We start from the raw sequence: 88,892 nt of genomic DNA, 5'->3' as shown, positions 1-88,892 counted from the left end.
GCGGGATGGACTTGTTCATGGAGCAGGTGAACTTGAACGGAGTGTGCACGCGCTGACCAGCTGGCTGGCCGGACTGGATATCACGAGGAATGATGACAGTGTGATCAATGGCCTGCACCATGATCTCGTCTTCATGGCCTTCCTGCCACACGTTACCGACGGAATCTTCAGTAAACGCGCCTTGAGTGATTGGACCCTGAGTTGACCCTTCAATGGTGATATAAGCGGGTGTTGGCATAGTATGCTCCTGGTGAGCGCCCTCCGTATGCGGATAGACGCAGCAAAACAAATAAATGAACCCCATTTGATGAGAATGGGCCACAGCCCCAGACCCCAGTCTGCGACAGCGTGCCAACACAAATGCAACTTGCATGCCAACTTGACGAAACCAGCATCCAAGAATGAACGGAAACATATTTAACCCTTGAAATATCAATAGAAATTAATTTCAAATCATGTGTAAAATCACTCACGGCGCGGTGCTGTAAATTAAATACCGCTGCGTAAAGTTGGGCCAAAAATGGCCCCGAAAGTTACCGAGATCTAAGCAAATCAGCTATATTATTGATAAACCTGAGAAGTCGGTGAGCCGTTTTAGGCCCAGCTTGGGCCGTTTTTGGCCCGTCATTGAAATGTAAGGGATATTTGGAACAATCCTTCAATGGGGGTGTTCATGATACGTGTAATTTTTTCCAAGCGTGCCTTAGGCTCGCTCTAACGTTCAAAGAAACGTTGAATTTCTTGAACTCATCACCTTCGATCACTAGTTTACAAAGCCCTGAAGATTTCGGTTCAGATAACTGGTCTCCTTAATCAAAGTTCAGAATTCAGGTGTCTCGATGAGTTTACTGAACGATTTGGAAGGACGGAGGCTTGATTTCGAGCAGGTGGAATTTTTTACATATATCCTGAACATACCCCGTTTAGTGCAATATCCGTCTCGTCTCATGCGTTCGGCATCCTTCCCCTGAAAACCAGACCACCGATGGGGGAGAAAAAAATCAAATCATCAATAGATTTCAATGCCTTGACTGAAATCCTATATCGCATTCAGTACCTTTGCGGGGACGGACCCCTCATAGAAAAATACGGGAGAATGGGCTAGCAGAAGCGATACGGGCGGCGCTCACGAGGGGAGACACTCATGGGGTGCTACAAACAAGCCATCGGGGCCACACTGCAGGCCCGTAGCCTTAAAAAACAGAAGACGGAGGCAAAGATCGATGTCGCCGTCCTCAACAAAATGCACGCCCTCGGACATCCTGTCTTCGAGCGTACCAGTGTGCCCTGAGTTCAACGGGTAAGGGCGTGCAGTAAGTTGACTTGTATTTACGCAACACGGCCTGCATACACGGCAAAGGCAGGTTTATGCAACAACGCCAAGCCGCTATGCTCGACGCCTAAAATCCATCCGCAAAAAACAAGTGCCGCCAAATTCAGGTTAAATTGATAGCGCCGTCTATGATGCGTGCTCGGTCAAACCAAGCACCTGGCGCAGCGCGACGATATAATTCGAAGTGTGTGCGGGTCTTTTCGGACAAGCGGCAAATACGGTGTAAATCATTTGGATGAGATGCTGCTGCTCGGCAGCAGACAACCGATCCCTCAACATCTCTCCCAGAACCTGAACAACATCCAAGGTGCGCGATGTCTTGCGTTGCAGACGCTTACCTTCTGCAACAGCTGCACTGGCTTCATCCGGGTTGGTGATTTCACAGAGCACTTGATGCAACTTTATCTCCACGTTCCGGGGGACCTCCTTCCCTTCGGATATAATCGAAAGGATCAATGTTGACGCAGCTGTGACAGGGTCGCTTATATGCAGCATTGGCGCTACCGAACTGCGATGTGTCTGCTGATCAGCGCGCAGACGTCTGGCTGTCTTCGACACAGCTTCAGAGACTTCCCGCCCCGCTTTACTCATCTGTTTAATTCGGTACCACCAAAGGCAAGCGGCGCTCAAAACACCGACAATCAAAATAAGGATATGCATGAAATTCTCTGTTTCAAATTGTATGTCCGTCGTCAAAGATAGCTGGACAAAATTAGCTTTCGAATATCGGAGTGTTTGACCCTGTTATGTATTAATATAATGCGGCTTGTGCGTGGTAGCGCAAGCGGCGGCTTTAAAGAGTTTTACGTTTAATCGTCTGTCGTTTTTCCTGGATCTGTTTGTCCGGCGTTGTTGGGGTTGTAAGCCGGAACCGCCGAAACTTCTGTAACCTATTTTAAATTGGCGACCGGTCCCAGATTTTACCTGTCCGTAAGAGGGTCGATCAGCGGACGACTTGCCAGTAAATTAACATCAGCACCAGCCCCTGCGAGAATGCGAACTTTCCTACCTGTCCTTGCTGTGTGAAGAGGTGTCTTACCATAGTCATCGCGTGCATTCGGATTCGCGCCATATGCAAGCAGAACTTCAGCCGTCTTTTCATCTCCCCATGCCAGCATGGTTATGCCATTATCCCAGGGAGCATCGGGATCAGCGCCAGCAGCCAGAAGTGTGCGAAGAAAAATCAAGTATTCTTCATAGCTGATATGCGCGTTGAGCTTTCGTTTAAGCTCTGTTTCTTTCAAATCAGACCAAAGCGTTCCGTAGGTCTTATTTATTTGCTGCCTATATTCAGAGCGCGTTTTCAGAGCTATCTGGCGTCGTGTAACGACCAGATCATGCAGGGGGAAATAACGCTGGTGCTTCCATCCATCAACACGTGCTCCCTTCGCAATAAGCCATCGCACGGTTGCCAGAGAGCTTTCTTTTACTGCGTCATTTAAAGGTAAGCGGCGGGTGTTGAGTATAGCCCCTGCCCCCAGCAAAATCTCAAGCATATCAAGGTTGCTGTTTCGAACCGCATACGTGATTGCCGTTGAGAATTCATGGTCCCATAAAAAGTTCCCGGATATCCAGTCACTGCCGGGAACACAATCAGGATGGGCGCCTAAGCGAAGGGCCCGTTTAACCCCAGAAACTGAATTGGCGCGCGCAGATTCCAGCAGGGCTCTGTCTGCTGGAGTTGTTTCGACAACCGCTTGGGGAGGTTCATCCGGGCCAACATTTTCTGGATCACGCTCAAGCCATTTGATCCACGCCTTGGCCCCTTCACTGTCAGAGCTCAGATAATACCTGTCATTTTGCTGGTTGTCGCCGAAGCGCAACCACGAAGCCCACTCCGTACCAGCAAAACCAAGTTTTGACATTTCAGTTATGAAACTAAAAAAATCTGGGGCAAGCGCTAACCCATGCAACATCTCCAGTTCATGCGAAAAGTACCGGACAGGTTGCTTTTGCGGGTCGGGATCAGACACATCAATGGTAACAATGTCTCCATTCTTCAAATAATAGAACGGGAACTGGTTCTCCCACATCTCAGGAAAGTTAGGAGCTTCTGAGATACTCTCAGATGCTACCTGGCTTTTCAGGGCGACAAAATTCGGCAGGGCATAGCTATTGATATGTGACAGATCCCAAACAGCATCACGATTAAAACTCATTTGCGGCATATCCAACCTGCCAAAAGAGCTAAGATGATTTGGCGTGTACCACCCAAAGGTCACGCAGCCAGATAGCTGGGTTAGCACCGCACGAAGCTGCGACGGGAACAGCATTTGATATCGACTCTCCACGATGGCTAATGCTTCAGGAGCAACAGGTGGAGCAATATCAAGCGTGGTAACTTCCCATTGGCGTTTCCGGGCGGTTTCTTGCATCCTCCGCCAATTGGAATGCCAATCCTTCCAAAGCGTTCGCAGATCAGTTTGGGGGCCAGAGCATCCTCCCAGCAACTTAGAAGCTGCGCAGGCTAAAACTCCATTTATAAGAAACTGCCGCCGGCTTGTGCTTCTCCAAAAACCTGCATCAAGGGTTTTGCTAGAATTCTTAGGAACCATTAAAGCCTCAATGTAAGTGACAGGATTATTGGCGAGGCCAAACAGAAATAACTAAAGAATATAGCAGACCAGCAATTCTTGTAATCAGTCTCATGGCTAACCTGATCAAGCTGAGCTTTTAGTCACCGTTGCCAAAGGTCAGGTTTCAGTTTCCGGGGATCTTGGACAGGTAAAGTTATTTCTCTTTCACTCAGACACAGTCGGGACTGGCCAGCTCAATCTGAATCTGCGTGAGCCCGTTAAGGCGTTCAGTTGCCGAGACCCCTGTGACCAGCAATCCGGCCTCCGGCTACGCAGGAGCGGCAAAGGTAAAGGCGAGATCCTGCTCCTGAATGAGCTGCGGGATTTGTGTAATGGCATTCATGAAAAACTCACTGGCAAATGAAAAACGAAGAAACTGCAATAAAAGAACACATGATCAATCTTACCTCAAGGCAAGTGTCTTGAGCGAAACTGGTCTGAACCTGAGCTGTATCGTGCTTCAGGGAGGATCTTGGCCCGAAGAACCAGCTTCGATGAAATCGGCTCATAAAGATCAAGAACCAAGCAAATCTGGCCGCTCTGTGCTGCGCGTCCTGATGAAGAAAAGACTTGGAACGAGCAGTTCAAATGCGCAATACATCAGTGTTTACAAATCCATGGCTCAGCCATGTTTGCGGATAAAGGCGCTGATCTCATGACCGCGCAAGACTGCGCCAGGTGGAGTTATCTTTTCATTCCTGCGGAGATTTCATTTATGCGTTTAATTCTGACTCTTGTGCTTCCCTTTGTTGTGTTCTTCACAATCAACCGCCCGTTTCAGGGGATCTTTTGCCTGTTGCTTCAGATCACCGTGATTGGCTGGATACCAGCGGCCATTTGGGCCGTGTATGCACTGGGGCAATATAAGACCGACAAGAAAATCAGGACTATGTAGCGCTCCAACTGAGCATCACCAATACGGTTGATACAGCACAAATGAAAAGCGGCCTGCTATGAACAGACCGCTTTGATAACAATGTCAGGTCAATGCAAATTTAAGTCGGGCGGCGAGAACCTGGCCCACATTCTTGCTTTGTTGCCACTGCCAAACCCCACACCGTTTTCGTCCCAGATTTCGCCGTCAATATTGATGTAACCGTATACTGGGAATTCCTCACAGCCATTTGCGACCCAAAATAGGACTTTATCGCCCTTGTTGTAAGTATCCATTGTACGCCAATTGAGCGTTGTTTGAATGCTCATATCAATCACCAAATATTTAGAAATGAAATTAGTTGGAAAGTTCCTCCAAGAGGCTATTGAGCAGCGAAATAACTGACTGCTTATCGTCCTGATCGCAGATATGCTCTGCCACATGGGGCCTGATTTGAGCCTGCGGATTATCCGATATTGCGACCAAAGCATAAGCCAGCTCCTCAGTGTCGCCCTGAAGCTGTTCGCCTACTGCAGAACCGTGACATTAACTTCAAAATTATGCCTCTTCGTCCTCATCAATAACATCGACTTTATCAATTGAGAACGCTTCCAAAGCGTGTTCCATCGCTGTCTCAACCAGTCCCATTTCAGGTTCATAGGATCTGTAGGATGCATAGGCCAGAATGAGCGTAACTGCTGCATGCACTGCTTTGTCCGCATCTGGCGTACCTCTCAGTGCCGTGTAGATCTTTTCTTCAGCCTCGTTTGAGGCTTCTGGGATTAAGGCCAGATGTGTTTGGGTTCCCATAAAACTTGCTCCTTGTATGAGATGAGTTAAGTGTCCACTCCCCTCCCCCTCTGGAAGGTCGTTTCACTTTTCTCGTCATGGAAAGCCGTTCAGTGTGGTCAAGGTCATTCTTTGAATGCCTGCTTGCAGGTTGCCTTGACCATGCTGAAGGGAGACTTAGAGGTCAGCAGATAAAGGAAGCCGCTAAGCGGCTTGCCGCCTTTCTTTGCACGAGGGACAGTCCCCGCATGGCCGAGACAGACAGTGGAGCGCTTTAGGTTGAGTTTTGTCCTTGCTGGCTCGTTAGAGACGGCAGGAGGAAATTATGAGACCTTAAGCGTGGAGGTGTGTGGCTTGGTAAGCGTCAAAGGCGCGTGGACAGGCCCGGTCTGCCATCAGGCAGACGTGCCACTGAGCTATTGTTTCTTATGCTCTAAAATACGGCGCATTATTTCATCAAAGGCCAGATTCAGAATCTCTTACTCATCGTGATCACCCATCTTACGATCCAGCAACTCATACCAGCCTTCCAAAAACACGACTTACAGACTTGAAAAACAATTCTAATCAAGCTTCATCAGCTGATCTAACACCACGAACATAACTGACTGCAGATCTTCAAAAATATGCCAGAACAGATTGATATAACTAATCTATTTCGAATTCAGAGGAAGCCACATCAGTTCACCTGAGCCCGTGTTAGACAACTGAAAATTTCGAGATCTCGTTTCAGATCGAACATCAGATACGATTGGCCCATCTTTTCATTTTCAAAACAATGAGACTATGAATCCTCTTAGATTTCACTATTATTATCAGTTAGATACATCAGATATCCATCTTGCTACCAGCAGTTAAAACCTTGTTCGTTATTTTTCTGCAGCTCACATTGCAACCAGGCTACAAACTCCTGAACCAACTCCAGATCTTAGAACCTCTTAAGTTCGCTACCCGCTTAAAAATCTGTTTTGAGATTCTTCCCTTCCGCTTGATCTTTCCCTTGTCTTGCTCATTTCATCACCTGAAGATCACCTTCGCTTTCACTGTTTGAGCTCTCATTTCAGATCTGAAGTAAAAACCCCTGTCCTAAATATTTTGAAGCTTAGCCTTGATCCTCCAAAACTATCTCCTATCCTTGCTCAATTTACTTCCCTCCCTGCTCACCCTCACAAGACCGCCTCAATGTTCTTTGCTTTCACGTGCAACGACCCCGAACGCTGTTCTATTTGAGGACCGCGAGCTTTCCCCCCTGCCCTCAAATATCCTCACGTCCAGATCAGAATTGATATGAAGCTGCACCAGCTTTTCAAACTCTGCTGGATACATCGGTTTCTTTTCTCAAAGCGGGTGCGGAGCACCCAATTGCAAGCTTAATAAAACAGGCCGCAGGCGTGTTTTAAGTAGCGCGCAGCGGCAAAGCGTGGGGCGAAGGGTGAGCAATAAGGCATAGCGCAGCGTTGCCGCCGTGCCGATCCCGTAGTCACACCCCGTATAGGCCCACCGCCTTAACCTCTTGTTCAAGAATTGATTGTGATGGCAGGTAAGAAAAGACCTGAAACCACCCGCACATCTGGGGGGCTCGTGTGTCAGTCTCTCAGTCAGAGCCAAAAGGTTGAACCTGCGACCGTCCTGGTCGAATTGTGCTTGCAGCCCCGGACTGTTCAAGTAGAATCTGGATGATTGAAATTTGGACCGGAGTTGCCTCCTCCGCTCTGAAGACTTTCAAGAATTCACCTTTTCGAGCATGCGCAAAATGAACCATTTTAGTTGCATGGGGCACCATGAAATCAATCGTCATTACAGAAAAACCCTCGCAAGCCCGCAATGTCATGAAGGCTGTTGGATCTCGATATGGAGAGGTACTGGCGGCACAAGGACACTTGCTGCGGCTTCAATCTCCTGAAGAAGCCAATCCGGATTGGAAAGCATGGTCTTCAGATCTGCTGCGCCCACAAGGTGGCCGGTATGGGTTGGTTACTGACAGAACCAGCGGTAAGGGTGAGCGCCTTGATAAAATCAAGCGTGCTTTAAGCAGTGCTGATCAAGTTATCATTGCCACTGATTGCGACCGCGAGGGTCAGGCGATTGGTGAGAACCTTTTGCATTTTTACGGCTACAACGGCCGCGTGCTGCGAGCAATGTTTACGGCAGAAGATGAAAAGACGCTTCGCGAGGCGTTTGCCAGCGCCAAGCCCAACGCCAGTTATCGTTCACTTTATGATGCAGCGGTCGCCCGTGCTCAGGCCGATCAGGTGTTCAATCTCAGTCTGACCAGAACCGCAACGACCAGACTGGTGCCTTCCGGCGTACGTGCAGTCATCGGCATTGGCCGGGTCCGTACCCCAACGCTTGGAATTGTCTGCAGACGTGAGCAAGAGCTTTCGCAGTTCAAGCCACAAGATTACTTTGAGCTGACTGCAGATATTCAAGGTGAACATGGGCTGTTCCAACTTCACCACCGGCCGGCTGACAGTGAGCGCTATTTTCAAAAGGCTACGGCTGAAGCAATAGCTGCAGCAGCAACCGGTTGGCATGGCCCAGCCAGCGTCCGCCAAGAAAACCGGCGTCAGGCTCCAGGCAAACCCGTTGATCTTCCCAGCTTGCAAAAACAAGCTGCCAAATGGGGATGGACGGCGAAGAAAACATTAGACGTTGCGCAGGCTCTTTACGAGATCCACAAGCTGACAACCTACCCACGCGCTGCTGTGCGCTATCTTCCTGAGAACATGGTTGATGGAGCAAGCGCTGTGTTTGCCGCTCTTGTTGGCGGCGGCTATGTGAAGGATCTGGACTGGCAGGCCCCAACAATCAGGACAGGCAAACGCGGTGTATTCTCAGATGCCGGACTAGCTGGTGAATCTCATCATGCCATCATCCCCAATCCAGCTGTGATTGATCAGTTTTCAAAGATCATTGCAGGGCTGAACGCTGATGAGCGAAAGCTGTTTGATTTCATAGCCAAGACATTCCTTGCAGCGCTTGGCCCTGATTACGAATATCACCAAACACAGATTGCTATCAGTGTGCCGGTGAATGGTCAGACTATCGTGTTCAAGACTGTGGGCCGCTCTACAATTCATTCAGGCTGGCGTGCTGTTTACGGTGAGTTCATCGAGGACAGGTCATCCTCAGATAGCGAGGCCGAACTGCCTCAGGTTCGAGACGGTGAAGGGGTAGGGATCTCAGCTGTCAATATTGATGCCAAGAAGACAAAGGCACCAGCCCGCTACACGGAAGGTTCCTTGATTGAAGCCATGCAAAACGCATGGAGGTTTGTTGAAGATGAGGGCCAGCGTGCACAGCTTAAGGAAGCCAAGGGCATTGGTACTCCGGCAACCAGAGACACGATTATTGAGGGACTGAAAAAGCAAAGCTTCCTGACTGTCTCGAAGGGCAAACTCTTTGCAAGCGATACGGCTATGCAGCTCTATCATCTTCTGCAGGACCGGTGTCCTTCTCTGCTCGATCCAGCAACGACCGCAACAATGGAAGCGCGACTTGATGACATTGTGAGTGGTAGAGCCGGTGCTGATGAAATCATCCAGGAGATCTGCAGCTCTGCGAAGACGGCAATTGATGTTCTGGACGGGCAGGGGGCTAAGCTCGATATCCAGCGCAACCCGAGCCCAGCCATGGTCAAAGCAGCTAAGGGCAAGGCTGAACGTGAAGGCAAGCGTTTCACCCGCGCAGATCTGGCAAGCTATGACACGTTGCGGGCTTATCTGGGGCCAATGAAGGAGCGGGCAGGGGAGCCATCCGCTCCAAGCCCAGCACAGCTCAAGTGGGCAATGATGATAGCTGAACGGTTGGGACAGCCTCTTCCTGATGAAGCCAAAAGCTCAGCAAGGGCTCTGAGCAGCTGGATTGACGCGAATAATTTTGCCAGTGAGAGCCAGATGAAGTGGATCTGCAAGTTCGTTGAGGAAGGCAAAATCAAGAAACCCAAGGGCTATCCGGACAAGGTCAAAACTAAGAATGCCAAAGTGCTTCTTGATAAGATATTCAACAAAAGGTAAAATAGCTATCTATTTGAATTATATGAATTTTTACCTCAAGGGTGCACGCGTGCACCCTTGGCTTTGATCAAATTGCACGCGTTCAACCAGATTGTGCCAGGCCGAATAACGACTTGTGTAGCGCCAACTCGCCATCGACAGCCCGATCAATGCAAGCTCTGAAATAGCCGCCCGGACTGGAAATCAGCAAGGGATCTCGCAGGGCTTTCTCCGCTGTGGTTGCCAGCACAGCCGCCGCCGCATATCGTCCAACTTTTGCCTGAGCCTGTTGCATTCCCGATTGAGACAAACCAATCAGCAATGCAATATCACCGCTGGCCTTCAGCAATTCACTCCAGTTGTTAAACTCAAACCCAAGACTATTTTGAAGGTTTGATAAGGCTGATTTGAGCAAGCCTATGGAAATGCTCTCTAGCGGATCCTCTTGCTCAGCAGGCTTAACTTTGGCCTCAAAATTGCTCCTTGGTTCCTTCTCAAGAGCCGCTTTAACCTCAACTTGTTTGAGGTTTTGCTTAATCGAGTGATCAGCGTGAGCTGATCTCCGTTGTCTTATACCTAGCTTAAGAGCTTGAGGGTTTGTATTATTATATGGGGTGTCGTTAATGTCACCCGCGCATGTCATCTCATCAGATAATAAACTATCAGTTTCCTGCGTTTCTTCTTCAGCAGGAGTAAAGGCTGCGACCGCCATTTCATAAATACTCTGAAGCACTTCTGCGCGAGTAACAACATCCATCGGCTTGGCGCTGAGTGTCTCTACCGCGTCCTGTACATCGCAAAACTCTAGACCTTCTTTAGCGGCAAGAAGCGCCATGTCTTCAATCGCACGGAGCAAGCGGTTTACTGTCCGGCGGGCGTCTTTCTGTGCCTTGAGACGTTGAGCAAACTGAACACCCAGTTGCTTCAGCTCACGAACGCGTTGGCGAGCAGGGGAGAAATCAAAGCCGTACCCGCGCTCAATCTCACCCAGTTTCCCTTGCCTGAACTCACCACGATGAATATAGCGCCGTCCGGTTGGACTGTCCCGGTAAGCAATGATACCCGCTTCTACCAGCCGTTTCAGGCAGCGAATGACGGTGCGCTTTGAGCGGCACACGTATTCAGCCAGTTTTTCATTGGAGATTGCAACAAGAGGGCGGTGGTTGGGTTGCCAGTCATCCGCAGCAGTAAGGCCGATCAGGATATCCAGAATATGATAGCAAGTCCCATCAATGCCAAGGGCAGGTGCTGCCTTTTTGAGCGCCATTGCCACTTCTGACTTTGTCGTTTCAACAATATCATTTGCCATAGCCAGACGTTGACTGACCATCATCTCTGGTGTGAGTTTTCTAAACGAGGCTACTGAGCCTGAATTTTGCATAGCAAAACCCTCTCGCTCTACGTACCCGAAGAGCGTTTAAAACACACGTTATGCAACGTGTTTCATCAATGAGAGGCAAATCAGGGTGCAGAACGCAAAAAATCGCACCGCCCCTTAGGAAGGCGATTGATTTTAACAGCAGCACGAAGTACGGTGAATTTGCTGATACGGTACTTCTAGAGTTCTGCTCTGGATTGCCAGATGAATTCCGGTCCTGCAGATTGCCGTCTGCGGGGCCGTTTTCTTTCGCGGTTAGGTCATTCGCTTGCTCCCATTGGCTCCACGACCTTTTGCTCTTGCTGCTCAAAATCCTTAAGCAACTGATCTATTTTACTGGTCAGATATTCAGAGAAGGCTGCAGCCCGCACTTCATCTGCCATTACAATCTTGATATTCCGTGATCCGCGTGCCTCAACAGCCGGTTTGCCGTCTCTGCCCTTGATGAGCAGTTTGCGCTGCACAGCGGCTTTGCGGGACTCGACCCCCTCCACAGTGGAGGGGGATAAGTTTCCATCCACCACTTCAGTAGAGACAGCCAGATCGTGAACCCAGGCAAAACGATCCGGACTGGAAAGAGCATCCCATTTGCCTGAAGTCTTCAGGTTGGCAATGCTCTTGCGCAGCCGGGCAACAGTACCCTCGTTCTCACAAGCCTTTGCCACCGTCTCCCACTTCACACGGCCAATACCACGGGCGGACCCAATGTTTTCAATAAGATCTTCCGGTACACGGCGAATAATTGAGGTCAGTTTAGATACGCGGGTCTTGTCGCCAGCACCAACAGCAGCGGCGACAACCTCACGGGTAAACGTTTTGCTCAGCTCGGCTGCAAAGAAGCATTGCTGAATATAGGTAAGGTTCTTACGTTCTTCATTTTCCTTACCCTGAGCGATAACAAGTTCTTCATCGCTCAAATTTTCAACAACCGCGCGAACCGCAATATCTAGCTTTAAGCAGGCCTTAACCCGGCGGTGCCCATAGGCGATCTGATAATGGTTTGTCCGGTCCGGGTGAGGGCGCACAAGAACAGGCACTTGCTGACCATTCTTGGAAATACTCTCGACCAGGCTGTCCAGCTCTTCATCATCACCTTCAAACGCACGGTCCAGCGCTAATGATGGCAGCAGCAACTTGGCATCGAGGTTTTTGATGATCTGGCTTGGATCAACGGCTTCATTGCGCTGTTCGGTTAAGGAATGCAGGGCCGCACCAAGACGTCCAACAGCGCTCTTCTCCCGTGGCTTTGGTACCTCTTCTGCAACCGGCGTACTGGACGCACGCTCAAGACCTACATTGTTGCCGGTCATGATCGCACTGAGTTTACTCTTATTTCTCTTACGTTTATCGTTCATGAGCGACCCCAATAAGACTTCAGAAGCTCCTCAATCTCGCTGTTAACTCGATTAACGGAATCCAGCGCACGATCATATGTTTTGCCATTGAAGTTGGAGCGTTCCGCCTCATAAAGTGTTTGCTGAACGTTCCCCGCTTCGGCAATCGCGGAGCTTCGCAACATTGTGTTGGTGAGAACGTTTTGCAGCTGAGAACGCAGCATGGTCACCACATCTGTTTCCGGACGGCTGGTATTATCATGGCGCGTAATCAGATATTGCAGCGTTTTAGGCACCAGATATTCCAGCCCAAGCTGCTTTGCCACGGTGCTCTCAAAAAACTCGTTATGCGCGATGGACGTTGCCAGATACTGCGCCATAGATTCACAATCAATCCACTGCGGGTGAATGGTCACCAACAAATGGTCCGCTGCAAAGGATGCTGCGTTGGACAGGTAGCCCAGACTTGGCGGCGTATCGCAGATGATCACATCATACGCGTCTTCAACATTTTCAAACGCCAGTTGCAGGCGAGTGAAGTAAAGCTTGCGCTGAAGGCAGTCGGAAAGCTTGGCATGGTTGCTTGCCAGCTCATCTTCCAACTCACGAAGCCGTGTATTGGTGATACCTTTTTGCTTCTTCTCATCCTCAATGTCTGCAATACGGTTACGTAATACAGGCTCTTCTTGTCCAGCCAAAGTAGCGTAATGCGGCGCAAAAAATTCCCATTCGGTGAGGAAAGGGCTGCCAATGGCCAGATCAAGGTTATCAAAATACGTTTTCTGAACCACCTCGCTCATAGGCTTCGGGTCACTGTAACGTATTGATGCAAAAAGAGATTCCTCTTCCGGCACCATCTCAGGGACAAAGCCGAGCATACTGGATGCAGACCCTTGCGGGTCCAGATCCACCAGCAGAACACGATAGCCTTGCAAGGCCAGATGCTGCGCCAGATGCACCGAAGTACAAGTTTTGGCAGATCCGCCCTTAAAGTTGGAACAGGCAATGATCTGAATGTCTTCATCTTCCTTGCGGCGCGGATCATAGTTCAACGCTTTGGCGGTATCATCGCCAGCTTTTTCCGCAAGGTAGATCCGAATCTGGTTCATTTGCTCAAGAGAGTAATAGCGGCGCTCACCGCGACCAACCTTCTCAATCTCAAGCCCCATTTCATCAGCAGACAGAGCCAGATAGCGCGGAGTGATACCCAGATAGGCTGCCGCTTCTGACGCCGCAAATTTGCGCAGGTTCTTTTCCGCTTTTGGAGGAAACTGAGACTGCGCCAGCGCCGCAAGCGTGCTAGATAAAGCCTTATGGTCAGCCTTCATTTGAGAAAGCATAATACCGCGCTCTAGTACCTCAGTGCCCATTTCCGAAATCACCCGAAATTATTGATTAAACAGGAATTAAGGAAATAATTGGCACATCCGGTTTTAAAGTCAACGAGGACTTAGTTAATGAATCCTTAAAGGCGAGCCCAACTGGCTGAAAACACTGATCTCAAACACCAGACAAACTACCTATCGTGTTGTTTTAACATTATATTTTAATCTATCGTCCTTTAACAAGACAATATAGAACATTCCATAAATAAACGATGATAACATTTCTTTCGTCGTAAAATTTGGGCATTAAACCAACTCCCAGGTCAGATTCGCTTCACACCTTCTCGATAGATTCTATCTACGCGGTTTGCCAAGGACACAAATGTTATCATTACCAGAAGCACTTATAGTAGGACTGACAAGAGAGTCTGCATAAGTGTGGGGTAGTTATGCCACGAGTTTGTCGAATGCCGGATCCTTCGCTTCACATTTTATACCGGGATACCATTGCTCGAACTTCTGCCTGAGTGTTCCGTCCAGTGCCCGTGTGCGAGTTTGGAGCTAGAGATGAGAACCTGACTTTGACCAACACATCTGCTGTTTTTTGCCAAAGCGCTTCCCGACAACCGCACTAACTGTGCTTTCAACAAATCCGGTTGATACCCGCTCCCCGTAACGCCTGCGCTCTGCGCAGATCGGGATCATCTCGGCATTATTCTCAATGTAAGTCTGGAATTCTGCTGTTGCCTTTCTTAAAGCCTTGTTACCGTTACCCATGGCAAAGGCGGAAAACGTCGCGAAGGCACCATCCGTTCGGAACTGGCCCAGTTTTTGGCGCTTCATATTGGAAAACTAAGGGCTGGCCCGTTGTTTCTCAGCCGTCAGAGCCGGCAGGATGGCAGTGCACCTGTTTACACCCGTCAGCGCATTGGCCAGATCGTTCAGGAGATAGCGAAAACACTGACATCACCAAGCGTCTTTACCCGCATCTTCTGAGTCATGCTATGGCTACCCGGCTGCTCGCACTTAGGATGGAAATAACCGACGTGTAAAAATTCTTAGGTCGTGAGGACTTGTCGTCTACCCGGATTTATGCTGAAACCAGTCTGGCCATGCTGAAGCGAAAATTTGACCAGGTCACACAGCCACAGGGGAAGGCACTGATTAGCTCAATAGTCGTGACCCATGGCAAAGTCGTTGGCGCTTTTGCTGCTGACCTCCTGTCCGGGGGCCTGCGCAATCCCACATAATTTGGCGGTGTATCAATCGCTTATGGTTATCATCGCGAAACGCCTGATTGATTGACCGGCGCGAGAATTTGCCTGACAGATAAGGTTCACGAGCGTTCATGCGGTCCATAACCAGTTCCAATTCTTCTAGTCGATTTTCATCTGGAAGCTTCAACTTGTCGCAATAGTCAAGAATGCCCTGGAGGAAATCGGTAATCGTTCCCATATCCCAAAAGGCGTCGTAACCTTGTGCCTCATCGCGCCGAATTAGATAGCCTTCTACTCCTCCACAATCTTCCGGAGGACAATTATTTGCACCGCCAATGCAGGATGGTAGAGACTTGCCATCACCGGCCACATCAATGCACTCAATCCGGAGTTCATGTCGCCAGTTCACATTCAAATCATAGAAATAATGGAACTTTTCGTTTTTCCGAAGACCAAGTGATTGCAGGCTGACCTTGGCGGGCAGTTCGCCAAGTTCCAGGGAGCCATAATGAACCGCGAACTTGTCAAACATGAACAGGTGGATTCCCTCTCACCCCATGGCCACCTGCAACACGCCGTGCAGTTTGCGCTCGCTGATGTCGCTCCGCACCAGTAAACGCCGCCAAATCATTGGACTGATACCAAGCAGACGCACCTTAAGCTGGATGGCTGAACAGGACGGCGAAAGTTCGAGCATGCGCAAATGTGGCAGACACTTCACACTCCGGCAACCAGATCAGACTGCGTTATCGCAACTGCCCCACACTTTTGGGTGCTCTCCTAATAGGTGTTTTGCGCCCAAACAGAAAATTCGCAACACAAACAGTCGAAGTCACAGCTCACCTTGTGCTCCAAACCCGCACACGTGCACTGGACACTCAGGCAAGTATTCGAGCAGTAGTATCTCAACACAAAATCTGAAATACAAAGTCAGGCATTCGACAAACTCGCAGCCTGATTGCCTGCACTGTTAGTTTGTCGTGAGCCACCTGTTCGCGACGCAGCCTACTCTAGATAGTTCACTTGAACGCTTGTAACCTGTTGACGTCTTTATCCATAAAAAGACAAAAGAATGAGAGAGCCAAGCAAAGCGGTCACTACCGCATCTAATCTTATAATGGCTCTGTCAAGCACAAATACTTTGCCGCTGCTGCACGGTTTTCATTTAAATGCCCAGATTTACAACGATGCGGACAATGATGGATAAGGCCTGACTGGAGAAGGACTGCGGGCTCAAATGAGCGCTCTTCAGCAGCTTGCTGACGCCCCTCTTGTGTAGTTGTTGGGGGGAGGGGCGTCAGTTGCTTTCAAAGCAGTTAGTTGTCCGATGATCTGGTCAGCTCCATGTCCGGCAGCATTCTTGAATGCATTGGGTGTGAGAACCGATAGAAGAAGTGTTCGCGGTGGTTTTTCGCTTATGTTCCTTGTCCGGGTCTCACGATCTCCCTCCGTCGCTCGTGGAACACAGCATTAACAATCGCTTGACACTTCATATGAAGCTCCCGCATGTGAGCTTCATCTACCATTAGATTTTTAGAAAATCATCTTTACCGAACATATTTGCCCTCTGCATAGACACAAACAAAAACGTTGATTTGGACTAAGTAAGAGCATTGGCGGAATCTACGCGTTTGTGGCGTAGTTCACTCTAGAAGTCTTCTTATAGCTAAATATAAGGGCCCACTCAAAGCTATTCTAATATGTAGACATGGAAGCCTGTAAATGAACTCGTTTTCAAGCAAAAATCTTGCTTGCGCGACATTTTTGATGACGTTTTCGCTTGCCGCGGACCTTTTTCAGTTCAGTATCCCCTCATTAGATACTTTCAATTGTATCGATATCACGAGAGAGAGCTGAGCAGTGCTTTTTAGCGCCTGCATCTCCAAGTTTATCTAGCAACCTGCAAACTCTACCGGTAACTCTTATGCCATTACAAAACAACAAAAACTACGAGCAGTGGGTGTCAAACTACGGCTCTTTGGTAGGAGCCTCATTTATACCAAGTGCTAGCACCGGCTTCCCAACTTATGCGGAACTTGCAGACTATTTTAATATCCCGTCATCTCTGAATGAGTTCTCCAGTGAGGTAAAGCAGGCACTAACTCACGCAAACCTTAGCCCTGGCTCTTATGTTGGGGAGGTCGCTCTAACCGCTGCAGGTGGACGTGGCAATGCTGTCGTTTCTTTGCTGGTAGATGATACAGGAAAAGTTGGTTGGGCAATCGAAGCAAAGCTCAGCGTCGGCCCCGGTATCAAATATGGAGAGATGGGAAATGAATTCTCCGTGAGCATTGACGCGGGAGCATCTGTAGGAGCCCTTAGAGATCTGAAAGCTGTCCCAAAGGCCGTTTTAGACCTGATTCCTGAAGGTCTCGGAGGGCGGACAAAAATTGAGTTTACTTGGACCAAAGACGCGGAAGGGAATGTGCGCCTCAAACAGATCTCGTTTGGAGGATCTTTTGATTATGTTCTTGGAAGTGTAGGTGGCGCATTCCAAATTGAGTTCACAGAGAAGGGAGAGGCTAGATTTTATCTCGCAAGCACAGAGGCCGCCAAAGGCGCCCAATCTGCTGAATTTGCGAATGCACTTAAAACCCTCAAATTGAGCTCGGGGCTTTCCGTAAAATTGGAGTCAAAGAACCGTGTTCGCTTAAGAGGTGACGAGGTACTGGATGTATTTTCAAGCATTCTCAATAGCGGCGTAGAGATTGCTGCGGGCGCCATATATAACTATTTAGAAACGCTCCATGATCTGTACCAGATAGCTACAGGAAACAACGCAGTCCGGGATGCGCTTTATGAGCATGCCCAATTTAAAACACTGCTTGAAGCCGTCCCTACTGGGCTCGAAGCGTTTACAGGTGAAGTTCGTAGAAAGCAACTTCTTCGCTTCGGTATCGATATGGGGCTGAGTACCACCTTTTATGCCGAAAATCACGGAAGGTTAACAGACCCGTTTGTTCTCGATCTGGACGGTGATGGCGTTGAGTCTGTAACCGCAGAAGATGGCGTTATGTTCGACCTCGCTGGGGACGGCATAAAACGCGGAACCGGCTGGGTTGGGGCCGATGACGGGCTTCTGGTTCGGGATATAAACGGCGATGGTCAAATTACAGATGGCCGCGAATTGTTTGGCGATGCGACGGTGCTAAGTGATGGAACCACGGCAGAGCACGCTTTTGTTGCGCTTCAGGACCTTGATGATAATGGAGATGGAAAGCTCGACGCATCTGATCCAGCATGGAATGAGTTGCAGGTTTGGAATGATGAAAATCAAGATGGCATTGTTCAGGAAGGAGAACTGAAATCTCTCGACGAGTTAAACATCGAGTCGATTGGTGTAATCGGCGTTGAAGATGGTGAACAGCAAAATGGTAATGAGATTGCCTATAAAGGTGAAGTCAATTATAAGGACGGCACCTCATCTGAAACGGCTGCCTACTTCTTTGCTCAGAACACAAGAACTGATTATGACCTAGGAGAAATCCCAGAGGAAATTCAGGGCTTGCCGTTCATTGATAGTGAAGCTGGTCTTTTTAGTACTCATGAAGCAGCAAAAGTAAATCCTGAATTTGAAGCCATTTTACGAAATTTTGCAAACAGTGATAGCCGCCAGCAGCAAATGAGTATGATGGATGCCCTGATGGAAGAGTGGGCCTCCACTCAAAGCTGGCATGAGTATGGTAGGAAATCAATCGTCCAAGGACCTGTAATCAATCCGGCTAATATCTGGAATAATTTTGATCACGCTAACGAATATATGAAGCAGACTGAGCTTAACATCAAAGCGACGTTTGAGGCTTTGTCAGGCATCGATCTAACCAATGAGGAAAAAGCCTCCGAAGCCTTGGGTGCCTCTGAAGGGACAGCAACAACTCTAACGGCTCGGAAGCGGACGCGGGATAGGAATGGAAGGTACATTGATTACGATCGGGCAGACGAGGATAGCACATCTACACATGCAGAACGCCAGGCAGCCCGTCCCGATATTTATCTTCCAAATCTACCGGAAGACCTGAGTAACTCGGAGTATATCGGCCCATTTCAAGTTGTGAAGGTTGATGGTGTTTATGTGCCAACAGGCAACATCAAGCTCGAATCCTCTGTTGATTCCCCTGATGGAGAAGCAAGCTATCACGAAGAGTTGTACGGCACCGACTTAGGAGGAGCAAGAGCAGTTGCAGCTGCCAGTGACTACCTCGCAGGGCTTCGCAATGCGGCGGCTGTTTACTCAATGGTGTTAAGTAATCAGGCGTGGCAGCAAGCTTATACTACAACAAAATTGAGCGCTGAGGCCGGGCACCCCAAAAGGGTTGGCGGTTTGGGTATGGCTGCATCCTACTGGAATACTCTCGTTAGGTTAGTAGCGAAACACGGGCCATATATTGATTGGGGCACCTTCGATCCGCTATGGGGGACTGAATTTGATGATACTGAACCTTTGGAACCTCCCTTCAAGTTAAAAGACCATCCGAGCGATCGCGCTTCTCGGGACTCTACATTCGTGTCTCCGATTTTCGAGGGAGGACCTCCGAAAATTCCGCCCATTGTTGATCTTAATGGCAACGAGATCAACTTCCCAGAACCTCCAGGGCCAAGTTTCTGGGAGCGGTTTTTGGATGATCATGCTGCTACATCATTCGATCTTGCTGTCTCCGACTCGGGGTCAGATTATGACGAGCTTTCTAAAAAGCTTGATGTCCTTGAGAAAGCAACTGACGCGCTGCTGTTCGGTGGAAACACCGCGATTGACTGGGGCAAGGAGGGAGATGCGCACTTTTTCGAAGAAGGCGGTCAAGCCGGCTGGAATGGATTTACCCGTGCTGATACCATTTTGGCAAGTTTTGAGAGCTTGAAAGCTCAGAAATATATAGAACTTGCCCTCCAAACCCGTTTGGCGTCGCTGCTACAGACAATTACGGTGGAAGATGCTTTCCTGAGAGACCCTGCTACCGGGGAACTAATCTATTCGGAGGTTGAGGAAGGTGAAGAACCAACTCCGATCCTTTTAGGCGGGAAGGTGAATGCCGAAGAGTTCCATGCGCTTTTAGACCAAAATTTCGCAGAGGACCCAATAGCTGCATTTCAAGATCTGCTTGAAATAACTTCATTTATGGGACCGCGTTTCGGGGAATTGGGTATTAACCTACTTGAGATTCTCTCTAATAAATTGGCGGCACTCTCAACAGATGAGATTAATGAACTCATCGAGCTAGGTGTGCTGGATGGAGAAAGTGCCTCAGATGGTTATATTCGTCTCGAAAACATTGTTCATTTAACACGTGGAACGGATGGCAATGACAATATTACAGCACCAACAATAATGGGACGGGGCATCCAATACAGGACATTATTTGGAGGAGGTGGCAATGATATTCTTAGAGCTGCAAATGATCATATGCCGACCCACTTATACGGCGGAACGGGCACCGATACTCTCTACGGTAGCGCTGGCCAGGAGCTGCTGAGTGGGGGAGAGGGGAATGATACCATTACAAGTAATGGTGGTGGAGACATTATCCTCTTTAGACGTGGTGATGGGCACGACGTGATTAAGGGAACTTCCGGCGCAGAAATTGTGGTTCTGGAAGATATAGCCATCAATGAAGTTGAATTTGAAATGCTTCATACTGATTTGCTTATCACGATTATAGACACCGGTGAGACTGTACGAATCCAGCAGGCGTTTGTACCGACAAGAGGTATTTCTAAGGTTAGCTTCGGAAAAGGGGGGGGCTACTCAATAGAGTCCATTGTAAACATTCTCACAATGTCAACCGCCGGAGATGACGATATCAACGGACTAACTGCGTTCACTAACGAGCTTTTCGGGGGTGAAGGAGACGACACTATTTCAGGCGGATCTAAATACGACCAGATTTACGGTGGTACAGGAAATGACCTGCTCAAAGGGAGAGCAGGCGATGACGTCCTGAAGGGAGGAGACGGAAACGATACGCTAGATGGTGGCATTGGAAACGACTGGCTCAATGGTGGAAAAGGCGACGATATACTGAAAGGGGGAAGTGGCGACGATCTATTCTTCTGGGAGCGTGGCTCCGGCAACGATGAGATCCACACACAGGCAGGAAATGATCATCTTGTTCTTTTAGGGAAAAGCATCACGCTGGATGCCGTTAAGTTTAGTCGAACAGGTTACGATCTGCATGTGATCATAGCCGGTGACGATGGTGGCACACTCAGTGTCAAGAGGTTCTTCTTTAATTTTGAAAATGGGGATGGCGCCTATGCAATAAAAACAATTCTATTTAAAGATCAGAATTTCTATCTCACTGCGGAGCAGGTTGCCGAACTCACTTTATTGGGTACCGACGAAAATGACGCACTAATTGGTACGATAGGTAGCGATGAAATCAATGGTTTGGCTGGAAATGATGTTATCGATGGAGACGCAGGAGACGATATCTTAAGAGGAGGATCTGGTCATGACGAACTGAGTGGTCATTATAACAATGATAAACTGCTTGGTGGAAGTGGCGACGATCTACTCAAAGGCGGAGCAGGAGATGATGTTCTGCATGGCGGAAGTGGTTCAGACACATTACTCGGCGGTAGCGGTAACGACATCTACCAAGTAAAGCTGGGTGATGGTGAGACGTGGATTGATAACGGTAGTGATGTTTCAGGTCGTGCTGCAGCCTCCGATGTTGATGTGATCGAATTCGGACCGGGTATTACACGGGATATGATTACTTTCTCTAGCAAGAATTTTGATCTTAATCCTGGGAAAATTGAGAGTGACAGTCTCATCATATCGATTGAGGGCGGCGAACGCGTTGTTATTCTTGAGTATTTCAAGAATATCTACGGAACAGAAATTCCGCATTATAAAATAGATGAAATTCACTTTGCGAATGGAGATATTTTAACCTCCGAAGAGATTGAAGGAATTTTAACGCAGGATGGACCTCAGGTGTCCAACATCGTCGGAACAGATGACAACGACCTGCTTCTAGGGACGTCTGGAGTTGACCGAATTGAAGGGGAAGCTGGAAACGACACTCTCAACGGTGGAGACGGTGCAGATCGCCTGATGGGAGGCGAAGGCGAAGATCGCCTTGATGGAGGAGCCGGAATTGACGTCCTGGAAGGTGGTTCAGGGAATGACACCTACGTGGTATCCGCTAATCTAGGTACTGACATAATTAGAGAAGATGTGAGCGGAACTGAGCAGGATCAAGATACTATTGAAGTGAGCGAAGAAGTAGCCCCTTCTGCTTTGCGTTTGTCAAGAAAAGCTGACGGCTCATTATCCTTAGTGGTCGGCGATACGACTCTTGCTAGCATAGAGGGCTTTTTTGATGAGTTCGGCCAGGCGACCGGCGCGATTGATCAAATCACTTTTGCGAATTCCAGTGAAGGTTGGGATCTTAATGAGATCGTCAGCCGTGCTGCAGATGGCTCCGACCTAAATGATTATCTCCCAAGTAGCGGCAGTGATGGTGTTCTATCAGGCGGTGTCGGCGATGACACGATTCTTCTGGAAGATGGCGTTGATATCATCCGTTTTGGTTTGGGAGATGGCCAAGATACTATCTTAAGCACTGCCTCTGCCAGCGATGATATGGTCGAGTTCGGTGAAGGAGTAGCACCAGATGAGATTACAGCGAGTATTCAAGAAGATGGGTCTTTGATCCTCACACTGATCGATGGCTCCTCTATGCTGCTCGTCGGTAATGTCTTTTCAGAAACCGGAACCGAACTCCCTGTCTCTCAGTTCCGCTTTGAAAACGGTCTGGAGTGGGGACTTGACGAACTCCTAAAGCGTGCTCTCGAGGGCACTTCAGGAAATGATATGATCACTGGACTGAATAATCATAACGCTTACCTTTCTGGCGGGAGCGGTAATGATACTCTGGTCGGTGGAGATCTAAATGACACGCTTGATGGTGGCGCTGGAGACGATACGCTAAGTGGAGGAAAAGGCGACGATACCTATCTGTTCAGAATCGGCGGTGGACACGATACAATTACAAGTGATGTGGCTGGCTTTGATGAGCTCGTCTTCGACACTGATATAGATATCGCCGATGTTACCTTCAGCGTTCTCCGTCCAGAGGATACGGACCTGAAGATTAATTATACGGACGGGACCTCTATACTTATTGAAAATTTCTTTGCTAGTGCTGAAGAAGGAAGCGGTGGTATTGAAGCGTTTAGATTTGCGGACGGTGTCGTTTTCAATAGGGATGAAATCTTCGAATTTCTCTTTAATTCAACTGACGGAGTAGATCAGCTCGTTGGCAGCTCGATTAATGACCGAATTTTTGGAGCAGGTGGAAACGATCGACTGAGCGGTGGCGCAGGGGACGACCTACTTTCAGGTGACGGCGGAGATGATACAGTTGAAGGAGGAGCGGGTAACGATGTGCTGATTGGGGGCACTGGAGCCGACACGCTTTTGGGGCAGAAGGGCAATGATACCTACCATTACAACCTGGGCGATGGCAATGATATCATTAGTGATTATAGCTCAGGAAACGCTACCTCTGACTTTGACGTTCTCGTATTCGGTGAGGGAATAAACCCATCTGAAGTTTCTATCAGCTTTGGGGTATCTGGGAATCGTGATTTGGTCCTTGCCTTCTCAAGCACATCGTCAGTGACCATCGAGGGGTATTTCAACGCGTTCCATACAGGTACGGCATCAAAGTATTCAATTGAAGAAATCCGTTTTGCAGATGGAACGGTTTGGGCACCAGAAGATGTTTATCAAATGCTGGGAACTGATGGCGATGACCTCCTGTATCTTTTCAACAATCACGACGATGTTGTAGCTGTTGGAAATGGCAACGACAGAGTTCACGGTGGTGATGGAGACGACATTCTGAATGGTGGAGATGGGCAGGATACACTCTACGGCGAAGCTGGAGATGATACGTTATCTGCTGAGGGAAGTGATAACGAGATCTTCGGTGGTATAGGCCGTGATACGCTAACAGGGCACGGTGTTCTTGATGGAGGCGCTGGTAACGACATTATTAATTCTTACGGTGGGACAGTCTATGGTGGCAGCGGTGATGATATAATCATCAATCATTCAGATTCCGCAGCTAGTTTCCACGGTGGTGCTGGTGACGATGAGTTTATCGGAGGATCAGGACAGGAAACTGTTCACTATGACGGCGATCGAGAACGCTTCATCGTAACAGCAAGTAAGATTGATGGAGAGATAGTCTATCGTGTGTTCGATAAAGAGGGTGCAGAAGGTTACGATACGCTCAAGAACATCGACAGAATTTCATTTGATGGCCCCAACACTGCGACCTTTGATGATATCGTACCGGATTATACAGAGTTCCCGATAGAGGATAATCTCCTGTCAGTGAGTGCAGGAAAGAGTCTTTTGATTGATCCTCTCGCACTTCTTGCAAACGACCGCGTCCCCTTAAATTTCTTATGGGGCGAAAAGGCGAAGAATGGCAGAATTGTCCAACGTGAAGATGGTTTGCTTGAGTTTTTCCCGGAGGATGGTTTTACCGGAATAGCTGAGTTTTATTACGAAGTTGTGAGCCCCACCGATCCTAATTTCAGATACGAAAGTAAAGTAGAGGTCGAAATAAAGTCAGCAACTGAAGAGGACAGTGTAGACCACAATTTCGTGATGTCAGAGAGATCCGCGATGGTGGTGTCCGTAAATGCTCTTACGAAGCATCTTCAACTCGACGATGCGAGTGAGCTTACTATTGGGGAAATCTCCAGCGAAATAGGAACTGTCGAAGTTGCAGAAGACGGCAATTATATTATCAGGCCAGTTGCCACCTTTATCGGTGACTTTAGTTTCACTTATACGGTCAGTAACGGATCAGAATTAATCGAAGCTAATGCATCCATCGAAGTACTGCCTCTGCATGCGGATCGGAGATTGGACTATAACGGTTCTGTATACGCAGACGAGTATACCGGCACATCCGATGAAGACACTATTTTTGGCTATGCTGGTGATGATGAGCTCTCTGGAGGAGGGGGCGATGATATCATTAATGGTGGTAGCGGAGATGACCTGATCTATGGAGGTGACGGAAATGATCGACTAGTCAGTGGTGATGGACAGGATACCATTTTTGGTGAAGGTGGCGATGATATCATTAGCGGAACCGGAGAATTATACGGCGATGCTGGCAATGACGATATTCGCGGAGAAGGTATCCTATTTGGCGGTAGTGGACATGATTACATAAGCGCGACAGGTACTGCATTCGGAGGCGATGGAAACGATAGCGTTTATGGTGTCGGTGAGCTGAACGGTGATGGTGGTGATGACCGCGTTTCCGGGCAGGGGCATCTAAACGGTGGTGCGGGTGATGATTTAATCATTGGCAGTTACGCAGCCGCTGGTGGGAGTGATGATATCCTGTCTGGTGGCATAGGGAGCGATCGCCTGGATGGCGGGCTTGGCTCTGACACTTACCTCTTCAGGCGCGGTGATGGGCAAGACTTTGTCGATGAAACAATGTTTTGGGACGAGCAATTTGAAGGTCCAAACCCAGGGTTGGTTTCAGGCAATGTAAATAGTACCGATACTTTGTCCTTTGTCGGAGATATTGACCAGTATGACCTGTGGTTCACTCAGGATGGGGAAGATCTCGTCATTAATGTATTAAACAGCACTGACAGCGTGACTGTAACTGGATGGTACAGCGATGGCAGAGACAGCACTAATCGTCTTGATCAAATTGGGGTGGAAGGAAGTCTACTTTCCAACACAGATGTGCAGCAGCTTGTAGATGCTATGGCGGCATGGAATGCAGAAAACGTCACTGACGGCGTAATACCAACTTCTTTGCCTGACACTAACAGTCCACTATCCACTGCGCTGGCTACCGCCTGGGCTCCTTCTAGCTAAATATTGGGTAGCCTGTCAGTCAATTGGCAGGCTACTCATACCTTTAGAGCAAAGTATGCAAGACCTAGCTTCTACCTATCAGCCTACGCAGACAGAAAAACCGCAACCAGCTTCACCAGGAAATCGGGACATCGATACAGGTATTGCCTGCCTTGTCACACTTTTTAGGTTTCATGGATTACCAACAGATGCTGAGCAGTTAGTCCATCAATTTGGGAGGTCTGGCTTGAAGTTCACCGCAGAAGATCTTCTGCGTGCAACAAAACGTCTAAACCTGAAAAGCCGTGTAATTGAAAGTAACTGGGAGCGATTGGCGTCAACTAGTTTTCCGGTTATTTCTGAAACCGGGGGCGGCAATTTTTTTATCATAGCAAAAGTCGACTCTCAAAAAGAAACCTTATTAATACAAGATCCCGCTCAAGGACGTGTACAGCAAATCTCGCGACAGGAACTTGAAGCACGCTGGACTGGAAGACTATTACTAGCGACCAAAAGGGCGCAATTGTTTGGGGAGGGTAGCAAGTTTGACATTAGCTGGTTTGTGCCAGCTCTTATGCGTTATAAGCGTTTGTTTGGTGAAGTCTTAGTCGCCTCGTTCTTTTTGCAACTTATGGCTTTAATTTCACCTTTATTCTTTCAAGTAGTGGTCGATAAAGTTTTAGTTCATCGGGGTCTTACAACACTCGATGTTCTCATAATAGGGTTAGTAACCGTATCTATTTTCGAGGTACTTCTTGGCGGCCTACGTACTTATACCTTTTCTCATACAACAAATAGGGTGGATGTAGAGTTAGGTGTGAAACTCTTCCGCCACCTTTTAAATTTACCGCTGTCTTACTTTGAATCTCGGGCAGTCGGCCAGAATGTCGCCCGAGTGAGAGAATTAGACAGTATTCGGAATTTTATTACTGGATCTGCACTTACACTCTTAATTGACCTAGGATTTACGATAGTTTTCTTTTGTGTGATGTTTTATTTTAGCCCATTGTTGACCTCAATTGTCCTCGGATCAATACCATTTTATGTAATGATCGCATTAATAATTACTCCGATTTTGAGGAGGAGAATGGAAGAGCAGTTCCAGCGGGGAGCAGAAAACCAGGCTTTTCTAGTTGAAAGTATCACTGGAGTCGAAACCCTCAAATCGATGGCTGTTGAGCCTCAAACACAGCGCAAATGGGAAGAGCTGTTATCGGCCTATGTTGGAGCTAGTTTTCGTGCGTCAAACTTGGGGAATATTGCAGGGCAACTAACACAATTCGTCAACAAAGTTACAATGGCGCTCACGCTATATTTTGGCGCATTAGCGGTTGTTCACGGAGATATGACTGTTGGGCAACTTGTTGCATTTAACATGCTGTCGGGTCGAGTGAGCGGACCGATCCTAAAATTATCCCAACTTTGGAATGATTTTCAGCAAGCGCGAATCTCTGTAGCTAAGCTAGGAGATATTTTAAATACTCCTGCCGAGCCTTCGTATAATCCTAATAGATCGACTTTAAAACAAATCAGCGGGAGGATTGAACTTGATAGCGTTAATTTTCGTTATCGCCCCGACGGCCAGGAAATTCTACGCGATTTAAACCTTAAAATCCCAGCAGGCCAAGTTGTAGGGATTGTTGGGCCGAGTGGTTCCGGGAAAAGCACGATAACGAAACTGGTGCAGCGCATGTATGTCCCAGAAAGAGGGCGTATAATGGTGGATGGTACCGATCTTGCTATGGTGGACACGTCATGGCTTCGTCGTCAGGTAGGTGTCGTTCTACAAGAAAACTTACTTTTTAATCGTTCAATTCGAGAAAACATATCTCTGGCAGATCCAGGATTGCCTATGGAGCAGGTCGTTAAAGCAGCAAAACTTGCTGGCGCTCACAGCTTTATTCAGGACCTGAAGGAAGGTTATGACACAATGGTAGTTGAACGCGGCGCAAACCTTTCTGGAGGTCAAAGACAAAGAATTGCAATTGCAAGAGCCTTACTTACTAATCCGCGAATACTCATCTTAGACGAAGCAACTTCGGCGCTGGATTACGAATCTGAGAGGGTGATTCAAGAAAATATGAGAAAGATTTGCCATGGTCGAACTGTCTTGATCATTGCGCACAGGCTAGCCACGGTACGTGATGCGGATAGGATCATCACGATTGAAGAGGGCCGTCTGGTAGAAGATGGCACTCACAAAGAACTATTACAACGTAAAGGGCGTTACTCAGCACTCTACCAACTACAAGGTGGAAGCGAGGAATGAACAAGCTTTATCTCAAAACCAAGTCTAAGCTAGCCTCCTTTCTTGAGAGCCACAGATTACAAGTCGAAAAAGAGTTCGCGCCAGCAGCCATCGAAATATTGGAAACGCCAGCCAGCCCACTTGGGCGACTGCTTGCGATCTTGCTTTCGACTCTATTCTTACTTGTGCTGCTTTGGGCAACCTTTGGGGAGCTAGATATTGTTGCCACAGCCCGTGGTCAGGTTTCACTGTCTGGGGGCACAAAACATATTCAACCATTAGAGATTGGGACAATAAAAAAAATCTATGTCGATGATGGCCAATACGTTGAAAAGGGAGATTTGCTCATCGAGTTAGATGCGACGGATAATGCAGTCGAAACAGAGCAAATAAACAAAGAACTCCAGACGGCGAGATTAGAGATTCAAAAACTGACGGCTTTGACCTCTCTCTTGAATGGCGGTCCAGACACCTTCGCCCCCTCTAAAGAATTTAATATCGGAGCTGCTGCACTTGCACGGCAACAGCTAAACGCTGACTATTCTTCGCATCTTGCAAATATTTCGTCATTGTCTGCTGAAATTGAGAGACGCAAAAAGGCCAAAATCACCATTGAGGTCGAGGTAGAAAAACTTGAGAGTGCAATTCCGCTACTAAAAGAAAGAGAAAAATCTCTATTCGATTTGGTTCAAAAAGGACTGTCCCCGAGACCCGTTTGGCTCGAACTGAAATATAAATTGATAGAAGCAAAAGGAGATCGGAAAATTCAACTTCAACGTCTGCTCGAAACTGATTCCTCAATTCGAGTAATCGAAAAAGAACTTGCAAAAGCTAAAGCAGACAAACTAAATGAAGCTTATTCACGACTGATAGAAATACAGAACGTAAGAGAAAGTGCAAGTTTAGCTTTGCTGAAACTTGAGCAACAGCGTCAATTACGCCGATTGCGTGCTCCGGTATCAGGACATGTACAACAACTTAACGTGCAAACTATAGGAGGCGTAGTTACGCCTGCACAACCACTCTTAGTAGTCGTTCCCACAGGAACTCCATTAGAGATCAGAGCATTTATTCTAAATAAAGACAAAGGTCACGTTTCGGTTGGCCAAGATGTAGAAGTCAAAGTGGATAGCTTTCAGTTTACAAAATTTGGAACTGTACTCGGAAAAATACTCAGCATATCAAGCGACGCGATTGACGACGAAGATTTAGGCCCTGTTTATGAAGCCAGAATTTCAATGGATAGAGATGCCATGCTTGTTGAAGGCCAACAAGTTGTACTCAATCCTGGTTTGACCGTGACTGCGGAAATAAAGACCGGGAAGCGGAGGATTATTGAGTTTGTTCTTTCACCTGTTTTAAAAAGCATAAATGAGGCTGGAACAGAACTATAAGTTAATGGGATTAGTCGCCGTCTCTCGATGACTTGAACCATCTCAGTATTAGTGTTTTGCTAAAGGTAGAGGCATTCCCATTGGAACGAGACACATACGAAACGCAAGTCTTCGAAAGAACAGATTATTCGTGTCTTAAGAGTGCCCGAGGCATGAATCTCTGCTAAAGCAGCTTTGTTGCAAAAACAGTGTGTCAAATGCCAGTTTCTACAAATGGAAGACGAATATTCGGGCATGGAAGTACCCGAAGCTGAGCGATTAAGTAACTTAGAGGAAGAAGGGTGCAAGCTAAGAGTGGCCTTTACGGCTTACAGAGCCTTTGTAAATTTGGGCGCGAAAATGGTCGCCTTGTTAAATTTTTCTTTTTTTTCGCTCTCTTGTGAGTAAAGACGCCGATAAGTTATAAGCGTTCAAGAACACCAGCTAGAGTAGATTGCATCGCGAGCAGGTGTTTCACAAGAAAACCGGAAGCACCACAAAACGTGGGGCAATCAGGCTATGCCCATGCAGATAAATTTTGACGTTGTACGCCTTGTTATGTCCCTACGTAATCTTTCTCCAGTCATCTCACTGGATTAACGTTCTATCATTGCTACTTAAAAGGACAATGATTAATGAACTTTATTTATGGGACAAATGGTGTCGATTACATCGCTGACACCGACTCTGCCGACAGAATATTTGCATATGCCGGCAATGACCAAATACTCTTGGGATATGGTGATGACGAGGTGTTTGCAGGTGAGGGAAATGATGTCGTGTACAGCGGCTATGGATCAAACACCATAGTAGGCGGCTATGGCCTCGATACAATTAGTTATGAAATGCTGGACGAAGGCGTTGGCGTGACTGTGAACTTAGTCATCGGACGCGCAAACTATTCAAAGACAAAAGCGGAAGACAGGTTAAGCCAATTTGAGAACGTTAAGGGTACTAGGTACTCTGACATCCTGATTGGAGATGATTTTGCGAACACGCTTTATGGACTAAGCGGGAATGATCAGCTTTTTGGTGGAGAGGGAGAAGACCGGCTCTACGGTGGTGGCGGAAATGATTATCTAGTTGGCGGGCTTCACTCAGATCAGCTTTTTGGTGGTATGGGGGATGACTATCTCTACGGTGGGGATGGTCTGGATGAACTTCACGGCGCCTGGGGAAATGACGTGCTTTACGGAGGACTTCACTCAGATCAACTCTTTGGCGGCGATGGAGATGATAGGCTCTACGGAGAACACGGTGATGATATCTTTTACGGTGGAAACGGAGGTGATCAGATCTACGGTGGAGACGGTGAAGATCAGATCTACGGAGAAAATGGAAATGATTACATCTTAGGTGGTCGAGGCCAGGATTATATTAATGGCGGAGCTGGTCATGATACTATGACAGATTTCAGCGATGGTACGACATTTGACGGTGGTAGCGGAGTTGATACAGTCTCTTATGAGGACGCTCTTCTAGGTAACGATTTTGGTGCTAATTTGGGCATAGGAGTTGCAGAGTGGGGGACAACAAGACAGCGCTTGATTAACGTCGAAAATCTCGTGGGTTCCTCTGGAAATGACTTGATCCGTGGTAGTCGCGCCGATAACCACTTAAAAGGCGGTGATGGAGTTGATAGTCTCAGAGGCGGAGAAGGAAATGACATCCTTGAGGGTGGTTCTGGGGACGATTCGCAAAGAGGGGACGAAGGGAATGATATCCTTAAAGGCGGATCAGGAAACGATTTCCTTAAAGGAGGGAGAGGGAATGACATCCTTGAGGGCGGCTCTGGAGACGACAATCTAAGAGGTGATGAAGGGCATGACATTCTTAAAGGCGGCTCTGGGCAAGATACATTCGTTTTTGCTAGGAAATTTGGCGAATCAGAGATTGGTCATGATGCCATTTCTGATTTTGAAGAAGCTGACCTAATAGATCTTTCTAGGCATTTCGCTGCAAGAAACTGGGATGACCTCTCTGATGTAGTTGCACACATGTCAGTTGTCGGAGCTGACATTGTGATAGATCTTGGAATGGACTCACTTAAGATTAAAAACTGGAATATCAGTAATTTTACCGAAGATATGTTCGTGCTGTAAGTCATTCAGAGCATCGTTCTGGTGCTCTGAATTTCCACAACTTCATGCAACGGTGTTTCATTACCTCGCGCGTCAATTATTTATTTTGAAATGATCTGTCGTCAAATGAAGTGGAACTGATTAGGCCTTTGAATAATGGAGTGCTTGGCCCGTTGTTGTTTTGATGTTATGCCACTTTTGTGTAGTAGTTCGAGCTGCGATTGAGCAGAGTTTTACGTTTGATCTCACGATCAAATTGCTGCTATCGAAACGCCATCGCCTTGCACGCGCTGATGCTTTTAGCTTGTGGAACGACTACACAGTCGAATTGTATGCATGAATAGGTCGTTTGCGCGTTCTTGCATCTAAGTTGAAATAACCTGACAAAGCCGGTGGAAGTTATGGGGAGCAGGTCAGTCCAAACAAATGGGTACACCTCTAAAGAATGTAAGTGATTGCATGCTGTTATTCGACTTAATCTATGCACTGACAAAGTGTTATAAATTATCTCGCAGAGCATAATGACTGCTTAGTCCTCGCATGATGGCGCGAATATGTACTTCTGCACAATCAATAGCTGTAAATCCGCAATGTTGTCCATCGAAGGCGACAAAAAAGTCAGTACCAGCTAATAAAACAGCTTGAGCTCCGTTCTGGACGCATAGATCTCGACCAATTTCGAATAAAGCCTCCCTTTCCTCATTCGTAGCAATGCCATTCGCAGCAATAGAATCATATATAGAATCGACTATAAGGGCCCTGTCAGATAGTGGAGCAATTACCTCTGCTGAACTTATTCTCTCAAATAATTTCCGTTGCATGATAGGTAGCGTTCCTATGATACCGACCTTTTGCAAACTTCGAGATTGCAGATATTCATTGATAGCAGCCAAACCATCCACGATTGGCAATGGTGAGCATGCGTCCAGCTCCTGCAGACAAAAATGCCCCGACATTGCTGTTATTGCTACTTTGTTTGCACCCGCCTTTCTGAGACGTCCTATCAATGCTTTAAATATCCGAACTTGAGCAGTGGTCGCGCAATTTTCTAAATTTAACATGAGAGTTCGGAGATCTGCGTGAGCAATAGTTAAATCCAAGTTTATCCCTAGTTCACTGTGCATCTCGCATAGGCGACGATGGTAAAAGTTAGTTGCCGAAAATCCAATACCACCTATTAACCCGAGGTGCGGGACCGTACCATTAATCATGTTAATTTCTACCTGAAATGGCCCTTGATAGCAGAGCAGTATCGGTTTTCATCGAGACAATCGCGGTTTGTTCTTCACTCGCGCTTTAGGTTAAAAGGAACTCGAAAATAGCGATCTTTGAATAACAACGTTACAAACACGAAATAGCGTAACTTGAGGATGACATACTTTATAGTCTCACATAGCTGCTTTGGAGCCTGGAGGCGGATCCGGTCACGTGTATACTACTAGCTTTACCTTCACTAAACCGCACTGTGGACAGCACTTTACAGGGTTTGTTCATCTCATGACCTTGTTCGGCCTCAACTGTGGCTATTTCAGATTCGATGTCGCGAGGGAACTGAAGTTGGTAAAGCAGACCAGCAAGAGCACCATTTGTTGTTCCGGAAGCAGCTTCTTCATGGTCCCCGACACCATGACAGAAATCCCGAAGTCGTAACTTGATGTATCCGGATTTACTCTGCTGCAGGCACCATACACCAATTGTGTCGTACCCATTAACATGAGAATAGTTAAGTATATTACTATGATTTAACTGTAGTTTACTCAAGCGGTCAATTGTACTGACTTCTACAAAAAGATGATTTAGTGAGGCTGATGCCGAATATGCGCTCTTAATTTCATTACTAGAAAGGCCAAATGAGTCGTGAAATTGCGCACCTCTTAGATTAATTGGCTCAAATTTAGGTACTTCAAGCTGTATTGTGATACTTGCAGTCTGATCATGCCGATCAGTGAAAATAGCGATCTTTCCAGCTTTGGTTAGTTGATAAAAAGTGTGAAGGTTGCATTGTATTAAGTTGTCATCAAGTAGTGCTGAAAATGCTGCTACAGTGGCATGGCCACACATATCCATTTCACCTGTACTTGAGAAAAAACGCACATAAAATGTACGGTCATTTTTTTTGCGTACAAAAGCACAAGTTGGGGCACCAATGTCGGAAGCAATACGTAGCATCTGAGCAGGTGACAAATCGACTAAGTCATATATGACACCGGCTGTGTTCCCGCCGCAAACTCCATCAGAGAACGCCGCATATAATTTTATAGGTAATTTAGTCATTGAGATTTTGCGGTGACACTCTTCAACATAGATGAAATTGAGTTAGCTTAGTCTGACTACCCGCTATCTAACCCAAAGAAAGATAACATCAGGACAGGAGCGTCAGTCGCTATGTGCAAGATGAGCTATATTTCGCTAACTTGAAAGGGCTATTAGAGACAAACCCCAGCAGCTAGCGACAGGTAAATACAACATAAGGCTTGAATACAAACCCTGGATCCTCTCAAAGTTTGGAGGGAACTTGGGGCTCAGGTCACTTTTCGCAATAAACTTTTTTGTTCTTATTGTTTGACTACATTTTCTATGCCTTCCCAGCGAGATCCAAATCGTCTTCTATATTCGCTGGGAGATATGCCGACTAACCTAATGAATAGCCTTCGAAAGGTACTTGTATCATTATATCCGCATTCGTTAGCAATATCGTCAATTGGAAGAGATTGTCTCTCAAGGATCAACTTCGCTTTCTCTATCCGAGATAACTGAATATATTTAACTGGGGATGAGCCGGTTGCAGCCTTAAATCGCCGCTCAAAAGTCCGTGTCGGGAGGTTTGCTGCGGCTCGCGCATTTTTGAGGGCATCTTTGCTCTGGAGGCTACTTAGGATTGCTTCTTGTGCGCACCGTATGCGAGCGTCAAAATATTGCCGAGTTGCAGCTAGTTTACAATATGCCAGTTGATCTTTCTTGCCCCAATCTATTAGATAGTACTTAGCACTTTGAATAGCAGCCTCATGACCTAAAAATCGATTAATGAGGAACAAGGCAACGTCGTTCCAAAGAGCTCCTCCCCCAGATGTAACTAACTGATGCCCTGGTCCGCTAAAGACCATGGAACTACGAGCGTGAACTGAAACTTTCGGATAAAGCCTTTGGAATTCGGTTGCCCATGCCCAATGCGTAGTTGCCTTCTCCCCATCTAGCAAACCGGCTTGTGCTAATATGCAGCCACCTGAACAAATTCCGGCAATCGTGGCCCCGTTATTAAAATTTAGTCTGAGCCAATTTAGCAACTCGGGAGGTTGCTGTTCCGGAACGTTATTGGCATCGCCGATTGCAGGGATCACAATCGCATCCACAACACCGGCTTTCTCTATGGTCACTTCAGGAGCTATTTTCGCTTCATTCCAACCGATAATAGTTTCGTTTGACACTGCGACGATCTTCACGTCAAGAGATTTTTGAGCGTTCGCGTCTGCAGATTCAATACCGAACTTCATTGCCGTTTTCAACACATCGAAACATCCGAAGAGTGCACTTGCATGCACTCCTGGGCAGGCTAAGCACACTATTTTAATTCTGCCTTTTGAATTAATCATCTGACACTTGATCGATCGTACAAATGCAGACAAGCGTCACTAATTAAATCCGGACCTAGAACGAAGGCTATAAGTTCGCGCTTCTGAAAGGAAGACAGGCTGTTATTGGAACGACTATGTCGCGGCAATAGCGATGCGATCACCATAGATATCCAACGCACGCTGCCCACAGTAGCTAATCGTCGCCTCCTGTGATCAGGCGAAAAGAATTTCATAAAAAGTGCATCCTTATAGCTGGAGTACTAATCGCTTGAATACAGCAGAATGCAATTGGTTATGGAGGGTGGTTAGCGACATTGATAGGTGCTTCAACGACAGATGCAACAAGCGCAAAGATGTACCTTTTTTCTTCTAAGCGTTAAGGAGCACACTAAATGGAGTGAGAAAGTTATGAGTTGCAAGGTATCCTGCAGGGGAAGTATCCACCTATCTTGCTTAGTATTGAGACGTTTCCTTACGGTTCCCAGGGGATTGGCATGCTGCCTGCCAATATTCCGTACAAATCCGTAGCTTTTGGTCGACCGAAAGGTTCCACAAGCTTTATAATATGAGCATTAACTGGCGTTATGAAACCCACGCTGATCACCATGACGTTCCTGATAATGGAATGTCTCTAGTGCCCTGCGTTGGCAGTCCAGGGAATTGCCCACCAGAAAATTGCGGAGGCGTTGAAAAGCGTACTAATGCTTAGGCAGGTCGTTGATGATTTGGCCGTCGGGATGTTCTCGTTGAACAAATAGATCACGATGTATCGAGATACTGACGTGGTTTCTGATGAGGACTTGGACTTCACTTGGGAGAACGAACACCTTCGACGTGAAGTGCGCTTTCTCAAGAAAGAGCGGGATGCTCTTAAAAAGAGCTACCCAGTTTTTCACGCCCTAAAACAATGTAATATAAATTTATCGAAAAAGACGGGAACATCTTCCGGCCACCTGTTTATGTAACTTTGCTGGCGTCAGTACACGAGGATTGCGAGTGTTCCGCTGTCGACTTGCAAATCTCAGACGGCGTTCTGAATGTACGACATCAACGGGTTGGCAAGTTAATGCGTAAAATGGCAATTATCTCCAAAACTCTATTAAAAATTGCATCCACCACACGGATCGCAGTAGCCAGGTTTGATCTCGCAATTAGCAGAAGAACTTGCGTCAGCATGGCTTCGAAAGCTCGATGGGCGGCAAAGACAGTTGCTATGACAACGCAGCAGTCGAGATATTCTGCAACACCATAAAGGAAGAGCTGACTTGGCAATCTTTGAATACATCAACGACTTATCCAACCCACACTGCTAAGGTTGGATAAGTCTAATCGCTCTCGAACTGAGGATGGATTAAACGAACACGCGAGACGAAGAAAAGTCACGGCAAACCTAGTGTTTTAAATGTTTCATAAAAAGCCGCATCATCAGACGTGGATGTGATGGATGTAGAGGGAAACTATCGCTATCTCCATTCAGTCAGTATCAGATCTCAGAGTCTGCTGGTATTTCCTACACGATATGGGGCCTTGAATGCAATTAAGCCTTTTTCAAAGCCTGCTGCATGGCGCGGTAGGATTGGGTTTGCAGGGCGTTTGAGGAGAGGTTGAAGCTGTTGGCCAGTTCGCCGATCTCCTGCTCGTGTTGAGATAGCATGTCAGCGTCATCTGTCATGATAGCCAGTTCAACAAAACGGCCAAGGTCAGGGAGCTCGTCCAGCGTGACGTGGAACTTGCCGAGGAAGTAGATGTCGCGCTTCTTTTCCAGCCGCTCGACCTCCTCAAACCCCAAAGACAGGATCATGGCGTTCGTCTGATCTGCATCTGCCATATCCATGGAAATACATTTGTCCGGGCCCGGCCCTTTGCTGATCCAGAGTGCACGGCCTGACGGGCGCATGACACGCAGCACGTGTTGCTGGTTGTTATTGGCAAGGCGCCTGTCTGCAAGGTCATAGAAGATGTCTTGCTCGGCATTGCCAAGAGTGAAGGGCACGGCACCACGCGCTTCCAGCTGACTGCGGATCACCTCAAGATCAGCAACAGCGTATTTGCGCTCTACTTCATAGATACCAATGAAGTGATCACCCGGATCACACAGCATGCCTTTGGTTTGAAGATCGGTCCCAGTCATCACAAGCTCCCTAAGCTAATAAGAATACCCTTAAGAAGCGTTTGAGAGGGATGCAAGGCCGGAATACGAGGGACCGCTGTTACGTTGGCCTGTATAGTATGTTTGTGTCGCTATAAGCCCTTATAGACAAGAAACAAACAGGGTGCCAATCTTATAACATTTCATTTCATCTCCAATCTTCTAGTATACACCCTTCATCACGTACCAGTAGAAACTAACCAAAGTGGTTCTAGCCTAATAGGTTAAGTTCACCGTACGCACACAAAATGGCTGCGTTGTAACCCTGAAACCAGCATTATTGCTCACGTACTCGAGCAAGCCCTCGAGAAAATTATGAGCCTAATCGCCAGTTCTATCAATTACGACCGCAAGACTGGGCGATTACATTGAATTAATTGCCGACCTCTGGAAAAGCTATCTTTTGGAGGACGATTTGAGCATAAACACCGCGCCGGTGAGGATAAGATTTTGAAAGATAGTTCCATTACACCTGCAAACTCTAGCTGAAATACGGCAGGCATTTGATGTTATAGTGCTTTTTCAATAGAGTTCAGCAAGTAGTTTTCTCTGAAAGGCTCAATGTGTTCATAGCTACGAAAGTGGCCAAAAATTAGAACATAATATAAATGACAAAGCAGATTCACACTCCCCGGCGGAATATTCGCTCTAAAGCAAGTATCTTCATAAGGATTGACCACCAACGGACCCTTTAAGCAAAACCCCTTTCCGATTACTGGGCCTTATCTTGTTCTGAGGTTGCCTTTTCGTCGCCCCCCCAATTATTCTACAGCTTAAGACTGCTATGTAGCTCAATCAGTAGGAAATTAAGGAAAACGAAAGAGATTTTGTCGTTTTGCCCTCTTTCGCCTTATCAGAGTTTGTGGCAGGAGGCTGCCTTTATACCTAACTGAGTGAAAACCGCTAATGCCTGTCGAGATCCGCCCACTGTGCAAATCAGATGCCTCAGATTGCGCGCACGTGTTTTTTGATGCCGTCATGATCGGAGCAAAAGAACATTATTCGAAGGAGCAACTTGCCGCATGGGCTGGGCCTGCGCCAGCACCTGAGCGTTGGTCTGCCAAACTTTGCGACATGGCCGGCTTTGTTGCTGTCAAAGACAACATTGTGATCGGCTTCATGACCATCGACACAAAAGGTTACATTGAATTTGCTTTCACCAGCCCTAATCATACGCGCCAAGGCATTGGCACCACCATCTACAACCAACTGCTAAGTTGGGCAGAGCAGCGCGATATCACAACCCTCTCTGCAGATATAAGCCTTGCTGCGAAGCCATTCTTCCTCCACCACGGCTGGCAGGTTGAGTGCGAGCAGGCACCCGTTGTTCGCGGTATCTCGCTCACAAACTTCCTAATGACGAAAACCTTGGCCACGTAATGCTTAACGACGACCACCATACCTCTTCCGATATTCGCTTGGGGTCATGCCCACCAGTCGAATAAATAGGCGGCGAAACGATGTAGTATCTACATAGCCAACCTCGTAGGCGAGGCTTTCGACCGCCATATCAACAGTCTCAAGCAAGACCTTTGCCCGCTCCACCCGCATCTGCTGAATATACTTGCTAACAGCTGTTCCAGTCGCGGCCTTGAAGCGGCGCTCGAATGTGCGCACAGGTAACTCCGAAGAATCGCGCGCGTTTTGAAGCACATTCGTATTGGCAAGATTCTGCGCAATGACGCACTGAGCTTTCTTGACTTGCGCATCATAGTGCTGACGCGTTGCTTCCATACTGGAATAAAGCACTTGATCGCGTGCCCCCCAGTCAACCAGATAATACTTTGCACTTCGCAGCGCCGCTTCATGCCCGAGGAACCGCGAAATGAGGAACAAAGCCAGATCCGTCCAAAGCGCGCCGCCGCCAGTAGTCACAATGCGATGTGCGGGACCACTGAAAACCATCGCCCTACATTCGTGCAAGGTGACCCTCGGATATTGGTGCTTAAATTCCTCCGCCCATGCAAAATGAGTGGTAGCCTTCTCTCCATCGAGGACACCAGCTTCTGCTAGCAGGCACACACCGGAGCCCACGGCTGCAAGCGTCGTACCTGCCTCAAAATTGGACCTGATCCACTCCAGAACCGCTAGATTAGTCGGAAACGGCAAACTATGGATTTCACCAATAGCGGGAATGTAGATTGCATCTACTACACCTACTTGGGAGAGGGTCGTATCCGGTAAGATAAGTCTTCTCTTCCACCCCATCACGGGGTCCAATGTTTCTCCAACAATTCGCACGTCTAATACATCGGGGCGTCCGTAGCCAAACTCAGCACAGGACGTATCCTGCGCTGAACTTAAGACGTCTGTGCAGCCGAAAAGAGCACTGGTGTGCGTACCGGGTTGGGCTAAACAAGCAATGACTGTCATTTTGCTATTATTGCACTTCTTTATGTACTGATCTGCTATTTCCGTAAATTTGGAATAAATGCAGGTACTGCTTTTTTGTAACTACGGTAAACTTCTCCAAGCTCTTCAGAGAGATCGGCTTCCTCAAACATAGTCGCAATCCAAATGTACAGGAGTGTGGCAAACGCAAAAGTGAGCTGCCCCAATGTCATGAAAGGTGTGATCCACGGAGTGATCATCCAGCCCAAACTGATAGGATGCCGGATCAAAGCGTAAAGCCATCTGACGGTAAATGCAGGCTGTTTTCCTTGTACATGCCATGCCTGAGCCAGACCGAAAAAGGAGAAGTGCCCAATAGGAAATGTCGCACTAAACATGAGCACCCATACGCTGGTGTAAGCAGCTAGAACTCCCCAGTACACAAATGGCGTCTCAATTTGCCACACCACAATCGGAACGGGCTGCCAAAAGTATACCAGCAGGAACGTCATAGCAGCCGTCATATAAAGGTACGTAGCTCGTTCCATACTTTGCGGAATGTACTGCAACCACCATCTTTTGAAGGACCGTCGCGCGGTTAAAGAGTGCTGTAATCCAAACGCCAGCACCAACACAAAGTCAATGCATAGCGATTGTATCAAGGCCTCAGTGGCGCCGCTGTTTATGCTCTTAGGCACAAGAAAATCAATCAAGAATCCGAAGATATAAGCAATGTTGAGCATTGCAATCGCATAGGCGACTGCAGCATATAATAGCACAAATACGCGCATCTTCCCCTCCTCAAGGTTCTGTGAATACGCCAACAATTTGCTAAATTTCTCTCCTACCGGTTAGTGTAAATTGAGCCTATTTAGGGTCACAAACGACATTTCGCCTCATCGTTTTGTTGCTTCGCAGCAGGAAACAGACCTCCTCGGTAGGAAAATATCGTCTTTTGATCTGGTTTCGCAAGAACCCTTCATTATGAAATCAAGTTCTTTAAGGATTGGGCGCACTACGAGTTTCTTCAAAAAGTCTCCTTTAGGAAAACTGATAAGAAAGAGCTTACTCCTCCGATATAGTTCATCCGGCCACGCCAGGATTTGGGTTTCGATCCTAAACCTGCCGCCGAAGGAACTGGAGGTAATCTGCCCAAAAACTGAATGAGTTGGCACAACAGAATGGCTCCGTCGTAGAAAGAGCTTCTCTACGGAAGTGCTTTGCAAACAAGCACGCCAACTTAAGTCACCTTTTATGTTACTCTGAAGTTGTAACTTATCTCGATAGTCGGGTAGCGGAAGTGCAGTCAAAGCATTGTTTAGCAGTTCCGAAGGGTGGGGGTTCTGGCACCATAACCAAAGACGGCAAACGATTTATTTGCCAAGTCGGCGCACAAAGCTTCTATTTCCGGGAGGTGGACGATCACTTGCTGCAATTTTTAGTTCTGATCTATCTCAGGTCACAGTACTGGAATTTATGCTAAGAAAAAACAGCTCGAAGCATTTTACCGTTGCGTCTTCGATCCCAAATAGATTTCTCCTTGAGTTGAAACAATATGATCATATTACACCCGAAACAAACCGGTTCATTTTGGGCATTTTTCATGGACCCGTTGCAAGGTTTACCTGTTTAGATGGAGTGTCATCCAACTCGTCCTTACTAAAAATCTTTGGCCAGGCTTTTTTTGAGGATTCAGCAAAGATTTTGACATGCCCCAAAGAAGTGGTGTCAATGTCGCTCGGCTGGATAGTTAAATGCTCGATATGCGCAGCGTTTGGATAAAACTCCGCCAGCCGCGAAACAGCTTTTGGCGGTATCATCCAATCGTCAGCGACGGAGAGCAACTTCAACATTCCGTTAAATTGTGGCGCTTCTGGCAGTGGCAACTGGTTCCCCCAGTCTATGCGATGGAACGAGGGTGACAAACACCAGCGTCGCCATTGCCAGAACAAGTCGGCAGGTAAATCTGTCGCCAAACCCATCACCTTGCGGCTCAGTTGCCCAGTCAGCATTACAGACAGGGGGCCCGCCACAAACCAGAAGAACCAGATTTTCAGTTTATAAGGCATCGGCGTATACTTCCAGTATCCCAAACCAGAGCAAACTGCGCGTACAGAGTTTACCCGATTACGTTGCTGATGAAACGGGACCATCGTTCCACCAATGGAATGTCCTACCACGTGAAGTTTGCTGTCAGGGAAGCGCTCTGCGAGACAGTCAAGCGCCGCGGATTGGTCGAGGCAGCCCCAGTTGCTCAGCGTGACACGTTCGAACTCTTTAAGACCACTCAGCTGTTTGAAATGTAATCGATAATCATAAATCAAGCAGGCAGCTTGCTGTTCTTCTGCCAGCCATTCAGCAAAAGCAGTGTAGAAACGACGCTTCACACCTAGCGCAGGATGAAGCACAATAGCATGCTCTGGTTTGATGCCTTCTGTCACAAAGATCTCACCGCTAAGTGTAGCTCCTTTCGCGTCGATCTCCACACGCTCTTTCACAAGACTTACTCCCCAAGTAGTTTAAGAGAAATAATAAGGAATCATCTGCGCTGGCAACACTGCGGGTTACGGCGAAATCATGTCGCAAACGGCAACGACTTTTAAAGGCATCACAATAAACGAGCAAACAGGCGGAGAATTTGCCAAACGCTAGTCTTGCATTTCACACTTCATGCCAGGATACTATTGCTCTAACTTTTGTCTGAACGTTCCGCTCAATGCACACGTCGAGTTTGCAACAGGAGGTGGGGACCTGATCTATACCAGCACTTGTGCTGTATTTCACCGAAGCCCTCGCTGACAATGCATTGACAGTGCTTTCAGCAAAACCGGTTAAACCCGTTCCCCGTAACACCCGCGCTCAGCGTTGCTTGGGTTCATCTCGGCATAAGTTTCAATACAAGTCTGAAATTCAGCTGCTACTTTTCTTAAAGCTTTGATGCTGGCGGAATTGTTTTCATCCCCTTCCGAGTCGCAAGGCAGATCGTCAAAAACAATTTTCCTCTCGCGAAGATTACCGTTCCACAAATAGCTGGACTGACTCAAGATGGAGAAAGTTTGAGCATGCGCTAACCTGCAGGCACTTCAGACTTCGGCAACCAGATCAGACGGCGTTGTCACAACTGCCCCTCACTGTCAGATGCCCGCCTATCAAGGACATTGATCCTCCTCCAGCCGCTCACACCGTCTTGTTGTCGCTGGCCCCTCTGTAATTTAATATATTGATTGTCTAAGCATGCGCTCAACGAACATGAATGAGCGATGACGCTCCCCAGTTCGGGTCAAGCAACCTGTATCGACCAAAACGCTTTCTCTTTGCTCAATCCTCATGGGCAAAGAGACCTCCCCGTGTTTAGTCAGCTTGGCCCGAACCCCATATTTGCTACCACAGTCTGACCTAAGGCCCAAGTTCCCTCAAGTTTGTGTGAGGGTCTATAGTTTAAAGTCTCATGCAGTTCTCATTTCCAGCTATATTTGTCCTTCAAATTCTGCTGGAGAGAAATTGGCCAAATACGCACAAGATCTTTAAGTGTTGTCGTCGTGTTTCCAAGCCTTAATTTTGCCTCTGGCTTCGCTCAGTGATAAGAACAATGGTTCATTCAAGTACTCCTCTCGAAAGCTGCCGTTAAAATTTTCGACAATCCATTTGGGACCCATTGGCCGTTGCGTCTACACTCCGAGATCATATCGTCATTACCCTCGATATAAATCTGGAAATCAGCTGCTGCCTTTCCTAAAATTTTGATGCTGGCAGAGCGGGTTTCAACCTCTTCCAGGCCACATGTCAGATCCTTAACAACAAGCCTATCCTCGAGAAGATTACGGTCCTGCAGTATCCGTAATCAAGGATAGCTGGACAAATTTGGCTTTTGAACAGGGAAGTGTCTGGCCCTTTTGTGCGTTGATGTTATGCGGCTTGAGCGTGGTAGCGAAAGTGCCGGCTTTGAAGTGTTTTGCGTTTAACCATCTGCCGGTGCCGAAGGATCTGCTTGTCCCTGCCGAAGTTGCCGGTCTGCGCCTCCAAGTCCTCCGACATGGAATAGTCCTCGAGCAGAATGCGGTTCTTCATGGTCTGACGCCAACGCTCGATCTTGCCCCGCGTCTGCAGATGAAACGGTGTTGCAACTAAGCAGAAGTGACTGGTGGGCCGCAAAGCAGAAGCGTCATTGTGAGCTTGTGATAGGCAAAGAGTATGCACCTTGCCGCAGCGCTCTGGCCCTGACGGACGAAGACCCCACACATCGCAGGACGACAGGGCCCGAAGGAGTGGGCACCTCTGAGCGTGTTTGAAGGTGATGAACCTGCTAAGTGTTCGGGACACACTTTAGCACTTCGCCAGCGGCAGCAGTGCAGACATTTGCTGACGTTCGCTGCGGCGTAGAGAACTGGAAATGAGCATGGCTACGTCATGATGCGTCGGGCCAGGAGCGGTCATTGGGGCCTTTCAGCCAACAGTTGAGATCAACTTTGCTAATCTATTAAGCAACGGCCAACCGAGCCCTGTTTCGTTTCGATCTGAACGCATAGATGATTTCGCTGGATGCCCCAAGCGGAATTTTGAGTTTCCTGACCATCTGCCAAACCACCGTTTCCTGAACGACCCAAGGTCGACCTACCGCAGTCCAGCCCTTGGCTATCTGCGCGGCGAAGTTGCCGGGCGAGCCCAAAGCCGACACCGTTACGAACGTAAGGCCTTACTAAGCGGGATCGTAGACAGTTGTTCTGGGAGGCAAATGTCTTGCAACTTCATTTACGGGCGCATATCCTGCACTTCTCCAGCCCCACCCCAGATACCTGCACGGAATTTCCATAGCTTGAGCTGCTTCACCAACGGCAAGCTGTTTGTCCAGATCTTCATCAGACTTCATTCCAATGGCCACACCGATTAGGGCCTTTTCAAAGGGCAACTCGACCGGCCCTACAGCGCCGCCCGTTATGATGAACCGATATTCGTTTTCTGTTGACCAATCGGTATGCTTGTAGAGGAAATACGTGCGGTGATGCTCTTCAATCTTTTGCTGCAGCGCTTCCTCGAAATTTCTTTCAAAGACTGCCAGATCAATGACAGCAGCTCCATCTTCATCGGCTGGCAATTTGTCTCCGTAGCGAACCGCCCCCTGCAGCAGTAGCCCATCTCCATTCAATCCATTCGCAAAAGCCTGTCTCAAGCGTTCCCGATCGAAGATCAGGCACACACCCCGATGATCATGACCATATGTTGCCCACATCCGTGGCTTCGAATGGCCACGCGCGCAAAAGTCACTTGGACAGCAGCCGGGGCCCCAATCACCTTGCACATCGCATGAAAAACAAACGACTTTTGTCCGATTCCTGAAGTGATCGGATAATCGGTCATGGACAGCTCTCAACGCATCGCTGTTCCCAGAATTTCTAAATGCCCAACGATTGGGCTCTGATTCCATTGGGTCATTCACATTGGCAAGCGGATTGAAGCGAAGCGTTCGATTGCGGAGGATAAAGTCGATCGCGGTATCTGCGCTTGTGTAGTGATAGAGATATTTTTGCCGATCAAATTCCGGCGTAAATCCTGGATGTAATGGGTGCATTGTCTTCTGTTACCATTTGTCGGTAAGTAATAAAGATTCATACTCAGTAATAAACTATCATACTGGAATGCTCCCCGTTGACCTGAGGTCACCTCACTGCGCGATATGCTAATAATTGAGTGCGGAAAGCGGTCTTTCATTACACTGCGGGAACTGAGCTAAGCGAGAGGCTGTTGCCAGTGCCGTGGGCCAACTGCGGACATTCATTCGGCTCTATCAGGGGCTGAGACTGTTTGCTTGAAGGGTTTTGACCGTCTCCTTCAAACTAACTCGTCACTATTTCCAAAACCATAGGATTTTGTTGGCAGAAGCCTAAATCGTACGGCACTGTTATGAAATCAGTCGTTGACTTTGAGTGATGATAACTGCCAGCATCACCGCAAAGTTATAATTTACATGTCTAACTGCGTAGGGCGGCATTACGATCCATTTGAGACCCAGTTCTTGGAAGGTGGTTAAATGCTCGAACGCTCAAAACCTCATGTCAAAGCTATCTGGAAGTAAGCGCTCGGTGAAGCCGACCTAACGATGATGGCTTTGGCAAACTTATGTTAGCGATCAGCATTGGCTTTAAACAGCATGGCGTGCACCTTTACTGAAAGAAAGAACAGCTAGAATATACGCCTGAAGCGAATTTACGCAACAGCGTCGGGGTCATCCTCCTCAAGCGCGCACCACACCATCACGCTCCTATAGTATCGAGAGTACGTGGTTGAATATGGGGCCTCCGTGCGTATAGAACTCATTGATTACCGAGAAGTGATCACCCTGTTCGATAATCCGCAAATCTGCCTCAACACGATTATGGACCAAGTGATCGTAGAAGTCTTTGGTTTGTGCTTGATATTCGGCGCTTTCCTTAGAGCCAGCATAAAGAGTGAATTTCGCTCCGCGATGGCATGGCAAATGTAAAGGACTCATGAAAGGCAGATCTTCCGGTGAAATCCCCATCTGGTAGTTTTGAGCGTCGTGCATGTAAGGTTCCATATTGTAACCACCAGAAAAAGCAACCACGTTCTTGAATATAGATCCCGGTAGATCTGGATCTAATTGTGACCAATTGAAGACACCCATGCAAGCAGTCAGATGTGCACCTGAAGAGTGCCCCGCAACTGATATTCTGTCTCGATCTATGCCCCATTTTTCTGCGTTGACATAAAGATAGCGGATCGATTTCTTAACGACTTCGATCATTTCTTGAATAGAGACATCTGGCACTTGCGGGTAGTTGAGATTTGCAACCAGGACATCTTCTTGAGTGAATGAGTTTGCAATCTGGTAGTAGATGTCCTTTTGTGTGTACTGCCAATAACCACCATGAATATGGATCAGTAGTGGGCGCAGTGCTTTTTGATCTTTTGGCACAAAGAGATCCAAGTTACTGCGATAGAATGGTTGACCTCCGGTAGTAATTTCATGTTTCTCACAGTGGCTTGAAAGCTTCGTTTCGATCCACTGCTTTGCGAGTTCCCCAGCATCCGGGGACGTGAAAAACGTATGGAATTGGTCGAACAACTCCTTGGAAGTGTAGCCATCGAATATAACATCATTGCCTTCAGGAAGCTGAACAATATTAGCTTCAAAGGTGAACTTGTCGTCTTCGACCAGCGCAACATCTCCGAAGCGCCCCCCCCCCATTGTCCTTCGGTAAATGTCATCGACTTTTGGTAATTTTTCCATTACATCGTCGATATCGGGCGCACCAATCGTCAAGTCATGCACATAACAACGTTCCATTCCCAATTCGTCGTATTTTTGACGAAGGCTGTTCGAATTTTCCTCAACGGCCTCGAGAATATTGTTTTTTTTGCTGGAAACCTTAACATTCACTATGCGGCCATCATTGGTCTTGAAGCGCGGCGGGTATTGGTTCACGTAAGAAATCTTCATGGTGATCCCTCTTTTCTGAAATCAAAACTGAAGATACACATGGGATGTAAAAATCCTTAGAATTAATCAGCTTAAAATGGCCGCTTAGCGAATATAATGAAATTTTCCGGGATCAGGAACGAACTCCAGAGCGGACGCATACAAGGGAATCCGGAGAGAGCTTGAATGTTCAGTATGGTCGCTCAACAACAAGCTGACCGAAATCAACCTTTGATTGAAGTGACATGCTAACTGGACCTTCCTAGAATTAGGACGAATGGCCGGTATTGGTCACCAGCTACATGCTGCTCTTGCGAATGCCTATGCGCCGACGAACGGCAGCAAAGGAGCTCCGAGCCCCGACCGTCGGGCCGTTTCCATCATTCGCAAATAAACTGACCCGAAGCGGATAATTGCGATCGCGATGCAAATAATGCGATCTCATTCGCAGCTTATGTGAGTTTGGCGGGTCTGATAGGTGCAATTAATTCGAGCGAAAACCCAGGATGTTTGCAATCCGAGTAGCGGATGAATGCAATTCGCGACAGGTAAAGGTCATCGGCAAGCTAATCGCGAGTTGTGCAACACTCCATGTCAGAGCCTGATACCTTTTTACGGCTCTGTCCCGTTTTCAAAAAAATGTGGCGACGGTTGCTGGCACTCTCATAACTTCCCTAACATCACATGCCAAAGTGCGAGCAGGATCTGTGCATTCGGGGATGATGACGCCCGTGGCCCAATCAAATTTCACAAAGAGCAAATGAAGGCGTCTCCTATCGTGAAGTCCACAAAATTGGGCACAAGTCACTCATGTGCGCAGATAATAAAAAGGAAGAAAAAATGCGTGTCTTTCCTAGTCTCTTTACGGCAGCGTGTCTCTTGTTTACCGGTACTCCCGTTTTTGCCGCCATTTCCAGTGCCAATATCCAAGCTTGCATCAATGTAGATGTTGCACCTCTTGCTCCGATTAATGTTAACTTTATCGCGGGTAGCGGAACCGACCAATGTATGAGTGCCTCGGGCACGGATGAACCTCTCACTGTCGACACAAAAGGCCTTAACTGCGTTAGTATTGGCAATGTGGCAAGCAGCGCTGACGACGACGATAACAGTTGCGATACCCTGCCGTCTGCTTGGACACTGAGTTATCATACAGACGACTACGCTCAATCCGGCACAGCACGGACAAGCTGGGCGGCTGAAAGTGATGAGCTTCGAGATTCAGTTTCATTGAAAGAGACATCTCCGGGTACTCAGATCTGCCCTGAAGAAGCAAATTGCGATGCGACCTCCCAAGATTGGGACCATAACACCACCCCCGACATCTACATCATCTTCAATATGGAATGATCTTTCCAGAACCCTTCATCAGCACAGGTTGCTCTTTTGCTTTCCAGAGCAACAAGGCCTGCCATGATTTGGCAGGCCCTCTCCCATAACAATCAAAAAACATGAGAGAACCACTATGTCTAACTCGCAGTATCGTGGATCACAGGCGTTCAACCAAACGCTTCAGGTTAATGAATACGTCAATAAAAACACTGGCTCACTCACTATTCGAATTCCACTCGTTGAACTGCGAGGTAAGACAGAAGCCATTGGACTAAATCTCTCCCTCTCGTACCTTTCAGGAGCTGACGGACAATTGGGTATGCCGGAAGGCTGGGGTTTCAATCTGCCTTTCGTCACAAATGACGAAACACTCACATATCAGGGTAAGACTTTTGTCATTGATCTCGAATGGACTGACAGCTCCGGCTATCAGTCTGGCTTAAAGTATCTGAACGACCATGGGCAAAAATTTGAGAAATTCGTTAGAGATCAACCTCTGCCCTCTGGTGATGGAAGCTACCGTTATCTGCTCTCCTATAATGATGGGTCAAAGAGTTACTTTGATGCCACTGGCAAGCCCGTGCTGCAATCTGATCTCTTCGGCAATTCATTACAGTACAGATATGCTGACCAACTAACCGGGGTAGTTGGAAATAAGCTGACTGCCATTGTGGACTCCTATGGGCAAACCGTGACGCTTTCCTATAACTTTGGCAGTTTGATCGTGACGCTGCCGGACGGATCTACTCAAGAAGTCACATACGCTGATCAAGGCGTGGCTCGTATCATCAATCAAAGTGATGCTCCGACTGAGTTTGCATACATCAATCATGCCGACCAAACGGTCATTTCAGAGATTTCTTATGGTTCAGGACTAACAACAACCCTGACCTACACCTCCATCGATTACTTAGATGAAGATGGTAATCAAGGCTCTTTTCCTGCTGTTCAGAAGCTACAACACAGCAACCTGAACCGGGAAATTCTGGATGCCACTCAATATGTCTATGGAAGTGCCAGTGATGGCAATACATTTACAGGCTTTGCAGATGGGTATCGCCTGTCAGATTCTGGTGACAGTTTGATGAGCGGCCAGAATCCTGACTATCTTTATGATGTGCTGATGGAGAAGCTTGCAAAAAATGGATCAATTCTTTCTGCTTCACGTGTTTTTTACAACTATTTGCACTCACCGGTTCGCTCCTTTTCTTACCTTTTAAGTCAGGACGGCAGCACTATCGAAGCTTACAGAAGCTTGTATGAGTATCATTTCGTCTCCGATCAGCATGATCGCAGCGTTAATATGAGCAAGCCTGTCAGCGTTACTTATAGTGTCTACGATCCGGATGCTCAGAGCTGGCACGACTATAAAAAAATTGAGAGCGATTACAACAACTTTGGTCTTCTGGTATCCAGCAGGACGTATGATCTGACGGATGGCGACAGATCTCTGGTCCGCGAAACAACACGATCTTACGTAGCTGCTGGCTGGGGCGGTGCGATGCCACTTGAAAAGGTTGAGCGGGATGGAAAAAAAAGCCGTGAGATCAAGTCGACTTATACTCTCACTGAAGACCAGAAAAACATTTCTCAGATTACTCTTTTTGAGAAAACCAATGAATCTGTATCGTTTATGCCCACAAAAACGAAACGGTACTCATATGATGATGAGGGTGTGCAAGTAAGCTGGCAGCTGACCTGGGCAGAAGGTCATTCTGGTGATGCAGGCGATTTAACTTCTATTAGCAGCAGCATAACGCATGCTTTTGATGCAAGTTCCGGTCAGCTTACTGTTTCTACAACAGATGCAAATGGCGGAGTGGGTACCAGTATTTTTGATATGCGCCTGCCTATGGCGCCTCGCGTTCAGCAGAAGACCCCCGAAGGAAAAACCTACAACTTCTCCTATGACGCCGCTGGTCGTATGACAGAAAGTACAGACCCGCTTGGCCAAAGCAAAACCTATACCTACACAACAGCCGTCACATCTAACGGGTCAGCAGATCATGCTAGCAATACGGTCGTAACTCGTAATGCAAATGACTATATGCTCCGCAGTACTTTCGACGCGCTTGGTCGCTTTATTTTGCTTGAAGATAATGGGGATCCAACACAAGCCACCCCCGAGTTGAACCGACAGCTGGAAGCAATCACCTATAACTTGCTTGGACTGAAGGCAGAAGAAACAGGAATGACGGGTCTCACAACCCGTTATGCCTACGATTCATTGGGACGGGAAACTTCCAGAACAGATGCTCAGGGGAATGAGTATACTCTCAGCTATGATGATCCAAACCTGACTATTCAAAGTCACCTAAACGGTACTTTGCGTTCAAACGTTGAATACAACGGATTGAGTCAGAACATTGTTGTCAAGAGCTATCCCTACTCGGATACCACGGCCACACAATTTTACATGCACACCTATTCCTATAATGGATTTGGGTTACAGGATACAGTTGCAACATACAGCATGGATGGTGATGAGCAGACCCGTATTTCAACGACCACAAGCGAGTACAACCCAGAAGGTGCTGTTGTAAGCGAAACATTTGCAGGGTCAGCGGCCGATGAAGCGCTGCAAGCAGATGTAGTGACAGTAACTAGTTACGATCTGCTGGGCAATCCAGTTCAAGTGGGCCGTACAGTGAGTTATAATGGCGAGCCTCAGCCAGAAGCAACGACTGCTGTTCTCTCCTTTGATGCAATGGGGAACCTTGTTAAGGCCACCAACCAGTCAGAACAATCACAAGTCTTCACCTACAATGCAGACAACGAACTCATTACCTACCAGCGCCATGACAGGTTGATGACCCGCTATACTTATGATGATGCTGGCCAACTCACGAATGCTGAAACGGGTGACACCCACAGGTCATTTTCCTATCTCTCCAATGGTTTGGTTAGCGAGATCTCTGAAGGGGAAGCATCCATCAGATACGGCTATTCTCTGGATGGAACTGCCTCAACGATCCAGTATCCAGATGACACGTTAATCAGTTTTAGCAAAGACGATTTTAGCCGTGTTGTGGGTTACACCCTGCCAGATGGTACTCAATCCTCCTACACTTACACAGATACTAATCAGATTTCTGAGCAGATTACTGATGGTGTTTCTCTTCGCAACACCTGGGGTTCTACCAATAATCAACACGGTGTCCTGCTTAGCCAAATAGTACAGGATTCCCTAGAGCACAGTCAGAACACAAATTTTGCTTATGATGGCTATGGGTATCCTCAGCAGATCGATGTCATTGATGGCGAAGGTGCGAAACTGCTCAGTACCACGGCTACACGCGATAGCTGGCGCAATGTCACCAACCTGACCATAAGCTCTGAAAGTATTCAGGATGCAGCGGTGAATCTGGCTAAAACCATGTCGTACAACGGTTTAAATCAACTGGTTTCATCGCGGTCGCGTAATTTGAAGAATAACGAGCTCTCCAGCGAAGCATATAGCTTTGATGGTGCGGGAAATATTCTCGCTTACACGCACGATGACGATACTCAGGAATTTCAGTATAACGAAATCAACCAGCTGATCAGCGATGGCATTACATATGATGAAAACGGCCGTATGTTGAAGGATGTTGATGGAACAAGTTACTCCTACGATGATCTTGGCCGCCTGACTACGGTTGAGTTAACGGACGGCACGCAAGTGCAATACAGCTATAATGCTGAAGGCATGCTTTCTGCAGTGCTACGAGATGGTGCCACCAATCAGCTTCACACAGTCTCCAATAGCGTAGCAGGCGTAAGCCAGAGTGTTTCGCAGGAAGATGACGAGGAAAACTCACACGCGATTTTGTGGTCAAATACACTACCGTATGCACAGCGTACGGCGACTTCGCTTAGTCTTTACTCAAGAGTCATGAACTCGGTCCGTCTGCATAGCACCGACGGTGATTACGAAGGAATCAGCGTCTCAGATTACGGGCTCGTCACCAGTACCACGCCCCTTACTACCGCGAACAGCTTTAACTGGGAAGGTGAATATACCGATGCAGTAACTGAACTGAGCTTTATGAATGCTCGCTGGTACAGCCCTAAATCCATGCGCTTCCTTACACCGGATCCGCTGTACTCGATAAACACCTACGGCTATGCGAATGGTAACCCGATTGCAAATTTTGATCCTACTGGTTTAACAAGCGCCAAAGAAGTCGGGATCTATGTACTGGCCCTTGCAGTTGGAATTGCAGCTGGAGTTGCTGTCGGCGCTTTGGTTGGTCTCGCATTTGTTGGAACAGAGGGTGTCCTAGCGGCTATTGCTGCTTCTAGTTTAGCAGGAGCTGCCGGTTCGGTCGCTGGAGATCTGGCTGCTTCACTCGTGACCGGTGAAGAAGTCACCGGAACGCAGCTTGGAATTGACGCCTTAGGTGGTCTCCTTGGTGGTGCCGCTGGTGCAAGTGTAGAGCGCGCTATTGGATGGAGTGTTGAACGAGGTTTGATAAGCAGTGGTACAGCCGCACGTCCTCTTCTAACAAGAAATCTGATCTTTGCTGGTACATCAGGTGGTATTTTCGATGCAGCAGTATCTGCGGGTGTCACTTCGATCGCCAAAAACCAACCATTCTTCTCTCGTGACAATATAATCAATATTGCAGTGGGTGGTGCCACGGGAGCCCAAGCAGGGTATTCCGAGGCACGTAATCTGCAAACTAATGTACTCCCCACAAGCACCACCACCCAAGGTCAAGCAGGTGCCTCTACAACAACAAATGCGGTAGGCAACGCACAAACTAGCACCAGTTTGAGCTCCAACCCGTCGAACACCAGTCAGATTGCCACGCGGCCAAGAAGCAATGCGAGGGCGGTAAACAAGATCACTACCATCAAAGCTGCCACAAAATATCGTGGCCTAGGTGGAGTTATGAGTAGTCGTTTTCAAACGGGTGCAACAAGCAATACCTCACACTCTGCAAGTTACGATGTCTTTGAACAGAACTTCGAGGGGACAACGACCGTGGCACCACTGGTGTTGGTGAGAGGCAACTTTCATGATGCACAAAAGATCGCTGAGAGCATTCAGACAAACATCTTGAAAGTAGTGCTTTAGTGAACAACCTCAGGGGATTTAAATTGTCACCGAAGAAGTTGAGGACTGGTAATTGTCTTTCATTCAGGAAGACAATTACCTTTTGGGGGTATGTTCAGGATATATGTAAAAAATTCCACCTGCTTGAAATAAAGCTTCTGCTCCTCCAAAATCGTTCAGTAAACTCATCCAGATACCTGAATTCTGAACTTTGATTGAGGAAACCAGTTATCTGAATTGATGTTTTCAGGACTTTGTAAACTTGTGATCAAAGGCAATGAGTTTAAGAATTCCTACGTTTCTTTGAACGTTAGAGCGAGCCTAAGGCACGCTTGGAAAAAATTACACGTATCATGAACATCCCCCAATAGCGCAGCATGAAAGCGGGCCACCTGTGTAAACCTAGGTAAAAGTGTTCGGCGGACCCCGTTAGTAACTCAAATATTGATACCCAAGCTTGAACTCCGAGATACAACATATGGCGAGCAACCAACTCTCAACTTAATTGCCCCACACTTTTTGGCACTCTTTAATTTAGTAAAATAAAGTGTAAATTATTTTTTCAAAACTTGTCGTTGCAAACCTTATCTATAGCATCCCCCCCCTGTACGATTGCACTGCCGGATATGATTGTAGTTAGTGTTTTTATTTGTATAGAGGTTACACTAATGGCACTAATTCTAGGTACAACTGCTGCAGATTTCTTATACGGCACAATTCACAACGACAAAATATATGGTTATTCTGGAGATGACCTTATCTTTGCGACCGGTGGGAATAACTTGATTTATGCAGGCATCGGGAATGATACTGTGTTCAGTGGCGGAGGATCGGACACTTTATATGGTGGTAGCGGGCGTGACGAAGTAGTCTATGCAACTCTACGCGAAGGTGTGGGAGTTACTGTAAACCTTCAATCTGGGAGGTCATTCTATTCAAAAACAGGCGCGAGAGACACTCTATACGATTTCGAAGATGTCACAGGAACAATCTATTCTGACTTTCTGACGGGCGACAACGGCGCGAACACTCTCACTGGAAACGGAGGCGACGACTATATCTATGGGATGAGAGGAGATGACACCCTTTATGGCGGGAGTGGAAATGACTACATTTACGGAGGCTCGGGCTTAGACAAGCTTTATGGCGGTTCCGGGAACGACACAATGGTAGATTTCGGGGCAAACACAATTTTCGACGGTGGACGAGGCAATGATACCGTTTCCTATAGCACTCTACACCTAACTGGTTTGTTTGTTAATTTGTCGGAAGGAAAGGCTGAATTTGGAAAGAGAACACAAACCTTAGCAAGCATTGAGAATGTTAGCGGATCAGATCATGGCGATGTTATCTTGGGCAACGAAGCCAATAATGTTCTTAAAGGCTACAACGGTTCAGATATTCTTTTTGGACAGAAGGGAGATGACTATCTCGATGGAGGTAACGGTAACGATTACCTTGAGGGAGGATACGGAAACGACGTTCTTAGAGGGGGGCCTGCTTCCGATAGCGCAGCTAAAGACAGGTTTGTTTTTTCAGCTCTATCTCCCTCAGATAACACTGGGCACGACGTGATTCTCGACTTCGACCAAACAGATGTAGTGGATATCCATCAGCACCGAGCCGCTTATAGTTGGTCAGGTTTTTCTGAGATCCTAGAGCACATGCGAATTGATGGAAATGACGTGATATTGGAACTCGGATCCGGTTCTGTCCGTTTTGAAAATTGGGATATTGATAATTTCAGAGAAGATATGTTTATTTTATGATTCTTGCATATTTGAGGCGCTTGATACTAGCGCCTCACCTGCCAGCGAATAAACTAGACGCAACGGCTCGCAAAATAGCTGTCCTTTCTCTAAGAGCAACTGCCCACACGAATGTTGCGAAGTGTTTTTATGCGTGACCTAGGCGTGTCTCAAATTGAACCTTTTGAAGCAAACCACTCATTTCATGTCATCCTCTTGCTTCGCTTATCAGGCAGTCGAGATCAGGAGAGGTCAGGCTTTGCAGAAAGGCTTCGAGGTCTTGTTTTTCTGCTCCCGTAAGACCAAGCGGGCGGATGCGTGGGTCTTGACCACTCAGTTGTGATCTGCCTTGGTCGTAGAACTCAATAACCTGCGAAATCGTACTGAGATGGCCGTCGTGCATATAAGGTGGCGTTACTGTGAGATTACGCAGTGAAGGCGTGCGAAATCTCCATCTGTCAACTGGGTCCTCTGTTACCTCATATCGCCCTAGATCAGCTTCGCGTTCAGCACTAACAGATTGGATTTTTGAAAATTCCATCTGATGCACCACTCCGGGGGCAACTTGCACAGGAATGCTTGCCGGGGGATTTTGGCGCTTCTCTTCACGCATCTGACCATATCCGGTGTCATGGAAAAGCTCATCCGTAAAGAGGGCGTAGTCATCTTCGATCAGATGGCAATCACTGCAGCCCGCTTTGCCGTTAAATACCTGAAAACCATGCTTAACATCGGCACTAACAGCAGTTTCATCACCACCAAAGTACCATTGATCAAAGGGACTGTTCCCCGCAAGGATTGTTCTTTGATATGCGCCAAGGGCCATCCCAATCCTGTCGAGAGACGCCTGAGCCTCAAAGGCATCCTCGAACATCTGCACATAGTCCGGAATCTCCTTCAAAAGAGCAACAACACGTCCCGCAGACGGATTCGCCATTTCATTTCGTGCGGTTAACGGACCGATAAACTGTGTCTCTAATGCATGATCCCGGCCATCATGAAACAGCACATTCAGGTATCCAACATTCAAAATGCTTGGTGAGTTTCGCTTAAGACTGCGCCCTTCAACACCGATGGCTGTGCTCAGCTCCCAATTGGTGAACCCTTGTTCTGGAACATGGCACATGGCGCAAGACATTGTGCGATTGATCGACAAGCGCCGATCGAAAAACAACTTCCGGCCCAACCCAATCTTCGCGACACTAGGCGGGTTGTCATGTGGATGGGGGACGGGCGGAAGTCCAAGCGGGGTAGAAAGGCTCCGCTTCAAAGCCACTACAGACCAGTTTTCCGGGTCTGCTATGCAATGCGATTGTGCATGTGCGCCATCTGCCCAACACAGGAGACTGCCAATCAGACATGTAAGGAACCACTGGCGCATTATGACCTGCTTTCTTCCAGTAAAAGCGTCTCCACGTCTGTGATCAGGAGCCTCGGGTCGATGGTTCCAAGGCCATAGACGTTGCGTACAACGCCTTCGCGATCAACCAGATACATCCGTAAAAGATGATTGATGACCTCCTGATCGTTCGAACGATCAATGACTTGGCCAAAACCATCCAGAATAGGCTGCAGATCTGTCATGCCTGAACTCGTAAGCACGTGCCATTTCAGCTTCTGATCAGCATTCGCATCGATTTGAAGGGGATATGAAAAGGAGTTGATGGCCTCGACTGTATCGCGGGCAGGATCAAAACTGATAGTGATCAGCTGAACATCTTCTCGCAGTCCGGGAAGCTTCTCGCTGGCATCGTGAATTTCAAAGAGCGTCGACATGGCGATAGGACACCCATTCTCATCGCCGCACATCAGATAGACAAAGCTCACCAGATTGATCTTGCCTCTGGTCAGCGCTGCAAGTGAATGTGTCTGTCCATTTACATCCAGAACCTGTCCATCTGGCGCCGTCCTAAACCGGTTCAGTGTGTAAGAGCCCGGCTTGGGAGGATCAAACTGAAACTCTTCATGAGGGGTAAAGGCATCTGCAAATGGGCGAGTGGGAGCAGCTTGTCCGGCCATTAAGGTATACCAGAGTGCTGGAAGTGTTGCTGCAACACCACTGAAGACGAGGAGTTTTTTCAATACACGCATGCATCAGACCTAATGAGTTAGAAAAGCATGGGGCAACACGCGTGCTGCCCCAAAACGAGTTTGATCTAGCTGGTGTACAGCTCAGAACTGCCAAAACGCATGATGTGCGCACGGCCAAGGCCGAGCTTGTAAAAATCGATATCAAAATCCTCGATCAGCTCTTTCCCATCCCAGGTGTATGCACGCAGATATTGCACATCGTCGTCACCCTTTTTGTCCCAGTTTGCCAGCAAGGAAGAGCTGAAGTAGACCCGTTTCCCATCCCAGCTCTGGCTGACCATGTTGACCTGACGGTCGATGGTTTTCTCATAAATTTGAAAGGGGTTATGCGGATCGGAAATATCAAAGAGCCGCGTCTTGCCATCCATGAAGCTGTTGACCCACAGTGTCTGATCATCAGCAGCTATGGAGATATCGACGGGAAGCGGAATGTCCGCAGGGTTTCCAATATCCGCTACATCTTTGGCCTGCCATTCCCCACTGTCGTCCTCATAAATCAGCCAGAGTTTGGAGGTGAGAGCGGTCGTAGAGAATGCATAGTTCGCATTCGGGCCCCATGGGAAGCGGATCTCCAGGGGAGCGCCCGGCACGTTGAAGACCTTACGCGGCTGACGAGTATGCAGATCCCATTGAACGATCGTATTGCCAAACCGTTTCATCGCGTCGGCATCTTGCAGCATCTGCCCAAAATCCATCATGTAGTTTGACCAGCCAGTAAAGGAGGAGGTCAACATGATGTTCTTGCGAATGAGTGCGCGAATGTCATAGCCATAACCGTCCGCAACAGCATCCCCCACAGCAACGGCACCCTGCATGTCACTAGCGGTTGGCATCCAATAAGTCGCCACGTAATCGCCGGCATCGTTGTATTCAACCAGTGCCGTACGCCCACCGTGATCATCATCATTGGAAAGCCCGGTGATCATCATGCTGCCGGGAAGGGCAAAGAATGTATGTGGCCCGACAACGCCCCCTGAATCCTTGACAAAAGTCTCGATGGTTTTGTGGAGGGATGGCTTTGATGGGTCACTATGTACGTCGAAGATGAAAATGCGATTGGTATCCAGACCACCAGTCCAGAAATAGCGACGATCTGCTGAAAARCCACCATGATGTGCTTCATTCCGTCCGCCGACAGAAAGACTATTGATCACCTGACCGCGCATGGGCGAGTCTGGCCGCAGATCAATGGTAACAAGCTTATCTTGCTCATCGCCCATTCCCTCAACGCCGAGTGTCCAGACATAAACGAATTCTTCCTGCCCGGTAATCTTGGGCATATAAGGTGACTGACAGGTTTCATCAGCAAAAGCTCTAAACGGTCCGGCAGCCGCTGCAGCAGCAACAACCAGTGCACCAAATTCTCTTCTATTCATAAGATCCTCCCATAGAAATTAATTAATGAGTATTTCGAGTTGCCTCCAACTCGCCGGAAAGAGCCTCCAAATTTGTTCTCTCGGCATCAACAATTGAGCAGTGCTGAATGGCAGCTGCAGCGCGTATGTTTTCTTCTTTGAGTACTGGTAAAATATGCGTGCGAAGTCGCGGTTTTATGCGGTTTTGGGGGCCAACAACACCCATGCTGAAGAGTGCTCCAAGTCGGTCAACCATAATGGGCACGGCAATGCTGGTGACACCGTCATCAATCTCGCCATCACAAAGCGCAAAGCCATCGCGCCGCACGGTCTCCAGCTCAGCAGCGATATCAGAACTGTCAATGAGAGTGGCTTGCGTAAATTGCACGCGTTCGGTTCGCAGCAGTTCATCTCGCAGTTCGGGCAATATGAAAGCAGCAATGGCTTTGGCGGAGGAGCAAGCATGAACAGGCCGGGTCCCGAGGCCGGGGTAAATATAAGATATGGATGGATCACTGGGAGGCTCAACATGGATAAGGTCCACACGGCCACCACGATATCGTGCCAAAAAAGCCGTCTCACCAAGTTCAATCACCAGCCGGTGGATCATAGCAGAGACAGCTTTGATCACATGTGACTCTGATTTTCCTGTGAGGGCAATTTTGATAAACCGGATACCCAGAACATACCGTTTGCCGTCCTCAACCTCATCCAGAAAGCCGCAGCGAAGCAGAGACGACAGGTTCCGATAGATGGTTGCTCTGGGAAGCTTGGTCATCTGCGCAAGATCGTTCGCACTGACCGGCTTGGCGGCTCCAGCAACAGATTCCAGCAGCTGTATCAAACGTTCTTGCATGAGATTCTCACAATATGGACGTTTGAAGCGTATTCTGAGAAAAGTTTATCCGACAATCCGTGAAATTTGACAGGGAGGAACTGCCTTTTTGTAGCTTACGTATTACGATTATGCGTCATTGAACGTCCGTTAGGTTTGCAGGCATCAATCAAACGCCTCGTTGCAGCAAAAGAAATAGCAGGTTAACGTTGCCTCTCACTCTTGGATGGAGGAGCCGTCTCTATGTCGTTTCACTCAGCAATAAAGTCGAGAATTGCAGAATACATTACGAGTGAAACCAGAGTGCAGCGAAAACGGGCCTCCTACGAAAAACAACGAAGCCGACGAGGTGAGGCGCATGAAGTACACTATTTTCATCATGCTGCGGATCCATACGCTCACCTAACACTTCAAATGCTTGGCGACTTTCAGCGGCACTATGCAGTCGCCCTGAAGATCCATTTGATCTCTGGCCCGCCTGACTGGGCCGTACCAGAAAGGTCAGCGTTGGAAGCATATGCTTCCGTGGATGCGGCCTTCCTTGCCAAACATTACGGCCTGACAGGCAGGCCTTTTGAACCTCCAGATGAAGCTCAAATCAGTCAAGCTGAAACGCTAATGGCAGAGGAACTCGCCAACGATGCATGCGTGAGTAAGCTGCTGGAAATAAGTACTAAATTGTGGTCTGGAGAAAAACTCCAATCTTCAGTGGAGGGCGACAAGGTTGATCAAGCCAAAACCTGCGGTGATGCGCTCCTGGCAAAATACGGACACTATCTTGGTGCGACCTTTTATTATGGCGATGAATGGTATTGGGGCATCGACCGGCTACACTATCTCCAGGATCGCCTGCATGAGCTTGGACTTGGGCCTTCAGCCTCCAAGTTGGCGCCAGCAGTAGCGCAAAGGCGACATTCTCATAGACCGCCAGCACATATAGAGGTCGATTTTTTCCTGTCGTTCCGGAGTCCATACTCGTACCTGGCGTTTGACCGCACATGCACTCTGGCTGATCGGCAGGGGGTAAAGCTGAACATTCGACCCGTCTTGCCCATGGTCATGCGTGGCTTGCCAGTACCGCCTATGAAGCGGAAGTACATTTTGGCTGATGCCGCGCGTGAAGCCCGTTTGCATGCCATTCCATTTGGCCGGATTTGCGACCCACTGGGAACAGCAATCGAGCGAGGCTACTCACTCCTCGAGTTTGCTGAGAAGAATGACAGGCTTAGGGAATTTTGCAGTGCCTTTATGACTGGCGTGTGGGCGAAAGGTGTTGATGCAAGCACAGATAAAGGCTTGTCACGCATCCTCTCAGATGCTGGTCTGGATTGGCAGCAGGCACGTCTGGTCGTCGACAATGAAGATTGGCGTGCAAGAACAGAGCAAAACCGCAAGGAACTTACAGAGCTCGGGCTTTGGGGCGTGCCCAGCTTTCGAGTTGGAGCCACCGGTATATGGGGGCAGGACCGCCTCTGGGCAGTCGAAGACGCCATATGCGATGCCACTCTAACTGTCGAAAACTAGATGACGTTCTCATCAGGTGTCATTTGAGAAGCAAAACCTGGTAGAGATGCCAAGGCAGCCACGGGATACGGAAGGATCCCATGGCTTGATCAATCAGGCTCGTTTAGGCGTTACCAAGGAATGCCTGAAACGCATTAACGCGTTCTGCATGCTCACGTGGGTTAGCAGAATGTTTGACGAGTTTTGCAAGCAACTCGGTACAAGTCTGACAACGCGCACGCAGGGCATTGTCTTCCTCGGTGATCTCATAACCGTCGAGTTTTTCGTTTTCTTCCAGTGAAGAGACCGCATGAGCTGTGCGGGCAATGGCTTGCGCCAGTACTTTATCCAAAATCACTTGTGCTCGTCCTTCAAACTCATCCTTCTCGGTGAGGTTAGAAAGGTGAGGGCACATGAAGGTGATGTCCTCCGCAATAGCACTCTTCATCGTAAAGGAAACGTGCTTGAGCGCCTTTGAGACAACCGGAGGCATGCGGCCAACCGAAATGTCATAGCCCGCCATCAGCAGCGAATTTGGCAGGTTTTCAGAGTATTGCATCAATGCCAGGTAGAAAAAGCCGGAGCACTGGAACAGATCAATCGCAGCTCCCTGCGCCACTTCACTCTTTTCAGTCTCGCGATCCAGCAATGCAGCCAGTTCGCATAACGCAGTAAAACGCTCTTCCATACGTTTTTGGGCATCCTCTAAGCCATTCGCAAAAGCTTTAGGTGATCCACTGGCCGTTGGAAACAGAGGACTAGAAGTGTCAAAGTGATCAGCCAGTTTTCTGGCCGCATTTTCGATTTGTTCAGACAAGGTGCATCCCCTGATCATAAGAGCCGAGCATTCAGCTTCCTACATCACAAATAAACCGGGATGCAATGCGTAGCAGGTCAGAGTGGCAAGAGATTACTTAGTAACGCACTGATAAATCGTGGCTCAGGAAAATGGGCGGACTTGAAGCGATATTGCAGTGTTTCTGGAGAGTTGAGAGTACCCTCCATGGTCAGTCCTGCTAGACCATGGAGGGTGGAACTTACTTGGCTATCCTGGCTAATCGATCACTTATAATAGCCGTATCCATAAGACGCCTGGTGTTTGTTGAGTTTGGCTTTGCTCACATCGAAATTGTTCAAAATGACTCCGAGCGTCTTTCCTGGAGTTTGATCCAGGAGGTCTTTTGCCTGCTCAACTAAACCGCCGTCCGTATGGTTCCATGAGGCAACCAGCACGGTTGCGTCAACGACATGAGAGAGTACACGGCTGTCAATCAGTGGTAATGTTGGAGGACTATCGATGATAACCAGATCAAAAGACTTACTGGCTCCATCCAGCAGTGTTTTCATTGCTTTGGAAGAGAGCAGTTCGGCTGTCTCCCAGAGTTCTCTGTGACTTGGAGCAGGCAAATAATAAAGGTTTGAGCCTTCTTCATGTTTGGTAGCCTCAGCAAAGGTCACTTTTCCTGTCAGGACATCTGCAAGGCTCTTTTCATTCAGATCTCCCGGCGCATCTGCCGAGATCTGACGACGCATATCGGCATCAATAAACAGCACCCGCTCTCCAGCCTTCGCAGTGTAGTGAGCCAGATTGCGTGAAATGGTGGATTTGCCTTCTCCTGGAATGGCCGAGGTAATCAGCAATGTTTTGATCGGGTTGTCCAGACGCGAGAATTTGACCCGTGATCGCAATTCGCGAATGGATTCCGCGTAATGGCTCAGTGGGTTTGCCGATGCAAACTTAAAAATTCCTTTATTTAATGCATGGCTGCTTTTATAATTTCGTTGCGTACGTGGACTTTTAGCCATTAAGAAGCCAAAGATTGAGGTCATACGCGACTTAGTAGCGTAATGGTCTATCAGTGGCACTTGCGAAAAGAGCGGGAGGCCGATGCGGCTTTCAACGTCTTCTTTTGTTTTTAATGTGCTGTCGAAAAGCTCGATGATAAGTGCAAGCAAAGTTCCGATAATCAGACCCAAAACTAGAGAGACAACGAGAAACAATCTCTTATTTGGAAAGCTGGCGAGACTCGGAATTTCTGCGCGGCTTAATACCCTACTGCTAACAGAATCCATCTTCTCAAACTCTTGAGTTTCCTTAAGGCGTGCAAGAAAAGATTCATAAAGAGTTCTGTTTGCAGCTGCTTCTCGAACCAACTCACGTAAGTACACCTGCGCATGATTTTCTGTACTTGTTACATCACGCAATTTTTCAAGGCTGTCAAAGATTGAAGTTTCACGACGTTCTGCAACTGCTAGTTCATTTTGAGCGGTGTCAACAATACGCTGCAACTCTTTTTCAATTTGCTGACGCAGATCAATCAACTGAGAGCGAACACTCACCACTGCTGGATGCTTATGACTATATTTTACAGTAAGTGCTGCCTCTTTGCGTTCTACTTCAGATGCTTTTGCACGTAACTGAGTAATCACCGCAGATTGTGCAGCATCAGCAAACGATGAGGTAGAGCCACCTCGGACACGGACCTTCTCAATTTGGTCGACTCGGGCTTGAGCTTCAGCAGTTTTTGTTTGCGCGAATACAAGTTGTTGATTCAATGTGGCGATCTGTCTCTCATTGATCGTCCCACCACCCGCAACCTGCAGGTTGAATTCACTTCTGAATTGTTCAACAGCTTGCTCAGAACTGCGGACTTTCACGCCGAGCTCGGACAGGCGAACGCTCAACCATTCACTTGCTTCGCGAATGGCATCGTATTTGGTTGCCAATCGGTCTGCTAGATAAGCATCAGCAAAACCATTTGCTAGGTTAGCAGCCATCTCAGGAGAGTTTGCTTGATAAGAGAGGTCCACAACGGTGGTATTGCGGTTCAACGTAACATTAAGCCCGTTGAGAACTCGTTGCTCAAGACTGGCTGATGCAGGAGGTTCACCGGTGATCTTCGCAAACACCTCCGATAGATAAGAAGGAGTGAGTTGAAACTCTGATGAATTCTCTAAGTCATGTTCATTGATGACGCGCTTAGCAACAGCATTTGAGCTGAAAATTTCGATCTGACTCTTCAAGAGTTTGTCGTCGGAGCCAAAACCACTAAGTATTGCTTTAACATCAACTACATTCGCAGCCCTTGTTTCAATGTAGACTGAGGTAATTGCTGTGTATTTAGGCGAAGTTACCATAGAATATGTGACACCAAGGATGGTGACAATGCCAGTGACACTGAGGATCACCAGCCAGTAATTGCGCAAAAACTGAAAAACCAGTCGAAGATTGATTGTGTCTTCTGGTGTGGCATTCGATGCTAGGGAATTTTGCATGGATCTCAATACTCTACTCTTGCGTTGATCCCTATCAGATGCCGGCTGTAGCTGCTTGCAGCTTCAGTAGACTTGAGCCTCTCAAAGTCATAGTAGGCACCGAACTTCAGGTTGCGGTTGATGAGATGTTTTGTTTCCAGTCTCGCACGCAGTGTATCGTCGCTGCGGCTGGTGCCTGCGAAGTCCTCGCGTTTGAAAGAGAAAATTGGTGAAATGACAAAGTTCCGTCGGAGTTCGTAATCCATTGAAACTTTTGCGGTTGAGGTGAGTTTGCTGACATATCCGTCCAGTGAGCTCTCTTCCACCGCTTGGCGCCCGTCGAAGTTTACGACCAGGAGCGGAGAGGGCATCCATTGAACATCAACATTGAAAGAATAGGTTGAAATGTCTCCGCGGCTGCCCAGATCATAATCCTGTCTGAGATACCCGATACCAGCAGCGCCGTGCAGATTGCCGCGTTTATCCAGCTCCAGTCCCGTCAGAAACTCAAACCCATTTGAGTCCCGATTTTCTGCACCGGTCGCCTTCCAGTCGCGCGCATCAAATTCCGCGCTAACAAAAGCGCTGAACCCCGGCGAAAAGGCATAATTGATTTTGCCTAGCAGATTATATCGTGTGCCATCGCGTGCGTCTTGATCAATGGTGCCGCCATCCTTGGCCTCAACGTCATGGTAGTTGTAATGATTTACAGAACCGCCGCCAATGAACCTCAGGCGATTGAAGACCTTTGAAACCCGGGCAGACGCGGAGTAAGCATCACGTCTTACGCCGTGTTTTGCGTCTGAAGGGCCATCCGCATCACCCAACCCATATTGTCTGGATTCAATGCTTGTGCCGAGGTCCAATGCAAAATCTTTAAGGACTTCAAGCTGTGCTCCAGCTGAAGCGCGTCCTGACAACGTGGAGGCATCTGAATTGGAAAATACCTGCTTACGTTGCCCAGACAAGCCGAAGTGAATGCGATGACGTGACATGTCTGAGTTGATCGCAAGCGCTGGAGCAAAGACGCCCACCATGCTGCTTTCTTGATGATCTCTCGTTTTATAAAGATTGCTGTCGAAAGAGAGCCCGGAGGTTAAGGATGGCATGAAAACCCAGTTTGCATGCCGAATACCTTGAGCATTGTATTCCGGATGAGAGCGCAGGCTATATCCGCCCCCGTTTTGCAAGAGAGCGCTGGAAAGATCTGAAGCCGTCGCAGCATCAAGAGCTGAAACGGCCATGCAGGCTGCAAAAGTGAACTTCACGCCATTCATGTAAGCACCAAGGAAAGCAGATATATCTTTACGCTACACATTTGATTGGAACTCATTTTCCGCTGCTGTTTTTGTTTTGTGACGGGCCCAGACCGACGAGAGAGGCTCGTGCTAGCTCGATGCGTTTATGTCGTGTCTAATGAGATGAAAGTGACGTTCTGTGCGCCTGCATGTTCTGGGCGTTGCTTGAACGATTCTGACCTCACCACCGAGGAAAAGAGCGGAATTTAACCCACTCTTTTCACTCGCAAAGTTCAGTCCTTCTGCGACACTGAAAGTTGGCTGCCCTGAAATTCTGGCATGGTTGCGTGCCCCGCAGCGCTAATGCCTTCTCTACGCAGAACGATAATCATGGTCATGAAGATGATTTTCATATCGAGCCAAAAACTCTTGTTCTCGACGTACCAGACATCCAGCTCGAATCTGGAATCCCAATCGATGCTGTTGCGTCCGTTGACCTGTGCCCAGCCAGTAATGCCTGGTTTCACAAAGTGACGCATCATTTGACGCTTCGAATAGTGCTTCAAAAAGCCAGCATGTTGAGGACGAGGCCCAACAACAGACATTTCGCCCTTCAAAACATTCAGGAAACCTGGAAGCTCATCAATGCTTGTTGCACGCAAGATACGACCGAATAAGGTTAGTCGCTGATCGTCCGGAAGAAGTTTGCCAGATGCATCACGTTCCTCGGTCATGCTCCGAAACTTGTAAATTTGGAAGACTTCGCCGTTTAGTCCGGCACGATCTTGCTTGAAAATGATTGGGCTGCCCAGTCTGGTGCGTACCAAGATAGCTACCAAGATCATGATGGGTGATACAATCAGCAAGATAGCAAAACTAAAGACTACATCGAATATTCTAATCATGGTGCACTTCTAACTACTGTCGCTCACGGAAAGAAATACTTCATCCCGCCATGGTCTCAATTTGAGCAAGCCCCCAACACCCTCAGAAGAGCTACCTCACGAACTGTTTGCGATACTGCATGCCGGTCTTGCTTTGCCTATATCCCCTGCAAAGCTCAACCACCCGCTGAATGACGCAACAGAAAACCAGATCTACGCATCGCATTAGTTAGAGTTTTCGTAAAATTCTTACCAATGCTATTCTGATTTCAATTGGGGTAGGTATTTGATTCCAAGTAATAAAGTCAATATGATAAATATAGATTGTCACATAACTTAATTTATAAATATACATATAATAGTTTAACTATTTTAATCTGCGATTATACGAGAATTTTAACTAATATATACTTTAACGGCATTGAAGTATGTTTCATAAAATTTCCATAAAATGCCGCCCAGTTGTATCCTGCGTATTTTTTGGCGGAAAACATACGTTTTTGCGCTTCAATAATATGGGAATTAGATTGCCCATGCACGACTACTGGTTTTGAAAAATTCAATCTATCCTCTCAGTTTTTCAGAATATTCGTGAGATATGTTAAGAGAAGAACGCTGTGTTATAGTAGATAATTTAGTATAATTAGAATGAAATGGTAATGGTAATTTATTAAGTTAGATTTCAATTTGCGTAATCCTCACAATACTTCGCAAAATCATTTTATTGAATTGACTTAATCGCTTCTTGTAAAATATTTACGTCCTAGGTTGCTTTGGGTGCCAAGTGTTCACTGGGAATGTTCAGTAAAAATTTAATCTTACAGCAATCGTGCTCAGGCACTGCAGTGCAGGCCAGCATGGATCAGAAATCAACTTGTATTTGGGTTGCTCAGTCGCTCTGAAGGGGCAGCAGCAAGGGCAGGTGGGTTTGTTGTTATACCTAGTTTACTTGATTGAACAAGACAAATGAGAATACTTCTTGTTGCCAACAGCAGCTTTAAACTAATCAACTTCCGGCGTACTTTGATTGAGCAGTTACTGCGAGAAGGGCATGAGCTGATTGCAGCGGCCCCTCGCGATGACTACACGCCAGATTTCAAAAAAATGGGTGTGACATACATAGAACTCCCCATGGATGCCACTGGAACCTCTGTTGTCGCTGAACTAAAGCTGCTCCTGCGGATCTTCGGCATTACACGACGGTATCGACCCGATGCCGCATTGGGCTTTACAATTAAGCCCAACATTTACGGAGCTCTGTCTGCGCGCTTGCTCAGTATTCCGTTTATCCCGAATATTACAGGAATGGGCAGTGTCTTTGACCGTGATGATCTGTTCGCCCGTCTAATCAAAGGGCTCTATCGATCTGCATTTCGCAGATGCCCGCGGGTTTTCCTTCAAAACCCTGAGGATCTTGCCTTTTTTGTCAAAACAAGTCTGATTTCCAAAGAGCAAGCCTGCCTTTTGCCTGGGTCAGGCGTTGATCTTACAAATTTCCATTCAACGACTCTTCCGGGCAACAGTCATCGCCGAACTTTTACACTCGTCGCGCGGATGTTGCGCGAGAAGGGGGTTATGGAGTTTGTCGAGGCAGCTCGTGCTCTGTCTCCCAACTTTCCGGATGCCCGCTTCGTCTTATTGGGTCCGTCAGGCTCCGGAAAGGCCGGTGCATTAAGTGAAGACGATATGAAAAGACTGACAGCCGATGGGGTCGTTGAATACCTGGGCTCAGTAAAAGATGTTCGTCCGGTTGTCGCTGACGCAGATTGTGTTGTGCTTCCTTCCTACTACCGGGAAGGCACACCAAGATCGCTGCTTGAAGCCGCTGCTATGGGCCGTCCCATCATCACAACGACCATTCCAGGATGCAAGGACGTGGTTGATGAAGGTCAGAATGGCTTCCTCTGTGAGCCAAGAAGCACGCAATCAATTGAAACTGCAATGCGGCAGTTTCTTATGATGAGTGAGACCGCAATAAATGAGATGGGTCAAGCCTCACGCAAAAAGGCTGAACAGACCTTTGATGAGAGAATAGTAGTTGACCACTACACCTCTATTTTGCAGGCAACGGCCTAGGTCAAAACCTCTGTACTGTAAGCGTTTCAGAATGCCTTTAAAGTCCATTCCAGATCAACTTTGGTACGCAAAATCATCGGTTTACTCTTTCTTGTCCGGCATTGGTTCGCAACCACGCCAGCGGCAGGATGAAAGAGAGTTGAGACAGAAGAAAAGGGAATTGGTGTGAAGCAGAAACTGCTCAATGGCTTAACAGGTCTCGTTATCCTTGGCCTTCTGCAGGGCTGCGCTTCGGGCGAGTTCGCAGAACATAACACGCAAAGCCAGATGGCATCTGGCCGTGTCTTTTCACAGCCTGAGGTGTATCGGCTTGGTCCAAGTGACAAACTGCGTGTCATGGTGTTTGGAGAGCCGGACCTTTCAGGTGAGTTTGTTGTCGATGATCAGGGGAAGCTCGATCTACCTCTCATCGGTGATATTCCAGCTGGCAACAGCAGTGTAAAAGAGCTGGAATCCCGCATCATCACCGCACTCAAAGACGGCTACTTGAAAGAACCACGCGTGAGCCTGGAGGTTATCAGCTCACGCCCGTTCTTCATTCAGGGAGAAGTCGCACGGCCAGGAGAGTACTCCTATAAGAACGGACTGACCCTTCAGGACGCCATTGCTGTTGCTGGTGGATATTCTTATCGCGCGAATACATCAAACATCTTCATTCGGCCAGTTGGCAGCAACTATGAAGTGCCGGTGAACCTGACAGGTGCACGTCTATATCTGCGCCCTGGTGATAGCATCCGTATTCCAGAGAGATATTTCTAGTCCCGTGCAAACCAAAATGAAAACCATGCGACTGGCTCCTAAGCCAAAACGGTTCAGGTGTTCTGAAAAGGAACCACTGCTATGATCGCTCGCCTGCTCAGACATCAGGCTGGCATCAAGGTGCTGGCCCTCAAAGGCACTGAGGCCTTGGCAGGTGCTGCCATGACAATTTATCTGGCACGAATACTTGGACCTTCAGCTTTTGGTGTCTTTGCGTTCGGGCTCGCAACAATAATGTTGCTGGCAATCCCGATTAAAAACGGTGCATCCACGTTGATCACCAAGCATGTGGCCATTGCCCGTGAACGCAGCGGAGCAGAGCAGGCCGGACCTCTCCTGGCAACAGGACTGCGCTTGTCGCTTCTTTATGCAGGCGTGCCAATGGTGTGCCTTTGGACAGCTGTTGCATTAAGTGAAAACGCAAATGCCTTTGTTGTAAGTGTCGCACTCTTCTCTCTGGCTCTGCCATTCCTGTGCCTCACAGGCTTGATGGAGGGGGTTCTACGCGGCAGCTTCCGGCCTAATGCAGCAATCCTTGTCGGAACTGTACTTGTGCCACTGCTCGTCCTGGCAACTGCCTTTTTATTGACAGAGCAAATGCAGGCACAAGGCTGGAGGTTCGCTGTTGCAGTCTACATCGCAGCTGCAATCGCGATCACAATAATGAGCCTGGTACTTTCCCGCCCATATCTTGGCAACCTGCTACCGGTCCCAAAAGAAGACCGTATGGGTGGCCGTGAATGGCTACACCTCGTCGCTCCCTTTGCGATTGTGACTGGACTTCTGATCTTCAATCGGCAGATCGACACGATACTTCTGGGTGTGCTTGCCGGGGAAAAAGAAGCTGGAATCTACCGCATCGCCGCTCAGGCATCAGTGCTTGTCACATTCGGCGTGCAAGCCATCGGTCATCTTTACGCGCCCTATCTTGCGACAGCAGACAAATCGGCAGCTCCCTCGAAAATCTCAGGATACCTTCGCAAAAGTGTTCTCTTCTCAATCGCCTTTGGCCTGTTTGCTCTCGTGGCACTCGCAGTCTGGGGAGACGAAATTATCACCTTGTTAGCAGGGCCAGAATATCTGGCAGCCTATCCAGTGATGCTCATCCTTTGCGCTGCTAATCTGGCTGTGGCCGCAAACGGAGCAACTATGCAAGCGCTTTATATGCAAGGACACCAGAAGCGCACAGCTTGGATCTTCTTTGCATCGGGTGTTTTCTCCGTTGCTGCAAACGCGACGTTGATCCCGTATCTGGGCATCAACGGTGCAGCGATTGCATCCTCTGCAGCCATTCTTTCATGGTCACTGGGCCTTCGCTGGTTAGCTTGCGGAGTGTGGCGACTTTCTTATCTAACACTCTCACCTCGTGACCAGGAGTGACAGCTCATGAAGCTACAAAACTTCCTTCCAACCGGACATTTCTGGGATAATGCACTTTCTGTCTTAAACGCACGGAAACGCTTGGGATATTTTCCGAACCCGCGGAAACCACGCAGTTTTAACGAGCATATCCTTGCGCAAAAATGGGATTTTCGGGGGGATCTTGCACTCGCAAGTCGGGTGACCGACAAGGCCGAAGTCAAAAAATGGCTCGCTGAGATTGGTATGGAGCATTTGATTGTACCAACGCTCGGCGTATTTAAAAATACTTGGGATATTGAAGCGTTTCATTTCGAAGGTGAGCTTATTGCCAAGTCCACCCATGGCAGTGGTGAAGCTTTAATCAGGACTGCCCAGAATGGTCGTGCCTTCTCTATGGAAGACTTGGAGATTTTCCGTAGTTGGTTCTCAGAGGATTATTACAAGCGCAGCCGTGAACCTAACTACAAAGGACTTAGCAAACGGATTATCGTAGAGCCTTTGCTACGTGATGAAACAGGCAATCCACCTAAGGACTTCAAGTTCTTTTGTGCAGACGGTGAGCCTTTTGCTGTTCAGGTCGATCATGGCCGGTACACCCATCACACGCGCCAACTGTATGATACGAGTTGGCAACTTCTCCCTTATTCAATGTGCTATGAGCGCAATCCGGTCCCAATGCGCAAGCCAGCCTTGCTTGGTCAAGCCCTTGAGGCAGCACGCCAGCTATCAAAAGGCTTCGGATTTGTCCGCGTAGATTTCTATTTCATGCCAAAGGGCCTCAAACTAGGCGAAATGACATTCTTCCCAGGAAATGGTGCTGAGCGTTTTTCTCCAGCAGAAGGAGATGCTCAGTTGGGAAGGCAAATCAGGAAAGTCGGCTTTACTGCTGACCAGACAGCCGGAATGCAAAAAATGTCGGGCAAACAATGACGTTAAGTACTTCAAAAATTGCTCTCTTTTGCGTCTGGCTGGCGACTGTGGCATCAGGGCTGACTAAAACCTTGTCACCTCCAGGGCAAGGAATTGGAGGGCGTGTCTCAATAGGAGATCTGATCCTCATCCTGCTGATTGGCCTGTCATTTCTGATGATTATGCGAAATGGTGGAAGAATTCGCATAACGCGCCATTATCTCAGCATCTTACCGATTTTTGCAATTTTTTTCATTTCAGGCACTTTTGCTGATGATCAGCAGGGCGCTTACATCGAGTTATGCGTTCATATATTTGCTGTTCTGTTTTCGCTCGCACTTCTTAACTTATTACCTGAGAAAATGGATTTAGCCTTCGCCAGAAAGCTAACTAAAGCGCTCCTTTTAGGCGCCTCGCTATTGGCGCTATACGGTATTGCAGTACTCTTTGTCTTCCCACATCTGAACCCAGTTGTTGGCGGATTGGCAGGTAGTTTCCGTAATACAGGGCAGGCCGGAAACTACTTTTTGGTGTTCTCTACGATTGGTTTAGCGGCCATATTGTCAGGCTTGATCCCACGAACGTTTTTAAATGCCTCAATGGTTTTGACAATCTTGTTAGCGCTCATCTTGACAGGAAAACGTGCCTCACTTTTAGGCCTTGTAATTGGTTTTCTTCTCCTGTTGCTCATTCTTATGGTTGTTTCACGTAAAAGCTCAGATGCACGAGTTGGCAGCATGTTTGTCATTTCTTCTATTGTGATAGGCGTTCTGGTTTTCTTTGTAATTTCCCTTTCTCTTTCAACAGTGGAAGGTGCAATGTGGCGTTTTGAGGCAAAATTCACGAAATCAGGCTTGGAGAACTTCTCCACAGGCTTTTACTTCAGCAATATTTTGGCTGGCTTTACTGCATTTTCAGATCGTCCAATCTTGGGTGTTGGCCTTGGCAACATTGAGGGGGTTTACCACGAGTTCGAGATCCACAGCACCTATGTCGCGCTTCTGGCAACCTCAGGAGTTGTCGGATTCATGGGGTATTTTTTCTTTCTTTATCATATCATGCGAAGCGTCTTTATTCTGAAGTGGAACAACGAAATGGAACGTTTCTTGGTTTTCTTCTTTCCGTTTATAGTCGGTCAGGCAGGAGCTTGGATGTATACCTACACAGTTCGAAAACGGGAATTCTGGATCACAATTTTCTTACTGGCGACATTTACAGTGATACGTAAGCAGTTACATAAAAAAGTTAATTCCTGAAGCAGGGCAATTTTTAATTCAAGCCCAGATTTTTGTAAGACATGAATCTATTCAGGGATGCAAGTTAGCTTTTCTTCTTGACGATCAATGTCGTCAGGCTCTCCAAGCATCTTACTGTCCAGTGTTTGATTGCGAACACCTACAAACCATGCAGCAACGCTTTGATGAACCACTCGACAGCCTGTCGGTGCGCTTGGGATTTGCGTGAGGCGATGTAAAACTCTGATGTCCAGGTCAGATCTGGATGTTCCAGAAGGCGCATCTCGCCTGTATTGACCCACTGGGTGGCGTAGTGATCGGGGAGGACACCGAGGAACTTCCCACTCAAAATGAGAGCCGCGGCTGCTTCCATATTCGTGACAATCGCTTTGGGTTCTGGGGCTTTGGCATCTCGTGCAACGATCATGTCGTAGGAGCGCTGGCACACAGCGTGATTGTTCAGGATGTCCGGCGAGATTTCATCGGTTTCACATGCAAACAAGTCATGCGCCTGACCGCAGTACATATAGTGATTTTCACTGCAGACTTTGATGTATTCAAGCTCATCGCGCTTTCGTTTAAACGGTGCAATCGCGATATGCAGACTTCCCGTAATCAGCCCTTCTTTCAAGTCATTCGGAGAGGCAACAACCAGCTCCAGATTGACGTCGTTCTCTTTTGAGAAAAACCGCTGTAAGGCAGGGACTAGCGGAAACCCCGGAAGGCTGATCACCGTATCAACAATGCCAATGCGCAGCTGTCCGGTAATCGTCCCACGCAACTCGAGCAGTTCAGCGTCGAAATCCTCAACCAGGCGGATAATTTCGCAGGCTTTCTCATAGGCAATCTTACCGCGTTCAGTGAGTTGGAAACCACTGCGACCGCGCTCACAGACGCGATATCCAAGCGCAAGTTCCAGATCCCGGATGCGGCAGCTGATCGCCGATTGAGATATACCCAGCCTGAACTGCGCCTCAGAAAAACCACCACATTCCACGACAGCACAAAATGCTTCAAGCAGATTGTTTCGGAGAAGTTTCATCTAATGATCTTCCTGTTCTCAGATAATTTAATTACATTGATATATTTCATGTAAACATAACTTATTTGATATTTTTTCTAGGTTCAACATCTAGTGTGCTAGCGGCGAGGAAGATTGGGAACTAGTTCTGTGGGAGGATGAAATGAACTCAATTCTTAAATCGCTAAAGACACTAACAGCTGCAATGGTTCTGGGCACAGTCCCGCTAAGCGCTTATGCAGAAGACTGGAAATTCGCTATCGAGGAAATTCCAGGCTCGATCATGGATGCCTATGCGCAGGAGTTTAAGAAGCGCATTGAAACCAAGACCGATGGGGACGTGACCATCACGATCTACCCGATGGGAACGCTTGGCACACCAACGGATACGGTAGAGCAGGCGACGGATGGCCTCATCCAGTTCACCAACGTATCCATCGGTAATCTGGGCACCATCGTCCCGGAAAGTCAGATTTTTCTGCTGCCGTATCTCTTTCCATCTGACGCCAAAGCAGTCTCAAACATTCTGAACAACTCCGAGACCATTTACGGTGATCTGAATGAGGATTTCCGCAAGCGTGGCTTAGAAGTCCTGACCATGTATTCAGAAGGACCTCAGGTCTGGACCACCAACAAAGAAATCCGCAATCCGGATGACTTCTCCAACTTCAAAATGCGCGTTATGGTCTCTCCGATTTTATTGGAGACCTACAAGAACATGGGCGCGAGCCCAACACCGCTGCCATTTGGTGAGGTCTTTGGCGCTCTGCAGCTTGGTGCGGTAGATGGACAGGTAAACCCTGTTCCAACCATCGAAGAGATGAAGTTCTATGAGGTTACGGATTACCTGATCTGGGCTGGCGAACAGGAACTCGTCACCACCGTTGTTGCCGGAACTGATTGGTTCGACACACTCTCTCCAGACCGTCAGAAGCTTGTAAAAGAAACAATGGCTGGAATGTCAGGTTTCATTGATGGTGTGGTCGCTGACTTCAACCAGAAACGTCTCGACACCATTAAGTCGAACAAGCCTGAGATCAATCTGGTGGTTCTCTCAGAAGAAGAACGCAACGTCTTCCGTGCTCGCAGTGAAGCAACGGCAAGTGCCTATGTAGACGCTGCCGGATCTCGCGGTGAAGAGCTGTTGAAGACCTTGAAAACTGAGATTGCATCAACTCACCAATAATAGGAAGTCCCACATCCCATCACTAAAAGGCGGGGTGTGGGTGCACTGGAGGAGGGTAAAGATGGAACCCCGTTCTGTCCCCTTTAAGCTCCTCGGGAAAGTTGACGGTGTGATCAGCAAGATTGAGGTCTTCATCCTCAGTTGGGGCGTTATCGCCATGGCCGTCAACACCATCGCAAATGTGTTCGGGCGCTATGTCTTTCACCAGTCGATCTATTTCTCCGAAGAGCTCAATGAGTTTCTGATCGTCATCATCACCTTCATGGGGCTTGGTTACGCCACGCGAAAGGGCATCCATATCCGCATGTCGGCCATCTATGATGCTCTGCCTCAGAAGCTTCGCAAGATCCTGATGATTTTGATCACCATAACAACTGCAGCCATGATGGCGACGCTGACCTGGTATGCCGTTGAATATGTAGCGAAAGTTGCCAGCCGGGGCCGGGTCACGCCTGCACTGCAGGTGCCGCTTTATCTGACTTACATCTGGGTGGTTATCGGGTTGGGCTTAGCAACCCTCCAATATCTCTTAACAGCTCTGCGAAACCTCAATCTGTCGGAAGAGGAAATCTACGTCTCCTATCTGGAGGTCGACAGCTATGAGGATCCGGAAACGGCCGCCGCAGTTGCGCGCTTCGTTGAGAAGGAAGAGGAGACCGCAAAATGACAGAGCTCATGCTAACGGTCATGGTCGTTCTGCTGCTGTTCGGATTTCCGATGAAAATGCCGTTGATCTCGGCAGCCTTTATCGGGTTCCTGATCTACTTCCCAAACTTTAGTCCGCAGATACTGGTCCAGCAGATGATTGGCGGGGTCAAACCCTCTGCCTTGGTCGCAGTCCCAATGTTCATCCTTGCCGCTGATATCATCACACGTGGGCACTCTGCTGATCGTCTGATTGATGTGGTGATGCGCTTTATGGGGCACATCAAGGGCGGGCTGGCCATCTCGGTAACCAGTGCCTGCGCACTGTTCGGGGCGGTTTGTGGCTCTACGCAAGCCACAGTTGTTGCGGTTGGCGGTGCGATGCGGCCACGTATGCTGAAGTCAGGCTATTCAGACAGCTTCACCATTGGATTGATCGTCAACGCCGCTGATCTGGCTTATCTCATTCCGCCATCTATCGGCATGATCATCTATGGTGTTGTGTCCGGCACATCGATCTCGCAGCTTTTCATCGCTGGCATCGTTCCAGGCCTCATCATCGTGGTGTTCTTTTCAGCCTATTGCATGTGGCATGCGTACAGGCACGATATTCCGGTGTTGGAAAGATCCGACTGGGGAGAGCGGTTTGATGCGGTAAGGCGCGCACTCTGGCCCATGGGCTTTCCGCTGATCATCGTCGGTGGAATTTATGGCGGTGTCTTTTCTCCAACAGAAGCTGCAGCCATCTGTGTGCTGTACGCCGTTGTTCTGGAAGCCTTGATCTTCAGATCCATCCGCCTTCGCGATCTGCCGGATATCGCTCTGTCGACGGGGGCCATCACCTCGGTGGTGTTCATCCTGATCGCAGCGGGCGCGGCCTTCTCCTGGACCCTATCCTTCGCGCAGGTGCCTCAGACAATCATCAGTTCGCTAGGGCTCAATGAGGCTGGTCCGATAATGACGCTGACGGCGATCATTCTGGCGTTCTTCATCGGCTGTATGTTTGTCGACTCCATCGTGGTGATTTTGATTTTGGTGCCAATCTTTGCCCCACTGATCAAATCGACGGGTCTTGATCCGGTGCTGGTTGGAGTACTCATCACACTGCAGGTTGCCATTGGAGCCGCCACACCGCCATTCGGGTGCAATCTGTTCACGGCAATTGCTGTTTTCCGCCGACCATTTGTGGATGTTGTCCGCGGAGTTCCCCCATTCTTGCTGATCTTGCTGCTGACAACAGGGCTTGTGATGGCATTCCCACAAATTGCGTTGTTCTTGCCAGAACTCGCCTACAGATAATGAACTAACGGAGACGAAATATGTCTGATCACGGCTATAAATCCGGGCGCCTCAATCTGCCATTCGTTGGAATCTCGACCTTTGGAAAAAAAGAGTATGTGTCGGATTGGGATCAAATTGATGCGGATGTAGCGGTTCTGGGCGCACCGTTTGACTTTGGCGCACAATGGCGCTCAGGCGCACGTTTTGGACCACGTTCCGTGCGTGAAGCGTCCACACTGTTTTCATTCGGCCATGCCGGTGCGTACGATCATGAAGATGACGCGACCTATCTCAGCAGCGATGTCCGTATCGTTGATATTGGAGACGCGGACATCATCCACACCAAGACCATTGAAAGCCATGCGAACATCGAGTTTGGGGTCAAGAAAATCCTCGATGCAGGTGCTCTGCCTGTGGTGATTGGCGGTGACCATTCAATCAACATCCCATGCATCCGAGCCTTTGAGGAAGACTGTGCTGAAAAAGGTCCGATCCATGTAATCCAGATCGACGCACATCTTGATTTCGTTGATGAACGCCATGGCGTGACGGAGGGCCACGGCAATCCTATGCGCCGTGCGATTGAGAAAGAGTATGTCTCAGGAATGACCCAGCTGGGTATTCGCAATGTGTCCTCCACCGCCAAGGAAGGCTATGACGATGCTCGCGCAAGAGGCTCTGACATCCTGTCAGTCCGTCAGGTGCGGGAGCTGGGAGCAGAAGCTGTGCTGGAACGCATTCCGGCAGGCGCGCGCTACTACGTGACAGTCGATATCGACGCCTTCTGCCCGTCCATCGCATCCGGTACGGGTACCCCAAGTCACGGTGGCTTCCAGTATTACGATGTGCTTGAAATTCTGCAGGGCCTCAGCAAGCGCGGTGACGTGGTTGGCATGGACCTTGTGGAAGTAGCTCCTGCCTATGACCCATCTGAATCCACGCAAATTCTTGCAGCCCAGCTTCTTTTGAACTTCATCGGCTTCATCTTTCACAACAAGAAAGCTGAAGTAAGCGCACCAGAAACTGAAACTGCTTAAAGCCGATAGAAACGACGCCGATCGAGGCGCGAATTAACACTGTGCACGAAAAGAAAATGGCCCTGGATCTTAATCAGATCCGGGGCCATTGCATTTCTTCAGATCATTGCGTGCTCAACGCACAATTTAGCTTCGAGGCTTCAAGTTCTCTGGGTCGTAGAGCGGCGCATATCCCACTCCGGCGACTTCAACCGGATAGATTTCATCGAAGTAAGACACCTCCAGCTGTCGCCCTTCCTCGCAGTATTCCTGCGGCAGATAGGCAAGGGCGATGTTTTTGCCGATACTCGGGCCGTAAGCAATGGATGTTGTATAAGACCGCCGCCCCAGATCATCCACCAGTGTCTCACCCGTATCCGGATGCATCACGGGCAGATTGCCGACTGGGTAGCGCGCGACGCCGTCTTTATCGGTGTTGTCTGTCATCACCAGTGTACACAACATGGCAGGTTGAGCCTCACGGGCGCGATACTCCGCGTGCTTTTCTTTCCCGCGGAAGTCAGCCGCTTTCACCTTAGGCCGGGATAGGTCGGCCTCAAAAAGGTTGTACTGCGTGTGCAGGTCTGCATTTTGCAGGCGTAATGACTTTTCCAGGCGCCGCGAGTTTGCATAGGTCTCGACACCCACGGCAATCACGCCAATCTCGCGCAAAGCATCCCAGACAGCCAAACCATCCTCATAGCGCATATGCAGCTCCCACCCTTGCTCACCCACATAAGAGATGCGGAAAGCAGAGACGGTTTTGCCAGCAATGGTGATCTCGCGAATAGCTGCAAACGGGAAGTTTTCTGGTGTAAGGGCGTCAGGGTCCTCAACGACCTTCTGCAGGTTTTCACGAGCGTTTGGCCCCCAGATACCAATAGTCGTGTAATCCTCACTCACATCTGTGATGGAAACGTCCCAGCCATTATCATCAGCCACACGCTGCATGTAGACCAGATCTCGTGGCCCTGCATCCGCGCCGTTCACCAACCGGCAGCGATCTTCCATGCGGAACACGGTGAAGTCGGCCCGCACATGGCCATCATCATCCAGCATATGCGTGTAAATGCCTTTGCCAATATTCTTGTCACCGCCAATTTTGGCTGCGCACAGCCATTCCATCAGGTTAACGTGATCTGGACCCGAAATGTCAGTCATGTGAAAATGGGAGAGATTGATGATGCCGCAATCCTCACTCATCTCCAGATGCTCAGCATTGGAAACACGCCAGAAATGGCGCTTGTCCCATTCGTTCTCACGCTCAGGCACACGGTTGCCATGCTTGTTCAGCAAGTGCTCATTGGCGGCATAGCCATGGGCACGTTCCCAACCTCCAAGCTCCATGAAGTAGCCACCAAGCTCAACTTCCCGCTCATAAAACGGCGAGCGCCGGATGCCACGAGCATTGGCGAAAGGTTCGCGGGGATGAACAGGCGGATTGTAGATTTTCTTCGCAGTCTCCCAGCACCGGTCATGAATGTACTGTTTCTTGAGCTGGAACTCGTTGAAGCGGGAAAAATCTACTGAGTTATGGTCCACATGGGTTTTGCCATAGGTCATCCAGTCAGCAATCAACTTGCCCATGCCAGGACCGTCTTTAATCCAGATGCCGACAGCATACCAAAGCCCGCGCAGCTTCCGGCTTTCTCCCATGGATGGACCACCGTCAACGGAGGCTTGTAAAAGCCCGTTGAAGGAATGGCTTTCATTGAACCCGAGCTCAGCCAGAACCGGCGTCAGTTCCATAGCCTTTTCCAGCGGCTCAATCACATCCTCAAGCACCAGATCTCGCTGGGAGGGAGACAGACGAGCCTGCTCTTTTTCCAAAATGTCACGCGGATGCACGAGGCGAGGATTTTCCTCGTAATAGTAGCCCCATTCAATCTGCCCGCCCTCTGTACTCTTCGGATCACCCGTATCACGCATATAGGCAGAGTTGCCCTGATCTCGCAGCAAAGGCATGCCGATCTCAGCACCTGTGCCTTCAAACTCATTATAAGGACCGAAGAAGGTGAGGGGATGGTCCACTGGCATGACAGGCAAGTCCTCGCCAGCCATCTCCGCAATAAGGCGCCCCCAAAGGCCAGCACACACCACAACATGGTCAGCATGGATGGTCCCGCGCTCTGTCTTCACCCCCGTGATACGGCCATTATCTGTGATGAGCTCTAGCGCCGATGTGTTGGCAAAGATCTTGAGCTTCCCGGTCGCTTCACCCAGATCAATAAGCTTGCCAGCAACAGTTTGAGAGCGCGGAACAACAAGACCAGCATCAGGATCCCACAAGGCGCCCTGGATCTGATCTTCCTCCAAAAGCGGAAATTTTTCTTTGGCTTCAGCGGCGCTGATGATGCTCACATTGGTGCCAAAGGCTTTGCTTGAATCCACCCGGCGCTTGAGCTCTCCCATGCGCTCATCATCGCCCACGCGAGCAACTTCCAACCCACCAATACGGGCGTAATGGCCCATTTTCTCGTAAAAATCCATGGAGTACATGGTGGTCCAGCACGTCAAAAGATCGTGGCTGGTGGCATAACAGAAATCGGAGGCGTGAGCTGTCGATCCGATGTCTGTCGGAATGCCGGATTTATCGATGCCAACAATGTCGTCCCAGCCATTTTCAATGAGATGATGGATGACGGACGCTCCAACAATGCCGCCAGCGCCAACAATCACAACTTTCGCTTTGTTAGGAAATGCGGACATGTTTTCGATCCTTTACTTCTATGAATTCTCGGTGCGTTGGCAAAGCAGTGTTGGGTGTGGGGAAGTGGCCGCTAGGAGGTAAAGACCACCGTGCTGTTGTTGTTCAGCATGACGCGGCCCTCCAGATGAAATTTGACGGCTCGTGCAAGAACGCGGGATTCAATATCCCGGCCTGCAGCCACGAAGTCTTCAGCCGTCATGCCATGCGTCACCCGTTCCGTTTCCTGCTCGATGATCGGACCTTCATCCAGATCCGGCGTCACATAATGAGCGGTCGCACCAATCAGCTTCACTCCGCGATCATGAGCCTGATGATAGGGCTTTGCCCCTTTGAAGCTTGGCAGGAACGAATGGTGGATGTTGATGATCATGCCAAAGAACTTGCTGGACATCTCATCGCTCAGCACCTGCATGTAGCGTGCAAGGATAACCAGTTCCGCATTTGTTTTTTCAATAAGATCACTCAGCTTGGCTTCCTGCTCAAGCTTGTTCGCCTTGGTGATAGGCCAGTGATAAAACGGGATACCTTCATGGTCCGCAACGCCTTGGCTGTCCGCGTGGTTGGACACAATGGCGACAACATCAGCATCAAGCCAACCCACTTTGATCTGGTAAAGCAGATGCAACAGGGCATGGTCAAATCTGGAGACCATGATGATGACCTTGGGACGACGTGAGAAATCTTCCACCTTCAGCCGCATTTTGAACCGGTCAATGGCAGGCGACAGGGCCAGCTCAAGAGCTGCTTTGTCGATGTGCTCAGGCACACGCACGGCAACCCGCAGAAAGAACTGGTTTGTCTTGCGATCACAAAACTGGTTCGCCTCAACAATATTTGCACCGCGAGCAGCCAGAGCTGACGTCACTGTCGAGACAATGCCCGGCTGATCCACACAGGTGAAGCGAAGGATGAAGGATGTATCACTCACTAAACAGGTCTCTCCCAATCAAAATCTCAAATGAAACAAAGCGTTTCGCTGAACTCTTCGCGTCTTCAAACTATCAATTTGGAGAGGTTTTACGCTCATAAATAGGAGATTTGCGTCAGATAGGGATTACCCCTACGACATTTGATTGAGCATCCATCAACACATCACGTCTGATCAATTTTTATGCGAGTGCAGATGGAATGCGTAGCCAAGCTGACTCAAATTAAGTATAAATACTGCATGGGCTTACGCGTGTTCGCCAAAGCCCATAAATCCGGCCTCCTGACGCTGGTTAGGAGACTGGGCATGATGACGAAATTCGAGAAAGACGCAGGCCAGCATGGTCAGACCAACTGGAAAAATACGCCGCTGAAGACACGCTAAAACTGACCTGGATTGGATGGGCTCAGGCTGCAGACAGGCAATGTAATCATTGCAGTTTGTCGGTCTGAATATAAAGAGAAGCATCTCGTATGACACAGGCACTATCGCATCCGACCAACGCTTTGCGTAAACCAGTTTCCAAGCAGGAGAAGACCCGTCTTTCTGTTGGGTTCATTCTCGCCAAACGCTTCACCCTTTGCGCATTTGCCAACTTCGTTGATGTCCTGCGCCTCGCAGCAGATGAGGGTGATCGAAGTCGCCCGATCCTGTGCAATTGGACCGTCCTGTCAGACACCATGGACCCAATCCCATCCAGCAGCGCCGTTTCCGTTCACCCCAAAGAGCGACTAGGAGATCCGCGACGCTTCAACTACATCGTTGTGGTGGGCGGTCTCATTGATGAGAGCACGGAGTTCAGCCCGGCCTATCAAAACTTCCTGAAAGAAGCTGCCGCTGCCGGAATTCCCCTTGTGGGCGTGTGTACCGGTGCGTTTTTACTTCATCGGTCCGGACTGCTGGACGGCTACAAAAGCTGCGTCAGCTGGTTCAGCCACTCTGATTTCAAAGAGCAATTTGATGGCCTTGATCCGGTCACCGACCAGATCTTCGTCGTTGATCGTGATCGTCTCACTTGCGCAGGTGGTGTAAGTTCTGCCCATCTTGCCGCCTATCTGGTGGACAAACATGTAGGCCGCGCACATGCCAATAAAAGCCTGCACATCATGATCATTGATGATGCCCATCAGGCCGAAAAGCCTCAACCCGGCATCCCGCTTGATCTGAAAACTCAAAACCCCATTGTACAGCGCGCCCTGCACATCATGCAGCAAAACATCGACACGCCGATTTCCATTCAGGAAATTGCGCAGCGCATGGGAAAGAGCAAGCGCCAGATAGAACGCTACTTCCGCCTGTCTTTGGAAACATCACCACAGGTCGCATTTCTCAATATTCGGCTGGATTTGGCGCGTCATCTGATCGAGAAAAGCCAGAAATCAGTTGCACAAATTGCGGTTGATTGTGGCTTTTGCGATTCATCTCACCTCAGCCGCATGTTCCGCCGCCGGTACGGCTGTACGCCGCAGGTCTTACGACGCGTCTCTGTGACGGAAGAGAAAGTCGCCTAAAAAAATGCCGCCGAACCTGAAAGGTTGCGGCGGCATTGAAAGTTAAGAGGCTAAGTTATTGAGATAACCTAGCGCGGCTCGCTTGCAAGTCCTCTCCAAATTGCAACACACATGATAAGCAAGACGATTGTGAAAGGCAGTCCGGTGGAGATCACCATGGACTGCAAAGACTTCAGTCCGCCTGCAGAAAGCAGCAGCACGATCGCAATCAAGCCTTCAAACAGACACCAGAACACACGCTGAGGAACCGGCGCATCCACTTTGCCGCCTGCAGCAATCGTATCAATCACCAAAGAACCGGAATCGGAAGAGGTGACAAAGAAAACGATCACAAGCACGATACCGACAAAGCTTGTAATTGTTGCCCATGGCATAGCTTCCAGCATTGTGAACAGCTGAACTGGCAGCGCAGCTTGCTGAACAGCAGTGTAGCCGTCATTGACGATCTGGTTGATCGCAGCACCACCAAAGATGGACATCCAAAGCACGCATACCAATGACGGAATGAGCAGAACGCTAATCAGGAACTCACGAACAGTACGACCACGGCTGACACGCGCGATGAACATGCCCACGAAAGGTGACCAGGAAATCCACCAAGCCCAGTAGAAGGATGTCCAACCCTGCATGAAGTTGACATCATCACGACCAACCGGGCTGGAAAGAGCAGGAAGATACTGCAAATAAGCGCCGAGGAAGTTCAGAGCATCTGGCAGCAAGATCAGGCCCGGACCCGCAATAACAACAAAGAGCACCAGCAGAGCAGCCAGTCCCATGTTGATTTCGGAAAGCAGTTTCACACCTGCTTCAAGACCGCGCACAACGGAGACAAGCGCAATCGCAGTGATTGCAGCAATCAGTATGACCTGCCATGTGCTGTCAATTGGCATGCCAAACAGCTTGTTGAGGCCGGAGTTCGCCTGAACAGCGCCCAGACCAAGAGATGTGGCGAGACCAAACAGGGTTGCGAAAACGGCAAGAATATCGATGATATGTCCCGGCCAACCCCAAACACGTTCGCCGAAAATCGGATAAAAAGCGGAGCGGATTGTCAGCGGCAAGCCTCTGTTGTAGCTGAAGAACGCAAGGCTCAATCCAACAACAGCATAAATCGCCCATGGGTGTAGACCCCAGTGGAAGATAGAGGCAGCCATACCCAGACGGATCGCTTCTTCCTCTGTGGCAGCTGCACCAAGCGGCGCCCAGTCGGTTCGCACGCCATCAGCACCAACAGTTGTACCACCCAGTGAGGAGGCGAAGTGGCTGATCGGTTCAGAAACACCGTAGAACATCAATCCGATGCCCATACCAGCTGCAAACAGCATGGAAAACCAGCTCAGATAGCTGAAGTCCGGCGTAGCTCCCTTACCACCAAGGCGCACTTTGCCGTAAGGGCTCACCACGATTACAAGGCAGAGGATAACAAAAATGTCGGCAGCGCCAATAAAGAACCAGTCAAAGCTCTTCGTGACAGTAGAAAAGAGCGTGCTGAAAACGGAGTTTGCTTGCTCTGGCAAAAGTAAGGTGTAGGCAACAAATGCAACGACAGCTAAAGCTGAAATAGCGAATACTGGATTGTGAATGTCAAACCCAATGGGTCCAAATTTTCCTTCAATGTTATCTTGGCCAAGACTGTAATCCGAGTCTGCCATGTCGTCCGATGGACTATCCATAATATCCGCCGGAGGCCGGTCGGAATTGCGTAAATCAGTCATGAAGCTTCTCCTGTGTTGGACCGTTTATCTTGTGGTCAGGAGAGATCCTTGGGCTGGACCCTTCTTATCGTTCTTATTGATTTAGATACACTTTTTTATTGTCACTTATCAATGGATGGGGGAGTGCCAAACACTAAAGGTCCACTTCAATGTCTGACAAAGGTGTTGTGCAGCAAATCAGGATCTTACCCTGATCAATTTCCCGTTTTCGAATGCCTCCGCCATGTTGCATGTCGGTTTCACCCGAAACCAGTTGAGATTTGCATGTACCACAAATACCGCGTTGGCAGGATGCCATCGGTAAAATGCCAGCTTCACGCGCAGCAGAAAGGATTGTCATGCCCGGCCCACACTCAACAACATGTCCGGTCTTGGTGAAGGTGACCCGATAGGTTTGGTCACTGATTTCCGGCGCAGAAACCTGATCCTCAAAGGTACCAGCTGTCTCAGCCCCAAAGTCAAAGCTTTCTTCATGGTAATTTGCCATGTCGAAGCCTGCTTCCTGCAGCATGTTTTGCACGCCTTCCATGAAACGGGCAGGGCCGCAACATAGGATCTTCCTGTCTTTAAAGTCTGGCGACATAAGTGACAGCATCTGAAGGCTCAAACGCCCTTCAAACCCGCTCCAGCTGTTATATCCAGATGTGGTGCTGCACGTAAATGAGAGCTTGAAGGCAGGATTTTGTGCAGCCAGCAATTCCAGTTCATGTCTGAAGATGATATCTGCAGGTGTGCGTGCAGCATGAATAAAATGTAGATCTGTCGGCTCTGCAAGATCGCAGGCCGTGCGGGTCATTGACATCATGGGTGTGATGCCACTGCCTGCTGAAATGAATAACAGCTTCTCTTCCTGCGTGGCATCCGTGGTGAACTCACCAGCAGGGCCAGAGACATTCACTTCCTTGCCCGGCAGCATGTTGTCCAAAAGCCAGTTGGAACCCGGACCACCCGGCACCCGTTTGACCGTGATTTCAACGCGATAAGGCCGCGCAGCAGAAGCGGAAATTGTGTAACTGCGCATGATCATGCCTTCAACCGGAAGCTCGAAGGTCATGTGTTGGCCGGGATAGAACCTGAAAACCCGAGGCTCACGTGCAGAAAACAGGAACGTCTTCACATCATGCGTTTCCTGCCGCACTTGCCGGCAGACCAGAACATCATCCACCTCCGGATCCCACATGGGGATCCGGGTCGCTTCGGTGAAGTGTTCTTCATCGTAGTCCGTGACGGTCTTCAGATCATCAAAAGTTACGTTCTGAGTCATGCGTCCGCCATTTCAACATCACCGGCAGGCATGTGCGCTTTGTGGCGTTCAATATACCAGTCACACAGCGCTTCCACATGAGGCTCTGTGTATTCCGAGTATGGACCTTGCTCATAAGCAGGGTCCTCACTGCCAAGCTGTGCCAGCCGCACCAGATCCGCATCCTGCTGGTTGGTCATCATCCAGACCTGCTTCAGGTTGTCGAGGTTGTAATCCTCTCCCTCAATCGCATCCTTGTGCACCAGCCACGTGGTCCGCACCAGCGTACGGTCCGGCGACAACGGGAAAGCGGCAAAGGTCACGATGTGATCACTCATGAAATGGTGCCAGGAGTTGGGATTATGCCAGAAGCTCAAGCCACCAAGCTTGGCGTCCTTGAAGTTTCCAAGCAGCTTCTTGCTGGCGATCTTGGTGTCCAGAGTATGGGACTCGCCTTCGCCCATCAAAGGCAGGCGAATGCAACGGAAGCTGGTGGCATTGGCCAACTTGTCCACCTCGGCAGAAGGCAGGCCAGCGGCCTCCCAGCGCTTATGCTCGCTCTCAAGCAAAGACAGATACTTGTTGACGTCAGCCGTGCGCCGCTCATCCATTTCATCGGGCGAAAAGCCAAAACCGAACTCGGAGAGTGGGACGGTGAGCTGCGGATGAGTGCCTTCGCAGTGATAACACTCACGATTGTTCTCAAGCGTCAGCTTCCAATTGCCTTCTTCAATCAGATCAGCCGTGTAGGCCACCTTACAGTTGGCAATATCATGAGGAGCAATATAGGTCTCCATGATCTGCGCCATCTCTTCAATGTCTTCCGGAGGGTTCTCCGCAAGGCAAATAAAGATGAGACCGGCAATTGAACGCACATGAACGGTCTTCAGGCCATGACAGGTCTTGTCGAAGTCCTTGCCCATATGCTCGGCCAGAATGAGTTCGCCATCCTCGTTATATGTCCACCCATGATAGCGGCAAACAATATTGCCGATCGTGGCCTCAGGCTCATCAATGAGCTTCGCACCACGATGCCGACAGATGTTGTGAAAGCCGCGGATGTACATGTCATCACCGCGCAAGAGCAGGACGGATGTCTTGCCGATTTCAACGGTAATGCAATCGCCCGGTTCCGGAAGCTGAGGTTCGACAGCTACGAAAATCCAGTGTTTGCGAAAGAAGACCTCCATGTCCAGATCAAGAATGTCGGGAGCACTATAGAAGGGGGCGTTGAGGCTTTTGCCCTTTTCGCGGTGAGCTATAAGATCTTGAATGTAAGACGGAACGCTCATGTTCAGATACCTCGGCTTAAAATGATGCCTGGGAAGTTGACCGGTGCAGGTTGCTGAGATGATCAGGTGTCTGGCCTGATCGTGAAGAACAAGTCGATAGAACGTCAATCACTTCTGTATGAAGCGATCTGGAATTAGCGTGCTTGTAAAGAGGCTTAGCGTAGTTTGTTAAAGAGAATTCAGAGAACACCAAAGAGGCATGACTTGAATTCAGCCACACATAATCAAAACCGGTGGAATGAACTGAAGCTGGCTCAGCACAGACGAGCCAGGAGTTCGTCGATTTGCGGCAAGGCCGTTTCGCACAAGCATTGGAAAATGCTGACTGATACACTTTAAGCCTCCCTCTTACAGTGTGACAGTTCTCTAAAATTTCATGGGCAGTTTCTTTGCGTCAGGTCCGTGAAACTCGAGAGTAATCAGGAAATCTAGTTCGAATTAATCTCATGGAGGCAGGAAGTTTGAGGCACATTGACAGTAAAAATGCGACGCCTCTACGTTGCTCCCGCTGCAAATTCAAGACAGCCTCAACCACACGGTGAATTGATAGGTTGAATGACAGAGATTCTGGGCAGAAATGCTGCAGAAAATGCTTAGGCATCTGACGAAAACGTCAGGCTGATACGCAGGAGGCGTGAGCAAAAGCTCAAATAAAATTGAAGAGAGACAGGATAAATGCGCTCAAGAAAAATGCGGCCCTAAAGGCCGCATTCAAACTCCGCAACAGCTACCCTCAGCAACCCCATCACATGGGGCACAAACGATCGCCAAACATCCAGCCGAAACTGGTTCTGCTCTTCTCGTGTCAGGATCACCTGCACACTGTCAAAAATAGTCCGCACCCCACGACCACTCTTCAGCTCCGCAAGGTTTCGTGGACAGGACGTAGAGAGCAGCTCCTCAGCTTCAGGACCTGAAATCCGGATACTGACTTCCCGACTGGAAATGTCAGTCAGACTATGAACAGCGTCCGGATAGATCGCTGCCAACGATTTTTCGATTTCTGAACGCGCCTCCATTGGGCAGGTCAGCATCCACTCATCCGGCCCTAATTTGAGGGCAGTCATGCCGCCTGACTGAGCGCTCTCGCTGATGGATGAGGGCAGCTCAAAACCGAGTGCTTTTGACATAGCAACGGTGTTTTCACGCTTACAACGCAAACTAAAACGGCCCATTGCTGGCAGTGTTTCGACTGTACTATTGAAAGCCATGTGTGCCACTCCCTTACATCTTAATTCGGTCGCCATCAGGATCGTAAAACACGGTCCCGCTGACAGTTGCACGATGGGTTTGACCTGGCATTGGAATATCTATTGAGGTGCCATTCCGCTCAAAACCACCTTCAATCAAAGCCATAGCAATGGAACGCCCCAGTGCTTCACTCCAGTAGGAAGACGTCACATGCCCCAACATCTTAGCAGGGATAGCAGTGTCACCAGCCTCAACAATCTGCGCACCTTCCTCCAGCACAACACTTGGATCTTCCGTCAAAAGACCAACCAGTTGCTTTCGGTTCGGCAACAGCATATCAGGCCGCGTCAAAGAACGCTTGCCGACAAAGTCTGGCTTCTTCTTGCCAATGGCCCAGGTCAGGCCCGCGTCCGCTGGCGTAACAGTGCCATCGGTGTCCTGCCCAACAATGATAAAGCCTTTTTCTGCCCGCAAAACATGCATAGTTTCAGTGCCATAGACACACATGTCGTGCTTCTTGCCTTCCTGATAAAGCATCTCCCAAAGCGCGCGCCCATGCTCAGATGGAACGTTCACTTCAAAACCCAATTCACCAGTAAAGCTGACGCGGAAGAGACGCGCTTCAAAACCACCCACAGTGCACTCACGAAGCGCCATATGCGGGAAGGCTTCAG

58 protein-coding genes and 3 pseudogenes (1 of these 61 running past the window's edge) are annotated in these 88,892 nt (G+C 48.5%); 24 read left to right on the top strand and 37 right to left on the bottom strand.

Going from position 1 to position 88,892, the window contains the following annotated elements:
* From tssD to DHN43_RS24850, 3 genes are all read right to left on the bottom strand, one after another.
* Positions 1 to 238, bottom strand: a 238-nt coding sequence (tssD, locus tag DHN43_RS24860; RefSeq protein WP_159096983.1) for a type VI secretion system tube protein TssD, incomplete at its 3' end; no start/stop codon positions are given.
* A gap of 1,221 nt (positions 239 to 1,459) precedes the next feature.
* Positions 1,460 to 1,993, bottom strand: a complete 534-nt coding sequence (locus DHN43_RS24855) for a hypothetical protein (RefSeq protein ID WP_057461463.1) — start codon at positions 1,991 to 1,993, stop codon at positions 1,460 to 1,462.
* A gap of 260 nt (positions 1,994 to 2,253) precedes the next feature.
* Positions 2,254 to 3,708: an ankyrin repeat domain-containing protein gene (locus tag DHN43_RS24850; RefSeq protein ID WP_057461464.1), complete on the bottom strand. Its 1,455-nt coding sequence runs from the start codon at positions 3,706 to 3,708 to the stop codon at positions 2,254 to 2,256.
* Between the two features lie 533 nt (positions 3,709 to 4,241).
* Between DHN43_RS24850 and DHN43_RS24845 the strand changes: the two genes are divergently transcribed.
* Both DHN43_RS24845 and DHN43_RS24840 read left to right on the top strand, forming a co-directional pair.
* Positions 4,242 to 4,568, top strand: a complete 327-nt coding sequence (locus DHN43_RS24845; protein ID WP_108820450.1) for a hypothetical protein — start codon at positions 4,242 to 4,244, stop codon at positions 4,566 to 4,568.
* Positions 4,569 to 4,624: 56 nt separating this feature from the next.
* Complete coding sequence (locus tag DHN43_RS24840; RefSeq protein WP_108820451.1) at positions 4,625 to 4,804, top strand: YqaE/Pmp3 family membrane protein; 180 nt, start codon at positions 4,625 to 4,627, stop codon at positions 4,802 to 4,804.
* 89 nt (positions 4,805 to 4,893) lie between these two features.
* On the opposite strand, the gene DHN43_RS27130 is transcribed toward DHN43_RS24840, so the two are convergent.
* Positions 4,894 to 5,112, bottom strand: coding sequence for a hypothetical protein (locus tag DHN43_RS27130; RefSeq protein ID WP_159096982.1), 219 nt, complete (start codon positions 5,110 to 5,112; stop codon positions 4,894 to 4,896).
* A 229-nt stretch (positions 5,113 to 5,341) separates the two neighbouring features.
* Positions 5,342 to 5,593 (bottom strand): hypothetical protein, encoded by a 252-nt coding sequence (locus tag DHN43_RS24830; RefSeq protein WP_108820448.1) that lies wholly within the window; start codon positions 5,591 to 5,593, stop codon positions 5,342 to 5,344.
* Positions 5,594 to 7,353: 1,760 nt separating this feature from the next.
* Between DHN43_RS24830 and DHN43_RS24820 the strand changes: the two genes are divergently transcribed.
* Complete coding sequence (locus DHN43_RS24820) at positions 7,354 to 9,588, top strand: DNA topoisomerase (protein ID WP_108820446.1); 2,235 nt, start codon at positions 7,354 to 7,356, stop codon at positions 9,586 to 9,588.
* Between the two features lie 82 nt (positions 9,589 to 9,670).
* Here the strand turns inward: DHN43_RS24820 and repC are convergent, their stop codons facing one another.
* The 4 genes and pseudogenes from repC to DHN43_RS24800 all read right to left on the bottom strand — a co-directional run.
* A complete protein-coding gene (gene repC / locus DHN43_RS24815; protein WP_108820445.1) occupies positions 9,671 to 10,948 on the bottom strand; it encodes a plasmid replication protein RepC in 1,278 nt (425 codons plus the stop codon).
* A 257-nt stretch (positions 10,949 to 11,205) separates the two neighbouring features.
* Positions 11,206 to 12,300, bottom strand: coding sequence for a plasmid partitioning protein RepB (gene repB / locus DHN43_RS24810; protein ID WP_108820444.1), 1,095 nt, complete (start codon positions 12,298 to 12,300; stop codon positions 11,206 to 11,208).
* Positions 12,297 to 13,649, bottom strand: coding sequence for an AAA family ATPase (locus DHN43_RS24805; protein WP_108820443.1), 1,353 nt, complete (start codon positions 13,647 to 13,649; stop codon positions 12,297 to 12,299). The genes repB and DHN43_RS24805 overlap by 4 nt, the downstream gene beginning before the upstream one ends.
* Positions 13,650 to 14,051: 402 nt before the next feature.
* A pseudogene (locus tag DHN43_RS24800) lies at positions 14,052 to 14,366 on the bottom strand (ISKra4 family transposase); the annotation flags it as partial.
* Positions 14,367 to 14,471: 105 nt separating this feature from the next.
* Between DHN43_RS24800 and DHN43_RS27550 the strand changes: the two are divergent.
* Complete coding sequence (locus tag DHN43_RS27550) at positions 14,472 to 14,600, top strand: hypothetical protein (protein WP_256387199.1); 129 nt, start codon at positions 14,472 to 14,474, stop codon at positions 14,598 to 14,600.
* A gap of 168 nt (positions 14,601 to 14,768) precedes the next feature.
* On the opposite strand, the pseudogene DHN43_RS24795 reads toward DHN43_RS27550, so the two are convergent.
* Positions 14,769 to 15,518: pseudogene (locus tag DHN43_RS24795) on the bottom strand (plasmid pRiA4b ORF-3 family protein).
* 1,227 nt (positions 15,519 to 16,745) lie between these two features.
* Here DHN43_RS24795 and DHN43_RS24785 point away from each other — a divergent pair.
* From DHN43_RS24785 to DHN43_RS24770, 4 genes are all read left to right on the top strand, one after another.
* Positions 16,746 to 25,688 carry a calcium-binding protein gene (locus DHN43_RS24785; protein WP_108820440.1) on the top strand — a complete coding sequence of 2,981 codons (8,943 nt, stop codon included), beginning with the start codon at positions 16,746 to 16,748 and terminating at the stop codon, positions 25,686 to 25,688.
* 55 nt (positions 25,689 to 25,743) lie between these two features.
* Positions 25,744 to 27,936 (top strand): type I secretion system permease/ATPase, encoded by a 2,193-nt coding sequence (locus DHN43_RS24780; RefSeq protein WP_108820439.1) that lies wholly within the window; start codon positions 25,744 to 25,746, stop codon positions 27,934 to 27,936.
* On the top strand, positions 27,933 to 29,309 hold the full coding sequence (locus tag DHN43_RS24775; protein ID WP_108820438.1) for an HlyD family type I secretion periplasmic adaptor subunit: 1,377 nt from the start codon (positions 27,933 to 27,935) through the stop codon (positions 29,307 to 29,309). Before DHN43_RS24780 ends, DHN43_RS24775 begins: the two co-directional genes overlap by 4 nt.
* Positions 29,310 to 29,923: 614 nt before the next feature.
* A complete protein-coding gene (locus tag DHN43_RS24770; RefSeq protein WP_108820437.1) occupies positions 29,924 to 31,390 on the top strand; it encodes a calcium-binding protein in 1,467 nt (488 codons plus the stop codon).
* Positions 31,391 to 31,866: 476 nt separating this feature from the next.
* Here DHN43_RS24770 and DHN43_RS24765 read toward each other — a convergent pair whose 3' ends face one another.
* From DHN43_RS24765 to cyaB, 4 genes are all read right to left on the bottom strand, one after another.
* Positions 31,867 to 32,580 carry an aspartate/glutamate racemase family protein gene (locus DHN43_RS24765; RefSeq protein WP_108820436.1) on the bottom strand — a complete coding sequence of 238 codons (714 nt, stop codon included), beginning with the start codon at positions 32,578 to 32,580 and terminating at the stop codon, positions 31,867 to 31,869.
* Between the two features lie 169 nt (positions 32,581 to 32,749).
* A complete protein-coding gene (locus DHN43_RS24760) occupies positions 32,750 to 33,643 on the bottom strand; it encodes a PhzF family phenazine biosynthesis protein (protein WP_108820435.1) in 894 nt (297 codons plus the stop codon).
* A 281-nt stretch (positions 33,644 to 33,924) separates the two neighbouring features.
* Positions 33,925 to 34,959 carry a GlxA family transcriptional regulator gene (locus DHN43_RS24755; RefSeq protein WP_108820434.1) on the bottom strand — a complete coding sequence of 345 codons (1,035 nt, stop codon included), beginning with the start codon at positions 34,957 to 34,959 and terminating at the stop codon, positions 33,925 to 33,927.
* 1,519 nt (positions 34,960 to 36,478) lie between these two features.
* Positions 36,479 to 37,072 carry a class IV adenylate cyclase gene (cyaB, locus tag DHN43_RS24745; RefSeq protein WP_108820432.1) on the bottom strand — a complete coding sequence of 198 codons (594 nt, stop codon included), beginning with the start codon at positions 37,070 to 37,072 and terminating at the stop codon, positions 36,479 to 36,481.
* Between the two features lie 924 nt (positions 37,073 to 37,996).
* Between cyaB and DHN43_RS24740 the strand changes: the two genes are divergently transcribed.
* Positions 37,997 to 38,470: a GNAT family N-acetyltransferase gene (locus DHN43_RS24740; RefSeq protein ID WP_108820431.1), complete on the top strand. Its 474-nt coding sequence runs from the start codon at positions 37,997 to 37,999 to the stop codon at positions 38,468 to 38,470.
* A 3-nt stretch (positions 38,471 to 38,473) separates the two neighbouring features.
* Here the strand turns inward: DHN43_RS24740 and DHN43_RS24735 are convergent, their stop codons facing one another.
* The 7 genes and pseudogenes from DHN43_RS24735 to DHN43_RS24705 all read right to left on the bottom strand — a co-directional run bounded on the left by DHN43_RS24735 (position 38,474) and on the right by DHN43_RS24705 (position 46,877).
* Positions 38,474 to 39,463 carry a GlxA family transcriptional regulator gene (locus DHN43_RS24735; RefSeq protein ID WP_108820430.1) on the bottom strand — a complete coding sequence of 330 codons (990 nt, stop codon included), beginning with the start codon at positions 39,461 to 39,463 and terminating at the stop codon, positions 38,474 to 38,476.
* 35 nt (positions 39,464 to 39,498) lie between these two features.
* Positions 39,499 to 40,212, bottom strand: coding sequence for a methyltransferase family protein (locus DHN43_RS24730; protein ID WP_108820429.1), 714 nt, complete (start codon positions 40,210 to 40,212; stop codon positions 39,499 to 39,501).
* Positions 40,213 to 41,022: 810 nt separating this feature from the next.
* Positions 41,023 to 41,919, bottom strand: coding sequence for an alpha/beta hydrolase family protein (locus DHN43_RS24725; RefSeq protein ID WP_108820428.1), 897 nt, complete (start codon positions 41,917 to 41,919; stop codon positions 41,023 to 41,025).
* 1,026 nt (positions 41,920 to 42,945) lie between these two features.
* The gene (locus DHN43_RS27655) at positions 42,946 to 43,077 is read right to left on the bottom strand and encodes an integrase core domain-containing protein (RefSeq protein WP_108820427.1); all 132 of its coding nucleotides are present in this window, start codon (positions 43,075 to 43,077) and stop codon (positions 42,946 to 42,948) included.
* A gap of 250 nt (positions 43,078 to 43,327) precedes the next feature.
* A pseudogene (locus tag DHN43_RS27125) lies at positions 43,328 to 43,537 on the bottom strand (IS3 family transposase); the annotation flags it as partial.
* 580 nt (positions 43,538 to 44,117) lie between these two features.
* A complete protein-coding gene (locus DHN43_RS24710) occupies positions 44,118 to 44,987 on the bottom strand; it encodes a DUF2971 domain-containing protein (protein ID WP_108820425.1) in 870 nt (289 codons plus the stop codon).
* A gap of 690 nt (positions 44,988 to 45,677) precedes the next feature.
* On the bottom strand, positions 45,678 to 46,877 hold the full coding sequence (locus tag DHN43_RS24705) for an alpha/beta hydrolase (protein ID WP_063290896.1): 1,200 nt from the start codon (positions 46,875 to 46,877) through the stop codon (positions 45,678 to 45,680).
* Between the two features lie 819 nt (positions 46,878 to 47,696).
* Here DHN43_RS24705 and DHN43_RS24700 point away from each other — a divergent pair.
* From DHN43_RS24700 to DHN43_RS24690, 3 genes are all read left to right on the top strand, one after another.
* Positions 47,697 to 48,206, top strand: coding sequence for a hypothetical protein (locus tag DHN43_RS24700; protein ID WP_159096980.1), 510 nt, complete (start codon positions 47,697 to 47,699; stop codon positions 48,204 to 48,206).
* A 115-nt stretch (positions 48,207 to 48,321) separates the two neighbouring features.
* Entirely contained in the window at positions 48,322 to 53,250 is a 4,929-nt protein-coding gene (locus DHN43_RS24695; protein ID WP_108820423.1) for an RHS repeat domain-containing protein, read from the top strand.
* 647 nt (positions 53,251 to 53,897) lie between these two features.
* Positions 53,898 to 54,998 carry a calcium-binding protein gene (locus DHN43_RS24690; RefSeq protein WP_159096979.1) on the top strand — a complete coding sequence of 367 codons (1,101 nt, stop codon included), beginning with the start codon at positions 53,898 to 53,900 and terminating at the stop codon, positions 54,996 to 54,998.
* 187 nt (positions 54,999 to 55,185) lie between these two features.
* Here the strand turns inward: DHN43_RS24690 and DHN43_RS24685 are convergent, their stop codons facing one another.
* From DHN43_RS24685 to DHN43_RS24670, 4 genes are all read right to left on the bottom strand, one after another.
* Positions 55,186 to 56,358: a cytochrome-c peroxidase gene (locus tag DHN43_RS24685; protein ID WP_108820421.1), complete on the bottom strand. Its 1,173-nt coding sequence runs from the start codon at positions 56,356 to 56,358 to the stop codon at positions 55,186 to 55,188.
* Complete coding sequence (locus tag DHN43_RS24680; protein WP_108820420.1) at positions 56,358 to 57,068, bottom strand: SCO family protein; 711 nt, start codon at positions 57,066 to 57,068, stop codon at positions 56,358 to 56,360. Before DHN43_RS24680 ends, DHN43_RS24685 begins: the two co-directional genes overlap by 1 nt.
* Before the next feature lie 65 nt (positions 57,069 to 57,133).
* Positions 57,134 to 58,444, bottom strand: a complete 1,311-nt coding sequence (locus tag DHN43_RS24675; protein ID WP_108820419.1) for a selenium-binding protein SBP56-related protein — start codon at positions 58,442 to 58,444, stop codon at positions 57,134 to 57,136.
* A 22-nt stretch (positions 58,445 to 58,466) separates the two neighbouring features.
* Positions 58,467 to 59,279, bottom strand: coding sequence for an IclR family transcriptional regulator (locus tag DHN43_RS24670; protein WP_108820418.1), 813 nt, complete (start codon positions 59,277 to 59,279; stop codon positions 58,467 to 58,469).
* 222 nt (positions 59,280 to 59,501) lie between these two features.
* Here DHN43_RS24670 and DHN43_RS24665 point away from each other — a divergent pair, with 222 nt between their 5' ends.
* A complete protein-coding gene (locus DHN43_RS24665; protein ID WP_108820417.1) occupies positions 59,502 to 60,782 on the top strand; it encodes a 2-hydroxychromene-2-carboxylate isomerase in 1,281 nt (426 codons plus the stop codon).
* A gap of 103 nt (positions 60,783 to 60,885) precedes the next feature.
* Here DHN43_RS24665 and DHN43_RS24660 read toward each other — a convergent pair whose 3' ends face one another.
* The 4 genes from DHN43_RS24660 to DHN43_RS24645 form a co-directional block, all read right to left on the bottom strand.
* On the bottom strand, positions 60,886 to 61,578 hold the full coding sequence (locus tag DHN43_RS24660) for a hypothetical protein (protein WP_208995618.1): 693 nt from the start codon (positions 61,576 to 61,578) through the stop codon (positions 60,886 to 60,888).
* A gap of 245 nt (positions 61,579 to 61,823) precedes the next feature.
* The gene (locus DHN43_RS24655) at positions 61,824 to 64,037 is read right to left on the bottom strand and encodes a GumC family protein (RefSeq protein ID WP_108820415.1); all 2,214 of its coding nucleotides are present in this window, start codon (positions 64,035 to 64,037) and stop codon (positions 61,824 to 61,826) included.
* 5 nt (positions 64,038 to 64,042) lie between these two features.
* Positions 64,043 to 65,293 carry an outer membrane beta-barrel protein gene (locus DHN43_RS24650; RefSeq protein WP_108820414.1) on the bottom strand — a complete coding sequence of 417 codons (1,251 nt, stop codon included), beginning with the start codon at positions 65,291 to 65,293 and terminating at the stop codon, positions 64,043 to 64,045.
* Between the two features lie 254 nt (positions 65,294 to 65,547).
* Entirely contained in the window at positions 65,548 to 66,159 is a 612-nt protein-coding gene (locus tag DHN43_RS24645) for a sugar transferase (protein WP_063296864.1), read from the bottom strand.
* 945 nt (positions 66,160 to 67,104) lie between these two features.
* Between DHN43_RS24645 and DHN43_RS24640 the strand changes: the two genes are divergently transcribed.
* From DHN43_RS24640 to DHN43_RS24620, 5 genes are all read left to right on the top strand, one after another.
* Complete coding sequence (locus DHN43_RS24640) at positions 67,105 to 68,214, top strand: glycosyltransferase family 4 protein (RefSeq protein WP_108820413.1); 1,110 nt, start codon at positions 67,105 to 67,107, stop codon at positions 68,212 to 68,214.
* A 165-nt stretch (positions 68,215 to 68,379) separates the two neighbouring features.
* Positions 68,380 to 68,973, top strand: coding sequence for a polysaccharide biosynthesis/export family protein (locus tag DHN43_RS24635; RefSeq protein WP_208986661.1), 594 nt, complete (start codon positions 68,380 to 68,382; stop codon positions 68,971 to 68,973).
* Positions 68,974 to 69,054: 81 nt separating this feature from the next.
* Complete coding sequence (locus DHN43_RS24630; RefSeq protein WP_108820412.1) at positions 69,055 to 70,353, top strand: oligosaccharide flippase family protein; 1,299 nt, start codon at positions 69,055 to 69,057, stop codon at positions 70,351 to 70,353.
* Positions 70,354 to 70,359: 6 nt separating this feature from the next.
* Positions 70,360 to 71,265: an ATP-grasp fold amidoligase family protein gene (locus DHN43_RS24625; protein ID WP_108820411.1), complete on the top strand. Its 906-nt coding sequence runs from the start codon at positions 70,360 to 70,362 to the stop codon at positions 71,263 to 71,265.
* On the top strand, positions 71,262 to 72,500 hold the full coding sequence (locus tag DHN43_RS24620; RefSeq protein ID WP_063304888.1) for an O-antigen ligase family protein: 1,239 nt from the start codon (positions 71,262 to 71,264) through the stop codon (positions 72,498 to 72,500). Before DHN43_RS24625 ends, DHN43_RS24620 begins: the two co-directional genes overlap by 4 nt.
* 139 nt (positions 72,501 to 72,639) lie before the next feature.
* On the opposite strand, the gene DHN43_RS24615 is transcribed toward DHN43_RS24620, so the two are convergent.
* Positions 72,640 to 73,521, bottom strand: coding sequence for a LysR family transcriptional regulator (locus tag DHN43_RS24615; protein ID WP_057465201.1), 882 nt, complete (start codon positions 73,519 to 73,521; stop codon positions 72,640 to 72,642).
* A 142-nt stretch (positions 73,522 to 73,663) separates the two neighbouring features.
* Between DHN43_RS24615 and DHN43_RS24610 the strand changes: the two genes are divergently transcribed.
* The 4 genes from DHN43_RS24610 (at position 73,664) to speB (ending at position 77,649) form a co-directional block, all read left to right on the top strand.
* A complete protein-coding gene (locus DHN43_RS24610; protein WP_108820410.1) occupies positions 73,664 to 74,686 on the top strand; it encodes a TRAP transporter substrate-binding protein in 1,023 nt (340 codons plus the stop codon).
* A gap of 61 nt (positions 74,687 to 74,747) precedes the next feature.
* Positions 74,748 to 75,353 carry a TRAP transporter small permease gene (locus tag DHN43_RS24605; protein ID WP_063296878.1) on the top strand — a complete coding sequence of 202 codons (606 nt, stop codon included), beginning with the start codon at positions 74,748 to 74,750 and terminating at the stop codon, positions 75,351 to 75,353.
* The gene (locus tag DHN43_RS24600; RefSeq protein WP_063288608.1) at positions 75,350 to 76,630 is read left to right on the top strand and encodes a TRAP transporter large permease; all 1,281 of its coding nucleotides are present in this window, start codon (positions 75,350 to 75,352) and stop codon (positions 76,628 to 76,630) included. The genes DHN43_RS24605 and DHN43_RS24600 overlap by 4 nt, the downstream gene beginning before the upstream one ends.
* Positions 76,631 to 76,650: 20 nt before the next feature.
* Positions 76,651 to 77,649, top strand: coding sequence for an agmatinase (gene speB, locus DHN43_RS24595; protein WP_063304891.1), 999 nt, complete (start codon positions 76,651 to 76,653; stop codon positions 77,647 to 77,649).
* Between the two features lie 126 nt (positions 77,650 to 77,775).
* Here the strand turns inward: speB and DHN43_RS24590 are convergent, their stop codons facing one another.
* Together DHN43_RS24590 and purU are read right to left on the bottom strand one after the other, a co-directional pair.
* Complete coding sequence (locus DHN43_RS24590) at positions 77,776 to 80,337, bottom strand: GcvT family protein (RefSeq protein ID WP_108820409.1); 2,562 nt, start codon at positions 80,335 to 80,337, stop codon at positions 77,776 to 77,778.
* A 71-nt stretch (positions 80,338 to 80,408) separates the two neighbouring features.
* A complete protein-coding gene (purU, locus tag DHN43_RS24585) occupies positions 80,409 to 81,266 on the bottom strand; it encodes a formyltetrahydrofolate deformylase (protein ID WP_108820408.1) in 858 nt (285 codons plus the stop codon).
* A 240-nt stretch (positions 81,267 to 81,506) separates the two neighbouring features.
* Between purU and DHN43_RS24580 the strand changes: the two genes are divergently transcribed.
* Together DHN43_RS24580 and DHN43_RS24575 are read left to right on the top strand one after the other, a co-directional pair.
* Complete coding sequence (locus DHN43_RS24580; RefSeq protein WP_159096978.1) at positions 81,507 to 81,650, top strand: hypothetical protein; 144 nt, start codon at positions 81,507 to 81,509, stop codon at positions 81,648 to 81,650.
* Positions 81,651 to 81,739: 89 nt separating this feature from the next.
* The gene (locus DHN43_RS24575) at positions 81,740 to 82,777 is read left to right on the top strand and encodes a GlxA family transcriptional regulator (protein ID WP_063304894.1); all 1,038 of its coding nucleotides are present in this window, start codon (positions 81,740 to 81,742) and stop codon (positions 82,775 to 82,777) included.
* Positions 82,778 to 82,845: 68 nt separating this feature from the next.
* Here DHN43_RS24575 and DHN43_RS24570 read toward each other — a convergent pair whose 3' ends face one another.
* The 5 genes from DHN43_RS24570 to DHN43_RS24550 all read right to left on the bottom strand — a co-directional run.
* Entirely contained in the window at positions 82,846 to 84,492 is a 1,647-nt protein-coding gene (locus DHN43_RS24570) for a BCCT family transporter (RefSeq protein WP_108820406.1), read from the bottom strand.
* A gap of 133 nt (positions 84,493 to 84,625) precedes the next feature.
* The gene (locus tag DHN43_RS24565) at positions 84,626 to 85,756 is read right to left on the bottom strand and encodes a hybrid-cluster NAD(P)-dependent oxidoreductase (protein ID WP_057465193.1); all 1,131 of its coding nucleotides are present in this window, start codon (positions 85,754 to 85,756) and stop codon (positions 84,626 to 84,628) included.
* On the bottom strand, positions 85,753 to 87,027 hold the full coding sequence (locus DHN43_RS24560; protein WP_063288615.1) for an aromatic ring-hydroxylating oxygenase subunit alpha: 1,275 nt from the start codon (positions 87,025 to 87,027) through the stop codon (positions 85,753 to 85,755). The genes DHN43_RS24565 and DHN43_RS24560 overlap by 4 nt, the downstream gene beginning before the upstream one ends.
* Positions 87,028 to 87,725: 698 nt before the next feature.
* Positions 87,726 to 88,238, bottom strand: a complete 513-nt coding sequence (locus DHN43_RS24555; RefSeq protein WP_108820405.1) for a sarcosine oxidase subunit gamma — start codon at positions 88,236 to 88,238, stop codon at positions 87,726 to 87,728.
* A 13-nt stretch (positions 88,239 to 88,251) separates the two neighbouring features.
* Positions 88,252 to 88,892: the end of a sarcosine oxidase subunit alpha gene (locus DHN43_RS24550; protein WP_108820404.1), read on the bottom strand. 2,362 nt of this gene lie beyond the right edge of the window; 641 of the gene's 3,003 nt are visible here — the last part of the coding sequence; the start codon falls outside the window, past its right edge — the gene reads right to left on this strand; it ends in the stop codon at positions 88,252 to 88,254.

This window comes from Pseudovibrio sp. Alg231-02, assembly GCF_900143565.1.
Taxonomy (GTDB): domain Bacteria; phylum Pseudomonadota; class Alphaproteobacteria; order Rhizobiales; family Stappiaceae; genus Pseudovibrio.
This window is presented reverse-complemented; position numbering and strand designations above follow the sequence as displayed.

Excerpts from the sequence above, each read along its gene's own strand:
- DHN43_RS24855 (WP_057461463.1), bottom strand. The coding sequence starts at position 1,993 with ATGCATATCCTTATTTTGATTGTCGGTGTTTTGAGCGCCGCTTGCCTT.
- DHN43_RS24850 (WP_057461464.1), bottom strand. The coding sequence starts at position 3,708 with ATGCAAGAAACCGCCCGGAAACGCCAATGGGAAGTTACCACGCTTGAT.
- DHN43_RS24845 (WP_108820450.1), top strand. The coding sequence starts at position 4,242 with ATGGCATTCATGAAAAACTCACTGGCAAATGAAAAACGAAGAAACTGC.
- DHN43_RS24840 (WP_108820451.1), top strand. The coding sequence starts at position 4,625 with ATGCGTTTAATTCTGACTCTTGTGCTTCCCTTTGTTGTGTTCTTCACA.
- DHN43_RS27130 (WP_159096982.1), bottom strand. The coding sequence starts at position 5,112 with ATGAGCATTCAAACAACGCTCAATTGGCGTACAATGGATACTTACAAC.
- DHN43_RS24830 (WP_108820448.1), bottom strand. The coding sequence starts at position 5,593 with ATGGGAACCCAAACACATCTGGCCTTAATCCCAGAAGCCTCAAACGAG.
- DHN43_RS24820 (WP_108820446.1), top strand. The coding sequence starts at position 7,354 with ATGAAATCAATCGTCATTACAGAAAAACCCTCGCAAGCCCGCAATGTC.
- repC (WP_108820445.1), bottom strand. The coding sequence starts at position 10,948 with ATGCAAAATTCAGGCTCAGTAGCCTCGTTTAGAAAACTCACACCAGAG.
- repB (WP_108820444.1), bottom strand. The coding sequence starts at position 12,300 with ATGAACGATAAACGTAAGAGAAATAAGAGTAAACTCAGTGCGATCATG.
- DHN43_RS24805 (WP_108820443.1), bottom strand. The coding sequence starts at position 13,649 with ATGGGCACTGAGGTACTAGAGCGCGGTATTATGCTTTCTCAAATGAAG.
- DHN43_RS24785 (WP_108820440.1), top strand. The coding sequence starts at position 16,746 with ATGCCATTACAAAACAACAAAAACTACGAGCAGTGGGTGTCAAACTAC.
- DHN43_RS24780 (WP_108820439.1), top strand. The coding sequence starts at position 25,744 with ATGCAAGACCTAGCTTCTACCTATCAGCCTACGCAGACAGAAAAACCG.
- DHN43_RS24775 (WP_108820438.1), top strand. The coding sequence starts at position 27,933 with ATGAACAAGCTTTATCTCAAAACCAAGTCTAAGCTAGCCTCCTTTCTT.
- DHN43_RS24770 (WP_108820437.1), top strand. The coding sequence starts at position 29,924 with ATGAACTTTATTTATGGGACAAATGGTGTCGATTACATCGCTGACACC.
- DHN43_RS24765 (WP_108820436.1), bottom strand. The coding sequence starts at position 32,580 with ATGATTAATGGTACGGTCCCGCACCTCGGGTTAATAGGTGGTATTGGA.
- DHN43_RS24760 (WP_108820435.1), bottom strand. The coding sequence starts at position 33,643 with ATGACTAAATTACCTATAAAATTATATGCGGCGTTCTCTGATGGAGTT.
- DHN43_RS24755 (WP_108820434.1), bottom strand. The coding sequence starts at position 34,959 with ATGATTAATTCAAAAGGCAGAATTAAAATAGTGTGCTTAGCCTGCCCA.
- cyaB (WP_108820432.1), bottom strand. The coding sequence starts at position 37,072 with ATGACTGGGACCGATCTTCAAACCAAAGGCATGCTGTGTGATCCGGGT.
- DHN43_RS24740 (WP_108820431.1), top strand. The coding sequence starts at position 37,997 with ATGCCTGTCGAGATCCGCCCACTGTGCAAATCAGATGCCTCAGATTGC.
- DHN43_RS24735 (WP_108820430.1), bottom strand. The coding sequence starts at position 39,463 with ATGACAGTCATTGCTTGTTTAGCCCAACCCGGTACGCACACCAGTGCT.
- DHN43_RS24730 (WP_108820429.1), bottom strand. The coding sequence starts at position 40,212 with ATGCGCGTATTTGTGCTATTATATGCTGCAGTCGCCTATGCGATTGCA.
- DHN43_RS27655 (WP_108820427.1), bottom strand. The coding sequence starts at position 43,077 with ATGGGTCCCAAATGGATTGTCGAAAATTTTAACGGCAGCTTTCGAGAG.
- DHN43_RS24710 (WP_108820425.1), bottom strand. The coding sequence starts at position 44,987 with ATGCACCCATTACATCCAGGATTTACGCCGGAATTTGATCGGCAAAAA.
- DHN43_RS24705 (WP_063290896.1), bottom strand. The coding sequence starts at position 46,877 with ATGAAGATTTCTTACGTGAACCAATACCCGCCGCGCTTCAAGACCAAT.
- DHN43_RS24700 (WP_159096980.1), top strand. The coding sequence starts at position 47,697 with ATGCGTGTCTTTCCTAGTCTCTTTACGGCAGCGTGTCTCTTGTTTACC.
- DHN43_RS24695 (WP_108820423.1), top strand. The coding sequence starts at position 48,322 with ATGTCTAACTCGCAGTATCGTGGATCACAGGCGTTCAACCAAACGCTT.
- DHN43_RS24690 (WP_159096979.1), top strand. The coding sequence starts at position 53,898 with ATGGCACTAATTCTAGGTACAACTGCTGCAGATTTCTTATACGGCACA.
- DHN43_RS24685 (WP_108820421.1), bottom strand. The coding sequence starts at position 56,358 with ATGCGCCAGTGGTTCCTTACATGTCTGATTGGCAGTCTCCTGTGTTGG.
- DHN43_RS24680 (WP_108820420.1), bottom strand. The coding sequence starts at position 57,068 with ATGCGTGTATTGAAAAAACTCCTCGTCTTCAGTGGTGTTGCAGCAACA.
- DHN43_RS24670 (WP_108820418.1), bottom strand. The coding sequence starts at position 59,279 with ATGCAAGAACGTTTGATACAGCTGCTGGAATCTGTTGCTGGAGCCGCC.
- DHN43_RS24665 (WP_108820417.1), top strand. The coding sequence starts at position 59,502 with ATGTCGTTTCACTCAGCAATAAAGTCGAGAATTGCAGAATACATTACG.
- DHN43_RS24655 (WP_108820415.1), bottom strand. The coding sequence starts at position 64,037 with ATGCAAAATTCCCTAGCATCGAATGCCACACCAGAAGACACAATCAAT.
- DHN43_RS24650 (WP_108820414.1), bottom strand. The coding sequence starts at position 65,293 with ATGAATGGCGTGAAGTTCACTTTTGCAGCCTGCATGGCCGTTTCAGCT.
- DHN43_RS24645 (WP_063296864.1), bottom strand. The coding sequence starts at position 66,159 with ATGATTAGAATATTCGATGTAGTCTTTAGTTTTGCTATCTTGCTGATT.
- DHN43_RS24640 (WP_108820413.1), top strand. The coding sequence starts at position 67,105 with ATGAGAATACTTCTTGTTGCCAACAGCAGCTTTAAACTAATCAACTTC.
- DHN43_RS24630 (WP_108820412.1), top strand. The coding sequence starts at position 69,055 with ATGATCGCTCGCCTGCTCAGACATCAGGCTGGCATCAAGGTGCTGGCC.
- DHN43_RS24625 (WP_108820411.1), top strand. The coding sequence starts at position 70,360 with ATGAAGCTACAAAACTTCCTTCCAACCGGACATTTCTGGGATAATGCA.
- DHN43_RS24620 (WP_063304888.1), top strand. The coding sequence starts at position 71,262 with ATGACGTTAAGTACTTCAAAAATTGCTCTCTTTTGCGTCTGGCTGGCG.
- DHN43_RS24615 (WP_057465201.1), bottom strand. The coding sequence starts at position 73,521 with ATGAAACTTCTCCGAAACAATCTGCTTGAAGCATTTTGTGCTGTCGTG.
- DHN43_RS24610 (WP_108820410.1), top strand. The coding sequence starts at position 73,664 with ATGAACTCAATTCTTAAATCGCTAAAGACACTAACAGCTGCAATGGTT.
- DHN43_RS24605 (WP_063296878.1), top strand. The coding sequence starts at position 74,748 with ATGGAACCCCGTTCTGTCCCCTTTAAGCTCCTCGGGAAAGTTGACGGT.
- DHN43_RS24600 (WP_063288608.1), top strand. The coding sequence starts at position 75,350 with ATGACAGAGCTCATGCTAACGGTCATGGTCGTTCTGCTGCTGTTCGGA.
- speB (WP_063304891.1), top strand. The coding sequence starts at position 76,651 with ATGTCTGATCACGGCTATAAATCCGGGCGCCTCAATCTGCCATTCGTT.
- DHN43_RS24590 (WP_108820409.1), bottom strand. The coding sequence starts at position 80,337 with ATGTCCGCATTTCCTAACAAAGCGAAAGTTGTGATTGTTGGCGCTGGC.
- DHN43_RS24580 (WP_159096978.1), top strand. The coding sequence starts at position 81,507 with ATGGGCTTACGCGTGTTCGCCAAAGCCCATAAATCCGGCCTCCTGACG.
- DHN43_RS24575 (WP_063304894.1), top strand. The coding sequence starts at position 81,740 with ATGACACAGGCACTATCGCATCCGACCAACGCTTTGCGTAAACCAGTT.
- DHN43_RS24570 (WP_108820406.1), bottom strand. The coding sequence starts at position 84,492 with ATGACTGATTTACGCAATTCCGACCGGCCTCCGGCGGATATTATGGAT.
- DHN43_RS24565 (WP_057465193.1), bottom strand. The coding sequence starts at position 85,756 with ATGACTCAGAACGTAACTTTTGATGATCTGAAGACCGTCACGGACTAC.
- DHN43_RS24560 (WP_063288615.1), bottom strand. The coding sequence starts at position 87,027 with ATGAGCGTTCCGTCTTACATTCAAGATCTTATAGCTCACCGCGAAAAG.
- DHN43_RS24555 (WP_108820405.1), bottom strand. The coding sequence starts at position 88,238 with ATGGCTTTCAATAGTACAGTCGAAACACTGCCAGCAATGGGCCGTTTT.